This window comes from Streptomyces sp. NPDC048288, assembly GCF_043201555.1.
Classification (GTDB): Bacteria; Actinomycetota; Actinomycetes; order Streptomycetales; family Streptomycetaceae; genus Streptomyces.
On sequence record NZ_JBICZD010000016.1, the window covers coordinates 167,852 to 256,980 of the forward strand.

At 72.2% G+C, this 89,129-nt stretch carries 75 protein-coding genes and 2 tRNA genes (1 of these 77 cut by a window edge); 30 read left to right on the plus strand and 47 right to left on the minus strand.

Features of this window, described 5'->3' with window-relative positions; translation table 11 throughout:
- Both ACGFZS_RS42645 and ACGFZS_RS42650 read left to right on the plus strand, forming a co-directional pair.
- Nucleotides 1–465 carry the final stretch of a ribonucleoside-diphosphate reductase subunit alpha gene (locus tag ACGFZS_RS42645; protein WP_393799663.1) on the plus strand. Its footprint begins 1,905 nt before the window's first position, so the window shows 465 of its 2,370 coding nt (coding positions 1,906–2,370); the start codon falls outside the window, past its left edge; the stop codon is at nucleotides 463–465.
- Complete coding sequence (locus ACGFZS_RS42650) at nucleotides 465–1,475, plus strand: ribonucleotide-diphosphate reductase subunit beta (RefSeq protein ID WP_393799664.1); 1,011 nt, start codon at nucleotides 465–467, stop codon at nucleotides 1,473–1,475. Before ACGFZS_RS42645 ends, ACGFZS_RS42650 begins: the two co-directional genes overlap by 1 nt.
- Before the next feature lie 32 nt (nucleotides 1,476–1,507).
- On the opposite strand, the gene ACGFZS_RS42655 is transcribed toward ACGFZS_RS42650, so the two are convergent.
- Nucleotides 1,508–1,684 (minus strand): hypothetical protein, encoded by a 177-nt coding sequence (locus tag ACGFZS_RS42655; RefSeq protein WP_393666496.1) that lies wholly within the window; start codon nucleotides 1,682–1,684, stop codon nucleotides 1,508–1,510.
- Nucleotides 1,685–1,777: 93 nt separating this feature from the next.
- Between ACGFZS_RS42655 and ACGFZS_RS42660 the strand changes: the two genes are divergently transcribed.
- On the plus strand, nucleotides 1,778–2,746 hold the full coding sequence (locus ACGFZS_RS42660; protein ID WP_393799665.1) for a helix-turn-helix domain-containing protein: 969 nt from the start codon (nucleotides 1,778–1,780) through the stop codon (nucleotides 2,744–2,746).
- Nucleotides 2,747–2,827: 81 nt separating this feature from the next.
- On the opposite strand, the gene ACGFZS_RS42665 is transcribed toward ACGFZS_RS42660, so the two are convergent.
- The 10 genes from ACGFZS_RS42665 to ACGFZS_RS42710 all read right to left on the minus strand — a co-directional run bounded on the left by ACGFZS_RS42665 (nucleotide 2,828) and on the right by ACGFZS_RS42710 (nucleotide 13,287).
- Nucleotides 2,828–4,216: a cytochrome P450 gene (locus ACGFZS_RS42665; RefSeq protein WP_359220196.1), complete on the minus strand. Its 1,389-nt coding sequence runs from the start codon at nucleotides 4,214–4,216 to the stop codon at nucleotides 2,828–2,830.
- Nucleotides 4,213–5,298 (minus strand): epi-isozizaene synthase, encoded by a 1,086-nt coding sequence (cyc1, locus tag ACGFZS_RS42670; RefSeq protein WP_393799666.1) that lies wholly within the window; start codon nucleotides 5,296–5,298, stop codon nucleotides 4,213–4,215. Before cyc1 ends, ACGFZS_RS42665 begins: the two co-directional genes overlap by 4 nt.
- Before the next feature lie 291 nt (nucleotides 5,299–5,589).
- The gene (gene def, locus ACGFZS_RS42675) at nucleotides 5,590–6,240 is read right to left on the minus strand and encodes a peptide deformylase (protein WP_393799667.1); all 651 of its coding nucleotides are present in this window, start codon (nucleotides 6,238–6,240) and stop codon (nucleotides 5,590–5,592) included.
- A 73-nt stretch (nucleotides 6,241–6,313) separates the two neighbouring features.
- Nucleotides 6,314–7,294 (minus strand): tetratricopeptide repeat protein, encoded by a 981-nt coding sequence (locus ACGFZS_RS42680; protein WP_393799713.1) that lies wholly within the window; start codon nucleotides 7,292–7,294, stop codon nucleotides 6,314–6,316.
- A gap of 114 nt (nucleotides 7,295–7,408) precedes the next feature.
- The gene (locus ACGFZS_RS42685) at nucleotides 7,409–8,641 is read right to left on the minus strand and encodes an HD-GYP domain-containing protein (RefSeq protein ID WP_393799668.1); all 1,233 of its coding nucleotides are present in this window, start codon (nucleotides 8,639–8,641) and stop codon (nucleotides 7,409–7,411) included.
- Nucleotides 8,642–9,118: 477 nt separating this feature from the next.
- Nucleotides 9,119–10,435, minus strand: a complete 1,317-nt coding sequence (locus tag ACGFZS_RS42690; RefSeq protein ID WP_393799669.1) for an HD-GYP domain-containing protein — start codon at nucleotides 10,433–10,435, stop codon at nucleotides 9,119–9,121.
- A 121-nt stretch (nucleotides 10,436–10,556) separates the two neighbouring features.
- The gene (rsrA, locus tag ACGFZS_RS42695) at nucleotides 10,557–10,871 is read right to left on the minus strand and encodes a mycothiol system anti-sigma-R factor (RefSeq protein ID WP_359220186.1); all 315 of its coding nucleotides are present in this window, start codon (nucleotides 10,869–10,871) and stop codon (nucleotides 10,557–10,559) included.
- Nucleotides 10,868–11,548 carry an RNA polymerase sigma factor SigR gene (gene sigR / locus ACGFZS_RS42700; RefSeq protein ID WP_355715890.1) on the minus strand — a complete coding sequence of 227 codons (681 nt, stop codon included), beginning with the start codon at nucleotides 11,546–11,548 and terminating at the stop codon, nucleotides 10,868–10,870. Before sigR ends, rsrA begins: the two co-directional genes overlap by 4 nt.
- Before the next feature lie 256 nt (nucleotides 11,549–11,804).
- A complete protein-coding gene (locus tag ACGFZS_RS42705; RefSeq protein WP_393799670.1) occupies nucleotides 11,805–12,437 on the minus strand; it encodes an alpha/beta family hydrolase in 633 nt (210 codons plus the stop codon).
- Nucleotides 12,438–12,471: 34 nt separating this feature from the next.
- Nucleotides 12,472–13,287: an SOS response-associated peptidase gene (locus ACGFZS_RS42710; RefSeq protein ID WP_393799671.1), complete on the minus strand. Its 816-nt coding sequence runs from the start codon at nucleotides 13,285–13,287 to the stop codon at nucleotides 12,472–12,474.
- Between the two features lie 242 nt (nucleotides 13,288–13,529).
- On the opposite strand from ACGFZS_RS42710, the gene ACGFZS_RS42715 reads away from it, so the two are divergent.
- From ACGFZS_RS42715 to ACGFZS_RS42755, 9 genes are all read left to right on the plus strand, one after another.
- Nucleotides 13,530–14,057, plus strand: coding sequence for a hypothetical protein (locus ACGFZS_RS42715; RefSeq protein WP_393799672.1), 528 nt, complete (start codon nucleotides 13,530–13,532; stop codon nucleotides 14,055–14,057).
- 116 nt (nucleotides 14,058–14,173) lie between these two features.
- Nucleotides 14,174–15,673 (plus strand): ABC1 kinase family protein, encoded by a 1,500-nt coding sequence (locus tag ACGFZS_RS42720; RefSeq protein WP_393799673.1) that lies wholly within the window; start codon nucleotides 14,174–14,176, stop codon nucleotides 15,671–15,673.
- A 174-nt stretch (nucleotides 15,674–15,847) separates the two neighbouring features.
- Nucleotides 15,848–16,552 carry a thioesterase II family protein gene (locus tag ACGFZS_RS42725; protein WP_393799674.1) on the plus strand — a complete coding sequence of 235 codons (705 nt, stop codon included), beginning with the start codon at nucleotides 15,848–15,850 and terminating at the stop codon, nucleotides 16,550–16,552.
- Nucleotides 16,546–17,352: a class I SAM-dependent methyltransferase gene (locus ACGFZS_RS42730; protein ID WP_393799675.1), complete on the plus strand. Its 807-nt coding sequence runs from the start codon at nucleotides 16,546–16,548 to the stop codon at nucleotides 17,350–17,352. Before ACGFZS_RS42725 ends, ACGFZS_RS42730 begins: the two co-directional genes overlap by 7 nt.
- A complete protein-coding gene (locus ACGFZS_RS42735; protein WP_393799676.1) occupies nucleotides 17,349–23,249 on the plus strand; it encodes an amino acid adenylation domain-containing protein in 5,901 nt (1,966 codons plus the stop codon). Before ACGFZS_RS42730 ends, ACGFZS_RS42735 begins: the two co-directional genes overlap by 4 nt.
- A gap of 136 nt (nucleotides 23,250–23,385) precedes the next feature.
- Complete coding sequence (locus ACGFZS_RS42740; protein WP_355715871.1) at nucleotides 23,386–24,099, plus strand: M50 family metallopeptidase; 714 nt, start codon at nucleotides 23,386–23,388, stop codon at nucleotides 24,097–24,099.
- A gap of 221 nt (nucleotides 24,100–24,320) precedes the next feature.
- Nucleotides 24,321–25,673, plus strand: a complete 1,353-nt coding sequence (gene aroA / locus ACGFZS_RS42745) for a 3-phosphoshikimate 1-carboxyvinyltransferase (protein ID WP_393799677.1) — start codon at nucleotides 24,321–24,323, stop codon at nucleotides 25,671–25,673.
- Nucleotides 25,674–25,685: 12 nt separating this feature from the next.
- The gene (gene rsgA / locus ACGFZS_RS42750) at nucleotides 25,686–26,696 is read left to right on the plus strand and encodes a ribosome small subunit-dependent GTPase A (protein WP_393799678.1); all 1,011 of its coding nucleotides are present in this window, start codon (nucleotides 25,686–25,688) and stop codon (nucleotides 26,694–26,696) included.
- 76 nt (nucleotides 26,697–26,772) lie between these two features.
- Nucleotides 26,773–27,096 carry a multidrug efflux SMR transporter gene (locus ACGFZS_RS42755; RefSeq protein ID WP_355715863.1) on the plus strand — a complete coding sequence of 108 codons (324 nt, stop codon included), beginning with the start codon at nucleotides 26,773–26,775 and terminating at the stop codon, nucleotides 27,094–27,096.
- 63 nt (nucleotides 27,097–27,159) lie between these two features.
- On the opposite strand, the gene ACGFZS_RS42760 is transcribed toward ACGFZS_RS42755, so the two are convergent.
- The gene (locus ACGFZS_RS42760; protein WP_393799679.1) at nucleotides 27,160–27,756 is read right to left on the minus strand and encodes a TetR/AcrR family transcriptional regulator; all 597 of its coding nucleotides are present in this window, start codon (nucleotides 27,754–27,756) and stop codon (nucleotides 27,160–27,162) included.
- A gap of 207 nt (nucleotides 27,757–27,963) precedes the next feature.
- On the opposite strand from ACGFZS_RS42760, the gene hisN reads away from it, so the two are divergent.
- From hisN to ACGFZS_RS42790, 6 genes are all read left to right on the plus strand, one after another.
- Entirely contained in the window at nucleotides 27,964–28,764 is an 801-nt protein-coding gene (gene hisN / locus ACGFZS_RS42765) for a histidinol-phosphatase (protein WP_359220156.1), read from the plus strand.
- A gap of 180 nt (nucleotides 28,765–28,944) precedes the next feature.
- Nucleotides 28,945–29,337 (plus strand): CBS domain-containing protein, encoded by a 393-nt coding sequence (locus tag ACGFZS_RS42770; RefSeq protein ID WP_355715858.1) that lies wholly within the window; start codon nucleotides 28,945–28,947, stop codon nucleotides 29,335–29,337.
- A gap of 231 nt (nucleotides 29,338–29,568) precedes the next feature.
- Complete coding sequence (locus ACGFZS_RS42775; protein ID WP_393799680.1) at nucleotides 29,569–29,988, plus strand: Fur family transcriptional regulator; 420 nt, start codon at nucleotides 29,569–29,571, stop codon at nucleotides 29,986–29,988.
- A gap of 129 nt (nucleotides 29,989–30,117) precedes the next feature.
- Nucleotides 30,118–30,885, plus strand: coding sequence for an ABC transporter ATP-binding protein (locus ACGFZS_RS42780; RefSeq protein WP_393799681.1), 768 nt, complete (start codon nucleotides 30,118–30,120; stop codon nucleotides 30,883–30,885).
- On the plus strand, nucleotides 30,882–31,745 hold the full coding sequence (locus ACGFZS_RS42785; protein ID WP_393799682.1) for an ABC transporter permease: 864 nt from the start codon (nucleotides 30,882–30,884) through the stop codon (nucleotides 31,743–31,745). Before ACGFZS_RS42780 ends, ACGFZS_RS42785 begins: the two co-directional genes overlap by 4 nt.
- Nucleotides 31,742–32,872, plus strand: coding sequence for an ABC transporter substrate-binding protein (locus tag ACGFZS_RS42790; RefSeq protein ID WP_393799683.1), 1,131 nt, complete (start codon nucleotides 31,742–31,744; stop codon nucleotides 32,870–32,872). The genes ACGFZS_RS42785 and ACGFZS_RS42790 overlap by 4 nt, the downstream gene beginning before the upstream one ends.
- 65 nt (nucleotides 32,873–32,937) lie before the next feature.
- On the opposite strand, the gene ACGFZS_RS42795 is transcribed toward ACGFZS_RS42790, so the two are convergent.
- The 4 genes from ACGFZS_RS42795 to ACGFZS_RS42810 form a co-directional block, all read right to left on the minus strand.
- Nucleotides 32,938–33,011 (minus strand) — tRNA-Met (locus ACGFZS_RS42795).
- A gap of 85 nt (nucleotides 33,012–33,096) precedes the next feature.
- A complete protein-coding gene (locus tag ACGFZS_RS42800; RefSeq protein WP_393799684.1) occupies nucleotides 33,097–34,959 on the minus strand; it encodes a sel1 repeat family protein in 1,863 nt (620 codons plus the stop codon).
- Nucleotides 34,960–35,175: 216 nt separating this feature from the next.
- Nucleotides 35,176–35,249: transfer RNA gene (locus tag ACGFZS_RS42805), tRNA-Met, on the minus strand.
- A gap of 54 nt (nucleotides 35,250–35,303) precedes the next feature.
- A complete protein-coding gene (locus ACGFZS_RS42810; RefSeq protein WP_393799714.1) occupies nucleotides 35,304–38,285 on the minus strand; it encodes a UPF0182 family protein in 2,982 nt (993 codons plus the stop codon).
- Between the two features lie 189 nt (nucleotides 38,286–38,474).
- On the opposite strand from ACGFZS_RS42810, the gene ACGFZS_RS42815 reads away from it, so the two are divergent.
- Nucleotides 38,475–39,017, plus strand: coding sequence for a PPA1309 family protein (locus ACGFZS_RS42815; RefSeq protein WP_355715843.1), 543 nt, complete (start codon nucleotides 38,475–38,477; stop codon nucleotides 39,015–39,017).
- 71 nt (nucleotides 39,018–39,088) lie between these two features.
- Here ACGFZS_RS42815 and ACGFZS_RS42820 read toward each other — a convergent pair whose 3' ends face one another.
- The 4 genes from ACGFZS_RS42820 to ACGFZS_RS42835 all read right to left on the minus strand — a co-directional run bounded on the left by ACGFZS_RS42820 (nucleotide 39,089) and on the right by ACGFZS_RS42835 (nucleotide 42,250).
- Nucleotides 39,089–40,186 (minus strand): PDZ domain-containing protein, encoded by a 1,098-nt coding sequence (locus ACGFZS_RS42820; protein WP_355715840.1) that lies wholly within the window; start codon nucleotides 40,184–40,186, stop codon nucleotides 39,089–39,091.
- 60 nt (nucleotides 40,187–40,246) lie between these two features.
- A complete protein-coding gene (locus ACGFZS_RS42825) occupies nucleotides 40,247–40,411 on the minus strand; it encodes a hypothetical protein (protein ID WP_393799685.1) in 165 nt (54 codons plus the stop codon).
- Between the two features lie 116 nt (nucleotides 40,412–40,527).
- Nucleotides 40,528–40,989 carry a molybdenum cofactor biosynthesis protein MoaE gene (locus tag ACGFZS_RS42830; RefSeq protein ID WP_355715835.1) on the minus strand — a complete coding sequence of 154 codons (462 nt, stop codon included), beginning with the start codon at nucleotides 40,987–40,989 and terminating at the stop codon, nucleotides 40,528–40,530.
- A gap of 148 nt (nucleotides 40,990–41,137) precedes the next feature.
- Complete coding sequence (locus ACGFZS_RS42835) at nucleotides 41,138–42,250, minus strand: SDR family oxidoreductase (RefSeq protein WP_355715833.1); 1,113 nt, start codon at nucleotides 42,248–42,250, stop codon at nucleotides 41,138–41,140.
- A 192-nt stretch (nucleotides 42,251–42,442) separates the two neighbouring features.
- Here ACGFZS_RS42835 and ACGFZS_RS42840 point away from each other — a divergent pair, with 192 nt between their 5' ends.
- The gene (locus ACGFZS_RS42840; protein WP_393799686.1) at nucleotides 42,443–43,870 is read left to right on the plus strand and encodes a zinc-dependent metalloprotease; all 1,428 of its coding nucleotides are present in this window, start codon (nucleotides 42,443–42,445) and stop codon (nucleotides 43,868–43,870) included.
- The gene (locus tag ACGFZS_RS42845; RefSeq protein WP_393799687.1) at nucleotides 43,867–44,388 is read left to right on the plus strand and encodes an NUDIX hydrolase; all 522 of its coding nucleotides are present in this window, start codon (nucleotides 43,867–43,869) and stop codon (nucleotides 44,386–44,388) included. The genes ACGFZS_RS42840 and ACGFZS_RS42845 overlap by 4 nt, the downstream gene beginning before the upstream one ends.
- Nucleotides 44,389–44,443: 55 nt before the next feature.
- Here ACGFZS_RS42845 and ACGFZS_RS42850 read toward each other — a convergent pair whose 3' ends face one another.
- From ACGFZS_RS42850 to ACGFZS_RS42865, 4 genes are all read right to left on the minus strand, one after another.
- Complete coding sequence (locus tag ACGFZS_RS42850) at nucleotides 44,444–45,199, minus strand: AIM24 family protein (protein WP_393799688.1); 756 nt, start codon at nucleotides 45,197–45,199, stop codon at nucleotides 44,444–44,446.
- Nucleotides 45,200–45,216: 17 nt separating this feature from the next.
- Complete coding sequence (locus tag ACGFZS_RS42855; protein WP_393666543.1) at nucleotides 45,217–45,897, minus strand: AIM24 family protein; 681 nt, start codon at nucleotides 45,895–45,897, stop codon at nucleotides 45,217–45,219.
- An 11-nt stretch (nucleotides 45,898–45,908) separates the two neighbouring features.
- Nucleotides 45,909–47,534, minus strand: coding sequence for a TerD family protein (locus ACGFZS_RS42860; RefSeq protein ID WP_393799689.1), 1,626 nt, complete (start codon nucleotides 47,532–47,534; stop codon nucleotides 45,909–45,911).
- Nucleotides 47,535–47,671: 137 nt separating this feature from the next.
- On the minus strand, nucleotides 47,672–48,268 hold the full coding sequence (locus tag ACGFZS_RS42865) for a M48 family metallopeptidase (protein ID WP_393799690.1): 597 nt from the start codon (nucleotides 48,266–48,268) through the stop codon (nucleotides 47,672–47,674).
- A gap of 226 nt (nucleotides 48,269–48,494) precedes the next feature.
- Between ACGFZS_RS42865 and ACGFZS_RS42870 the strand changes: the two genes are divergently transcribed.
- A complete protein-coding gene (locus ACGFZS_RS42870; protein ID WP_393799691.1) occupies nucleotides 48,495–49,700 on the plus strand; it encodes a TOMM precursor leader peptide-binding protein in 1,206 nt (401 codons plus the stop codon).
- Nucleotides 49,693–51,081, plus strand: a complete 1,389-nt coding sequence (locus tag ACGFZS_RS42875) for an ABC1 kinase family protein (RefSeq protein WP_393799692.1) — start codon at nucleotides 49,693–49,695, stop codon at nucleotides 51,079–51,081. Before ACGFZS_RS42870 ends, ACGFZS_RS42875 begins: the two co-directional genes overlap by 8 nt.
- 9 nt (nucleotides 51,082–51,090) lie before the next feature.
- On the opposite strand, the gene ACGFZS_RS42880 is transcribed toward ACGFZS_RS42875, so the two are convergent.
- From ACGFZS_RS42880 to ACGFZS_RS42900, 5 genes are all read right to left on the minus strand, one after another.
- Complete coding sequence (locus ACGFZS_RS42880; RefSeq protein WP_359220117.1) at nucleotides 51,091–51,303, minus strand: hypothetical protein; 213 nt, start codon at nucleotides 51,301–51,303, stop codon at nucleotides 51,091–51,093.
- 134 nt (nucleotides 51,304–51,437) lie between these two features.
- Nucleotides 51,438–51,764 (minus strand): hypothetical protein, encoded by a 327-nt coding sequence (locus ACGFZS_RS42885; RefSeq protein WP_355715807.1) that lies wholly within the window; start codon nucleotides 51,762–51,764, stop codon nucleotides 51,438–51,440.
- Nucleotides 51,761–52,129, minus strand: coding sequence for a WhiB family transcriptional regulator (locus ACGFZS_RS42890; RefSeq protein WP_355715805.1), 369 nt, complete (start codon nucleotides 52,127–52,129; stop codon nucleotides 51,761–51,763). Before ACGFZS_RS42890 ends, ACGFZS_RS42885 begins: the two co-directional genes overlap by 4 nt.
- Nucleotides 52,130–52,301: 172 nt before the next feature.
- Complete coding sequence (locus tag ACGFZS_RS42895; protein WP_365686624.1) at nucleotides 52,302–52,619, minus strand: hypothetical protein; 318 nt, start codon at nucleotides 52,617–52,619, stop codon at nucleotides 52,302–52,304.
- 163 nt (nucleotides 52,620–52,782) lie between these two features.
- Entirely contained in the window at nucleotides 52,783–54,981 is a 2,199-nt protein-coding gene (locus ACGFZS_RS42900) for an ATP-dependent DNA helicase UvrD2 (protein ID WP_393542555.1), read from the minus strand.
- Between the two features lie 189 nt (nucleotides 54,982–55,170).
- Here ACGFZS_RS42900 and ACGFZS_RS42905 point away from each other — a divergent pair, with 189 nt between their 5' ends.
- Nucleotides 55,171–55,413 (plus strand): mycoredoxin, encoded by a 243-nt coding sequence (locus ACGFZS_RS42905; RefSeq protein ID WP_355715799.1) that lies wholly within the window; start codon nucleotides 55,171–55,173, stop codon nucleotides 55,411–55,413.
- A 69-nt stretch (nucleotides 55,414–55,482) separates the two neighbouring features.
- On the opposite strand, the gene ACGFZS_RS42910 is transcribed toward ACGFZS_RS42905, so the two are convergent.
- From ACGFZS_RS42910 to ACGFZS_RS42935, 6 genes are all read right to left on the minus strand, one after another.
- Complete coding sequence (locus tag ACGFZS_RS42910; RefSeq protein WP_393799693.1) at nucleotides 55,483–56,085, minus strand: class I SAM-dependent methyltransferase; 603 nt, start codon at nucleotides 56,083–56,085, stop codon at nucleotides 55,483–55,485.
- 11 nt (nucleotides 56,086–56,096) lie between these two features.
- On the minus strand, nucleotides 56,097–57,041 hold the full coding sequence (nudC, locus tag ACGFZS_RS42915) for an NAD(+) diphosphatase (protein WP_355715795.1): 945 nt from the start codon (nucleotides 57,039–57,041) through the stop codon (nucleotides 56,097–56,099).
- 165 nt (nucleotides 57,042–57,206) lie between these two features.
- Nucleotides 57,207–58,610 (minus strand): dipeptidase, encoded by a 1,404-nt coding sequence (locus ACGFZS_RS42920; RefSeq protein ID WP_393799694.1) that lies wholly within the window; start codon nucleotides 58,608–58,610, stop codon nucleotides 57,207–57,209.
- A 10-nt stretch (nucleotides 58,611–58,620) separates the two neighbouring features.
- Nucleotides 58,621–62,187 (minus strand): UvrD-helicase domain-containing protein, encoded by a 3,567-nt coding sequence (locus ACGFZS_RS42925; RefSeq protein WP_393799695.1) that lies wholly within the window; start codon nucleotides 62,185–62,187, stop codon nucleotides 58,621–58,623.
- Between the two features lie 68 nt (nucleotides 62,188–62,255).
- On the minus strand, nucleotides 62,256–65,549 hold the full coding sequence (locus ACGFZS_RS42930; protein WP_393799696.1) for an ATP-dependent helicase: 3,294 nt from the start codon (nucleotides 65,547–65,549) through the stop codon (nucleotides 62,256–62,258).
- Nucleotides 65,550–65,824: 275 nt separating this feature from the next.
- On the minus strand, nucleotides 65,825–66,211 hold the full coding sequence (locus tag ACGFZS_RS42935; RefSeq protein WP_355715786.1) for an MGMT family protein: 387 nt from the start codon (nucleotides 66,209–66,211) through the stop codon (nucleotides 65,825–65,827).
- A 200-nt stretch (nucleotides 66,212–66,411) separates the two neighbouring features.
- Between ACGFZS_RS42935 and ACGFZS_RS42940 the strand changes: the two genes are divergently transcribed.
- From ACGFZS_RS42940 to ACGFZS_RS42950, 3 genes are all read left to right on the plus strand, one after another.
- Nucleotides 66,412–69,141: a lysylphosphatidylglycerol synthase domain-containing protein gene (locus tag ACGFZS_RS42940; protein ID WP_393799697.1), complete on the plus strand. Its 2,730-nt coding sequence runs from the start codon at nucleotides 66,412–66,414 to the stop codon at nucleotides 69,139–69,141.
- Between the two features lie 62 nt (nucleotides 69,142–69,203).
- Entirely contained in the window at nucleotides 69,204–70,745 is a 1,542-nt protein-coding gene (locus ACGFZS_RS42945; RefSeq protein WP_393799698.1) for an alpha/beta hydrolase, read from the plus strand.
- Nucleotides 70,746–70,900: 155 nt separating this feature from the next.
- Nucleotides 70,901–72,457 carry an alpha/beta hydrolase gene (locus tag ACGFZS_RS42950; protein ID WP_393799699.1) on the plus strand — a complete coding sequence of 519 codons (1,557 nt, stop codon included), beginning with the start codon at nucleotides 70,901–70,903 and terminating at the stop codon, nucleotides 72,455–72,457.
- 62 nt (nucleotides 72,458–72,519) lie between these two features.
- Here ACGFZS_RS42950 and moeZ read toward each other — a convergent pair whose 3' ends face one another.
- From moeZ to ACGFZS_RS43010, 12 genes are all read right to left on the minus strand, one after another.
- A complete protein-coding gene (gene moeZ, locus ACGFZS_RS42955; RefSeq protein WP_181805304.1) occupies nucleotides 72,520–73,698 on the minus strand; it encodes an adenylyltransferase/sulfurtransferase MoeZ in 1,179 nt (392 codons plus the stop codon).
- Nucleotides 73,699–73,761: 63 nt separating this feature from the next.
- Complete coding sequence (locus ACGFZS_RS42960) at nucleotides 73,762–74,511, minus strand: spherulation-specific family 4 protein (protein ID WP_393799700.1); 750 nt, start codon at nucleotides 74,509–74,511, stop codon at nucleotides 73,762–73,764.
- The gene (locus ACGFZS_RS42965) at nucleotides 74,499–75,458 is read right to left on the minus strand and encodes an NAD-dependent epimerase/dehydratase family protein (RefSeq protein ID WP_355715770.1); all 960 of its coding nucleotides are present in this window, start codon (nucleotides 75,456–75,458) and stop codon (nucleotides 74,499–74,501) included. The genes ACGFZS_RS42960 and ACGFZS_RS42965 overlap by 13 nt, the downstream gene beginning before the upstream one ends.
- A gap of 181 nt (nucleotides 75,459–75,639) precedes the next feature.
- Nucleotides 75,640–76,974 (minus strand): hypothetical protein, encoded by a 1,335-nt coding sequence (locus ACGFZS_RS42970; RefSeq protein ID WP_393799701.1) that lies wholly within the window; start codon nucleotides 76,972–76,974, stop codon nucleotides 75,640–75,642.
- Complete coding sequence (locus ACGFZS_RS42975; RefSeq protein WP_393799702.1) at nucleotides 76,971–78,707, minus strand: glycosyltransferase; 1,737 nt, start codon at nucleotides 78,705–78,707, stop codon at nucleotides 76,971–76,973. Before ACGFZS_RS42975 ends, ACGFZS_RS42970 begins: the two co-directional genes overlap by 4 nt.
- 374 nt (nucleotides 78,708–79,081) lie before the next feature.
- Nucleotides 79,082–80,674, minus strand: coding sequence for a dipeptide ABC transporter ATP-binding protein (locus tag ACGFZS_RS42980; protein ID WP_393799703.1), 1,593 nt, complete (start codon nucleotides 80,672–80,674; stop codon nucleotides 79,082–79,084).
- The gene (locus tag ACGFZS_RS42985; RefSeq protein ID WP_393799704.1) at nucleotides 80,671–81,669 is read right to left on the minus strand and encodes an ABC transporter permease; all 999 of its coding nucleotides are present in this window, start codon (nucleotides 81,667–81,669) and stop codon (nucleotides 80,671–80,673) included. The genes ACGFZS_RS42980 and ACGFZS_RS42985 overlap by 4 nt, the downstream gene beginning before the upstream one ends.
- Entirely contained in the window at nucleotides 81,666–82,757 is a 1,092-nt protein-coding gene (locus tag ACGFZS_RS42990; RefSeq protein ID WP_393799705.1) for an ABC transporter permease, read from the minus strand. The genes ACGFZS_RS42985 and ACGFZS_RS42990 overlap by 4 nt, the downstream gene beginning before the upstream one ends.
- Before the next feature lie 4 nt (nucleotides 82,758–82,761).
- Nucleotides 82,762–84,480, minus strand: coding sequence for an ABC transporter substrate-binding protein (locus ACGFZS_RS42995; protein WP_393799706.1), 1,719 nt, complete (start codon nucleotides 84,478–84,480; stop codon nucleotides 82,762–82,764).
- Between the two features lie 166 nt (nucleotides 84,481–84,646).
- Complete coding sequence (locus ACGFZS_RS43000; protein ID WP_351321593.1) at nucleotides 84,647–84,739, minus strand: Ms4533A family Cys-rich leader peptide; 93 nt, start codon at nucleotides 84,737–84,739, stop codon at nucleotides 84,647–84,649.
- 56 nt (nucleotides 84,740–84,795) lie between these two features.
- A complete protein-coding gene (locus ACGFZS_RS43005; RefSeq protein WP_393799707.1) occupies nucleotides 84,796–86,346 on the minus strand; it encodes a DUF3152 domain-containing protein in 1,551 nt (516 codons plus the stop codon).
- Between the two features lie 6 nt (nucleotides 86,347–86,352).
- Nucleotides 86,353–87,345 (minus strand): alpha/beta fold hydrolase, encoded by a 993-nt coding sequence (locus tag ACGFZS_RS43010; protein ID WP_393669104.1) that lies wholly within the window; start codon nucleotides 87,343–87,345, stop codon nucleotides 86,353–86,355.
- Between the two features lie 199 nt (nucleotides 87,346–87,544).
- Here ACGFZS_RS43010 and ACGFZS_RS43015 point away from each other — a divergent pair, with 199 nt between their 5' ends.
- The 3 genes from ACGFZS_RS43015 (at nucleotide 87,545) to ACGFZS_RS43025 (ending at nucleotide 88,994) form a co-directional block, all read left to right on the plus strand.
- Complete coding sequence (locus ACGFZS_RS43015; protein WP_393799708.1) at nucleotides 87,545–87,769, plus strand: hypothetical protein; 225 nt, start codon at nucleotides 87,545–87,547, stop codon at nucleotides 87,767–87,769.
- 179 nt (nucleotides 87,770–87,948) lie between these two features.
- Entirely contained in the window at nucleotides 87,949–88,593 is a 645-nt protein-coding gene (locus tag ACGFZS_RS43020; RefSeq protein WP_359220058.1) for a TetR/AcrR family transcriptional regulator, read from the plus strand.
- Nucleotides 88,594–88,766: 173 nt separating this feature from the next.
- On the plus strand, nucleotides 88,767–88,994 hold the full coding sequence (locus ACGFZS_RS43025) for a DUF3107 domain-containing protein (RefSeq protein WP_046730492.1): 228 nt from the start codon (nucleotides 88,767–88,769) through the stop codon (nucleotides 88,992–88,994).
- Nucleotides 88,995–89,129 lie beyond the last annotated feature (135 nt).

The following is an 89,129-nucleotide window of genomic DNA, read 5'->3' on the forward strand; positions in this document are numbered from 1 at the left end:
GAGACGCTCTCCGGCGAGTTCCTCCAGGTCAACTCGTACCTGGTGGAGGAGCTGAAGAGCCTCGGCGTCTGGGACGCCCGGACCCGTGAGGCGCTGCGCGAGGCGAACGGCTCGGTGCAGGACTTCGTGTGGATCCCGCAGGACGTGCGCGACCTCTACCGCACCGCCTGGGAGATCCCGCAGCGCGGCCTGATCGACATGGCCGCCGCCCGCACCCCGTACCTGGACCAGGCCCAGTCCCTGAACCTGTTCCTGGAGACGCCGACCATCGGCAAGCTCTCCTCGATGTACGCGTACGCCTGGAAGTCGGGCCTGAAGACGACGTACTACCTGCGTTCGCGCCCGGCGACCCGGATCGCCCGAGCGGCCCAGGCCCAGGCCACCATCCCCGTGCAGCAGACGGCCGACCCCGACGCCGTCGCCTGCTCCCTTGAGAACCCCGAGTCCTGCGAGGCCTGCCAGTAATGCCCAGTAACCAGAACCTTCTCGACCCCGGCTTCGAGCTGACTCTGCGCCCCATGCGCTACCCGGACTTCTACGAGCGCTACCGGGACGCCATCAAGAACACCTGGACCGTGGAGGAGGTCGACCTCCACTCGGACGTCGCCGACCTCGCCAAGCTCACGCCCGCCGAGCAGCACCTGATCGGCCGGCTGGTCGCCTTCTTCGCGACCGGCGACTCGATCGTGGCGAACAACCTGGTGCTGACCCTGTACAAGCACATCAACTCCCCGGAGGCGCGCCTGTACCTGTCGCGCCAGCTCTTCGAGGAGGCCGTGCACGTCCAGTTCTATCTGACGCTCCTGGACACCTACCTCCCCGACCCGGAGGACCGCGCGGCCGCGTTCGCCGCCGTGGAGAACATCCCCTCCATCCGCGAGAAGGCCGAGTTCTGCTTCAAGTGGATGGACTCGGTGGAGAACCTGGACCGCCTGGAGTCCCAGGCCGACCGCCGCCGCTTCCTGCTCAACCTGATCTGCTTCGCCGCGTGCATCGAGGGCCTGTTCTTCTACGGCGCCTTCGCGTACGTCTACTGGCTGCGCAGCCGGGGTCTGCTGCACGGTCTCGCCACGGGCACCAACTGGGTGTTCCGCGACGAGACGATGCACATGAGCTTCGCGTTCGACGTCGTCGACACGGTCCGCAAGGAGGAGCCGGAGCTGTTCGACGACGGGCTCCGGCAGCAGGTCACCGACATGCTGCGGGAGGCCGTCGAGGCGGAGCTGCAGTTCGCCCGCGATCTGTGCGGGGACGGTCTGCCGGGCATGAACACCGACTCGATGCGCCAGTACCTGGAGTGCGTCGCCGACCAGCGGCTCGGCCGGCTCGGCTTCGCCCCGGTGTACGGCTCGGAGAACCCGTTCTCCTTCATGGAGCTGCAGGGCGTCCAGGAGCTGACGAACTTCTTCGAGCGGCGCCCGTCCGCGTACCAGGTGGCGGTGGAGGGCACCGTCGACCTGGACGAGGACTTCTGACCCGCCGTTCGTACTCAGCTTTCCTGGAGAGGCTATGCGATCAGGGACTTTCCCCGGTGGGCGGCGTCCCTGGTCCGCCGCGCCGCCCTGATCTGCCGGTCCATGCGCCGGTCGCGCAGGACGCCGAGCACGGACGGGAGGGCCATGAGGACCAGGATGCCGAGGACCAGGACCATTCCGATGAGACCTTCGATCTGGTTTCCGTTCATGGACACCACTGTGGCGCCGAATGCTCCTTACCGTGAGTGGCAGCACTGCCATGCACCCTCGAATTACTGCCAGCGGCGAGGCACACTGGCAGCATGCTGAAGAACGTGGCGACCGTACTGCTCGACGGTGTGCACCCCTTCGAGCTCGGAGTGGTCTGCGAGGTCTTCGGCCTCGACCGCTCCGACGAGGGGCTGCCGGTGTACGACTTCGCGGTGGTCTCGGCGGAGGGGCCGTCGCTCGGCACCCATGTGCCGGGCCTCACCGTCTCCACGCCGTACGGCCTGGACCGCCTCGACGAGGCCGATCTGATCGCCGTCCCGGCCTCCGACTCCAACGTCGCCCGGGACTATCCGCCCGAGCTGCTCGACGCGCTGCGCCGGGCGGTGGACCGGGGCGCCCGGGTGCTGAGCGTGTGCTCCGGCGTGTTCGTACTGGGCGCCGCCGGGCTGCTGGACGGGCGCCGGTGCGCCGTGCACTGGCGCCACGCGGACCTGCTGGCCCGCCGCTTCCCGCGCACCCGGGTCGAGCCGGACGTGCTGTACGTCGACGAGGACCCGGTGATCACCTCCGCGGGCACCTCCGCCGGTATCGACGCCTGTCTGCACCTGGTCCGCAAGGAACAGGGCCCCGAGGTGGCCAAGAAGATCGCCCGGCGGATGGTGGTGCCCCCGCACCGGGACGGCGGCCAGGCCCAGTACATCGAACGCCCGCTGCCGGACGGCCCCTGCGACACGGTCGGCGAGGTGCTGGCCTGGATGACCGAGCATCTCGACCAGGAGGTCACCGTCGAACAGCTCGCCACCCGCGCCCTGATGGCCCCGCGCACCTTCGCCCGCCGCTTCCAGCAGGAGACCGGCACCACGCCGTACCGCTGGATCCTGCGGCAACGGGTGCTGCTGGCCCAGGAGTTGCTGGAGGGGACGGACGAGACCATGGACGCCATCGCGTCCCGCACCGGCTTCGGCACGGCGGCCGCGCTGCGGCATCAGTTCACGAAGGAGCTGGGCACCACGCCGAACACCTACCGGCGCGCGTTCCGGGGACCGGAGGCGGCCGCCTGAACGCCTACCGGCGCGCGTCCGGGGGCCGGGTGGGCCGCCTGAGCGCGCGCCGGTATCAGGAGGTGCCTGCCGATCGGGCCGTCACCAGGGCACGGGCGTCAGCAGCAGGCGCTGGGGGCGCAGGGTGATGCCCACCCGCGTCGCGTCGTCCGACCCGGGGACCTGTTCGAAGCGGTACCTGGCGCACAACGCCGCGGTGATCAGGCTCAGTTGGGTCATGGAGAAGTGGTCGCTGGGGCACTTGCGGTTGCCGACGCTGAAGGGGCTCATCGCGTACTTGGGTACGTCCTTGGCCCGCTCCGGCAGCCAGCGGTCCGGGTCGAAGTCGAGGTGCCCGGGGTACGAGCGGGCGTCCCGCTGGACGGCGTAGGGGCTGTAGACGATGTCCGCCCCCGCCGGAATGCGATAGCCGCCGAGCTCGGTGTCGGTCTTGGCGCGCCGCGTCAATATCCATACGGCGGGCCGCAAACGCATCGCCTCGACGACGACATTGTTGGTGTGCGTGAGCCGGCGAACGTGTTCAAAACCAACCGGCTGACCGCCCGTCACGGATTGGACCTCGGTCCGTACCTTCTCCGCGTGTTCCGGGTGTTCGGCGAGCACCTGGAGCAGCCACATGATCGTGGACGCGACAGTTTCGCTGCCGGGGGTGAGTATCGCGACCACCTGGTCGTGGATCTCCTGTTCCCCGATGGGCTCGCCATTCTCGTCCTTCGCCGCGAGCAATGCCGTCAGCAAATCGTCCGGCTTTTGACCAGATGCCCGGCGCTCGGCGACGATCTCGTCGACCAGGAGATGCAAATCGGCCAGCGCCCGGTTGAATTCACGGTTGGCGGGCAACGGCAGCCGGTACAGCGGGCCGAGTGGTACGACCATCCTGCGGTACATACCGCGGAAGACACTCGCGAGGTCGACGCTCAGCCGCTCCGCGCGCTCGTCCATGTACTCGCCGCGCAGCAGGCAGCGGGCGGCGATCCGGACGGCGACCCGGAAGGACTCCGAGGTGCAGTCGACGGTGGCGCCGGGCTGCCAGCGCTCGGTCAGCGCGTGCGCCTCCTCCTCCATGATCGGCCCGTAGCCGGGGATCGCGGAGAGGTTGAACGCGGGCTGGATCGTGCGGCGCTGGCGCCGGTGGCGGGGCCCGTTGGCGGTGGCCACGCCCTCCTTGCCGAGCAGCCCCTCCAGGGACTCCCAGAGCGGCCCCGCGATGAGGAAGTCGGGGCTCAGGGCGAGGGCGCCGGTGAGCGCCGGCGCGGTGACGGCGTACACCTCCTTGGGGCCGAGGCGCAGGCGCACCATGTCGCCGTGCTCGCGCAGCCGGGACATGAAGGCCAGCGGGTCGCGGACCAGCTTCCAGCCGTGGCCGAGTATCGGCACGCCGCCCCCGGCGAGGGGCGGTTCACGCAGTTCGCTCGGTGCACTCGGTACGGAAGCCTCGGTGGCCGCGGGCTTCACGGACTCGACGGTCATTTCTCACCTGCCGCTTCGTTGTTGACGTACGGGGGCGTGGACCGGTCGTCCCAGCTGTCGACCATGTACCGGCCGGATTCATGGTGGAACCAGTAGACGGAACTGAACCAGTTCCGCATATTGGCGACACAGGCCAGGACCGCGGCACCGGTTTCCTTTCCGCGTACGGTGCCGTCGTCGAGTTGCTCGGCGAGCCGAAGGGCGTCCCGCTCGGCGACCAGGAATTCACGAATGCATTCCTCGACGCGTCGCCTGACTTCTTCGACCGCCTGTTCCAGGCTCATTCCCTCGTGGGTGACGAGACTGATCCCGAGATTGTGGACCTCGGCGCCCGCTATTTCCTTGGGCAGCGAGCAGAGGTCGTTGTACCAGGCGGCGAATTCCTGGCTGAGCAGCGCCGGACGGCGGTATGCCGGGTGTTTCCTTACCGCGTCCGGGAGTTCGGTCCCGGCACTCGGCTCCAGCAGGTCCGTCCATATCCAGTGTGCGAAGGTGAGGCGCCGCAGGGCGAGGTACTCCTCGACCCCGGGAACATATCCCTTGGTGCGGTTGCGGAACTCGCGGTCGTACGCCTCGATCACCGCGTGGAAGTGCCGGGCGAAGCGCTGGTTCCAGGTCTGCGGCAGGAACGAGTACAGCCGCGCGACGCTGTCCGCGAACCCGGCGACCACGGTGTCCGGGTGGCGCAGATGGTGCAGGGGGGCGTCGAGGGCCGCGTGCAGCCGGAACCGCAGCCGCCGCCAGTCCCCGGTCCGGCCGTGCACGACGTCGCGGTCGTGCCGGTCGTCCCAGACGAAGAACCAGGCGCTGTAGTCGCAAATCGCCTGGATCACCTCGTCGGAGGCGCCCAGGTAGTACCCGGCCATGAGGTCGGTGTAGCAAAGACCGTCGGCATATTCCTGCACCTTGTCCGCCGACATCAGCCGCTTTTCCAGGAGCCAGAGGCGGGTCATCTCCTGGAGCCGCGGCCAATACGGATGCAGTTGCCGGGGAAACTCGGCCTCGATCAACGGCAGGGCGAGTTGTGGTGGAACCGCGAGCGCCGTCGGCGTCGATGTGGTGCTGCGTGGGAAAGCATGCACGAACAAACCCCTCTCAGCCGCCAGGAGCGCACGCCCCTCCCGCTGTGCCGGGCGTGCGCCGTTGCGTATCCCCGCACTTCCATTCAGCACCACAACTGACCGGTCTGGGAACGGATTTGCTTCATTCACTACCCCACAGTGCCGAGAATCTCCCCTTGTGTGACTGGTTAGGGATCGCTAGGGGCGCACAAAGGATCGAATGTGCGACGCACAGACGAGCGAGTCTGACCGAACATGACGAACGCCTGGTCGGAACAGTCCCGACCAGGCGTCACATCTGCCCTGTGTGTCTCAGTCGTTGGCGACCACGGGGTAGCGTGGCTCGTTCTCGGCCATCTGCCGCAGCGCGTCCTTGCGCTCGCGCTTGGAGAGCCGGTCGATGTACAGGTAGCCGTACAGGTGATCCGTCTCGTGCTGCAAACACCGAGCGAAGTAGCCGGTGCCGCGCACCTTGATCGGGTTGCCCTTCTCGTCCTGCCCGGTGACCTCGGCGTAGTCGGGGCGCGCGAGCGGGGCGTACGCGGTCGGCACCGACAGGCATCCCTCGTTGCTGTCGTCCAGCCGCCGCTTCTCGGCCGGCAGGTCGACGAGCTTCGGGTTGCACACCACGCCCACGTGCCGGGCGCCCTCGTCGTCCTGGCAGTCGTAGACGAAGACCTTCAGGTCGACACCGATCTGGTTGGCGGCCAGGCCCACGCCCTCGGCGGCCCGCTGGCTGGCGAACATGTCGGCGACCAGCTGCTCCAGCTCCGCCCCGAACTCGGTGACGTCCTTGCACTCCTTGTGCAGCACCGGGTTCCCGACGACGGTGATGGGCCGCGAGGTCCCCCGCTCACGCCAGGCGTTCTCGCGCTCCTCGGTCCCCTCGGTGTCGACGACGAACCCCTCGTCGTCCACGGGGAGCACGCCCGCGTGCTGCTGATCGGTGTCCTGCTGCGCCATGACGGACGTAAGCCTTCCTACAAGCCTGGAACATTCTGGGAGTACAGCCTAAAGGGGGCTGGTCACCGGCCGCTCAGCAAACCTCTTCCAAATCCCGCCAGTCCCTGGAATCAGGGCTGTCGGCAACCCACCCGTCCAGCAGCCCCCGCACCAGCGAAGCCGGCGCGGCCACCCCGCACTCCCGCTCCGGTACCCACAGCTGCCCGTCCGTCCGATGCCCGAGCGGCCCCGGATGCCCCGGCTCACTGTGGTCATGGGGATCGAGGTGCACCCCGTCGCCCTCGTCGGACGGCATCCGCGACTCGGAACACATCCGGCACAGCAGCCGCACGGAGGAGGACCAGTCCTCCGCCGCGAACCCGGCGTCCCCCGCCAGCTGCTCCAGCGCGTCCCGGTCGGCCTCCGTCGCCGCCTCCAGCAGCACCACCCAGGTCGGCACCGGCGACGGCGCCCACAGCTCGATCTCGTCGAAGACGGGGTACGCGTGCCCGGTCGCCGTGGTCCGCTCGCCGTGCGGCACCCCGTCGTGCAGGACGACCTCGCCCCAGCGCCGTCCGGAGGAGGGAAGCGGAATGGACTGCACCTCGATCCGGGCGGGGTCCAGCCGCCGCCCCCACACCACCTCGGCCTCCCCCTCCGGGGAGAGCCGTACGGCGGCGCTGCCGAGGTCCATCCCGGTCGGCTCCGCAGACGCGGTGGGCCCGCCGGGCACCCGCAGCCCGTACGCCTGCCAGGCCCGCCGGGCCAGCGGCCAGTCCTGCAGCGCGGTCGCCGCGATGCCCACGTTCCACCAGTCGGGCGCCCCGGTCTCGCGGTCAAGGAGGGCGACCGCCCGCAGCCCCGCGGCCCGGGCCTGCTCCCAGTCGTGCCGGAACTTGTGCAGCAGGGCGAGGTTGAACCAGGACTCGGACAGCCAGGGTTCCAGATCGGCGGCGCGTGTCAGCAGCTCGCCCGCGTCCTCGTACCGGCCGTCGCCGATCAGCGTGAAGGCGCGATCGGTGGCCTGCCGCCAGGAGGCGGAGGGCCGGTGCCGTCCCTTGCCGAAGATCCTCACGATTCCCGCCTGCCAGTTCCAGTTCCGCACAGTGGGCTGGCTTGTGCCCCCGGACATCACCCTCTCCCTCGCATCCAACCACGTACGACGGGAGGGCCGCTCATTACCCATGGGTTACCCAGCCGCGCGCAGGGTCAGACAGTCTCTGGAGAGCACGCGGGCCAGGGCCTCCACGACCTCGGGAGCGTAGTCCCCCGCGGTGGCCAGGCGTAACTCCTCCAGCGCGGTCAGCGGCCCGCCGGGCCCGGAATCCCGAGCCTTCTCCTCGTACGCGTTGACGACCCGCACGATCCGCGCGGCGACCGGCTGTTCCCGGTACGGGTCGGCCTGCCGCTCCACGACCACGGCGACCGCACCGGCCACCCCGGTCTGCCGTACGACCGCCCCGCCGAGCAGCGCTATCCGCCGCTGTTCCGCCGCCGGCAGTACCGCCGTGGCTCCGGCCGGCACCGGGTCGACCAGGCTCAGCTGGCCGATGTCGTGCATCAGCGCCGCGTACTCCAGCACGGTGAGCTCCGCTCCGGACAGCCCCAGGTCCCGCCCGACGGCCTGGCTGAGCGTGGCGACCCGGCGGGCGTGCCCGGCCGGGGTGTACCCCGCTATCTCGGTGGCGCGGGCGAGGGAGGCGATGGTCTGCCGGTAGGTGGCCCGGACGGCCGCGTACCGGCGCAGGGACAGCTGGGTGAGGAGGAGGGGCAGGCAGAAGACGGGCAGCGCCCACAGCCCCACGACGGCGACGGCCAGCGCCATCACCGCGCCGGTGGCGCACACGGCGGACCCGATGCCGAGCAGCCCGCGCAGCTCGTCCCGCAGCCGCGGCCCGAACGGCCATCCGGTCCGGGAGTGCGCCTGGGCCGCCGCCAGCACGGCGTCGCACAGCGCGGTGAGCACCAGCAGCGCGACCAGCAGCAGCGCGTACGCCGGTCCGCCCCACTGCTCCAACACACCCCTGCTGTAGAGGGGTTGGAAGCAGATCGCGGCAAAGCCGACGGTCAGGACCCGGCGGGCCAGGTGGTCGAGGGTGGGCCGGCGGCCGGCGGCGATGTGCGGCACGTTGCCGAGCAGCGAGGCGGCGCCGACCACGGCGACGACCTGGAAGGCCCCGTCCCGCGTGGCGACCCCGGCGTCGGCGCCGAGCAGGGCGTACGCGAGCCCTCCCGCGGCCCCGAGCGGGGCGGCCTCCCGGACGTCCGCGCCGGTCCAGCGGGCGAACTCACCGACCACCACAAGGACCCCGAAGGCGAAAGCGATCCCCCGGTTGTCGAGGCCTTCCCAGAGCGTGCCCGCGAGACAGCCGAGGACCAGCAGAAGGGCGGCAACACGAATGACCGAGAGGGCACAGGGCACCACCCCCCGCCCACACACGACCGACGCCTCCACGCCGGGCCGGTGAGCCGGAAGTCCAGCGTCCGTAAGCCCGACGCCCCTCACCGGGCCCCCCTCCCAACCCTCAACCACCCGCTGCCCACCCGACCGAAGCCCGGGAGCCAGGTGGTCGGCCCGACGACCCTCACCGGGAGCCCGGTGGTCGGCTCGGCGGCGCTCACCGGGACCTCCTCCCGACGCTCAGCCACTCGCTGCCCGCCCGACCGGAGAACGGAAGGCCGGTGGTCGCCCCGACGACCCTCACCAGGACCCCTCCCGACGCTCAATCGCTCGCTGCCCGCTCGGCCGGAGACCGGGAGGCCGGTGGTCGCCCCGACGACCCTCACCCGGAGCCCGGTGGCTGACCCGACGGCGCTCACCAGGACCCCCTTCCAACACTCAACCACCCGCTGCCCACCCGACCGGAGACCTGAAGCCCGGTGGTCGGCTCGGCGGGGCTCACCGGGTCGCCCGGCCGGCGCTGTGGCGGTTGCTGCTCGGAAGGGCCGGGGCCGGGGGGTTGGGCGGGGAGTCGGCGGTGACCTCGGGGCGCCAGCCGTGTCTGGCGAGGGCGCGTACCAGTGCTTCGACGACGCCGGCGTCGAACTGGCGGCCGGCGCAGCGTCGTAGCTCCGTCAGGGCGGTGTCCACCGGACGGGCGCGGCTGTAGGAGCGGGTGGAGGTCATCGCGTCGAAGGCGTCGGCGACGGCGACCACGCGGGCGGACTCCGGGATCTGGGCGCCGGCCAGGCCGTAGGGGTAGCCGCTGCCGTCGATGCGCTCGTGGTGGTGGAGGATCGCGGCGCGGGCCTCGCCGAGGAAGGAGATCCCGCGCACCATCTCGTGTCCGTACTCGGGGTGCAGTTCGATGATCCGCCGTTCCTCCGGGGTGAGCGGTCCGTCCTTGCGGAGCAGCCGGGTGGGGACGCCCAGTTTCCCGACGTCGTGCAGGATCCCGGCGAAGCGGAGCACCTCGACCCGCTCGTCGTCCATGCCGAGTTCGCGGGCGATCAGCACGGAGGCCTGGCCGACCCGCTCGCTGTGGCCCCGGGTGTAGCCGTCCTTGATGTCGACGGCCTGGACGAGCGCGCGGATGGTGGCCTGGTGGGCGGCCCGTTCCCGGTGGTACTGCGCGAACACCCACCAGGACACGCACATCGGCAGCAGGACCAGGAGGGCCGCGACCGGGCCGTAGGGGCTGCGCCAGAGCACGGCCATCATCAGCCCGGCGAGCCCGTGCACCCCGATCGGCGCGAGGGAGCGGGCGAGCAGGCCGCGCCAGGCCCGCCGTACCGGAACTCGGTCGGCGACCGCCAGGATCCCGCCGTCGAGCAGGGCCAGCACTCCGCAGAACGCCAGGACGGCCGCGGCGCAGGGCAGCAGCGCGTACGGGAAGTCGCAGCCCACGACGGCGTCCCGCCCGCCGAGCGCCCAGTGCACACTGCCCGCGCCCCACACGGCGAGGGCCAGTTCGGCGGCCCGCCACACCCGGCGCAGCGCCCGGGGCCGCTGGTCGACGTGCGAGAGCAGCGCGCCCGGCAGCGGGACGAGCGCGGCGGCGGGCGGCGGCAGCAGGAAGGCACCGGCGAGCAGCACGGGGTAGAAGGTGCCGCCGAGCCGGCGCCGTACGACGTGCTCGCAGCCCGCGTACAGCGCGGCGAGCAGGGCGACGGCCCACCAGGGCGTACGGAGGCCGGGCAGCGGCAGCAGACAGCACAGGGCGCCGAGGACGACACAGGACACGTAGGCGCGTACCCGTGCCGGAACCGCCTCCATCGCGCCCTCCCCCGACCATGCCTGTCCAGGCTCCGGAGCCTAGGGCGGGAGCCGGCGGGTCCGGGGGCTTATGACCCGGGGATTAGCCCGTTCGGGTGATGGGGCGCGCGAAGCGGAGCGCTCAGCTCTCCTGCGGGGTGACCGGCGCGGCCGCGGTCACGTCGTGCTCGGGGACGGTCTGGCCGGACCGGATCAGGTCCAGCCGGCCCAGCACCTTGGCCCGCAGGTCGCTCGGTACGTCGTCATGGCCGCAGCACCGCTTGACCAGCTTCTTCACGGCCTGCTCCAGCCCGTACTTCTCCAGGCAGGGGGAGCACTCGTCGAAGTGCTGCTTGAACTTGACGCGATCGACGTCCGGCATCTCACTGTCGAGGAACTCGTACAGATGATCGAGTACCTCACTGCAGTCCGTCTCGTGCGGCTCTCCGCAGCTCATGAGCCCGAGCCTTTCGCTTCGTTCGACTCTCCGGCGCCGGCCGGGACGAGCCCGCGCTCACGCGCGTAGTCCTCCAGCATGCCGCGGAGTTGGCGGCGGCCCCGGTGCAGCCGGGACATCACCGTACCGATGGGTGTCCCCATGATGTCCGCGATCTCCTTGTACGCAAAGCCCTCTACGTCGGCGAGGTAGACGGCGATGCGGAATTCCTCGGGGATCGCCTGCAGCGCTTCCTTCACGTCCGAGTCGGGCAGGTGGTCGAGCGCCTGCGACTCCGCGGAGCGCAGACCCGTCGACATGTGCGACTCGGCGCGGGCGAGCTGCCAGTCCTCGATCTCCTCGGCCGCGGAGCGCTGGGGCTCGCGCTGCTTCTTGCGGTACGAGTTGATGAAGGTGTTGGTGAGAATGCGGTAGAGCCACGCCTTGAGGTTGGTTCCCTCGCGGAACTGGTGGAAGGACGCGTACGCCTTGGCGTAGGTCTCCTGCACCAGGTCCTCGGCGTCGGCCGGGTTGCGCGTCATGCGCAGCGCGGCCGAGTACATCTGGTCGAGGAATTCGAGCGCGTCCCGCTCGAAGCGCGCGGTGCGCTCCGCAGACGACTCCGCGCCCACGCCCTGGCCCTCGGGCTCCGCCTGGCCGTTGTCGGTCCCTGCGTCGGTACCGGTGACCGGACCCACCTCCTCAAGATCCCGGGCAGGACCGAAACCGATCCCACTCGAATCGGAGGATAGAACACGACCCGTGCCTGCCGCCGCTCGAATAGGAGCGGTCTTCGCCGCATGCAGCACCGACCAGTCCAGGTCAGCACGGCTGTCGCGGCTCGGGCAGATGGTCGAACCCATGCGGCGGACTTCCTCTCGTACGGCGTCGGCGCTGGTGTTCCAGCACTTCTGTCCGCCTCAACAGTGGTCGGCCACCCGACATTCCCGTGCGTTACCCGAGTGACACGGTCCACTCGACGACCGCCCGCGTGATGATCGCCACTGCCTCCTCCTGCCCCAGGTCCGCCCTTTTGGGCACCGCGAAGCCGTGGTCGCCGTACGCCACCTCGACCAGCTTGTAGTCCCCCGCCGGGAACTCGGCCGGCTTCCCGAACGGGTCGTTGCCACCCTGCACGACGAGCGTGGGCACCCCGGCCCCCAGCAGCTCCTCGGCCCGCGATTTCTCCGGCCTGCCCGGCGGGTGCAGCGGGAAGCTCAGGGCGAGCACGGCGGCCGCGCCCAGTTCGGTGGCGGTACGGCAGGCGACGCGGGCGCCCGCGCTGCGGCCGCCGGAGACCACCGGCAGCCCGGGCGCGGCGAGCGCGGGCCACACGCCCCGCCAGCCCGTGTCGAGGGTCTTCGGGGCGGGCGCGAGCTTCTTGCCGGCGACCCGCCAGGGCTGCTCCACCAGGGCGACCGACACGCCGTGCTCCGGCAGCACCGCGGCGATCGCTTGCAGGTCCCGCGCCTCGATCCCGCCGCCCGCCCCATGGCTCACGGCGAGCACCAGCCGCGCCCGCTCCGCCTCGAACCAGGTGACGCGGGCGTCCCCCGCCTCCGTACCGACGATCTTCGATGTGGTCACGCCAGAAGGCTAGCCAGGCCGGGAGCTCAGAAGCTCAGAAGAGCGTGCCCTCCTCGGGCCCCTCCAGCTCCTTCAGCAGCTCCGGGCCGTTGTTGCGGACGTTGCTGACGGCCGTGGCGACCGGGTAGGCGCGCATGAGGCCCTCCGGCGGCGGGGCGAGCAGCGGGCGCAGGTCCTCGGCGTCGGTGCGCGCCGGGTCCAGCCAGGCGTCCCAGCGGTCGGGCGTCAGCATCAGCGGCATCCGGGGGTGGATGTCCGCCAGCGTGCGCGGCCCCTCGGCCGGTGCCACCGCCAGCGGCGAGGTCTCCGCCTCCGTGGTGATCACGGAGCAGGTCGCCCACCAGGCCAGCGGGTGGTCGTCGGGCAGCGTGCGGTCCCGCCAGAACTCGTACAGCCCCGCCATGGCGAAGACGGACCCGTCGGCGGGCAGCACGAAGTACGGCTGCTTGCGCGGCCGCTTCTTCCTGCCCTCGACCTCCAGGTCCCGCTCGTCCTTCGCGGTGACCCACTCGTAGTAGCCGTCGGCGGGGACGATGCAGCGGCGGGTCGCGAAGGCGCGGCGGTACGACGGCTTCTCGTGCACGGTCTCGGCCCGCGCGTTGATCATCCGGGCGGCGCCCTCGGGCGACTTGGCCCAGGAGGGCACAAGGCCCCACTTGAGCCTGCGCAGTTGGCGGACGGGCCGCTTGTCGTCCGAGTCCTTCAGGGGCCGGTCCAGGACCACGTAGACCTCTTTGGTGGGGGCCACGTTGTAGTCCGGCTCCAGGGCCTCCTCGGGCTCCCACTTCTCGACCTCGAAGATTCCGGCCAGGTCCCCGGGCCCACGACTCGACGCGTACCGTCCGCACATCTTCACAACCCTACATTTCACTCCCAGGGCTGAAGCCCGGACGGCGGAAACCGCGTCCGGCGGCCCGGGGCCGGGCACACACGTCTGGCATATCCGCTGGTCCGCCACCCGTGGGTGTGAGGCAGATGAGGCAAACATCCGCAAGTAGTGCAAAATTCTATTACTTCTCTCCTTCCAGGTGACTTGCTAGATTTTTAAGCGCTTCGGATGCATTTTCCCGAGATTCACCAGGAAGGACCTCTGTGGGAACCATCGACACCATCAAGGACTTCTACGGCGATGTCGCCGACGACTGGAAGAAGGCCTGGGACGACCTGCTCGACCGGGACGACGACGACGATCTGCCCTTCGGACTGCCCGCGCACGCCTTAGCGGCCATGCCCGGGGACACGCTGCGCACGCTCACGGCCATGTCCCTGCTCCAGGACGACGACAAGAAGAAGAGCAACAAGAACAAGAACCGCAACCTCGCGGCCCTGGCCCTGCTGTCCGGCGGAGCGGGCGGGCTCGGCGGGATCGGCGGAGCGGGCGGCGTTGGCGGGCTCGGTGCCGCCGGCGCCCAGGCGGCCGGTGAGGTCACCCAGCAACTCGGAGCGATCCCCCAGCAGTTGGGCGCGCTCCCCCGGCAGCTGGCGGCGCTGCCGCAGCAGATCCAGCAACTGACCGATGTGGTCGGCCTGCTGATGGAGGCGCTGAAGACGGTGGAGCCACTGCTCGACGCGGCCGGAGCGATCGGCGCGGTCACCAAGAGCGTGCCCAGGAAGTCGTAGCGCCGGAGGCCGCAGCGCCGCTCCGGCTCCCGGACCCCGCACGCCCCGCCCGTCCGCGTACCGCGACGGACCCGCACTCCGTCGCGGTGCGCGCGCCACCGGAAGGAACCCCGTCCATGGCCCCGCGCACCGGCAGCCGGATGCGGACGGTAGCCGCCGTACTGAAACAGGTCCTCGGCGAGACCAGAGCGGCCCCGCCGTCCGACGCCCCGGACGAGCGGGAGCGGCGCCGGGCCCGGGCCGTGCGCGGTGCCCTGGAGAGCCTGGGGCCCTTCTACGTGAAGATCGGCCAGATGCTCTCCACCCGGCCCGACATGGTCTCCCCGATCATGATCGAGGAGCTGCAGAACCTGCACGACGAGGTGGACGTCCAGCCGTTCTCCGAGCTCGAACCCGTACTGGAGCGGAACCTCGGGCCGGACTGGAAGCGGTACTTCGACGACATCGACGTCGAACGCCCGCTCGGCGCCGCCTCCCTCGCCCAGGTGCACCGGGTCACCCTGGCCGACGGCCGGCCGGGGGTGATCAAGGTGCAGCGGCCCGGCATCCGGGAGACCGTGCTGGCGGACATGGCGCTGCTGCGCCAAGCCGCGCGGCTGACCGCCCGGGTGGCCCCGAGGTTCAGCGCGGTGGTGGATGTCGAGTCCATGCTCGGCGGGGTCTTCGACGCCATGGAGCCCGAGCTCGACTTCACCAAGGAGGCGGCGAACATGGACCGGGCGCGCGAGGCGCTGCGCGGCTTCTCGCGGCTGTCCGTGCCGAACGTGCTGGCCGCCACCGAGGGCGTCCTGGTCCAGTCGATGGCCCCCGGCGTCTCCGTGCGCAAGGCGGACCCGGCCGCCCTGCGCGACCGCGACCGGCTCGCCGTCGGCCGCGAGCTGATCGCGTTCATGTACCGCAGCTACTTCATCGAGCGCATCTACCACGCCGATCCGCACGCCGGGAACGTCTTCGTGACCGAGGACGGGGAGGCCACGCTGATCGACTGGGGCATGATCGGCCGGATCGACCAGCGCACCAGCATGCGGCTGCTGCTGGTGCTGATGGCCGTCGCCCAGAACGACGGGCACGGCCTGGCCAAGGCCTGGGTGGAGATGGGCCGCACCACACCGTGGTCGGACATCCCCGGCTTCTCCCAGGACATGGCGGCGCTCGTACCGAAGATCGCGACGGCGTCCCTCGCGGAGCTGAACTTCGGCATCACGCTGACCAGCGTCCTGGAGAAGTCCACCCGCCGGTCCATCGCCTCCTGCCCGGCGGTCTCGCTCCTCGGCAAGTCCTTCGCCAACCTGGAGGGCTCGGTGCGCTGTCTGGCACCCGAGCTGGCGCTGGTGGACGTCTTCCAGCGCGAGGTCCCCCGGATCGTCCTGCACATGGTGCGCGAGACCGCGTCCCCGCAGCAGTCGGCCCGGCGGCTCCTGGAGGCCACCCTCACCCAGGCCGGCGCCTCCGAACAACTCCGCGCGCTCAACGACGACATCGCCGACCGCAGCCTGCGGGTGCAGTTCAGCGAGGTCGTGCCGACCCGTTCCCAGGGCGGCAGAACCGGCCCGAACGTGGCGCTCGCCCTCGGTGCCCTCGCGCTCTATCTGGACCACCGGCGGCGCCGGGCGTGACCTCCCGCCGCCGTCGCCCCCGTCCACTCCACTCCACTTCATTTCACTTCATTTCACTTCACCTCCATTCCATCCGTTTCGTGTGACGTGACCCGTCACCCGTGAACCGAAGGTCTCTGTCTGCCCGTGTGTGTCACAACAGCACCCTCGTGGTTCCCGCACGCCCTGCCCGGCGTGTCCCGTCCGCGTGTCCGGCTCTTCTGCATCCCCCACGGCGGCGCCGGCGGCTCGGTGTTCCGGCCCTGGCAGCGGCTGCTCGGCCCCGGCACCGAGGTCGTCCCCGTCCAGCTGCCCGGCCGTGAGGTGCGGATGACGGAGCCCGCCGAGACGTCGGTCGTACGGCTCGCGCAGCGCCTCGCGGGCCCCCTCGCCCGCCGGGCCGAAGGGCTCCCGTACGTCCTGTTCGGCCACAGCATGGGCGCGCTGCTCGCCTATGAACTCGGCCTGGCCCTCCAGGACTCCGCCCGTCCGCCCGCCGCGCTGGTCGTCTCCGGCAGCGTGCCGCCCCACATCCCGCGCTCCACCCCCGCCCTGCACCCGCTGCCCGACCCGGAGTTCGCGGCCGGACTCCGGGAACTAGGCGGCATCCCGCCGGAGTTGCTGGCCGACGAGGAGTGGTGCGCGCTCTTCCTGCCGCAGTTGCGGGCCGACTTCGAGGCCGCCGAGACCTACCGGACCCGTGCCGTCCTGCGCCCCGGCATCCCGCTGATCGCCCTGGGCGGGGCCGCCGACCCCGCCGCCACCCCCGCCGAGGTCGAGCGCTGGCGCGACCTGGGCACCGACGTCACCGTCCGGGTCTTCCCCGGCGACCACTTCTTCGTCTTCGCCTCGGCCGCGCAGGTCCTGGCCTTCCTGACCACCGAGGGGCCGGCGTGGTAGGCGCGGACGGGCAGGGCCGGTACGGCGTCGACGCGCCCGGCTGGCTGCTCGGGCTCGGCGGCTCGGTCGTGCTGCCGCTGGTGGCGGTCGCCGCGGGGGCGCCCCGGTGGCTGCTGCGCATCCCGGCGGTGACCGCCGCCCCGGCCGGGCTGTTCCTGCACGCCAGCGTGCGCGGCAAGTTCCTGGTCTGGGAGGAGCTGCTCGACGGGCTCCGGCTGCGCGGCGACGAACAGGTCCTGGACCTGGGCTGCGGGCGCGGCGCGGTGCTGACCGCGGTGGCCCGGCGGGTGCCCGGCGGGCGGGTGACCGGGGTCGACCTGTGGCGCTCCGTCGACCAGTCCGGCAACCAGGCCGCGACCACCCTGGACAACGCCGGCCGGGAACGGGTCGCCGACCGGATCGACCTGGTCACCGCGGACATGCGGCGACTCCCCTTCGAGGACGGCCGGTTCGACCTCGTGGTGTCCAGCATGGCGCTGCACAACATCACCGACGCGCGGGGCCGTTCGGAGGCGGTGCGCGAGTCGTACCGGGTGCTGCGGCCGGGCGGGCGGCTGCTCCTCGTCGACATCTTCCACACCGGCCAGTACCGCGACCTGCTGCTCACCGCCGGCGCGCGGGACGTGACCCTGGCCGACGTCGGCCACCGCATGTGGTGGAGCGGGCCGTGGGTGCCGACGCGGTGGGTGCGGGCGGAGAAACCCGGGGTTCCGGGAGAGCCCGACCCGACGGAAGCACCCCCCTCGGTACCCCCTTCTTCGACACCCCCGTCTTCGACCGAAACCGGAGGAACAGCGTGACCACCTCTCTCCAGACCACCCCGCGCACCCTCGTCGACCTGCTCCGCACCCGCGCGGCGCGGCAGCCCGACCGGCAGGCGTACGTCTTCCTCGACAGCCACGGCGCAGAGGAATCCGCCCTCACCTACGCCGAGTTGGACCGCGATGCCCGCCGGGTGGCGGCGGCCTTACGGACCCACTGCGCCCCCGGTGACCGGGTGCTGATCCTGCAGCCACCGGGCACCGCGTACCTGACCGCGTTCTTCGGCTGCCTGTACGCGGGAACGGTGGCCGTACCGTCGTATCCGCCGCACGCCCGCAACGCGGCGCGGCTGCGCGCGATCGTCACGGACGCGGCACCCGCCGCCGTGCTCGCCGGCGACCGGGCCGCGGCCACCGCCCGGCAGCACCTGGCCGAGCTCCGGGGCATCCCCTGGCTGACCGACGAAGGCCTGACCGGCAAAGGCCTGACCGACGACGGGCTGGCCGACGGCGACCCGGCCGCCGGCCCCGAAGCGTGGACGGACCCGGGCGCCGACCGGGACGGCCTGGCCTTCCTGCAGTACACCTCGGGCAGCACCGCCGTGCCCAAGGGCGTGATGGTCACCCACGGCAATCTGCTGCACAACTCCGCGCAGATCCAGCGGCGGCTGCGCACCACGGAGGACTCCCGCCTGGTCAGCTGGCTGCCGCCGTTCCACGACATGGGGCTGATCGGCGGCATCCTCCAGCCGCTGTTCGGCGGCTTCCCCGGGGTGCTGATGGCGCCGGGCACCTTCGTCCTGGACCCCGTGCAGTGGCTGCGCGCGGTCTCCGGGTACGGCGCCACCCTGACCGCCGTACCGCCGTTCGCCCTGGACCTGTGCGTCGAGCGGGTCGACCCCGCCGCCCACCAGCCGCTCGACCTGGCCTGCCTGGAGAGCGTGGTCGTCGGCGCGGAGCCGGTGCCGGCCACGACGCTGGACCGGTTCGCCGGTCACTTCGCGCCCTGGGGGATGCGGCGGGAGGCGCTGCGGCCCAGCTTCGGGCTGGCGGAGGCCACGCTGATGGTGTCCTGCGGGAACCGGCTCACCGAAGGGGCCGCGGTCACGCTGGACGCCGCCGCGCTGGAGGCGCACCGGGTGCTTCCCGGCGGGGCCGGTCAGCGCCGGACGGTCGTCGGGTGCGGCGGTGCCGTCGACGGGCAGCGGCTGCTCGTCGTCGACCCGGCGGACGGCAGCCCGCTCCGGCCCGGCGAGGTCGGGGAGATCTGGGTCGGCGGGCCGAACGTGGCCAGGGGGTACTGGAACCGGCCCGAGGAGAGCGCGGCCGTCTTCGGGGCCGTCACGGCGGGCGGCGAGGGTCCCTTCCTGCGCACCGGCGACCTCGGATTCCTGCGCGACGGCGAGCTGTTCGTGACCGGGCGGAGCAAGGACCTGATCATCGTGCGCGGCCGCAACCTCTATCCGCAGGACATCGAGCGCTGCGCGGAGGGCGCCCACCCGGCACTGCGGGCCCATGGCTCGGCCGCCCTCGGGACCGACGCGGGCGACGGGGTGGAGCGGCTGGTCGTCGTCGCCGAGGTGCGGCGCGGTGCGGACGTGCCGCCGGTGGCCGAGGTGGCGGCCGCCGTCGGCCGGGCGGTCACCGCGGAGTTCGACGTCCGGCTGCACCGGCTCGTCCTGGTCCGCGCCTCGACCGTGCCGAAGACCTCCAGCGGCAAGATCCAGCGCCGGGCGACCCGGGCGGCGCTCGGCGCGGGGGCGCTGAGCGTGGTGGCCGAGTGGACCGAGGGATCCTCCGAGCCGGAATCCGTCCTGGCGGGCCCCGCCCTGGAGGAGTACCTGGCCGGGCTCGTCGCCTCCCTCGCCCCCGGCGGGTCCGGGCGGCGCCCCGGCCGGGACGAATCGCTGCCGGGCCTCGGCCTGGACTCGCTGGCCATGCTCCGGCTCGCCGGACTGATCGAGCGCGACCTCGGGGTGTCCCTGCCCGAGGACGCGCTCTACGACGCCCCGACCGTCGCCGCGCTCGCCGCCGCCGTGGGCGCACTCCCGAGGTCGGCGTCCGCCGAGGCGCCCCCGGCGCCGGACGACCCGCACGCCCCCTTCCCGCAGACCGACACCCAGCAGGCCTACTGCCTGGGCCGCACCGGCACCTTCGAGCTGGGCAACGTCTCCACGCACGTGTACGTCGAGTTCGACGCCCCCGATCTCGACCTGCCGCGCTTCGAGCAGGCCTGGCGGCGGGTGATCGACCGGCACCCCATGCTGCGGGCGGTCATGCTGCCCGACAGCAACGAGCAGCGGATCCTGCCCGAGGTGCCGCCGTACGAGATCCGGGTGACCGATCTGCGCGGACACGAGAAGGACGCGGCCGAGGCCGAGCTGGCCGCGGTCCGGGAGCGGCTCTCGCACGAAGTGCGGCCCGCCGGGCAGTGGCCGCTGTTCGAGGTGACCGCGACCCGCCTGGACGACGGGCTGCGGATCCATCTCAGCGTGGACTCGCTGATCGCCGACTTCTCCTCCGGACGGCTGCTCTTCGACGACCTGTCCCGCTTCTACTGCGAGCCCGGCCTCCGGCTTCCGGCGCCCGCGAGGTCCTTCCGCGACCATGTGCACGCCGAGATCGCGCGCCGGGACCTGCCCGAGTACCGGCGCGCGTACGACTACTGGTGGCGTCGGCTGCCGGAGCTGCCCCCGGCGCCGCAGCTGCCGTCCCGGGCCGTGCCGGTCGGCGTGCCGCGGTTCACCCGCCGGGACACCGTGCTGTCCGCCGCGACCTGGCGCGGCCTCAAGGAGCGGGCGGCGCGGGCCGGGCTGACCCCGAGCGCCCTGCTGCTCGCGGTCTACGCGGAGGTGCTGGCCGTCTGGAGCAACAGCCGCCACTTCACGCTGAACGTGCCGCGCCTGACCCGGCCGGTGCGCGACCCGTCGTACGACGAGGTGCTCGGCCAGTTCGCCTCCTTCACGCTCCTGGAGGTCGACCACCGCGACGCCGGGACCTTTCTGGAGCGGGCCCGGGCGGTGCAGCACCGGCTCCGGGACGATCTGCGGCACGCGGCCGTCAGCGGGGTGGAGGTGCTGCGCGAGCTGATGCGGCTGCAGGGCGGCTACGACCGGGCGCTGATGCCGGTGGTGATGACCAGCAACCTCGCCTTCGCCGCCGCCGAGCGGACCCCGCTGGAGCGGCTGCTCACGCCGGTGTTCACCATCTCCCAGACCCCGCAGGTCACCCTGGACTGCCAGGCCCACGAGCAGGACGGGGCGCTGCTGCTGAACTGGGACTCGGTGGACGCGCTCTTCCCGGACGGTCTTGTCGACGCCATGTTCGACGCCCAGACGGCCCTGCTGCACCGGCTCGCCACCGACGAGGACACCTGGTCGCACCCCGCGCCGGTCCACCTGCCGGAGCACTCCGCCGCCGGCCCCGAGCGTCCCGTCCCCGCCCTCCAGGTGCAGCAGCTGTTCGAACGGCAGGCCGCGCTCCGCCCCGACGCCCCTGCGGTGATCGCCCCGGACCGGACCCTGTCGTACGCCCGGCTCGCCGAGGAGTCCCGGCAGGTGGCCCGCTGGCTGCGCGCCCACGGCGCGCGGCCCGGCCGGCTCGTCGCCATCATCATGGAGAAGGGCTGGGAGCAGGTCGTCGCGGCCTACGGCGTGCTGTTCTCCGGCGCCGCCTATCTGCCGATCGACCTCGAGCTGCCCGCCCGGCGCGTGCGGCACCTGCTCGACCGGGGCGAGGTGGGCCTCGTCCTCACCCAGTCCCACCTGGAAGTCCTGTTGGAGGTGCCGCTGGACGGGCGCTCACGGCTGTGCGTCGACCGCCCGGTGCCGGCCGTCGCCGACGACACCCCGCTGCCCGCGCCCGGCAGCCCGGACGACCTCGTCTACACGATGTTCACCTCCGGCTCCACGGGCGAGCCGAAGGGCGTGATGGTCCCGCACCGGGCGCTGGTCAACTGCCTGGTCCAGACGATCGAGACGTACGGGGTCGACGCGGGCGACCGCTGCCTCGCCGTCACGGCGCTCCACCACGACCTGTCGGCCTTCGACCTCTTCGGGCTGCTCGGCGCGGGCGGCAGCGTGGTCGTCCCGGCCGCCGCCGACCGCCGTGACCCGGCGCACTGGGCGGAGCTGGTCGCCCGCCACCGGGTCACGCTGTGGAACTCGGTGCCGGCGATGATGGAGATGCTCCTGGAGAGCGGGGCCCGGCCCGCCTCCCTCCGGCTGGTGATCCTCGGCGGCGACTGGATCCCGCTGCCCGTGCCGGGCCGGCTGCGGGAGCTGGTGCCGGGCGTCTCGGTGGTCTCCATCGGCGGTCCGACCGAGACGACGGTGTGGAGCATCTGGTATCCGGTCACCGGCCTCGACCCGGAGTGGCGGAGCATCCCGTACGGCACCCCGATCGCCAACGTCCGCTACCACGTCCTCGACGACGGGCTGCGGGACTGCCCGGACTGGGTGACCGGCGAGATGTACGTCTCCGGGGTCTGCCTGGCCGACGGCTACTGGCGCGATCCCGAGCGCACCGACGCGGTGTTCGTGGCGCACCCGGGGACCGGGGAGCGGATGTACCGCACCGGGGACCTGGGGCGGTGGCGTCCGGACGGCACCCTGGAGTTCATGGGCCGGGCCGACTTCCAGGTGCAGATCCGCGGCCAGCGCGTCGAGCCCGGCGAGATCGAGTCGGCGCTGCTCGCCCATCCCGAGGTCGCCTCGGCCGTCGTCACGGCCACCTCCCGGGAGGACCGCCCCGGCCATGACGGCCTGGTCGCCTATGTCGTCCCCGGCGATCGCACCGACCCGGCCGCCTTCGAGGCCGGGCGCCGCGCCGGCATCGAGGTGCTCGACCCGCTGGCCCGGGCCGAGTTCAAACTGGCCCGGCACGGGCTGCGCCGGGAGCCCGGCCGGCCCCGGGTGCCGCTGCCCCGGGTCCCCGCCGGACCGTCCCGCAGGCGCAGCGACCGGGTCTTCCTCGACGAACCCGTCGCCCTCGCCGAACTGGCCGCCTGCCTGGGCCTGCTGGGGCAGGACGAGGTGGACGGGCTGGCCAAGTGCCGCTATCCGTCCGCCGGGGGCCTGTATCCCGTCCAGACGTATCTGCACGTGAAGGCCGGGGCGGTGGCCGGTCTGGCACCCGGCGCGTACTACGCCGACCCGGTGCGCGACGCCCTGGTGCTGCTCGGCGAGGACGTGACGATCGGCGCCGGGGCGCACGCCGGGCACAACCGCGCCGTCGTCGACGCGGCCGGGTTCACCCTGTTCCTGGTGGCCGACCTGGCCGCGATCGAGCCGCTGTACGGTTCCCTCGCCCGCGACCTGTGCCTGCTGGAGGCCGGGTACATGGGGCAGCTCCTGATGGACTGGGCGGCCGGCACCGACGTGGGCCTGTGCCCCATCGGCGAACTCGACTTCGACCCGCTCAAGCCGCTGTTCGCGCTCGGCGACCGCCACCTGCTGGCGCACGCCTTGGTGGGCGGCCGGGTGGACCGTACGGCCGCTCCCGGGTCCGCCCAGCCGGCGCCCCTCACCGACCGGCTCCGCGACTGGCTCCGCGAGCGGCTCCCCGCCCACCTGGTCCCCGAGCACGTCCTGACCCTGGACAGCTGGCCGCTCAGCGCCAACGGCAAGGTCGACCGGCGCCGGCTGCCGGCCCCCCGGCAGGGCGACCCGGCCACCGGCTACGTCGCCCCGCGCACCGCCACCGAGCACCAGCTGGCCACCCTGTGGTGCGAGGTCCTGGACGTGCCCCGGGTGGGCGTCCAGGACAACTTCTTCGACCTCGGCGGACACTCCCTGGCCGCGACCCGGCTGATCGCCCGGATCCGCGACCGCTTCCAGATCTCGATCAGCCTGCGCGAGATCTTCACCTCCCGCACGGTCGCCGACCTGGCGACGGCGGTGGACCGGCGCAGGGCGGAGGCACCGGGCACAGTCTGACTCCCCCCGGACATGGTGTCCGGGTGTCCGGGTGTCCGGGGACGTTCTCCCTCTCCAGGCCGTTGACATGCCGTCCACACATACATACGTGTCACACTGCCGACTTCGGTACGAGGAGAGGGAACGACCGGACACCATGGACACCAGCACAGCGAGCTCTCTCTGGGACGAGCTGACCGGCACCCAGCCCGACCCGGACCTGTGGGTGGTGATCGCGACGCTCGCCGCCGCGGCCGCCGTGGTCGTCCCGCACAGCCTCTGGCGGATATCCCGCAACGCCATCACGATCGCCCACGAGGGCGGCCACGGCCTGGTCGCCCTCCTCACCGGCCGCCAGCTCACCGGCATCCGTCTGCACTCCGACACCAGCGGCCTGACCGTCAGCCGCGGCAAGCCGCACGGCATCGGCATGATCCTCACCGCCGCGGCCGGCTACACGGCCCCGCCCCTCCTCGGCCTCGGCGGCGCGGCCCTCCTCGGCGGCGGCCGCATCACCCTCCTCCTCTGGGCCGCCACCGCGCTCCTCCTCGTCATGCTGGTCATGATCCGCAACGCCTACGGCGTCCTCACGGTCTTCCTCACCGGCGGCGCCTTCCTCCTGGTGTCCTGGCTGGCGGGCCCCCAGGTCCAGGCCGCCTTCGCGTACGCGGTGGTGTGGTTCCTGCTGCTCGGAGGCGTACGTCCGGCGTTCGAGCTCCAGGCGAAGCGGTCAAGAGGCGGCGCCGGCGACTCCGACGCCGACCAGCTCTCCCGCCTCACCCATCTACCGGCGGCCGTCTGGCTGTTCCTGTTCCACGTGGTGTCCCTGTGCTCGCTGATCGGCGGGGGGCGCTGGCTGCTCGACATGTGACCAGCACATCGCAGCCGACGGCACGACAGGCGCCCCCAAAGGGGCGCGGGGCCGTATCGATATGCGGCTCCGCCGCGCGGGCGCGACCAGCACCTCACACCCCGCGGCACAACAACCGCCCTGAAGGGGCGCGGGGAACTGCGCGACCAGCCACGACGGCGCCGCGTTCGCCCACCGGCCGCGACCACCCCCCACAGACGGCCTGCCACTAAAGTGACCCCATGGCCGCAAACCCCACCGCACCAACCGCCCTCTGGCCCGCACCCCACGCGCGCGGAGCCGTCGACGCGACGGTTCACGTGCCGGGGTCCAAGTCGGTCACCAACCGCGCCCTCGTCCTCGCCGCCCTCGCCTCCGAACCCGGCTGGCTGCGCCGCCCCCTCCGCTCCCGCGACACCCTGCTGATGGCCGGTGCCCTGCGCGCGATGGGCGTCGGCATCGAGGAGACGGTGTCTTCCAGCTCCTCCGTCGCGGGCGGCCCCGACGGCTCCGGCGAGGCCTGGCGGGTGATCCCGGCAGGGCTCCGCGGCCCCGCCACCGTCGACGTCGGCAACGCCGGCACGGTGATGCGGTTCCTGCCCCCCGTTGCCACCCTCGCCTCCGGCGACATCCGCTTCGACGGCGACCCCCGCTCCTACGAACGCCCCCTGCACGGCGTGATCGACGCCCTGCGCACCCTCGGCGCCCGGATCGACGACGACGGCCGGGGCGCGCTCCCCCTGACCGTGCACGGCGGCGGCGCCCTGGACGGCGGCCCGGTCTCGATCGACGCCTCGTCCTCCTCCCAGTTCGTGTCGGCCCTGCTCCTCTCCGGCCCCCGCTTCAACCAGGGCGTGGAGGTCCGCCACATCGGCGCGAGCCTCCCGTCCCTCCCCCACATCCGGATGACCGTCGACATGCTGCGCGCGGTCGGCGCCCAGGTGGACACCCCGGAGTCGGGCGGCGAGCCCAACGTCTGGCGGGTCACCCCGGGCGCCCTGCTCGGCCGTGACCTGACCGTCGAGCCGGACCTCTCCAACGCCCAGCCGTTCCTCGCCGCCGCCCTCGTCACCGGCGGCAAGGTGCTGATCCCGGACTGGCCGTCCCGGACCACCCAGCCGGGCGACCGGCTGCGGGAGATCTTCACCGAGATGGGCGGCTCCTGCGAACTGACCGAGTCCGGCCTGGAGTTCACCGGCTCCGGCCGGATCCACGGCATCGACGTCGACCTGGGCGACGTCGGCGAGCTGACCCCCGGCATCGCCGCGGTCGCCGCCCTCGCCGACTCCCCCTCCACCCTCCGGGGCGTGTCCCATCTCCGCCTCCACGAGACGGACCGGCTGGCCGCGCTCACCAAGGAGATCAACGAGCTCGGCGGCGACGTCACCGAGACCACCGACGGCCTGCACATCCGCCCGCGCCCGCTGCACGGCGGGACCTTCCACACCTACGAGGACCACCGCATGGCCACCGCGGGCGCGATCATCGGCCTGGCCGTGCCGGACGTACGGATCGAGAACGTGGCGACGACGGCCAAGACCCTGCCGGACTTCCCCGACCTGTGGACCGGGATGCTCGGGAGCGACGGGGCATAGGGGCGTACGACCATGCGCCGCTACGGCAAGCACACCGACGAGGACGACATCCGCAGCCGCCCCAACCGCAAGGGCACCCGGCCTCGTACGAACATCCGCCCCGCCCACGAGGACGCGGCCGAGGGCATGGTCCTCACCGTCGACCGGGGCCGGCTGACCTGCCTCGTCGAGGACCGTACGATCCTGGCGATGAAGGCCCGTGAACTGGGCCGCAAGGCGGCGGTGGTCGGCGACCGGGTCGCCCTCGTCGGCGACCTGTCCGGCAAGAAGGACACCCTCGCCCGCATCGTCCGCATCGAGGACCGCGGCTCGGTGTTGCGCCGCACCGCCGACGACGACGACCCGTTCGAGCGGGTGGTCGTCGCCAACGCCGACCAGCTGGCGATCGTCACCGCGCTGGCCGACCCCGAGCCCCGCCCCCGGCTCATCGACCGCTGCCTGGTCGCGGCCTACGACGGCGGCCTCACCCCCCTCCTGGTCATGACCAAGTCGGACCTGGCCCCGCCGGACGAACTCCTGGAGCTCTACGGCGACCTGGAGATCCCCTACGTGGTCACGAGCCGTGAGGAGCTGGAGACGGGGGACGCGGCCGCACGCGTCCGGGACCACCTCGACGGCAAGATCACGGCGTTCGTCGGCCACTCCGGCGTGGGCAAGACGACGCTGGTCAACGCCCTGGTCCCCAAGGACCGCCGCCGTTCGACCGGCCATGTCAACGCGGTCACCGGCCGGGGCCGCCACACCACGACCTCCGCCCTGGCCCTGCCGCTCTCCGACGACGGGGGCTGGGTCGTCGACACCCCGGGCGTCCGTTCCTTCGGCCTCGCCCACATCGACCCGTCCCGCGTGATCCACGCCTTCCCCGACCTGGAACCCGGCACCGTCGACTGCCCGCGCGCGTGCAGCCACGACGAGCCGGACTGCGCACTGGACGCATGGGTCGCCGAGGGCCACGCGGACCCCGCCCGCCTCTACTCCCTGCGCCGTCTGCTGGCCACTCGGGAACGCAAGGAAGGCGACTGACCACGGCAGTGTTTGTCATGCCCCGACTTCGGTAAGTGCATAATCGCACCGAGCTGGACATACGGGAGGACAGCACATGGCGTGGCTGCTGGTGATCGTCGCCGGGATCCTGGAAACAGGCTTCGCCGTATGCCTCAAGCTCTCCCACGGCTTCACCCGCCTGTGGCCCACCATCGCCTTCGCCTCCTTCGCCCTCGGCAGCTTCGGCCTCCTCACCCTGTCCCTGAAGAAGCTCGACGTGGGCCCGGCCTACGCGGTCTGGACCGGCATCGGCGCGGCCGGCACCGCCATCTACGGCATGATCTTCCTGGGCGACCTCGTCTCCACCCTCAAGATCGTCTCCATCAGCCTGGTGATCGTAGGCGTAATCGGCCTCCAACTCTCAGGCTCCTCCCACTGAAGCGCCCCGCCAGGAGAAGCCCCACCCACCCGCAGCCGACACACAACCCACCACCACCCCCTCTCACACCGGCTGCCGCGACAGCACCCCCCGCACCAGCTCCCCCACCCCGCCCTCCCCCGGCGGCGCGGCCACACACGACAACGCGATCCGCACCACCAGCTCACAGGACCGGGCGAGCTCACCCCCGTCCCGCCCGGAAGCGGCCAGCACCGCCACCGCCCGGTCCCGCACGATCTGCACGAAGTCCCCGGGCGAGGGCAACGGCCCGTCCGCCCTCCGCTGCGCCGGCACCGCCGAGGACGACGGCACCGCGGACAGCGTCGGCGTGGGCAACCGCTCGCTCCAGCACCCCGTGAGCATCGCCCGTACCAGCGCGTTGTCCCGGGCGGCCAGCGCCATCCACTCGGCCGTCGCCGTCAGGCGTTCCCGTACCTCGGCATGGCTGCCCAGCGCCCGCTCGACCCCCGCGAGATACCCGTCGGCCTCTCTGCGCACCAGCGCCCGCGCGAGGCCTTCCTTGCTGCCGAACTCGTTGTACAGCGTCTGCCGGGACACCCCGGCCGCCGCCGCCACGTCGACCATCCGCACCGCGGCCCACGGCCGGCGCGCGAGCGCCGTGTACGCGGCTTCCAGTAGGGATTCCCGAGCTGCAGGCATCATCGCCTCCTGGGGCGAGCGACTCTGCGCCCAGATTTGACGCGCACGAATCCACTGTCAAGGGTTCGCGAAGGCACCGGGGGGCGCCCTTCGGCCAACACACGCGGGCGCACCGAGATCACCGCCCGGTCACCACCCGGCATCCCCCTGGCATCCCCGGCGTCCCTGTGTAGCCCCGCGCCCACCCCGGCAGATACCGTTCGGTACATGCCGGACTACCTTGATGACCTGCGTCTCGCCCATGTGCTCGCGGACGCGGCGGACGCCACCACCATGGACCGCTTCAAGGCTCTCGATCTCAAGGTCGAGACCAAGCCGGACATGACCCCGGTGAGCGAGGCGGACAAGGCCGCCGAGGAGCTGATCCGCGGCCAGCTGCAGCGGGCCCGGCCGCGGGACGCGGTGCTCGGCGAGGAGTACGGCATCGAGGGCACCGGCCCGCGCCGCTGGGTGATCGACCCGATCGACGGCACCAAGAACTACGTGCGCGGGGTGCCGGTCTGGGCGACCCTGATCTCGCTGATGGAGGTGGCCGAGGGCGGCTACCAGCCGGTCGTCGGCGTGGTCTCCGCGCCCGCGCTGGGCCGCCGCTGGTGGGCGGCGAAGGGGCACGGCGCCTTCACCGGCCGCAGCCTGTCCTCGGCGTCCCGCCTCCATGTCTCGAACGTCTCGAAACTGTCCGACGCCTCCTTCGCGTACTCCTCGCTGAGCGGCTGGGAGGAGCGGGGGCAGCTGAACGGCTTCCTGGACCTGACCCGCGAGGTGTGGCGCACGCGCGCGTACGGCGACTTCTGGCCGTACATGATGGTCGCCGAGGGGTCGGTGGACATCTGTGCCGAGCCGGAGCTGTCGCTGTGGGACATGGCCGCCACCGCGATCGTCGTGACGGAGGCCGGCGGCTCCTTCACCGGCCTGGACGGCCGTCCGGGCCCGCACAGCGGCAACGCGGCCGCGTCCAACGGTCTGCTCCACGACGAGCTGCTGTCGTACCTCAGCCGGCGTTACTGAAACAGCCTTCTGAGGCACAACCGGACAGTACGACCCGGCACATATGAGCGCGTGCGCCCTCAATTGGCGACACGCACCCCCTTGTTGACCCTCGCTTTACCTGCCACCCTGAGAGAACTCCCACTTGTGCATTTGTGAATCGCTGAACTAACTCCGCGATTCCCTAGGAGGTGGCATTTCATGCTCGTCCGTGACGCCATGAGCACGGTGGTCCTCACCGTCGGCCCCGCCCACACCCTCCGCCAGGCAGCCGCCCTGATGTCCGCGCGCCGCGTGGGCGCGGCGATCGTCCACGACCCGGACGCCGGCGGCATCGGCATCCTCACCGAACGCGACATCCTCAACTCCGTCGGACTGGGCCAGAACCCGGACACGGAGCGCATCCACGCCCACACCACCAACGACGTCGTGTTCTGCACCCCCACCTGGACCCTGGAGGAGGCGGCCCGGGCCATGGCCCACGGCGGCTTCCGCCATCTGATCGTCCTCGACGGCGGCGAGCCGGCCGGCATCGTCTCGGTCCGGGACGTCATCCGCTGCTGGGTCGGGACCCGCGCGCCGGAACCCGTCTAGGCCGGTCCGGGCACGCCGAACGGGCCGGACCCCGACCTCCCGGGGATCCGGCCCGCCCGCCCACGACAAGCGGTCCAGTGCTGGAGCCTCAGCCGCGCAGGGCCTGGACCGCGGCCTCCAGCCGCCTGCCGAAGTCGTAGCCGATCCTACATTGGATAGAGTCCAGATCAAGCTTGACTCCAAAGTCACACCTGTTCGTAAAGTGGTCCTCCTGCTGTTAGGCTGGATCGCATGAGTGACCTTCTGGAACGGCTGCGTGGACGCGGATGGCGGATGACCGCGCAGCGACGCGTCGTGGCCGAGGTCCTCGACGGCGAACACGTCCACCTGACGGCCGACGAGGTCCACACCCGGGCCGTCGCCAAGCTGCCCGAGATCTCCCGGGCGACCGTCTACAACACCCTGGGCGAGCTGGTCACGCTCGGCGAGGTCCTCGAGGTCTCGACGGACAAGCGCGCCAAGCGGTACGACCCGAACGCGCACCAGCCCCACCACCACCTGGTCTGCGCCCGCTGCGGCTCGATCCGCGACGTCCACCCGACCGGCAACCCGCTGGCCGACCTCCCCGCCTCGGAGCGCTTCGGCTTCACGGTGTCGGACGTCGAGGTGACCTACCGCGGCCTCTGCCCGGACTGCGCGACGGGCGCCTGACACACGTTCCCGAAGGCCCCGGCACCCACCACGGATGCCGGGGCCTTCGCGTCGTACCCGCACACGGGGTTCCCGAATCTGACAGACCGTCATATGGTCTTCGGGTCCGCACTCTTGCGAGGAGATCCCGTGGGAGAGCCGTATCCGAAGCTCCGCGCCCATGCCCTGACCCGCACCTTCGGCCGAACCCCCCACGCGGTCGACGCCCTCGGCCCCCTCGATCTGACCGTCGCGCCCGGCGAGTTCGTCTGTCTCGTCGGCCCTTCCGGCTGCGGCAAGTCCACCCTCCTGCGCATCACGGCGGGCCTGCTCCGCCCCAGCGGCGGACGCCTGGAGATCCGTACCGACAGCGCCCGCCCGGCCGCGATGATCTTCCAGGACTACGGCATCTACGACTGGAAGACGGTCCTGGCCAACGTCCGCTTCGGCCTCGACGTGCAGCGCGTCCCGCGCCGCGAGGCGGACGCCCGGGCCCGGGACTGGCTGGCCCGGCTGGGCCTGTCCGACTTCGCCGACGCCTACCCGGCGGCCCTGTCCGGCGGCATGCGGCAGCGGGTGGCGATCGCCCGCGCCCTCGCCGTCGAGCCCGAACTCCTCCTCATGGACGAGCCGTTCGCGGCCCTGGACGCCCAACTGCGGGTGATCCTCCAGGACGAACTCCTGGACCTCACCCAGGCGCTGCGCACCACCACCCTCTTCATCACGCACAGCCTGGAGGAGGCACTGGTCCTCGGCGACCGCGTCCTGGTGATGTCCGCCCGCCCCGGCCGGATCATCGCCGAGCACCGCCCGCCGTTCCCGCGCCCGCGCACCGGCACCATCCGCGACACCCCCGAGTTCACGGCGCTGAAGAGCGAACTGTGGGAGCTGCTGCGGAAGGAGGCGGTCCCGGCATGACGACCCTCACCCCGGACCGGGAGAGCCGGGTCCTGGTCCGCGCCCCCGGCCCGGCCGAACTCCACCCGGCCCGCACCCACCGGCGCCGCCGCGCCCTGGAACTGGCCCTCGCCACGGCCGTCCCGGTCGTCCTGGTCCTGCTCTGGCAACTGGCCGCGAACCAGGCGTGGATCGACGACCGCGTCTACCCGGCCCCGTCCACGATCCTCTCCGACGGCTGGCACCGGGCGGCCGCGGGCGACCTGTGGCCGGACGTCCGGGCGACCACCCGCCGGGTGCTCGCGGGCTACGCCGCGGGCACCGCGGCCGGCTATGCGCTGGGGCTGCTGATGGGGTCGTTCCCGCTGGTCAGGGCGGCCCTGGAACCGCTCCTCGACGCCCTGTACGTGGTGCCGAAGCTGGCCCTGCTGCCGATCTTCCTGAACATGTTCGGGCTGGGCGAGGGCCCGCAGGTGGCCCTGGTGGCGGTGACCGTCTTCTTCTTCGTCTGGATCTCCACCATGTCGGCGGTGATCGCCGTCCCGTCCGGCCACCTGGACGCTGGCCGGGTCTTCGGCGCCTCGCCGTGGCAGATGTTCCGGCACGTCCTGCTGCCCGCCTCGCTGCCGGCGGTCCTGGTCGGCGCGCGCATCGCCGCGGGGGTGGCGGTCCTGGTGATCGTCGCCTCCGAGCAGATAGCGGCCACGGACGGCCTCGGGCATCTGATCTTCGACTCGCGGGCGCTGTTCCAGAACGACGTCATGTTCGTGGGGATCGTCTGCGTCGCCGTACTGGGCGTGGTCTTCTCCGAGCTGATCCGGCTCGCCGGACGCCTGCTCACCCCGTGGGCGCCCCGGGACCGGGGACGGGGGCAGTCATGAGAAACCTTCGGTGCCTGGTGGCGACGGCCGCGCTGGCCCTGCTCGCCACGGCCTGCTCGGCGCAGCACCAGGGGGACCGGGAGACGGCCTCGGCGCCCCGCACGGTCCGTCCGGTGGCGGGCTGCGGCAAGGCCTCCTGGACCGACCCTGCCGACCTCTCCCCGACCCGCTCCCCCGCCCGCTGCTCACCCGGGAAGCCGGCGCCCGTCCCGCTCGCGAAGCCGCGCAGGATCACTATCGCGACCGGCACCCTGAGCGCGGAGTACGTGGCCCCTCTGGAAGTCGCCCTCGACAAAGGTGAGTTCAAGGCGGAGGGCCTGGATGTCACGCTCAAGGTCCTGCCGACCCCGGACGCGCTGCCCCTGCTGGCCAAGGGGGACATCGACGCGATGTGGGCGGCACCCGAGGCGGCCGTGATGAACGGCGTCCGGGGCGGCTTCGACATCAAGTGGGTCGCGGGCAACTTCTCGCCCGACCCCGAGTCGCGGAGCGGCCTGTGGGTGCGGCTGAAGAACGGCGAGAGCGCGTCCGGCGTGCGGATGGCGGGGCGCACGCTGGGCACGATGATCGGCAAGGGGTCGGTGATCGCGTACCCCATGCAGAAGGCGCTGGCGAGCCACGGCGGCGGCCTGGACCGGATCCGCTATCAGCAGCTGGGCTCGGCCGACGTCCTCACGGCCCTGCAGAACGGCGGCGTCGACTCGGCCTGGCTGCTCGACCCGGTGTGGCGCCAGGTCACCGGCAAGGCGGGCTACGCGTTCCTGGGCGGCCAGCCGCAGGGCGAACCGCTGGGCGGCATGCTGTACGGCCCCGCGCTGCTGAACGACGACGTGGACGCGGGCGTGGCCCTGCTCAGGGCGTACATCCGGACCGTCGACACGTACTTCGCGGCCGACTACAAGAAGGACGTGAGCTTCGTCACCTACCTCGCGAAGCTCCTGAAGTCCGACGCCGCGATCCTGCGCTCGACCCCGCCGCTGCGCATGGACTGGGAGATCCGGGCGGGTACGACGACCCGTCTGCAGTCGGCGTACCGGGCCCAGGGCGTCACCTCGGGCGCGCCCCTGCCGGAGTCCCGGACGGTGGACCGCGCGCTGTACGAGGAAGCGGTGGGGCACACGCCGTAGAAGCACCGCACGCAGAAACACCGAGGGCCGGAGTCCGTTTCCGGATTCCGGCCCTCGGCCTTGAGTAGCGGGGACAGGATTTGAACCTGCGACCTCTGGGTTATGAGCCCAGCGAGCTACCGAGCTGCTCCACCCCGCGTCGGTGAACTGAACATTACGTGAGGGACGCGGGCAGAGGCAAATCAATACCGGCATCCGCGCCTGACCTGCGGAAATGCCTCGGCCTACGCCGACAGCTCCTCCCGCAGGGCGTCCCGCAGCCGCTCCGCCCGCCCGGTCACCTCGGCCGGTCCCAGGGCCACCGCGCGGTCGGCCCACTGCTGTCCCACGGCCAGCTCGCCCCGACGCGCGTAGACGAGGGCGAGGCGCAACGCCGCCCGTCCGTGCCCCGCGTCGGCGGCCCGCTCCCACCAGACGGCCGCCTCCGGCTCGCTGCCCTCCCGGGCCAGCAGCAGCCCCAGGTTGAACGCGCCGTTGCGCGACCCGGCCTCGGCGGCCGCCCGGTACCAGCGCGCCGCCTCCACCACGTCCCCGCGGGCCGCGGCGAGCATCCCGACCCGCACCTGGGCGCGCCGGTGGCCCTGCGAGGCGGCCCGCTCGTACCACTCCTCGCACTCGGTCTTCACGTTCAGGGAGGACTCCCCGAGCTCGTGCTCGGAGACCGCGGGACGGCGCGCGTCGAGCACGGCGGCGAGCCGGTAGGCGGCCTCGGCGCTGCCCCCGCCCGCCGCGCACCGCAGATGGCGCTCGGCGGCGGCCTCGTCGCCCTCGCGCAGCCGGGCGATGCCGACCTGCAGCGCCGCCTCGGTGTGCCCGGCGGCGGCCGCCCGCTCGTAGCAGCGCAGCGCGACCCGGTCCTCGCCGCGCCCCGCGTAGAGGATCCCGAGGTTGAACGCGGCGTCCACGCTGCCGGCCTCGGCGGCCTTGGAGAACCACGGCTCGGCACCGCTGGTGTCGCCGACCTGGAGCAGCAGGATGGCCAGCGCGTTCGCCGCCTCCCGGTGCCCGGCGTAGGCGGCCCGCCGGTACCACTGCTCGGCCTGCGCGGTCCGTCCCTGCTCGGCGCAGAGCAGCCCGAGGTTGTACGCCCCGTTGTCGTCCCCGGCGTCCAGCGCCGCCCGGTACCAGCGCTCGGCGGTCTGGGTCTCGCCGCGCTCGGCGTGCAGCGCGCCGAGCGCGTTCGCCGCGTTGCCGTCGCCGTCCTGCGCGGCCCGCAGCCACCACACGGCCGCGCTCTCGGTGTCCCCGGCGTCGCGCAGCAGGAAGCCCAGCGCGCAGGCCGCGCGGGCCTCGCCGTCCTTGGCGGAGGTCAGGTACCAGCGCCCGGCCTCCTTGAGCGCGCCGCGCTTCTCCAGGATCGCGCCGAGGTGCAGCGCGGCCCGGCGGTGGCCGCGGGCGGCGGCCTGCCGGTACCACTGCTCCGCCTCTTCGGTCTCCGTCCCCGCTTCTGTACCGGCGTCCGCACCGGCGTCCGCACCTGCGGCGACACCGTTGTCGCCCCCGGCCTCTCCCTCGGCCCCCGTCGCCCTGCGGTCGAGGGCACGGGCCAGCCGGTACGCGGCCTCCCGGTGCCCCCGCTCGGCGGCGGCCCGCATCCACCGGCCGGCGCCCGGGTCCCCGCGGTGCTCCAGCAGGTCGGCCAGCGCGTAGGCGCCGAGCGCGTGTCCCTGCTCGGCGGACTGGCGCAGCCAGTACTCGGCGGCGGGCTCGTCCCCGCGCTCACGGTGGTAGCGGCCCAGCGCGTGGGCGGCGGCCGCGGATCCGGCGACGGCGGCGATCCGCCACCATCCGGCGGCCTCGTCGGGGTAACCGCGCTGGTGCAGCAGGACACCGAGGTTGTTGGCGGCGGCCCGGTCACCGGCACCGGTGGCGGCCCGCAGCTGGGGTTCGGCGCCGTCGAGGTCGCCACGGCGCAGCAGCAGGGCGCCGAGCACACTCATCGACTCGACGTCACCGGCCTCGGCCTGGAGCCGGTGACGTGCCTCCTCAGCGGCCTCGGCGGCCTCGTCGCGGGTCGGCTCCTCGCCCGAAGGCTGCACAAATCGCCCTGTCTCGAACAGAGTTGCCTTGTCCCCCATAACGTTCATCGTCGCACCACCTGCAACCTGGGTACACCACGTATACCGCAGACCGTGAGGTCACTTCAGCGTTTTGTCGACATGCCCACAGAACGACAAGTCAAACACATCTCCCTCAACTCCCCACAGCGGCACGGCGCCCCCGCGCACCGGTACATGCGTTCGCCGCCCGTCCGGACAGCACGAAGGCCCGGATCCCAAAAGGATCCGGGCCTTCGACTTCAGTAGCGGGGACAGGATTTGAACCTGCGACCTCTGGGTTATGAGCCCAGCGAGCTACCGAGCTGCTCCACCCCGCGCCGTTGTGTTGCAACCGTATCACGGCGCGGGGCTGGTTCGATCATCGGCCCGGGCTACCCGCTCGGACTGGCGCTCGCGCCCGGACTGGGACTGCTGCTCGCAGCGGGACTGGCACTGCTGCCGGGACTGCTGCTCGGACTCGGGCTGCTGCTCGCCTTCGTACCGCCGCCGCTCGCCTTGTCGGCCTTGGACTGTGCGTCCTCGGCCCGCTTCAGCGCGTCCTGCAACTCGTCCTGCGCCTTCCCGTACGCCGTCCAGTCGCCCTTCTTCAGGGCCTCCTGGCCCGCGTCGAAGGCCTTCTGGGCGTCGTTCAGCGCCTCCTGGACCGTGGGGTTGGAGGATGTCGGCGGCGTGGTCGTCCCGGTGTCCGAGGATCCGGTGTCCGAACCCTCGGTCCCGAAGACCTTGTTGAGCGCCTTGTCGAGGGTGTCCTCGAAGGCGGTCTTGCCCTCGTAGGTGACCAGCACCTTGCGCAGAAGCGGGTACTTGACCCCGGCGCCGCGGACGTAGACGGGCTCCGCGTAGAGCAGGCCCCCGTCCAGTGGCACGGTCAGCAGATTGCCGTACTCGACCTCCGAGTCGCCGCCCTTGAGGAGTTTGATGGCGGAGGCGATGTCCTGTTCGGAGTTGAGCTTGCTCTGGACCTGTTTGGGTCCGTCGACGGTCGTACTGGTCGGCAGTTTCAGGATTCTGATCTTGCCGTAGTCCTTCGAATCGGCCTCGGAGTCCACCGACATGAACGCGCTGAGGTTGTCTCTGCCGTTGGGCGTGAACGTCGTCGACAGCGAGAACGTCTGCGCGCTCTGGTCGGGCATCTTCATGCTCAGGTAGTACGGCGGCACCGCGTCGCCCGACTTGTTGGTCGGGTCGTCGGGCACCTGCCACACCTCGCTGCCCGTCAGGAACGTCTGGGCGTCCGTCACGTGGTAGCGGGTGAGCAGCTCGCGCTGCACCTTGAACAGATCCTGCGGGTACCGGAGATGAGCCATCAGAGACTGCGAGATGGCGCTGCGGGGCTCCACCGTGCCGGGGAAGGCCTTCATCCAGGTCTTCAGCACCGGGTCCTCGGTGTCCCACTGGTAGAGCTTGACGGCGCCGGTGTACGCGTCGACGGTCGCCTTCACCGAGTTGCGGATGTAGTTGACCTGGTTCTGCTGGGCGACCACCGCGCGGGAGTTGTTGGTCGCGGTCAGCGAGTCGGCGGTGGTGTCACCGAGGGTCGTACGGGAGGCGTACGGATAGCCGTTCGTCGTCGTGTACGCGTCGACGATCCACTGGATACGGCCGTCCACGACCGCCGGGTACGCGTCGCCGTCGATGGTCAGCCACGGGGCGACCGCCTCGACCCGCTCCTTGGGCGTGCGGTTGTACAGGATCCGCGAGCCCTCGCCGATCGCGCCCGAGTACAGGATCTGCGGCTCGTTGAACGCCACCGCGTACGCGGCCCGGTTGATCGGGCTGGAGAGGCTGACCCCGCTCTTGCCCTCGTAGCTGGTGGTCTTCTCACCGCTGTCGTCGGAGTAGTCGATCTCCTTCTGGGGACCGCCGACGATCGAGTAGGTGTTGGTCTTCTCGCCGTAGTAGATCCGCTGCTGGTACGTGCCCAGGTCGCCCTGGGACGGCAGGTCGGACTCGGTGAAGACCGGCTGGCCCTGGCTGTCGGCCTCGGTGCCCTTGGCGGCGACCACGCCGTAGCCGTGGGTGTAGCGGAAGTGGTCGTTGATCCAGTTGTTCTTCGGGATGCCGGCGAGGTTCAGCTCGCGCAGCCCGATGACGGTGTCCTGGACCTTGCCGTTCTTGGTGTAGCGGTCCACGTCCAGATTGTTCGGGAACGCGTAGTAGTTCCGCATCTGCTGGAGTTGCTGGAACGTGGGCGAGACGATGTTCGGGTCCATGATCCGGATGCTCGCCGTGGCGTCGACGTCGTCCCGAAGCTTGCTCTTGTCCGTGGTGGTGCTCTTGCCCGTGTACTCGGTGACCTTGGTGTCGTCGATGCCGTAGGCCTCGCGGGTCGCCTTGAGGTTCTTCTGGACGTACGGGGCTTCCTTGGCCTGCTCGTTCGGCTGGACCTGGAACTTCTGGACGATCGCCGGGTAGAGACCGCCGATGAGGATGGCCGACAGGACCATCAGGCCGAAGCCGATGACGGGCAGCTGCCAGGTGCGCCGCCACAGGGTGGCGAAGAACAGCAGCGCGCAGATGACGGCGATGCAGAACAGGATCGTCTTGGCCGGCAGATACGCGTTCGCGTCGACGTATCTGAGACCCGTCCAGTTGCCGGTGGCCTTGAAGTCGCTGGACTTGACGGCCAGTCCGTACCGGTCGAGCCAGTAGGCGACCGCCTTGAGGGCGACGAAGAAACCGAGCAGCACCGAGAGGTGGCCGGTCGCGGCACCGGTGGCGCGCGCCCCCGGGCTGGTGACGCGCAGCCCGCCGTACAGGTAGTGGGTGAGCGCGGCGGCGATCAGGGAGAGGATCGCGGTGGCGAAGCCGAAGCCCAGCAGGAAGCGGTACCAGGGCAGGTCGAAGGCGTAGAAGGAGACGTCGAGACCGAACTGCGGGTCCTTCTGGTGGAAGGGCACGCCGTTGACCCACATCAGCCAGGTGCGCCACTGGCCGGCCGCGGACGCGCCGGCGATCAGCCCGACCAGCGCGGTGACCGCGAGCAGCAGCCACCTCTTGTACGGCGCGATGCCCATCCGGTACCGGTCGAGGCTCTGCTGCTCCATGGACATGGCGCTCAGCGGCGGCCGCAGCCGGTGCGCGAGCCAGATGTTGAAGCCCACCCCGGCCGCCATCAGCAGCCCGAAGACGGAGAACAGCCCGATCTTGGTCCACAGCGTGGTGGTGAACACCGAGGAGTAGTGCACCGACCGGTACCAGAGCCAGTCCGTCCAGAAGCCCGCGAACATGGTGAACGCCATGCCGAGCACGGCAAGGACGCCCAGGGTCATGAGCAGGGTCCGGACGCGCCGGGACGGACGTCCCGTCGCCCTGATCCGTGGCCCCGTCGGGCCTCCGCCGCGGTCCGGCATCTGGAAAGCCAAGGTGCGCACCTCGAAGTCGCTGTTGATTGATCCGCTGTTGATCCGCTTTTGTTCCGTCAGGCCCCGGTGTCGGTGGGCCTTCCGTGGCCCCCTGTGATCGCGGTGCCACACCTATGCAACTTACTCACGGCTTACTCGGTTCCCGATTCCGGCCATGAACGAGGCAGGATTGTGACCATGTCCAACACTCCCATGGCAGCGAACCCGCTCACCCGGGCCGTGCTCGAGATCGACGAGTACACCTCCGGCCTCGGCTGGGACCAGCCCGCTCGCCTCTTCGCCCTCGTCGACACCGCACGGCTGCGTACCCAGGAACCGGCCCTCGCCGCCCAGCTCGGTCTGGAGGAGGAGTCCGCGACCACCGGCCTCACCCCGATCGAGCAGGACGAAGTGCCAACGGACAAGGCGCTGGACGAGTTCCTGGGCACCATCGCCTGGCCGGACGCGGTGGTGGGCTGCGCGCTCACGGTGGAACGCCTGATGCTGCCGCCGTCCGCCGAGTCCCAGGTCCCCGAGGGACTGAGCGAGGCCAAGCTGGCCAGGTGGGTGGCCCAGCACCCCGAGCGCCAGGAGGTCCGGATGACGGTCGGCGTGCTGCGCGACGGCAGCCGCGACTCGGCCGTGCGCCTGCGCGAGAAGGACTCGCCGACGGAGGTCCTCACCGGACCCGACCTGGTCCCGGGTCTGGCGGACGCGCTGAAGGCGACCTTCGAGGACTGAGCCCCTCGGTCACGGCACCGGGGGCGCCCTTCGTCAGGAAGGGCGCCCCCGGCCGTGTCCGGGTCCGTGTGTCAGCCCTTGGTGCCGCACTTCGGCAGGTCGGCGGTGTCCCCGCCGCGGATGTCCTTGAGGGCGTCCAGGGCGTCGCCGATGGTCTTGACCTTGACCAGGGTGAGCCCGCTCGGGGTGTCCTTGGCGGCCTCGGCGCAGTTGTCGGCCGGGGTCAGGAAGTACTGGGCGCCCTTGCTGCGCGCGCCGATGGTCTTCAGCGAGATGCCGCCGATCGGGCCGACCGTGCCGTCGTCGTCGATGGTGCCGGTGCCGGCGACGAACTTGCCGCCGGTGAGGCTGCCCGGGGTGAGCTTGTCGTAGATGCCGAGCGAGAACATGAGTCCCGCGCTGGGCCCCCCGACGTCGGCGAGCTTGATGTCGATGGAGAACGGGAACGTGTGATCGGTCCCGGCGGAGATCCCGACGATGGCCCGCTTCTCGCCGCTGTCGTCGGACGTGGCGGTCTTGATGGTGACGTCCGTGGTCTTGGTGGCCGTCTTGTTCGCCTTCACGGCGGCGGCCTGCTCCTTGGCCGGCACCACGGTGAAGACGACGTCCTGGCCGGGCTTGTGCTTGGTCACCAGCGTGGCGACGTCCTCCGGCTGCTTGACCGCCGTGCCGTCGACGGCCTTGATCACGTCACCGGCGTGCAGCCTGCCCTCGGCGGGCGAGTCCTTGAGCACCGTGGAGACGATCACCCAGGACTTCACCGGGACGCCGAGTTCCTTCAGGGCGGCGACCTTGGCGCTCTCCTGGGACTCGCTGAACTCCTCGGCGTTCTCCTGGGTGGACTGCTGCTCCGTCTTGCCGTTCGGGTACAGCGTGTCGTGCGGCACGACCTTGGTGTCGTGCGAGAGCCACCCGTAGACCGCCTCCACGAGGTTCATCTTGTAGTCGGCGCTGGTGACCCTCACCGTGGTCATGTTCAGATGCCCGGACGTGGCATAGGTCTTGTGCCCGGAGATCTGCAGCACCGGCTCGCCGTCGTGGTCCCCGAGCGTGTTCACGGTCGGGCCGGGGGACATCTCCGAGTACGGCACGTTGATGAGGACTCCGGCGCACAGGAGCGCGATCAGCATCAGAGTCGAGGCGAGCATCGTCGCGGTGCGGCGTGGCATGCGAAGACAGTACGGGACGTGTCTGTCAGCGCACCGTCAGGGCCACCCGTCGCACGCGTCTCAGCTGCCGGTGTGGGACTTCTCCATGGCCTCGCGGAACCGCGCGTACCCGTCGAGTTCCGGCCCGTCGCCGCGCGCTCTTCTGGTCCGATTGGCCCAGCTGCCCCACAGACCGGCACCGACCGCCGCCAAAAGCGGAATCAGCAACCAGACGAGCGCCGCCATGCCGACCTCCCAACCCCTTGAGCGTCCGCGACTGACTGATCAGCAGATTAAACATCCGCAGTGACAACGCTCACGCGGGGGGTACGGTTACGCAACCGGAAACCGGACGGGCTCCTTCAGCAGGCGCCGACCCATTCCTCGGTGCCGTCGGAGAACGTCTGGTGCTTCCAGATGGGCACCTCGTGCTTGAGGTCGTCGATCAGCTTCCGACAGGCTTCAAAGGCATCCCCCCGATGCGGGCACGACACGCCGACGACCACGGCGAGATCACCCACCCGCAGGTCCCCCACCCGGTGCACGGCGGCCAGCGCCCGCACCGGGTACTCCGCGACGACCTTCTCGGCGATCCGCCGCATCTCGCTCTCGGCACTGGGATGGCACGAATACCCGAGCGCGTCCACGTCGGCGCCGCCGTCGTGGTTCCGCACGGTCCCCACGAACAGCGCGATCCCGCCGGCCGCGTCGTCCCCGACAGCCGCGAAGACCTCGTCCACGGAAAGCGCGGTCTCCCGGATCCCGATCAGCTTGACGGGGTCTTCGGCACCCTGCTCACCGGGATGATCGTTCATAGCAGCCATACCCCCATCGTGCCGCAAGCCGGGGACCACACGGAATACGCCTAACACCAGGCACGGGCGCGTACGGCTTTGGAGACTCCTACAGCTCTGCCCGAGCCCCGGTCTTCCCGACCGGGCCGATGCCTTCCTCCCCAGGGGCGAGGAGGACTCAGATCCGCCGCCGCGCCTTGCGGGCCCGCCGCACCACGGCCGCCGCGCCCAGCAGCGCGACCGTCGCTCCCGCCGCGCCCGCGGCCGTCGCGTCCTTCCGGCCGAGCCGCCGTCCGACGACGGTGTGCCGGCCGGACACCTCCTCCAGCAACTCGGCGAGCACCTCCTCGTTCGTCCACCCGGGCCGCCACCCGGCGTCGTGCAGCCGGCTCCCGCTCACCACCCACGGATACATCGTGTACGCGAGGTCCCCGGCCGGCGACGGCGTGAGCCCGATCCGGTGCAGCCGGGCCGCCGCGCCGAGCGCGACCGCCGACGGCAGCTCCATCCGCCGGATCCCGCTGAGCTCCTCGACCTCCTCCTGCTCCAGCCATCCGTCGCACCCGACGGCGAGTTCCCCGTCGACCTTCTCCAGGACGGCGTACTCGAGCGCACCGCACAGGTCCTCGACATGGCAGAACTGCCAGGCGGGCCGCGATCCGGCGACGACGAGCAGCCGGGGCGACTCAAAATAGCGGGTCAGCGCGGTGTCGGTGCCGCCCACGAGCACCGCGGGGCGCACGACGGTGACATTGAGCCCGGGGTGCGCGCGGGGCGCCCGGCGCGCGAGCCGCTCGATCTCCAGCAGGTCGCCCACGCCCGTGGCCTCCGCGGTCGCCCGCAGCTCGGCGTCCTCGGAGAGCGGCAGCTCGTTGTCCGGCAGCGCGCCGTAGACCATCGCGGAGGTGCAAAGCACCACGCGGTGCACACCGGCGGCGGCCGCGGCCGTCAGCACGGTCTGCGTGCCGCGCACGTTGTACGCCGTGCGCGCCGCCGGATCGGTCTCCAGGTCGAGGTCGAGCGCGAGATGCACCACCACGTCGGCCCCGCGGAGCTTGTCGGCGATGGCCGGATCCCGTACGTCGAGGATGTGCCACTGGGCGTCCGCGCACTCCCCACGCCGCTCGTCGATGGCGATGACCTGCTTGATCTCCTCGGACGCGGCCAGCCGCTCGGTGAGCAGCGCGCCGACCCCGGTCGCGGCGCCGGTCACGGCGACGACGGGCCCGCGCAGAGCGGGAGGGGTTGAGTGGTTTCGCGCTGCGCGAACCTGCGGATCTGGGGAACTCACCGGGCGTCTCCAGCGGTTGTCTTCAGTACGAGCGTGAGTGACGCGTACGTACCAGGTGGCATCCATCCTGCCGCAGGCCGACTGTCGGCGAAGCACCGAGGCCCGATCGGGCTCGGGTGTCTACGCTGGGTGGTGTTGTCGGGCAGCCGCGCCGCCGGAGAGAACCGGTGGCCTTACCAGCCGAGGATTCCCGTGAGTGACACCCCATTCGGTTTCGGCCTTCCGCCGGAGGAGCCGGAAGACGGCGACGAGGGCAAGAAGAAGGACCAGCAGAGCGGTGGTGGGCAGGGACCGGCCAACCCGTTCGGTTTCGGCACACCCGGAGCCGGCGGCTTCGGCGGCCCCGGCGCCGACAATCCGTTCGCTGCCATGTTCGGTTCACTGAACCCCACCGACCTGGGCGCGGCCTTCCAGCAGCTGGGCCAGATGCTCTCGTACGAGGGCGGCCCGGTGAACTGGGACATGGCCAAGCAGATCGCCCGCCAGACGGTCTCCCAGGGCACGTCGGACGGCGTCAAGGACGCGAGCGTGGGCCCCGCCGAGCACACGGCGGTCCAGGAGGCCGTCCGCCTGGCCGACCTGTGGCTGGACGACGCGACGTCGCTGCCGTCCGGTTCCGGCTCGGCCGTGGCCTGGTCGCGCGCGGAGTGGGTCGAGGCGACGCTGCCCGCCTGGCAGGAGCTGGTCGACCCGGTGGCCGAGCGGGTCGGCGCCGCGATGGGCGACGTCCTGCCGGAGGAGATGCAGGCCATGGCGGGCCCGCTGATCGGCATGATGCGCTCCATGGGCGGCGCCATGTTCGGCACCCAGATCGGGCAGGCCGTCGGCGTGCTCGCGGGCGAGGTCGTCGGCTCGACCGACATCGGCCTGCCGCTGACCCCGGCCGGCAAGGCCGCGCTGCTGCCGGTGAACATCGAGGCGTTCGGCAAGGATCTCGGCGTGCCGAAGGAGGAGGTGCGGCTGTACCTCGCGCTGCGCGAGGCGGCCCACCAGCGCCTGTTCGCGCATGTGCCGTGGCTGCGCTCGCACCTGTTCGGCGCGGTCGACGGGTACGCGCGCGGGATCAAGGTCGACACGGCCAAGCTGGAGGACGTGGTCGGCCAGTTCGACCCGCAGAACCCCGAGCAGCTGCAGGACGCCCTTCAGCAGGGCATGTTCCAGCCGGAGGACACCCCCGAGCAGAAGGCGGCCCTGGCCCGTCTGGAGACCGCTCTGGCGCTCGTGGAGGGCTGGGTGGACGCGGTGGTCCACGCGGCCGCGAAACCGCGTCTGTCGTCCGCCGACGCGCTGCGCGAGACCCTGCGCCGCCGCCGTGCCACGGGCGGTCCCGCGGAGCAGACCTTCGCCACGCTGATCGGCCTGGAGCTGCGCCCCCGCCGGCTGCGCGACGCCTCCCGCCTGTGGGCCTCGCTCACGGACGCGCGCGGTGTCGACGGCCGGGACGCCCTGTGGGCCCACCCGGACATGCTGCCGACGGCCTCCGACCTGGACGACCCGGACGGCTTCGTGCACCGCGAGCAGCTGGACTTCTCCGAGCTGGACAAGATGCTCGGCGAGGCGGCCCAGAAGCCCGACCTGCGCAAGAAGGACGACCGGGCCGAGGGCGACGACACCGAGTGAGCCTGTACGACGACGCGGTCCTCGTCCTCAAGGGGTACGAGGGCCAGGAAGAGCTGTGCCAGGCCTACCTGGACCATCTCGCGGCCCACCCCGACGGCATGTGGAAGGCCTGTCACGCGGGCCATGTGACGGCGAGCGCCCTGGTGGTGGACCCGGGGCACGGCCGGGTGCTGCTGACCCTGCACAGGAAGCTGCGGATGTGGCTGCAGATGGGCGGCCACTGCGAGCCGGGCGATGCCGACGTGGCCGCCGCGGCCCTGCGGGAGGCGACCGAGGAGTCCGGCGTCCCCGGGCTGACCCTGCTGCCGGGCGGCCCGGTCCGCCTGGACCGGCATGCGATCCCGGCGCCCTGCCACTGGCACTTCGACGTCCAGTACGCGGCCCTGGCCCCGCCCGGCGCCGCCCACGCGATCAGCGACGAGTCCCTCGACCTGCGCTGGTTCGCCTACGACGAGGTCCCGGCGGTCGCCGACGACTCGGTCGTACGGCTGCTGGAGGCGACCCGCGCCCGGCTCTGAGACCGACCGACGGGTAAGGGGCGACCGCCCTGGCGGTCGCCCCTTACCCGGGCGTTCAGCTCCAGACGTTGCCCTGGTTCATCCCGCGCGCGCCCTGCTGGCCCATGCCGAACTGGGCGGCGAGGCCCTGACCGATCTGGGCGCTCTGCGGAGGCAGCAGTTCACTCGGCTGGACCAACGCGAAGCCACTTCCCATGAAGCTCAGCTCCCAGCCCTCACCGGTGTTGCCCCGGCGCCGCCACACACCCGAGGAATGCGTCTGGGCCTGCATCTGGACACGCAGCCCGGTGGACCAGGCGACGATCGCGTCGGCGTCGCAGTTGACGTACTTGTCGGGCGTGACCTGCATCAGCAGCGGCGCCCCGGAGGTCATCAGGGCGACCTTGCCGTGGCCGGTGATGTTGAGCTGGTACTTCCCGGACCCGGAGATGCCGTAGAGGCTGTCGACGGCGACGACCTCGTGGTGCAGCGAGGAGTCCATGGCGAGGACGTAGGAGCTGTCCACGGTCAGGCCGTCCTGCTCGACGTCCAGGACGTGGATGTGCTGGGCCAGGTTGGCGAAGTACACCGTGCCCTGCCCGTGGCAGCGCATCAGGTCCAGGCCCTCACCGGTGTACGCACGCGCGCGTGCCTGGTTGTGGCCCTGGTACTCGGCGTCGAACTCGACGAGCCCCTGGTAGGCGACCATCGTGCCCTTGCGGGCGAGGATGTCGTCGTGGCCCTCCAGGACGACCCGCAGCATCTGCTTGTTCTGGAGGCTGTAGCGGTCCCGGGCCTGGGAGTCGTTGAAGGCGAAAAGCGGGCTCTGCATGGTTCTCTGACTCCCCCTCAGCCCCGGAACCGGAGCCGGTCGGTGCTGTCCTCGCTGGGCTGGACGACGACGATGCCCTGGCCGGAGAAGGCCATCTGGTAGGCCTCGCCGCTGCCCCGGCCGATCAGCGACTGCGCCTTGAAGCTGCGCTTGCCCTTCACCTTGAGGTTCGGCGACCAGGCCACCAGCGCGTCCGGGTCGACGTACGTCTCGTCCTCGCCGCCGCCGCAGTCGACGACGATCGGCTTGCCCCGGGAGGTCAGCGCGACCCAGCCCTGCCCGGAGATCCTGGTGTTCCACAGGCCCTGCCCGGCGAACTTCGCCAGCCCCTTGACCCGCTCCACGCCCCAGGTGAGGTGGGCGTCGAAGGCGAGCAGGTTGGTGGCGTTGACGGAGATGCCGTCGCCGTTGAGGTTGATGACGACGACGTTCGCGCCGTAGTCGGCGAGGTAGAGCAGGCCGTCGCCGGAGCACTTCATCAGGGGCGCCCCCTCGCCGGTCACCCAGTCCCGGGCGATCTGGCGGACGGCCGGCGGGTTGGGCTCGTACTGGACGAAGCCCTCGTAGGCGACCATCGACCCCACGCGCGCGAGGAGGTCGTTCCCGGTCTGCATGGCGACCTTCAGCATGTGGTCGCCATGGTTGTCCATACGGGCGGTGACGGGTGCGGGAGCGTAGCCCGCGAGCGGCTGGTTCATGACGGGCTCCCTCAGACCTCGTACGGCTGGACGACGATGAAGTTCCCGGGCGCACCGCGGAACTGCAGGTTGACGCTCTCGCCGGTGTCGCCCGGGTAGGCGTTGCGGCGCATCCGGACCTGGCTGGAGACGATCACCTGGGAGGCGGCCGACCAGGCGACGATCGCGTTGCAATCCGCGAAGGTCGTCGGGGTCACGGGCAGCACCACGGGCGTGCCGTGCGTCTTGACGACGATCGTGCCGGTGCCCTGGAACTGCATCGTGAACAGCGCGCCGCCGGGGATGCCGTGGCCCTCGACCCGGCGGACCTCGTACTGGAGGCTCTCGTCGAAGGCGAGGACGCTCTCGGCGGAGACGCAGATCGCGTCGCCCTGGAGCTCGATCGGGTGCAGGTGCGCGGAGTTCTCGGCGAGGAAGACCTGGCCGTGGCCGGTGCAGCGCATCAGCTGCATCTCCTGGCCGGTGGCGTTGCCCACGAGCCGGCCGGCGAATCCGGCGCCCTTGTAGCTGAAGTCGACCTTGCCCTGGTAGAGCACCATGCTGCCCTGCCGGGCCAGTACCGGCTGCCCGCCCATCCCGAGGTCGACGCGGACGAGCTTGCTGTTCTGCGGGGTCCAGCGCTGCCCGGTGGGCGTCTCCTTGAACTTCTGGAGCGCGGCACCGACACCGGCACCGCCCTGCGGAGCGCCCTGCGGGACCGCGTAGGCCTGCTGACCGGGGACCTGCCCGAACGGCGGCTGCTGGCCGTAGCCCGGGGGCGGGGCCGGGGCCTGCGGGGGCGCCGGGGGCTGGCCGTAGCCGGGCGGCATGGGCGCGCTCGGGGCGGGCGGCTGGCCGTAGGGCGCGGGCGCCGGGGACGGGGGCGGCACGGTGCCGGGGACGGGCGGGGTCATCGGGGCGATGACGGTGGGCGCGCCGTGCATGTTCGGGGCCGGTACAGGCCCGGGGGCCGGGGGCGGGGTGAAGCCCTGCGGCGCGGGCGCGGGGGCCGGGGCGGGAGCCGGCGCGGGTGCGGGGGCCGGTGCGGCCGGGGCGGCGAACGCGGGCGGCGCGAATCCGGGCGCGGACCCGGCCTGCGACGGCTGCGGCTCGGGCGCGGCGGGCGCCTCCTCCATCACCTCGCCGCCGAAGTTCTTCAGCAGCGCCTCAAGACCGCCGTCGAAACCCTGGCCGACGGCGGCGAAGCGCCACACGTCCTTCAGGTAGAAGTCACCCAGCATCACGGCGCGTTCGGTGGAGAACTCCGAGCCGTTGAACGAGTACCGGGCCACCTCCTCGCCGCCCGCGACGATCCGGATGTATCCGGGAGCGACCTGCGACATCTGGCCGGCGCCGTCGAGGGTCGCCGTGAACGCCAGCTTCTGGATCTGCGGCGGGATCCTGTCCAGCGTGATCCGGAAGGACTCCGTGTCGCCCGCCTGCGCGCCCAGCAGCTGGATGGACTCCTCGGGGGACTTCGGCTGGTTGAAGAAGACGAAGTAGCGGTCGTCCGAGAGCCGTTCGTCGGCGTCGAGGCCGAAGCAGCTGATGTCGAACGTCAGACCGGGCCCGGAGATCTGCACCCCTACGTACAGGTCCGTGCCGGCCGTGAGGTCACTGATCCTGGCCTTGTGGCCGCGTTGGAATTCCCTGGCCATGCGTTACGACCGTCCCCCATCCCGAATGTGAGTGCGTCGCGCCAGGCTAACGGCTAACTCGGACATCGGAAGAAGTCGGTACAGACCCGGTACACAACCGCGCTCAGCGACCCCGCGGGGAGCACTCCCGGGGCGTGTCACTCATCGCGCGCGCCGGGCACCGGCGGCAACCGGTCCGCGGCGACCACCCCTTCGAGATAGCCCCGGGCCCGCTCGGTCCGCGGATACGCCTCCAGGAGCCGCCAGAACCGGGGCCCGTGCCCCGGCACCAGCAGATGCGCCAGTTCATGACAGAGGACGTAGTCGACGACGTACTCGGGCATGCCCTGGAGCCGGTGCGAGAGCCGGATGCTGCCCTCGGCCGGGGTGCACGAACCCCAGCGGGTGTTCTGGTTGGTGACCCAGCGCACCGAGGCGGGGCGGGCCCGGCCGTCGAAGTACTGGTCCGACAGCCGCTGGGCGCGCTCGGACAGTTCGGCGTCGCCCAGCACTCGCCTGCTCTCCTGGGCGGCGAGTTTGTTGAGCATGACGGTCACCCAGCGTTTCTCCTCCGCCTCGGACATCCGGGCGGGGATCAGCACGACGGTGCGATCGCCCTCGCGGTACGCGGAAACGGTCCGGCGGCGCCGGGCGCTCCTGCGTACCTCGATCGCGCTCACCCCCGGGCCGCTGGGCGGCTGGCTCGTCGTGCTGCGCTGTGGCTTTCCGGCGCGGTGCAGTGGGTCGGCGGGCACGCCCCGACGTTACCCGCTGCACATGCGGGAAGTCCCGGGTCCGGGACGGTTCGATGCCGATCCCCCACCATGCGTTTGATTTGTACGACGAATACCCACCGCCTGTGGACAACTTTCGGCACCCGCCGGGCGGCCCGGGCATGCTGGCACTCGTCGGCGGGGCGTGACCGGCTCCACCGGCAGACGGGGACGTTCCACGACCTTTCGACAGTTACGGGGGCCTGTCATGCATCCGTTGGTGAAGCCCGCGCTCCGGCGCGGCTGGCGTGATCTCAACACCGTGCAGTTCGGGATGACCCCGGCGCACGCGATGACCCTCGGGCCGATGGACACGGCGACCGGCAGCTTCCTGGACCTGCTCGACGGCGCCCGGGGCCTGGCCCTGCTGCGCGCGGAGGGGCGGCGCATGGACCTGCCGGACGGGCAGGTCGACGCACTGGTGGAGCGGCTGTCGCGGGCCGGTCTCGTCGACGACCCGCACGGCGGCGGGCCGGCGGCGCAGGAGCTGCGCGCGAAGAAGGAGGTCCTGGAGCGACTGGGTCCCGATCTGGCCTCGCTCTCGCTGACCACTCCGGAGCCGGGCGGCGCCCTCGGCCGGCTGGCGGCCCGGCGTGCCCTGCGGGTGCAGGTGCGGGGTGCCGGCCGGGTCGGGGTCACGCTGGCCGCGCTGCTGTCGGGTGCGGGAGTCGGGGAGGTCGACGTGCGTGACGTGGGCCGGGTCCAGCCGTGGGACGTGGCGCCGGGCGGACTCCCCGCGGAGGCGATCGGCGAGCGCCGGGACGAGGCCGCGCGCCGGGTCGTCCGCCGGGCGGCCCCGGACCGCCCGCCGCGCCGCCCGGACCCGGCCGCCGAGGAACCCGGTCTCTCCCTGGTGGTCGTCGCCCCGCGCGACGACGTCCTGGTGCACGCCCCGGACGCGCGCGCCGCCGAGCCGCTCATGGATTCGGGGACTCCTCATCTCTACACGGGTGTGGTGGAGGGCACGGGTGTCGTCGGCCCGCTCGTCCTGCCCGGCGGGACGGGCTGCGCCCGCTGTCTGCACGAGCACCGCACGGACCGGGACCCGGCCTGGCCGCGCCTGGTCGCCCAGTGGCGTTCCGGGCAGGCCCGCCGGGTGGGCGCCTGCGATCTCACGCTGGCGACGGCCGTGGCCGGACTGGCCGCCGCACATGCCCTCGCCTTCCTCGACGGGGAGTCGCCGGCCGGTACAGGAGTGCGCTGGGAGGCGTCCGTGCCCACGCTGCACTGGCACGCCCGACCGGTGTGGCCGCATCCCGCATGCCCGTGCGGCGCGGCGGAGAAAGCTAAGGGGGAACACTCCTCAACCAACGGGGACCGGCACGAGACAATGGTGGTGCAACGGCCGTCGGCGGATCGACGAGAGCACACGGACGCGGCGCGGCCGACTGGGACTTGGAGGGCGCATGTCTGATCTTCCCCGGAAGGCGGTCACCCGGACCGCCAAGCTCGCCGCGCTCCCGCTCGGCTTCGCCGGCCGGGCGACCTGGGGTCTGGGCAAGCGCATCGTGGGCGAGTCCGCGGAGATCGTCGGCCGCGAGCTGCAACAGCGCACGGCGGAACAACTCTTCAAGGTCCTCGGTGAGTTGAAGGGAGGGGCGATGAAGTTCGGGCAGGCCATGTCCGTCTTCGAGTCCGCCCTCCCGGAGGAGATCGCCGGCCCCTACCGGGCGGCTCTCACCAAACTCCAGGACGCCGCGCCGCCGATGCCGACCCGCACCGTGCACGCGGTGCTCGCCGAGCGGCTCGGGGAGGACTGGCGGGAGCTGTTCGTGGAGTTCGAGGAGAAGCCCGCGGCGGCGGCCTCGATCGGCCAGGTGCACCGTGCGGTGTGGCACGACGGCCGTGAGGTCGCGGTCAAGGTGCAGTACCCGGGAGCGGGCGAGGCCCTCCTGTCCGACCTGGGACAATTGAGCCGCTTCGCCCGCTTGTTGGGTCCGCTGATCCCAGGGATGGACATCAAACCGCTGATCGCGGAGTTGCGCGACCGGGTCTCCGAGGAACTGGACTACGCCCTGGAGGCGCAGGCCCAGGCGGCGCACGCGGAGGAGTTCGAGGACGACCCCGACGTGGTGGTCCCGGCGGTGGTGCACCAGTGCGAGCAGATCCTGGTCACGGAGTGGATGGACGGGATACCGCTGTCCGAGATCATCTCGGGGGGCACCCAGGAGCAGCGCGACCGGGCCGGTCAGCTGCTGGCCCGGTTCCTGTTCTCGGGCCCCGCCCGCACCGGCCTGCTGCACGCCGACCCCCACCCGGGCAACTTCCGTCTGCTGCCGGCCGAGCCGGAGGACGAGGAGGAGTGGCGGCTGGGCGTGCTGGACTTCGGCACGGTCGACCGCCTCGCCGGCGGGCTGCCCGCCACGATCGGCGACTCCCTGCGGATGACGCTGGACGGCGACGCCGAGGCCGTCTACGAGCTGCTGTGCACGGAGGGGTTCGTCAAGGAGTCCATAGAGCTGGACCCGGACGCCGTCCTCGACTATCTGCTGCCGATCATCGAACCGGCCCAGGTAGACGAGTTCACGTTCACCCGGAACTGGATGCGCAGCCAGGCGGCCCGTATCGCCGACCCCCGCAACCCCGCCCACCAGCTGGGCAAACAGCTCAACCTGCCGCCGGCCTACCTGCTGATACACCGGGTGACCCTGAGCACCATCGGCGTGCTGTGCCAGCTGGGCGCGACGGTACGGCTGCGGGAGGAACTGGAGGCATGGCTGCCCGGCTTCGTGCCCGGGGAGTTCACGGAGGCCGAGGAAGCCGACGCGGCGGGGGCGGCCCTGGAAGCGCAGTAGGGGCGGGGGTCACCACCAGGGCGAGTCGAGCCGGCCCTCGATCGCGCGGAGGTTCTCCCTGGAGCAGGTGTCGCAGAAGAACTGACGGACGCCGTTCTCCACGGAGCAGGTCCAGGTGGTGGGCTGGGGGCCGTCGGCCGGGGTGCCGCAGCGGGCGCACACGAGCGGGTGGGGCTCCGTGGCGGAGCCGCCGTGATCACTGCCTCCGGGAAGACTCGTCACCAGGCGACGATAACTCCGCGGCGCGGATCCGAGCGCACAACGCACCGCGGGGGCCGGTCCGTTCGGCCGGACCGGCCCCCGCGGGGAGCTTTCGCCTCCCGAGATCGGGAGGCCACCGCTTCAGGTGTGCTGGGTCACTGCATGACGGCCATGGCGAGCGCACGGCGGGCACGCATCGAGGCGCGCTCGGCCCTGCGCTGCATCCGGCGAGCGGTCACCAGGCGAACCGCCCGGCGTTCCCGTTCGGCCTCGTGCAGTCGCTCGTGCATATGCGCACGAGCCAAGGCTTCTGGGATGAGTTGCATCTCTCGGGTCCTGTTCTGACGCGAGCCGGTGGTGATACCGGCGGAGGTGAAGTCTGGAGTCGCGGAGCCCGCGGGCTCGCTGGTGGACGGCTTCATCGGGGCCTGCTTCTTGGGGTCGTGCGTGAGGGGGCGGTCGATCGTTCCGAGGATGTTCATGCCGTGACCGGGTTCTTGCGCGGGCGGCCACGGGGCCGCTTGCGGGCGACGACGACACCCTGGACGAACAGCTCGCCACCCCAGACGCCCCAGGGCTCACGCCGCTCCTTGGCGCCGGCGAGGCAGGCCTCGATCAGCGGGCAGGTGCGGCAGAGGGACTTGGCGTACTCGACGTCCGCCGGCGTCTCGGCGAAGAAGACCTCCGGGTCGTAGGACCGGCAGGGGACGGGTACGCCGAGGTTCTCGATGGCGTCGTCGAGCGCGGTGAGCGCGGTGAGCGGGATCAAGGTGGAGTCCTCCGTGAGGCCGGGCGGGGGGATCGTTTCGGAAGGCGGTACGGACGGGGCGTGCGCTTCGAGTTGCACGGTTGTTCTTCCTCGTCTGGTCGTGCCGGTCGGGTTGGACCGGTTGGCGGCTGGTACCGGGTTCTGCTCTTGCCCCGAGGCCCCTTCGCTCCGCTCTCCCCGTTCGGGGAAAACAGAAGGGCCGCGGATCCCGGATGGGGTTCCGCGGCCCTGAAGGCGCCGGCCTGATCGATCAGGCTGGATCACTCCAGGGTTCTGGCCCACGGAAGGCCCACATCAGGTGGTGCTGCGTCGTCTGCTTCCGGCTTCCGGCACCGGCTGCCGTAAAGGCATAGGCATTGGCCTGTGCCGCTACTGCTTCCAGTGCCTCGGTCGGTCGCTCATCCCGCTCACGGACAGGAAGACCCGCGAGAGAAACGGAGGACGCCGGACGGACGGCAGAAATGCCGGACAGACCGGTGCCCAGGTTCGAGACGCCGAGCATGCACACGGAGACGGCCGAGAGATCGGTCATTTTGGCCGCGCTGATGTTGGTCTTGATGCTGATCACTGGACTCGCCTCCTCTCGGCGTCTAAGGGACTGGGGTTGAGCCAGTCCTTCGGATATGCAAGTACATCACGGAACCGGGCCTTCGAGAAGGCCGCCGCTTCCGTGCCTAGAACCTATGGGGATTGCTGGGGCATGCGCAAACTATTTTTTCGACGAGTTCCCATCAGTCGCCCGCCGGGTCTCCCCCGGGCTCCTGGCCTGCGCAGATGGCCAGAACATCGGCACCGTAACGGTTGAGCTTGCGCATGCCGACGCCGGGGATGCGGGCCAGTTCGCGATCGTCGTCCGGAGCGCTCTCGGCGATGGCCATCAACGTCCGGTCGGTGAAGACGCAGAAGGCGGGCTGACCACTGAGCCGGGCCTGGTCGGCACGCCATTCGCGCAGCCGCTCGTAGAGCCCCTCGTCCATGTCGGACGGACAGCCGTCGCAGCGCATCAGCTTCATCTCACCGGCGTCGGTGAGGGTGCGCCCGCACACCCGGCAGCGGGCCGGGGTGCGCTGGGTGCGCCGGGGCGCGACGTGACCGGGGCCGCCGGAGAAACCTCGTTCGACGCCCCCGGTGCCGGCGCCGCCACCGCGGCCGACGGTGCCGGTGGAGCCGGGACGCAGGCCGTCCAGGAACCGGCTGGGCCTGCGGTTGGGCCGGCCGCCGGGGGTGCGGGAGAGGGACCACGAGACATACAGCCGTTCCCTCGCGCGCGTCACGCCGACGTAGAGGAGACGGCGTTCCTCCTCGATCTGTTCGTCGGTCTTCGCATAGGTGATCGGCATCATGCCCTCGGCGACCCCGACCAGGAAGACGGCGTCCCACTCCAGGCCCTTCGCCGAGTGCAGCGACGCGAGGGTGACGCCCTGGACGGTCGGGGCGTGCTGGGCGTTGGCCCGTTCGTCGAGTTCCGCGACGAAGTCGGCGAGGGTGGCGGCCGGCCGGGCGGCGGCGACGTCCTGGGCGAGGTTGACCAGGGCGGCGAGCGACTCCCAGCGCTCCCTGACCGCGCCGGAACCGGCCGGGGGCGTGGTGGTCCAGCCCTCCCCGGAGAGGACCGCGCGCACCTGCGAGGGCAGGTCCACGGTGTCGTCGAGCAGTGCGTCGTTGCCGCCGAAGCGGGCCGCGGCGCGCAGGGCGACACCGGCCTTGCGCACCTCGGGCCGGTCGAAGAACCGCTCGGCGCCCCGCAGTTGGTAGGGCACTCCGGCGTCGGCCAGCGCCTGCTCGTAGGTCTCGGACTGGGCGTTGGTCCGGAAGAGCACGGCGATCTCGGCGGCCGGGACCCCGGAGTCGACGAGTTCCCGGATGCGGCGGGCGGCGCCCTCGGCCTCGGCGGGCTCGTCGGTGTACTCGGTGTGGACGGGCTCGGGTCCGGCGGGGCGCTGGGAGACCAGCTCCAGGCGGTGGTCGGCGGCGCGGCCGCGGGCCTGGGCCAGCAGCCCGTTGGCGAGGTGGACGACCTGGGGTGTGGAGCGGTAGTCGCGGACCAGTTTGACGACGGTGGCCCCGGGGTGGCGGGTGCGGAAGTCGAGCAGATGGTCGGGGGTTGCTCCTGTGAACGAGTAGATGGTCTGGCTGGCGTCGCCGACGACGCACAGGCTGTCGCGATCGCCGAGCCAGAGTTCCAGCAGCCGCTGCTGGAGCGGGCTGACGTCCTGGTACTCGTCGACGACGAAGTGCTGGTACTGGGCGCGGACCTGGTCGGCGATGTCGTGCCGGTCCTGCAGGACGGCGACGGTCAGCAGCAGGACGTCCTCGAAGTCGATCACCGCGCGGTCGCGCTTGAGGTCCTCGTAGACCGAGTAGATCTGGGCGATCTCGGCCGGGTCCCGGGGGGACTCGCGGCCGGCCTTCGCGACGGCCGGCGCATAGTCGGCGGGGACGGTCTGGGTGACCTTGGACCACTCGATCTCGGCGGTGACGTCCCGCAGCTCGCCGCGGTCGAGGCGGATGCGGCAGGCGGCGGCCGCGTCGGCGACGAGCTGGATCTTGCGGTCGACCAGTCGGGGCAGGGAGCCACCGATCGCTTTCGGCCAGAAGAACTGGAGCTGGCGGAGCGCGGCCGAGTGGAAGGTGCGGGCCTGGACGCCCTGGGCGCCGAGCTGGCGCAGCCGGCCGCGCATCTCCCCGGCGGCGCGGTTGGTGAAGGTGACGGCGAGCACGCTGGACGGCTGGAGGATGCCGGCCCGCACCCCGTAGGCGATCCGGTGGGTGATCGCGCGGGTCTTGCCGGTACCGGCTCCGGCCAGCACACACACCGGTCCGTGCAGGGCGGTGGCCACCTCGCGCTGCTCGGGGTCGAGCCCTTCGAGCACCGCGTCGGCCGACTCCGGTGCCTGCGGGAAGAGGGAGGAGTGCGTTGCTGCTGTCACACCGCCATGCTGCCAGGTCGCCGGAGACGGCTGCGCCGGTTGTCCACAGGCAGCCCCTCGCAGTCGTACTAATGCGGCAGGCGTCACTCGGGGCCGGTGCTGCGGGAACGGCGGCGGGAATGGCGGACGGGTCGCGTACGTTCCTCTCCTGGATGAGCTTCCCCGACCTGCCGAAGGAGCGCGAGCGAGATGCAGGGCACTGTGACGATGTACAGCACCACGTGGTGCGGCTACTGCCGCCGGCTGAAGAGCCAGCTGGACCGCGAGGGCATCGCGTACACCGAGATCAACATCGAGCAGGACCCCGAGTCGGCCGCGTTCGTGGAGAAGGCGAATGGCGGAAACCAGACGGTCCCGACGGTGCTCTTCGCCGACGGCTCGACGCTGACGAACCCTTCGCTGGCCCAGGTGAAGCAGAAGGTCAACGCGTAGGTTTTCCTGCGCGAAGGCGGTCCCCGACTTGATCAGGGACCGCCTTCGCGCGTATCAGTGCGTCGTTCGTCAGCGTGGTTTGTCCCACACCACCGTGTAGCGCCACAGCGGCCGGCGCCGGTAGTGGCGTCCGGGGAGGCGATGGGCGGTGGACCGCTTGACCTCGCCCCAGTTCATGATCGGGTCCTCGACGGGCATGTCGGCCGGATTCTCCGGGCCGCCGTGCCGGGCCCTGGCCAGCAGGTTCGCGGGGACCCCGCAGCCGCTGACCACCCAGTCCAGGGTGGTGTGGTTGTCGGCCAGTCCGACGAGGACCAGCCGGCCGCCGGGCGCGAGCAGTTCCACCAGCCGGTCGATCGCGTCGTCGAACGGGGAGTGGTGGATGACGGCGACCGCGCTGACGAAGTCGTAGCCGCCCTCGTCGAGGGCGGCGTCGCGGAGGTAGTCGCCCTCCACGAAGGTGGCGTTCCCGATGTCCCGCTTGCGCGCCTGCCGGATCATCTCCGCCGACCGGTCCACGCCGGTCACCGTCTCCGCCCTGGCCGCGAGCCTTGCGGCCAGCAGGCCGTCGCCGCAGCCGACGTCCAGGGCGGCGCGGCAGCCGTCGGGTACGGCGTCCAGCACCACGGGGTGGTAGTGGACGTTGTGGTTCCAGTAGGTCTCGGCGGTCACCGCGGGCCGTCTCAGACGAAGCTCCTCGTCGGCAGCGGCTTGCCATACCACATCTCGATCAGACGGGCCGCGATGGAGATGCCGTACGGCGGCAGGACGTCACCGGAGTCGAAGGCGGCGCCGAGTTCGTCGCGGGAGAACCAGCGGGCCTCGTGGATCTCGTCGCCGTCGACGTCGATGTCGGTCGTGGTCGCGCGGGCCATGAAGCCGAGCATGAGGCTGGACGGGAACGGCCAGGGCTGGCTGGCGACGTACTCGACCGGGCCGACGGTGACGCCGACCTCCTCGGAGACCTCGCGGCGTACCGCCTGCTCGATGGACTCGCCGGGCTCCACGAAGCCGGCGAGCGTGGAGAAGCGGCCCTCCGGCCAGTGGACCTGGCGGCCGAGCAGGATGCGGTCGTCCTCGTCGGTGACGGCCATGATCACGGCGGGGTCGGTGCGCGGGTAGTGCTCGGCGCCGCAGGCGGGGCAGCGGCGGATGTGGCCGGCGGCGGCGATGACCGTGCGCTCGCCGCAGCGGGAGCAGAACCGGTGGGTGCGCTGCCAGTTCTCCAGGCCGACCGCGTGCACCATCAGGCCGACGTCACGGGGTGACAGCAGCAGTCCGGCCTCGCGCAGGCCCGCGGGCCGCGCGGACTGGTCGATGCGGCCGGGCAGGGCGTCCTTCTGCAGCGCGAAGTAGCTGACGCCGTCCTCGTCGGTGCCGAGGAAGTAGCGGTGCGCCTCGGTGAGGGGGGCCTCGAAGGAGGGGGTCATGACGAGTTCGGTGCGCCCGTCGGGCGTCTCGTCGATCAGGACCTGGCCGCCGGAGACCACGAAGCAGCGGGTGTCGGGGTGGCTCCACGCCGCCGCGAGCCAGGCCTCGTCGAGCCGGTGGTGGGCGGCGCGGTCGATGCCGCTCGGGGCGGTGAGCGAGATCGGTCGGTCGGCGGTGTGGTCGGTCCAGGTGGTCACGGGTGCTTCCAACTCCCCCAGTGCAACGGTTGTTTCAGCGGGCGGTTCAGCGGGACGAAGGGCGGGAGGAGACCGGGTCGGGCGGGGACGGTGCGGACGGGGACGGACGGGGCGGTTCTTCCAGTGTGCCCCGCGCGCGGTACCGCTCCGGACGGCGCCGACGGCTCAGGGGGCATGGCGCCAGTTCTCCGCGAGGTCACCCCACAGGTAGGCGCTGGTCTCGACGCCCTTGAGGAGAAGGCCCAGCTCGACCTTCTCGTTCGGGGCGTGCCAGCCGTCGGAGGGGACGGAGATGCCGAGGAAGAGGACGGGGGCGGCAAGGACGTCCTGCAGATCCGCGGCGGGACCCGAGCCACCCGAACGGGTGAATCGAATGGGGCTCTCGAAGGCGCGGCCCATGGCGCGGGCCAGTGACTGGAGGCCGGGGTGGTCGAGCGGGGTCAGGCACGGGCGGGTGGCGGGCAGGAAGGTGATCTCGGCGCGGATCCCGGCGGGGATCCGGTCGGCGGCCCAGGCGCGGACGATCTTCTCGATGTGGTCGGGCTCCTGCCCGGCGACCAGCCGGAACGACAGCTTCAGCAGGGCCGAGGACGGGATGATCGTCTTGCTGCCGGGGCCCTGGTAGCCGCCGCCGATGCCGTTGACCTCGGCGGTGGGGCGGGCCCAGATGCGCTCCAGGGTGGTGTGCCCGGCCTCGCCCTCGGTGGCGTACGAGTGCGCCTCGCGCAGCCAGCTCGCCTCGTCGAAGGGCAGCTCGGCCCAGAGCTGCCGCTCCCGCTCGCCGAGCTCGACGATGCCGTCGTAGAAGCCGGGGATCGCCACGCGCGCGTGCTCGTCGTGCAGGGCGGCGACCAGGCGGGCGGCGACGGTGGCCGGGTTGGGGACGGCGCCGCCGAAGGCACCGGAGTGGATGTCCTGGTCGGGGCCGTGCAGGACGATCTGGCACTCGGCGAGCCCGCGCATGCCGGTGCAGACCGTGGGGGTGTCCTCGGACCACATGCCGGTGTCCGAGACGATCACGGCGTCGGCGGCGAGCCGCTCGGCGTGCTGCTCGACCAGCGCCCGGAAGTGCGGGGAGCCGGACTCCTCCTCGCCCTCGATCAGCAGCTTCAGGTGGACCGCGGGGGCGGTGCGGCCGGTGGCGGCGAGGTGGGCGCGGACGCCGAGTGTGTGGAAGAACACCTGGCCCTTGTCGTCGGCCGCCCCGCGCGCGTAGAGCCGGTCCTCCCGGACGACCGGCTCGAAGGGGTCGCTGTCCCAGCCGTCCTCACGGGCGGCGGGCTGCACGTCGTGGTGGCCGTAGACGAGGACCGTGGGTGCCCCGGGGTCGCCCGCGGGCCATTCGGCGAAGACGGCCGGGGCGCCCGCTGTCTCCCAGACCTCGGCGGTCGGGAAGCCGGACTCCGTGAGCTTGGCGGCGAGCCAGTCGGCGCTGCGGCGTACATCGGGGGCGTGGTCGGGCTGGGCCGACACCGACGGGATGCGCAGCCATTCGGCGAGGTCGGCGAGGAAGGCGGCGCGATGCTGCTCGATGTACGTACGGACAGCGCTGTCCGGGGTCTGGCTCATGGTCACGAGCCTATCGGCCCGGACCGACATCCTCGGCGGGCTGTTCGTCACACTCAGCTTGTCCGACGATCAGCCTTTCCAGTCCGGCCCGGTCCGGCAGCCCCTCCGGTCGTTCGATCTCGCCGGTACGCACATGCACGAACGCGGCCGTGACCGACTCGGGCGGCACGCCCTGCTGCTCGGCCCAGCCGATCCGGTAGATCGCCAGCTGGAGCGGGTCGGCGGGCCGGGTGCGGCTGGTCTTCCAGTCGACGATCTCGTACGTCGCCCCGTCGCCCTCTCCGGTCCGGTAGACCGCGTCGATACGGCCCCGGACGACCCGGCCGGCGAGGGAGAGCTGGAAGGGGGCCTCGACGCGGTAGGGCGTGCGGTGGGCGTACTCGGTGCGTTCGAAGGCCTCCTTCAGGGCTTCGAGATCCCGTTCGTCGGCGATCTCCGCGTCGCTGCCGGGCAGCTCGTCGGGGTCGAGCATGGGCAGCGTGAGCTCTTCGAAGCGCGCCTCCACCCAGGCGTGGAAACGGGTGCCCCGGCGCGCGGCCGGTTGCGGAGCGTGCGGCATGGGGCGCGCGAGTTCCTGCGCGAGCCCGTCCGGGTCCTCGGCCAGCCGCATCAGCTGGGTCGCGGAGAGGGCGGCCGGCAGCGGGACGTCCGTGACGCTCTGGCGGGTGCGCAGCAGCTCACCGGCGAGCGCGTCGAGGTCACGGTCCCAGGAGGCGATGGCGCGGGCCTCCTCGGGAGTGAAGCGGGCGACGGAGGCGGGGAGGGCCTCGGGGGCCGGGAGGGCGCGCTCGTGCTCCGGCGTGCGCGGGGGCGTGCGCTCGGCGGGCACCGCCTGGTGCGGGACCGTGGGGCGGTCGGTGCTCCAGGAGTCCCAGTCGGCGGAGTCCTCGTCCGGGAGGCCGTCCTCGTAGGGGGCGGCTTCGCCATGGGGGGCGGCTTCGCCATGGGGGACGTCATCGCCGTAGGGGAGGTCATCGCCGTAGGGGACGTCCTCGTCCTCGGGTGGCGGGGGCCAGTCCGGGTCCTCGTGGGCGGTGGGGTCGTGGTCGGCGGGGACTCCTCCGTCGGTTTCCGCCGTGAGCGCGTCCAGGTGGGCGAGGACGGTCTCGGCGGCCGCGCGGCGGCGGGCCAGGGCGGCGTCGTCCAGGGGCAGCGGCCACACCTGGTCGGCGCTCGCCGCGTGCAGGGCCGGGTTCTCCTCGTCCTCCTCGGGTTCGTCGGCCCAGGCCTCGATCTCGCCGTGTCCGGCGGCGCTGTGCTCGTACAGGGCCCGGAGGAAGTCGGAGGGGCCGCGCGGCTTCTTCTGGCTGGGGCCCCACCAGTGGCCGGAGCCGAGGAGCAGGGAGCGGGGGCGGGTGAAGGTGACATAGCCGAGGCGGAGTTCCTCGGTGTGCTGGTGGTCCTTCATGGCCTCGTGGAAGGCCTTCATGCCGCGCGAGTCCCAGGCCTCGACGTCGGGCAGGGTGTCCCCGTCGCCGCGCAGGGCGTGCGGGAGCACCTTGGCCTGGGCGGTCCACTTCTCCCGGCCCTGGCTGCTCGGGAAGGTGCCCTTGACCAGTCCGGGGACGGCGACGACGTCCCACTCCAGGCCCTTGGACTTGTGCGCGGTGAGCACCTTGACGGTGTTCTCGCCGCCGGGCAGAGCGTTGTCCAGGCCCTTCTCGTACTGGGCGGCGGTGCGCAGGAAGCCGAGGAAGGCGAGCAGGGTCGCCTCCTGGTCGCCGGCCGCGAAGGAGGCGGCGACGTCCAGGAAGTTGGACAGCGTCTCGCGGCGGCGGGCGGCCAGCGCGTGCGGGGACGCCGACAGCTCCACCTCCAGGCCGGTGACCGCGAGGACCCGGTACAGGACGTCCATCAGCGGGTCGGACAGGGAGCGGCGCAGCTCGCGCAGTTCGGTGGCCAGGCGGGCGAAGCGCACGCGCGCGTCCGGCGAGAAGGGCAGCCCGTCGTCCGCCTGCTCGATGTCGAGCGGCAGCTCCAGGAAGGTGTCGAGGGCGTCCGCGAGCGATATCACCTCGGCGGGGTCGACCCCCTCGACGGCCTCGGCGAGCCTGCGGTCCGGGTCATCGGCGTCGCCCACGCGCGCGTGCGCCACCAGCAGCCGGGCACGGCGGCCGAGGAGGGCGAGGTCGCGGGGGCCGATGCGCCAGCGCGGGCCGGTCAGCAGCCGGACCAGGGAGGCGTTGGCCCCAGGGTCCTGGAGAACCTCGCAGACGGCGACGAGGTCGGCCACCTCGGGCAGGTGCAGCAGCCCGGAGAGACCGACGACCTCCACGGGGACGTCCCGGGCGACGAGGGCGCCCTGGATCTCCGCGAAGTCGGTGGCCGTCCGGCACAGGACCGCGATCTCGCCGGGTGCCGTGCCGGTGCGGACGAGGTGGGCGACCGAGTCGGCGATCCAGGCCATCTCCTCGGCGTGGGTGCGCAGCAGGGCGCAGCGGACCGTGCCGTCGCGTTCCGCTCCCGGGGCGGGGCGGAGGGCCTCCACGCCCGCGTGCAGGGCGCGCAGCGGCTCGGCGAGGCCGTTGGCGAGGTCGAGGAGGCGGCCGCCGCTGCGGCGGTTCTCGCTGAGCGCCCGGCGGGTGGCGGGGCGGCCGTCGGCGTGGGCGAAGTGCTCGGGGAAGTCGTCGAGGTTGGCGACGGAGGCGCCGCGCCAGCCGTAGATGGCCTGGCAGGGGTCGCCGACCGCGGTCACGGGGTGGCCGGTGCCGCCGCCGAACAGGCCCGCCAGGAGCACGCGTTGGGCGACCGAGGTGTCCTGGTACTCGTCGAGGAGGACGACCCGGAACTCCTCGCGCAGCAGCCGGCCCACCTCGGGGAGGCCGGCCAGTGCGGCGGACAGCGCGATCTGGTCGCCGAAGTCGAGCAGGTCCCGCTCGCGCTTGGCGGACCGGTAGCGGTGGACCAGTTCGGCCAGTTCACGGCGGGCGGCGGCCGTCTCGGGCACCTTGCGCAGGTCGGCGTTGCCGAGCCGGACGCCGGCGAGGGTGTTCAGGAGTCCGGCGTCCCAGGTGCGGAGGTCCTCGGGGCGCACCAGGTGCTCGGCGAGTTCGGAGTCGAGGGTGAGCAGGTCGCTGACCAGGTCGGCGAAGGAGCGGGTGAGGGCCGGGTAGGGGCCGGGGGCCTCGCGCAGCACGCGTGCGGCCAGCTGGAAGCGGGTGGCGTCGGCGAGCAGCCGGGAGGTCGGCTCCAGGCCGATGCGCAGGCCGTGGTCGGTCAGCAGCCGGCCCGCGAAGGCGTGGTACGTGGAGATGGCGGGCTCGCCGGGCGGGTTGTCCGGGTCGATCGCGTCGGGGTCGGTGACGCCCGCCTTGACGAGTGCCTTGCGGACGCGTTCGGCGAGTTCGCCGGCCGCCTTGTTGGTGAAGGTCAGGCCGAGGACCTGTTCCGGGGCGACCTGTCCGGTGCCGACCAGCCAGACCACGCGGGCCGCCATCACCGTCGTCTTGCCCGACCCGGCTCCGGCCACGATCACCTGCGGGGCGGGCGGCGCGGTGATGCAGGCCGTCTGCTCCGGGGTGAACGGGATACCGAGGAGCTCCTTGAGCTGCTCGGGGTCGGTGATGAGGGCGGGCATGAGGAAAAAGGCTAGCGGCGGGCACTGACAATCGAGGAACCAGCGCTCACTCCACCACGTGCCGTCCCTCACTCCACCACGTGCCGCCCCTCCGGCCGCGCGCTGCACGAGGCCCGGAAGGCGCAGTGCGTGCAGTGCTGGCCGGTGGTCGGGGTGAACCGTTCGTCGAGGACCTTGCCGGCGGCGGTGGCCAGCAGCTCGCCGACCCACTCCCCCTCCAGCGGCTCCTGCGCCTGCACCTTGGGCAGGGTCTCGCCGCCGTCGCGCTGGGGGGCGCCCTGTCTGAGGTGGACCAGCTCGGCGCCGCCGGGTTCGGGCCGTACACCGCCGAAGGCCTCGTCCACGGCGCCCTCGCGGACCGCGAGCTGGTAGACGGCGAGCTGCGGGTGCCGGGCCACCTCCGCGGCGCTGGGCGCCTGCTTGCCGGTCTTGAAGTCGACGACGTACGCGCGGCCCTCGCCGTCCGCCTCCACCCGGTCCATCTGCCCGCGGATGCGGACCTCGTAGTCGCCCGTCCCGAGGGTGACGTCGAAGTCCTGCTCGCTGGCGACCGGGGTGCGTGCGGTGCGGTCCAGGACGTGCCACTTCAGGAAGCGTTCGAGCGCCACGCGCGCGTTGTCCTTCTCCTGGACCGACTTCCAGGGGGCGTCGAAGGCGAGCGCGTTCCACACCGACTCCAGGCGCTCCATGAGGACGGCCAGGTCGGCGGGGGTGCGTCCGGAGGCCACCTCGTCGGCGAGGACGTGCACGACGTTGCCGAAGCCCTGGGCGGTGGTGGCGGGCGCGTCGGCCTTCACCTCGCGGCCCAGGAACCACTGGAGGGAACAGGTGTTGGCGAGCTGGTCGAGGGCGCTGCCGGACAGCACGACGGGCTGGTCCCGGTCGCGCAGCGGCACCTTGCTCTCGGTCGGCTCGAACATGCCCCACCAGCGGTAGGGGTGGGCGGACGGCACCAGGGGGCGGCCGTCCTCGTCGGCGAGCGCGGCCAGCCGGGCCAGGCGGCGGGCGGCGGCCTCCCGGAGGGCGTCGGAGGCGCGCGGGTCGACCGTGGTCGCGCGCAGCTCGGCGACCAGGGCGGCCACGGAGAGCGGGCGGCGGGGCCGTCCGGTGACGTCCTGGGGTTCGACGCCCAGCTCGGTGAGGAACCGGGAGGGCTGGTCGCCGTCGTCCGCGGGGGCCTTCACGGCGGTGACGACGAGGCGTTCCCGCGCGCGCGTGGCGGCGACGTAGAACAGTCGGCGCTCCTCGGCGAGCAGTGCGCCGGGGGTGAGCGGTTCGGCGAGTCCGTCGCGGCCGATGCGGTCGGCCTCCAGGAGCGAGCCGCGGCGGCGCAGGTCCGGCCAGAGGCCCTCCTGGACGCCGGCGACGACGACCAGGCGCCATTCCAGGCCCTTGGAGCGGTGCGCGGTCATCAGCCGTACGGCGTCGGGGCGTACCGCGCGCCCGGCGAGGGTGTCGGCGGCGATGTCCTCGGCCTCGATCTCGGCCAGGAAGTTCAGCGCGCCCCGGCCGCCGCTGCGCTCCTCCGCGCGGGCGGCGGTGGCGAACAGGGCGCACACGGCGTCCAGGTCACGGTCGGCGTTGCGGCCGGCCGCGCCGCCGCGCCGGGCGGAGCGTTCCAGACGGGAGGGCCAGGGTGTGCCGTTCCACAGGACCCACAGCGCCTCCTCGGCCGTACCGCCGCCCGCCAGGCGCTCCCGGGCCCTGGCGAGCAGGGCGCCGAGCCGCTGCGCACCGCGCGCGTACCCGGGGTCGTGGACGGCGAGGCGCTCGGGTTCGGCGAGCGCCCGCGCGAGCAGTTCGTCCGAGGGCGGCGGGAGCGCGTTGCCGGCCGCCCGCTCCTCGTCGCGCAGGGCGCGGCCGAGGCGGCGCAGGTCGGCCGCGTCCATGCCGGCGAGCGGGGAGGTGAGCAGGGTGAGCGCGGTCTCGGTGTCGAGCCAGCAGGCGCCCTCGTCCGCGTCCTGCGCCGCTTCGGCCTCCGCCACCGCGCGGAGGGCCGTCAGCAGGGGCGCCACCGCCGGCTCGTGGCGCAGCGGTACGTCGTCGCCGTCGATGTCCAGGGGCACGCCGGCCGCGGTGAGGGTGCGGCGGACCGTGGGGATGGTGGCGGATCCCGCGCGGACCAGGACGGCCATGTCGCTCCAGCGGACGCCGTCCTCCAGGTGGGCACGGCGCAGGATGTCGGCGATGTTGTCCAGCTCGGTGCCGGACGTCGGGTACGTGTACACCTCGACCCGGCCGCCGTCCCGCGCGGCGGCCGGCTCGCGGTGGGCGCGCACCTGGGCGGCGGGCAGCCGGGTCAGCGGCATCCGCCGGGTCAGCAGGCGGGTCGCGGCCAGCAGGCCGGCACCGGCCCGGCGGGAGGTGCGGAGCACCTCGACGGGGGCGGGGCGGCCGTCCACGCGCGCGAAGGCCGACGGGAAGTCCAGGATGCCGTTCACGTCGGCGCCCCGGAACGTGTAGATCGACTGGTCCGGGTCGCCGAACGCGACCAGGGTGCGGCCGCCGCCGGCCAGAGCCTGCAGCAGGCGGACCTGCGCCGGGTCGGTGTCCTGGTACTCGTCGACGTACACGGCGTCGTACCGCCCCGCGAGGTCCAGGGCGACCTCGGGGCGGTGGGCGAGCAGCACCGCGCGGTGGACGAGTTCGGCGTAGTCGAGGACGCCCTGGAGGTCGAGGACGTCGAGGTACTCGGCGAGGAAGGCGGCCGCGGCCCGCCAGTCGGGGCGGCCGATCCGGCGGGCGAAGGCGTCCAGGGCGGCCGGGTCGAGGCCCAGTTCGCGGCTGCGGGCGAGGACCGCGCGGACCTCGTCGGCGAAGCCCCGGGTGGTCAGGCAGGCGCGCAGCTCGTCCGGCCAGCGGACATGGTTCAGTCCGAGCCGTTCCAGGCCGGGCTGGCCGGCCAGCAGCTCGCGGACGGCGACGTCCTGCTCGGGGCCGGACAGCAGCCGCAGCGGGTCCACGAACAGGCCGCTGTCCTGGTGCGCGCGGATCAGGGCGTAGCAGTACGAGTGGAAGGTGGTCGCCCGGGGCGCGCGGGCGGCGCCCACCCGCAGGGCCATACGGTCGCGCAGCTCGACGGCGGCCTTACGGCTGAAGGTCAGCACCAGGATCCGCTCGGGGTCGTCGCCCCGGGCGATCCGCGCGGCCACCGACTCGACCAGGGTGGTGGTCTTTCCGGTGCCGGGGCCCGCGAGGACGAGCAGCGGGCCGGACCCGTGGTCAACCACGGCGCGCTGTGCCGCGTCCAGAGGAGGGGGAGCCATGTCGGCCGGCGGGGTACGGACCAGTCGGTAAGCGCCACGGCTCCCCTGCCGCACCGGGAGGTGCGACAGGCGCTTGGTGGAGGAAGAGGAGCTCACGTGGTTCGCCGGTCCTGGTGGGTGTGCTGGTCGGTGCGCGGTCGCGCGTGCGGAGTGGTGGCCGCGGGGTGAGCGGGACACACGCAGCCGACGCTACGCCGACGAACCGGACGGAAGCAGGGCTTCCGATTCTTCCCGGCCGCCTCGGGCAGCACCTACGCCCCCCGCGGCTCCCGCGCCCCTCATCTCACGAACGTACGTCATGCCACGGACGTCCCCGCTGTCCCTCGTACGGGCCACCGGTTCCCCCCGAGGGCCTCGGATGGCGGAAGCTGTCAGGTGTGAGCCTCCGTGTCCGCGCCGCCGTCCCACCGCGCCCGCCTCATGTCGAGCCGCGGCAGATGGCCCTGCGCGGCCCTGCTCGCCTCCTTCAGCGGCGTGCCCTCCGCGCGGTAGTGATCCAGCGCACTCAGCTCGTGCCCCGGGAGCAGGACTCCGTCGGCGCGCACCACACGCCACCACGGGACGGCACCGCCGTAGAGCGACATCACACGCCCGACCTGGCGCGGCCCGCCCTCCTCCAGCCACTCCGCGACGTCGCCGTACGTCATCACGCGCCCGGGCGGGATCCGCTCGGCGACCTCCAGGACCCGCTCGGCGTACTCGGGAAGTTCGTCCGCGTACCCCTCTCGGGTGTCCTCGGGAAGGCTCTGCTCGCTCATTCGCCCCATCCTGCCGCACCCCACCGACAACCCGTGCGGTGCGCGGGCGGCCTCCGTCTCGCCCTCTCGCGGCGCTTGGGGCAGACTGTGCGCCCCCGCATCTGCACCCTGATGCCCTCCGGTGTCGGTGGGGCATGCCACCATCGTGCGGGCGGTGACTGGTGATACGAGATCAAGAAGAGACGACCGAGCAGCAGGGCGTGCACCCCGACAGAGCGGCGGGCACCTCTGACGCCGGCGCACGCCCGGACGCCGAGGGCCGGGACGACAGCGCGCACCCCGACACCGCCGCCGAACCCGATGTCTCCGAGGACGTCACCGAGGACGTCCCCGAGGCGGAACACGTGCCGGACGAGCTGCACACCGACGAGGTGGAGGGCGACGAACCGCTGCTCCCCGCGCGCGTGCACCGCCCCTCCGACCTCATGCGTCTGCTGGTCGGCGTGCTCGCCGTCGGCGTGCTGCTCGGGATCGCCGCGTTCGCGCACGGCACCACCTCAGGCCTCGAACAGGACATCAACAAGGGCACCGGACAGGCCCCCGACCTGCTGATCAGGTTCGCGGGGCTGGCCTCCAGCATCGCGATCCTGCTGGTGCCGGTCGCGTTCGCGATCGAGCGGCTGATCAAGCGGGACGGGCTGCGCATCGCCGACGGCGTGCTCGCCGCCGTCCTCGCGCACGGAGTGACCCTCGCCACCGACCTGTGGGTGGCGAGAGCCGCCCCGGGCTCCATCCAGGAGGCGCTCACCCAGCCCTCCCCCGGTGACATCCACGCCCTCACCGACCCCGTGCACGGCTATCTCGCGCCCGTCATCGCCTATATGACGGCCGTCGGCATGTCCCGGCGGCCGAGATGGCGCTCGGTCCTGTGGATCGTGCTGCTGCTCGACGCGTTCTCCATGCTGGTCACCGGGTACACCACACCGTTCTCGATCATCCTCACGGTGCTGATCGGCTGGACCGTCGCCTACGGCACGCTGTACGCGGTCGGCTCGCCCAACGTCCGCCCCACCGGGCGGACCCTGCTGGCGGGCCTCAGGCACGTCGGCTTCCACCCGGTCGGCGCGGCCCGCGAGGAGGCCCTGGACAGCGAGAACGGCGACCGGGGCCGGCGCTACTTCGTCACCCTGGAGGACGGCCCGCCGCTGGACGTCACGGTCGTCGACCGGGAGCAGCAGGCCCAGGGATTCTTCTACCGCGCGTGGCGCAATCTGACCCTGCGCGGCTTCGCCACCCGCTCCAGCCTGCAGTCCCTGCGCCAGGCCCTGGAGCAGGAGGCGCTGCTGGCGTACGCGGCGATCGCGGCCGGCGCCAACGCCCCGAAGCTGATCGCCACCTCCGAGCTGGGTCCCGACGCGGTGATGCTCGTCTACGAGCACACCGGCGGCCGCACCCTGGACTCGCTGGCCGACGAGGAGATCACCGACGAACTGCTGCGCAACACCTGGCACCAGGTGGCGGCGCTGCAGTCGCGCCGGATCGCGCACCGCAGGCTCGCCGGAGACGCCATCCTCGTGGACCGTTCCGGCACGGTGATCCTCACCGACCTGCGCGGCGGTGAGATCGCCGCCGGCGAACTGCTGCTGCGCATGGACGTCGCCCAGCTGGTCACCACGCTCGGTCTGCGGGTGGGTGCCGAGCGGGCGGTGGCCTCGGCGGTCGGTGTCCTCGGCCCCGACGCCGTCGCCGACTGTCTGCCGATGCTCCAGCCGATCGCGCTCACCCGCTCCACGCGCGCGACGCTGCGCAGACTCGCCAGGGAGCGCGCCCAGCGCGAGCGCGACGCGGTCCTGGAGGCGTCCAGGCAGGCCAAGCAGGCCCGCCTGGCGGAGTCGGTCGAGAAGCCCGACAAGAAGACGGTGCGCGCCGAGCAGCGGGCCGAGAAGCGGGCACTGGACGAGGCCCTGGACGAGGCGCGCGAGGAGGACCTGCTCACCCAGATCCGGCACCAGGTGCTGCGGATCAGACCGCAGGCCCCCGTCGAGCCGGCGCGGCTGGAGCGGGTCCGGCCGCGCACGCTGATCAGTTTCATGGCCGGTGCGGTGGGCGCGTACTACCTGCTCACCCAGCTCACCCACATCGAGTTCGACACCCTGTTCGCGCAGGCCCAGTGGGGCTGGGTGCTCGCCGCCGTGGCGTTCTCGGCGCTCAGCTACGTCGCCGCCGCGATGGCGCTGCTCGGGTTCGTGCCCGAGCGGGTGCCGTTCGTGCGGACCGTGGCGGCGCAGGTGGCCGGCTCCTTCGTGAAGATCGTGGCACCGGCCGCCGTCGGCGGTGTGGCCCTGAACACGCGCTTCCTGCAGCGCGCCGGCGTGCGCCCCGGACTGGCGGTCGCGAGCGTCGGCGCCTCGCAGCTGTTCGGACTCGGCTGCCACATCCTGATGCTGCTGTCCTTCGGCTATCTCACCGGTACCGAGAAGACCCCCTCCCTGTCCCCGTCCCGCACGGTCATCGCGGGCCTGCTGACCGTCGCCGTCCTGGTCCTCGTGGTGACCTCGGTGCCGTTCCTGCGGAAGTTCCTCGTCACGCGCGTGCGGTCGCTCTTCGCGGGTGTCGTGCCGCGCATGCTGGACGTGCTGCAGCGGCCGCAGAAGCTCGTCACCGGCATCGGCGGCATGCTGCTGCTGACCGCCTGCTTCGTGATGTGCCTGGATGCCTCCATCCGCGCGTTCGGCGACGAGTCGACCTCGCTGAGCATCGCCAGTGTCGCCGTCGTCTTCCTCGCCGGAAACGCGCTCGGCTCCGCGGCCCCCACCCCGGGCGGTGTCGGCGCGGTCGAGGCGACCCTGACCGTCGGCCTGATCGCCGTCGGCCTCCCCAAGGAGGTCGCGGCCCCCGCGGTCCTGCTCTACCGGCTGCTGACCCTGTGGCTGCCGGTCCTGCCGGGCTGGCTGGCCTTCAACCACCTCACACGCAAGGGTGCGCTCTAGGGTCGTACCTCGTACGGCTCGCGCCCCGCGCGCGGGGCCGTGGGCGACCGCAGGATGGGATCATGCCGAACCCCTTCCGGATCCGTGTCGCCGCCCTGACCACCGCCCTGGTGCTGTCCTCCGTGCTGACCGGGTGCAGCGACGGTTCCAAGGACGGGGATCTGACGGCGCAGAAGCTGGACTGGAAGGACTGCCCGGCCCCCGACGAGGCCGAGGGCGGCGGCGACACCCCGTCCCCGCTGCCCGGCGGCGGCAACTGGCAGTGCGCCACCATGAGGGCGCCCCTGGACTGGTCGAAACCGAAGGGCGCCACGATCGGTCTCGCGCTGATCCGCGCCAGGGCCAGTGGCGCCGCGGACCAGCGGATCGGCTCCCTGATCTTCAACTTCGGCGGACCCGGCGGCAGCGGTGTCACCACCCTCCCCGCCTTCGGCGAGGACTACGCGGCCCTGCGCACCCGCTACGACCTGGTCAGCTTCGACCCGCGCGGAGTCGGCCGCAGCGACCCCGTGGAGTGCGAGAACGACGCCCAGCTCGACAACTTCTTCCAGCAGGACGGAACGCCCGACACCAGCGCCGAGCGCACCCAGCTCATCAACCGCACCAAGCAGTTCAACGCCGCCTGCGAGAAGAACTCGAAGACGATCCTGCCGCACGTGCGCACCACCGACGCCGCCCGCGACATGGACCTGATGCGCCAGGTGCTCGGTGACAGACAGCTGCACTACTTCGGCATCTCCTACGGCACCGAACTCGGCGGCGTCTACGCCCACCTCTTCCCGAAGAACGTGGGCCGGGCCGTTCTCGACGCCGTCGTCGACCCCACCCAGAACCCGGAGGAGAGCTCGCTCGGGCAGGCCAAGGGCTTCCAGCTCGCGCTCGACAACTTCGCCCAGGACTGCACCTCGAAGACGACCGAGTGCCCGATCGGCGACACCCCGCAGGACGTGAAGGACCGTATCGCAGGGCTCCTCGCGGACCTCGACAAGAAGCCGATCCCCGGCATCCTGCCCCGCATGCTGACCCAGACCGCCGCCACCAACGGCATCGCCCAGTCCCTGTACTCCAAGGACTTCTGGGAGTACCTCACCGAGGGTCTGGAGGAGGCGTACGACGGCGACGGGAAGATCCTGATGCTGCTGTCCGACTCGATGAACGGCCGCAGCCAGAACGGCGAGTACAGCAACATCACGGCGGCGAACATCGCCATCAACTGCGCCGACGAGAAGCCGCGGTACACCGCCGACTACGTCCAGCAGCGCCTGCCCACGTTCCGCGCCGCGTCCCCGCTGTTCGGCGACTATCTCGCCTGGGGCATGGTCAGCTGCACCGACTGGGCGGTGCCGGGCGCGGCCGACCATCCCGACGTCAGTGCGCCCGGCGCGGCGCCGATCCTGGTCGTGGGAAACACCGGGGATCCGGCCACCCCGTACGAGGGGGCGAGGAAGATGGTGGAGGCGCTCGGGAAGGGCGTCGGGGTGGAGCTGACGTACAAGGGGCAGGGGCACGGGGCGTACGACAGCAAGAACAAGTGCGTGCAGGGGGCCGTGAACGGCTACTTGCTGGAGGGGACGGTACCGAAGGCCGGAACGGTCTGCAGCTGACCCCCGGTTGACCACCTCTCGATCCCGAGGCGCCGCAAAACCGCAGGTCAAAAGGTTATCCACAGGCTGCGACGGGCGTCGGCCGCGCCGCCTACTATGACCAGACCGCTTTCCGCGGCGAATGCGCGGAGAGCCTGTGTGGGGGGTGTGCGCGCATGTTGCGATGTGTACGGTGGGCGGCCGCTGTCGCCGCGGGGCTGCTCATGGCCGGGTGCAGCAGCGGGTCGTCGGGTGGGGGCACGGAGGAGGGGAAGGCCTCGTCCGGGCAGCCGTCGGCCGCCACGTCCAGCGCCACGGGCTCGGCCGCACTGCCCTCCTCCCTCACCTCCCAGAAGCTCGACTGGAGCCGCTGCAAGGCCACTTCCGACTCGGCCGCGCCCGGTGACGAGTGGCGGTGCGCGACGCTCAAGGTTCCGTTGGACTGGGCGAAGCCGGACGGGGAGACCATCGGGCTGGCGCTGATCCGGGCGCAGGCGAGCGGCGGTTCGGGCAAGCGGATCGGCTCGCTGCTGTTCAACTTCGGCGGTCCCGGCGGCTCCGGCGTCTCGATGATGCCGTACTACGCGACCACCGTCTCCGCGCTGCGTGAGCGGTACGACCTGGTGAGCTGGGATCCGCGCGGAGTGGGCGCCAGCGAGGGGATCCGCTGCCGCAGCGACAAGGCCATCCAGGCCGCCGAGCCGATCGACGCGACACCGGACACGCCGGCGGAGGAGACGGCGTACTTCCGGGACGCCGCCGACTTCGGCAAGGGCTGCGAGAAGGCCGCCGGGCAGCTGATCGCGCATGTCTCGACGACCGACACGGCCCGCGACATGGACCTGATGCGCCAGGTGCTCGGGGACTCGAAGATGCACTACTTCGGCATCTCCTACGGCACCGAACTGGGCGGTGTGTACGCCCACTTGTTCCCGAAGAACGTGGGGCGGCTGATCCTGGACGCGGTGGTCGACCCGACCGCGGACTCGGTCGGTCACGCGAAGAACCAGGCCCAGGGCTTCCAGCGGGCGCTGGACGACTATCTGAAGTCCACCGGGCAGGACCCGGAGCAGGGTTCGCAGAAGATCGTGGACCTGCTGGCCCGGCTCGACGCGAAGCCGCTGGCGACGTCCTCCGGTCGGAAGTTGACCCAGACGCTCGCGGTCACCGGCATCGTCCTGCCGCTGTACAGCCAGGACAGCTGGCCGACGCTGACCAGCGCGCTCAAGGCGGCCGAGGAGGGCGACGGCTCGGAGCTGCTGTCGCTCGCCGACCAGTACAACGAGCGGGACTCCTCGGGGCACTACGGCACGACCACGCACTCCCAGCGGGTCATATCGTGCCTGGACGACAAGCAGCGGCCGACGCTCGCCCAGACGAAGAAGCTGCTGCCGGAGTTCGAGAAGATCTCGCCCGTCTTCGGGGACTTCCTGGGCTGGGACACGGCCGGCTGGTGCCACGACTGGCCGGTGGCCGGGGAGTACGACACTCCGGAGGTGAGCGCCCCGGGGGCGGCCCCGATCCTGCTGGTCGGCAACACCGGCGACCCGGCGACCCCGTACGAGGGCGCCCGGCGGATGGCGGACGAGCTGGGCAAGGGCGTCGGGGTCGAGCTGACCTGGAAGGGCGAGGGCCACGGGGCGTACGGCAGCGGCAGCGACTGCGTGGACTCGACGGTCGACGCCTATCTGCTCAGCGGCACGGTCCCGAAGGACGGCAAGGTCTGCTCATGACGAGGGCGGGGGCTCCGGGCACCTGTCGTGCCCGGAGCCCCCGCCCTCGGCGGAGCCTGAACTCAGTAGACCGGCTTCGACGGCTCGATCTGGTTGACCCAGCCGATGACGCCGCCGCCGACGTGGACCGCGTCCGCGAAGCCCGCGGACTTCAGGACCGCGAGGACCTCCGCGCTGCGGACACCCGTCTTGCAGTGCAGAACGATCTTCTTGTCCTGCGGCAGGCCCTCCAGGGCGGTGCCGAGGAGGAACTCGTTCTTCGGGATCAGCTTGGCGCCCGGGATGGAGACGATCTCGTACTCGTTCGGCTCGCGGACGTCGATGATCTCGATGTTCTCGCCGTCGTCGATCCACTCCTTGAGCTGCTTGGGAGTGATCGTCGAGCCGGCGGCCGCCTGCTGGGCCTCCTCGGAGACGACGCCGCAGAAGGCCTCGTAGTCGATGAGCTCGGTGACGGTCGGGTTCTCGCCGCAGACCGCGCAGTTCGGGTCCTTGCGGACCTTGACCTGGCGGTACTGCATCTCCAGGGCGTCGTAGATCATCAGGCGGCCGACCAGGGGCTCACCGGTGCCGGTGAGGACCTTGATGGCCTCGGTGACCTGGATGGAGCCGATGGACGCGCACAGCACGCCCAGCACGCCGCCCTCGGCGCAGGAGGGGACCATGCCCGGCGGCGGGGGCTCCGGGTAGAGGCAGCGGTAGCAGGGGCCGTACTCGGACCAGAAGACCGAGGCCTGGCCGTCGAAGCGGTAGATCGAGCCCCAGACGTACGGCTTGTTCAGCAGCACGCACGCGTCATTGACCAGGTAGCGGGTGGCGAAGTTGTCCGTGCCGTCGACGATCAGGTCGTACTGGCTGAAGATGTCCATCACGTTCTCGGCCTCGAGCCGCTCTTCGTGCAGGACCACGTTCACGTACGGGTTGATGCCGAGGACGGAGTCACGGGCGGACTCCGCCTTGGAGCGGCCGATGTCGGCCTGGCTGTGGATGATCTGGCGCTGCAGGTTCGACTCGTCGACCTCGTCGAACTCCACGATGCCGAGGGTGCCGACACCCGCGGCGGCCAGGTACATCAGCGCCGGCGAGCCCAGGCCGCCGGCGCCGACACAGAGCACCTTGGCGTTCTTCAGCCGCTTCTGCCCGTCCATCCCGACGTCCGGGATGATCAGGTGGCGGGAGTACCTGCGGACCTCGTCTACGGTGAGCTCAGAAGCTGGCTCGACCAGGGGTGGCAGCGACACGGAGACTCCGTTGATCGGTCAATCACTACGTTTGTTCTCCCTGTAACACTGCCACGGGCTTCTTCATTCCGAGACACCTGTTCCGATCCGCGAGACGATTTCGTCCCAGTAACCGGGCATGGTCTCCCAGGGGTCGGCTCGGCCGCCGCGGTCCGTGCGGTCGGTGAAGTAGATGGTCGACGCGCCCTGCCAGCGGGCGATGCGCAGCGCCTCGTCGAGGTGGCCGAGGGGCACGCCGTGGACGAAGTGGCAGAAGCGGTCCGGTGGGTAGTCGGCGGTCCACTCGGCGACCTGGGACCAGCGGTAGTCGCCCCAGGGGCCCGCGAAGGTCACCAACTGGTCGGCGTTCTCGGCGTAGCCCGGGTGCGGGTGGGTGCCGTGGCCGAGGACGATGTGGGGATCGTCACCGAGGGTGCGGAGCGCGGCGACCGCCCGGCGGATCCCGGGGAGCGCGGTGCGCTCGGTGGGGCAGCGGTCCAGCAGGAAGCCGTCGACGCGGTACCAGTCGTGGAAGCGCCGGGCGTCGGTGAGCAGGTCGGCCCGGGGGCGGGCGTCGTAGCCGGTGTCCAGGTGGCCGAGGACGCGGATGCCCGCGTTGCGGAGCCGGCCGACCGCCTCCAGGCAGTGCGGGTCGGGGCGGCTGCCGGGGCCGTTCGCCACGTCGAGGACGACCCAGTGCAAGGGCGTGCCGGGGCGGGTGAGTTCGGCCCACTGGGCGGGGGCGAGCAGCGGGTGGGCGTAGCCGGGGATGCCGAAGGCGGTGCGGAAGCCGGTGGTCGCGGGGCCCGTCCGGGTGCTGGTCAGATGCGGCACGCCGCCTCCATCCAGATGTCCGCGAGGGACTCCTCCAGGTTGATGCGGGGCCGCCAGCCGAGCCGGTCGCGGGCGCAGCGCACGTCGGCCTGCTGCCAGCTGCCGCAGCCGTCCGGGTACGGGTACGCGACCGGGGCCGCGTGGTCGGGGTCCAGGCGGGGATGGCCGATGGGGCTGCGCAGCGGTCCCGGGGGGCCGTCGAGTTCGTGCAGGGCGCCGCCGTATCCGGCGACCCGGGCGAGGACGGCGGCGGCGTCGCGGAGCCGGACGGCGCGGCCGGAGCCGATGTTGATGACGCCCTGGGCGGCGGAGAGCGAGGCCGCGTGGACGGCACGGGCGACGTCGCGGACGTCGACGAAGTCGCGCTGGGCGCCCAGGCCGCCGAGTTTGAGTTCGCCGTCACCGGACTGCATGGCGCGGCGCATGGCCTCGGCGAGCCGGCCGAGCGGGGACCCGGCCGGGGTGCCGGGCCCGGCGGGCGAGAAGACGCGCAGGACGACGGCGTCCAGGCCGGAGCCGAGGACCAGTTCGGTGGCGGCGAGCTTGCTGACGCCGTACGGGCCGCCGGGGCGCGGTACGGCGTCCTCGGCCGTGGAGGAGCCGGGCTGGCTCGGGCCGTACTCGGCGCTGCAGCCGACCTGCACCAGGCGGGCGCCGCAGCCGCTGCGGCGCAGGGCCTCGCAGATGGTTGCGACGGCGACGGTGTTGTGCCGGGTGAGTTCGCGGGCGCCGCCGCGGGTGGCGCCGGCGCAGTTCACGATGACGCCCGGGTGGACCGCGTCGAGGAAGCGGGTGAGCGCGCCGGGGCTGCCGGTGGCGAGGTCGAAGCGGACGTCGGCGTCGTCGCCGCGGCCGAGCGCGGTGAGCTGGACGGCCGGGTCGGCGAGCAGCCGGTCGGCGACGAAGCGGCCGAGGTATCCGTTGGCTCCGATCAGCAGAACCCTCATCGTGCGGCTCCCGGGGTGTGCGCTCCGGCGACTCCGGCGGTTCCGGACGCTCCGGGTCCGGGTCGGGAGGTGGTCATCTGGTGGTCTCCTTCTGAGGATGGTGCGGTTGCCTTCGGCGGGATGCCGGGGGTCGGCCGCCGGGACGGCTCGGCGAGGCCTGCGGGGGAAGCGGCGGCTGGGCTCACTCGGCGTCTCCCGTGGGCGCGTGGGCCGAGGCCCGGGTGAGGGTGCGGGCGGCCTGGAGCAGCAGTGCCAGGGCGGCGGCGCCGCAGACGAGCGCCGGGACGCCGCCCGCGCCCCACGCGTCGGTCAGGGCGTCGACGGGGGCCGCGAGGAAGGCGCAGCCGGGCAGTCGGCCGGCCAGGACCAGGGCCACGGCCGCCGCTTGTGCCAGGGCAGCGGCGGCGAGGGCCGGGCCGGGTCCCTGCGGGACGTTGTGCACGGTGAGGAGGCGGGCCAGCAGGAGGAGGGCGCCGAGGGTGAGGGCCTCCGGGTAGCCGGCGGGCTCTCCCAGGGCGGCGCCGCACAGCGCGAGCAGGGCGGTGAGGGCGCCCAGGAAGAGCGCGAACGCGCCGAGCAGCAACGGCTGTACGGCCCCGGTGAACTCCTCCAGGCCCCGGCTGCCCGCGAGCCTGCGGCGGGCGCCGGTGGTGAGCAGGTGGGCGCTCCAGGCCGCCGGGGCGCAGGCCAGGGTGAGGGCGAGGACGGGGGCGCTGGTCACCGGCCAGGGGCCGTGTGCGGCGCCGGTCGGCAGGCCGTCGGGCCCGCCGGCCATGACGGCGCGCAGCAGGCCGTTGCCGAAGAGGGCGTAGGCGAGGAGCCAGCAGGTCCACGCCCGCGGGCCGGTGGCGGTGTGCCGGGCGAGGGTGCGGTCCGGCACGGCCAGGGGGCCGCGGCGCAGCGCCAGGCGGACGGCCAGGGCGACGGCGAGGGCCCCGGCGGCTGCCACCAGGAGGCGTGGCCGGCCCTCGGTGAGCCGTACGCCGGTCACGACGGCCGCGCACACGGCGCCGGGGAGGAGCGTGCGCAGCACCCAGTCGGCGCGTACGCCGGGCGCGGGCGCCGGTTCGGGGCGCGGGCGGGGTTCGCCGTCGCGGGGCACGCGTGCGTAGAGCTCCTCGGCGAGCGAGAAGACGTCACGGTGCCGGAAGCGGGCGGCGGTCCGGTCGGTGACCCCGTGCGCTTCGAGGCCGGCGGCGATCTCCAGCGGGTCGACGGCCCGTTCGCACAGGTCGCGGTGGCGGTGCAGCAGCGCTTTCACGGGGTCGGCGGCGCCTCGGCGGGGGGTGGGCGTACGGCTGCCGACGGGGTGCGGAGCGGTGGCCCGGCTCCGTGCGGAGCCCCCGCCGGCCACCGGCGGCTCGCTCCCCGAGAAGGTGTCCGCCGCACCGCCCTCCTCGGTGCCCGGCAGCCACTCCTCCGACCGCGCGTCCCAGGCGTCCGCCGCGCCGGGCCGTCCGGGCCGGTCCAGCTCGCCCAGGCCGCCGTTGGCCGTGCCGCCTTCGTCGCCGTTCACAGCGCCCCCTCGGGGGCCGCGAGGGGCGTGGCCCGGACCGGGGCGGGGCGGCCCTGGGCGCCCAGGGCCCAGCCGGGCCCGCCCCGGCTCACCACGCGGGCGGTGGGACCGGTCCAGCGGCCGGGGACATGGGCCTCGGCCGGGACGCCGAACGGCAGGGGCTCGCCGGTCGCGTCGAGGACGACCCGGCGCACCGGGCAGTGCGAGACGATCTCCAGGTAAATGCCGTGAAATGCCGCGATGTTCTGCTCGACGGTGAACAGTTCGAGCGCCCTGGCCCGCGCGGCGGCCCCGAGGCGCTCACGGCGCTCGGGGTCGCGCAGCAGCGCCACGCACGCCTCGGCGAGCGCCCGCGGATTGCGCGGGGGTACGACGAGCCCGGTGCCGCCGATGGCCTCCACCACGGCGCCGACGTCCGTGGAGACGGTCGCGCGGCCGCAGAACATCGCCTCCACCAGTCCGACCGGGAACCCCTCGACGACGCTGGAGAGGACGACGACCGTGCCGGACGCGTAGGCGTCGGCGAGGGTCGGCGCCTCCGGGCCGCCGATCTCCTCGAAGGCGACCGGGTTGTCGCCGACGGCGTGCACGCCCTCGGCCTCGTCCGGGAAGAGCTGTGCGGCGAGCGCCCTGCAGTGGCCCAGGTAGGCCTCGCCCTCCGCGCCGGCCGGGGCACCCACCACCCGCAGCCGCGCCTTGGGTTCCTCCCTGCGGACCTCCGCGAAGGCGTGCAGCAGCGACACCAGGTCCTTGGACGGCTCGATCCGGCCGACCCACACGAGGGTGTCCGGGTCGGCGCGGTCCGGGGCCTCGCCCACCTCGGTGAAGCGGGAGGCCTCCATGCCGGGGTGGACGGTACGGATGCGGGCGCGGTCGGCCCCGCAGCGCTCCTGCCAGCGTCGGGCGTGCGCGTTGCCCGGGGTGATGATCGCTGCGCGGCCGTAGACCTCGGTGGCGAGCCGGCCGTGGAAGGCGGCGAGCAGGGCGCGTACGGCCGGGGTGGCCGCGTCCGGGCCGGAGGCGAGGTAGTGCGAGCGCAGCTGCACGCCGTACTCGGTGACCAGCAGCGGTACGTCGGAGAAGTGCGCGGCGAGCAGGCCGGGCAGGGCCGCCGGGCCGCCCGCGGTGGCGTGGCAGAGGTCGGTGGCGCCGAGGCCGTCGTCGCCGTACCAGTCGAGGGAGAGGGGGCGCAGGGCGCGTTCGAGGTGGGCGGCGACGGCGAGCAGATCGGGCACGCGCGCCTCGCGCGCCGTACCGAGTGCGCCGGGTGCGCGACAGGCGCGCTCCAGCGTGCGCACGGCGGTGTCCGAGCGGAGTGCGCCGACCAGTCCGCCCTCGTCGCGGGCGAGTTCGGCGAGCCCGTAGAGCGCGCTGCCGAAACGGTCCGCCAGATGGCCGGGGACCGCGCCGGGGCCGTCCGTACCGCCGGGGCTGTCCGTACCGCCTGGACCCTCCGCGCCGCCCGCGCCGTCCGTGCCCGGTCCGGCGCACAGCACCCCGGCCAGCTCCGCGTAGCTCTCGACGAAGCGCCGGCGTGCGCGCCGCCCGTACGCGACCCCGTCCTCCTCTGCGGTCCACAGGGGAGCCGTACGCACCCGGCTGACGTGCGGTGGCAGCTCCAGCCAGCCCTCGTCCTCCTGGCGCCTGCTGCGGCTGAGCGCGTAGACGTCGAACTGGTGCTGCCCGAGCCCGCGCACGAGCCGGTCGCACCAGAGCCTGGCGTCACCGCTCACATACGGATAACCACCCTCCGTAAGCAGTCCGATGCGCACGTGTGCACCCCCGATCGATCTCCCGTATGGGGAGCCGCCGTTGCTCCGGCGGCTCGCAGCGGGACGAACGTATGCGGACAAGGCGGTGGGGGGGGGGGGGGGGGGGGGGGGGGGCCCGCCCCCGGGGGGGGGGGGGGGGGGGGGGCGGCCGGGGGGGGGGGGGGGGGGGGGGGGGGGGGGCCCCCCGGGGGGGCCCCCGGGGGGGGGGGGGGGGGGGGCCCCCCCCCCCCCCCACCAAAAGGGGTGAACGGTCGTAACTTTCGCGTGCGGGTGGCGTTCGGTCGCGCTAGGCGATCGGACGGCGGCGGAACGTCACGCCCGGAACTGCAGGAACGTCACGCCGTCACCGGCTCCCGCCGGGCCGCGCGCCGCCGGGCCGCCGCCTCGGGGTCGAGCGCGGGTACGGCGGCCAGGAGTTGCCGGGTGTACGGGTCCTGGGCGTGGTCGTAGACCTCGTCGGCGGGCCCGCTCTCCACGATCCGCCCGCGGCGCATGACCGCGACCCGGTCGCTGACCTGCCGTACGACGGCGAGGTCGTGGGCGACGAAGACGAGCGCGAGGCCGAGTTCCCGCTGGAGTTCGCCGAGCAGGGCGACGACCTGGGCCTGGGTGGTGACGTCCAGCGCGGAGACCGGCTCGTCGCAGACGATGACGCGCGGGTCGGCCGCGAGCGCCCGCGCGATGCCCACGCGCTGGCGCTGACCGCCGCTGAACTCGTGCGGATAGCGGTCGTAGTGCGCCCCTTCGAGCCCCACGCGCTCCAGCAGTTCGGTCACGCGCTCCCGGATGCGCCCCTCGTCGTGTTCGCCGCGCGCCCGCAGCGGGTCGGCGATCGACTCGCCCACGCTGCGCCGGGGGTTGAGGGAGGACACCGGATCCTGGAAGACCATCTGGACGGCCGGGTTCACGCCCACGCGCGCGTGCCCGTCGTACCGGACCTCCCCCGCCGTCGGCTCCAGCAGCCCGACCAGCATCCGGCCGAGCGTGGTCTTGCCGCTGCCGCTCTCGCCGACGACGCCGAGGGTCTCGCCCCGGCGGACGGTCAGCGACACGTCGTCCACGGCCGTGACCGCCCGCTTGCCGCGGCCGAACTCGCGCCGCAGACCGGTCGCCTCCAGGACGACCTCGTCGGAGGCCGCCGAGGGCGCGCGGACGGCGTCCACGCGCGGGACGGCGGAGAGCAGTTCGCGGGTGTACGGCTGTGCGGGCGCCCCGAGCACGGCGGTGACCGGCCCCTGCTCGACCACCCGCCCGTGCCGCATGACGAGCACCTGGTCGACGCTCTCGGCGGCGACGCCCACGTCGTGCGTGACGAGCAGCAGGCCCATGCCGGTCTCCTCGCGCAGGGTGTGCAGCAGGTCGAGGATCTGGGCCTGGACGGTCACGTCGAGGGCGGTGGTGGGCTCGTCGGCGATCAGCAGGTCGGGTTCGCAGGAGAGCGCCATGGCGATCAGCGCGCGCTGCCGCATGCCGCCGCTGAACTCGTGCGGGCGGGACCGGGACCGGCGCGCCGCGTCCGGGATGCCGACCCGGTCCAGGACCTCCACGGCACGCGCGCGTGCCGCTCGCCGTGACACGCGCGTGTGCACACGGTGGACCTCGGCGATCTGGTCGCCGATCGCGTAGTACGGGTCGAGGGAGGACAGCGGGTCCTGGAAGACCATCGCCGCCTTCGCGCCGCGCAGCCGCCGCAGTTCGTCGTCGGAGGCCTGCTGGACGTCGACGCCGGCGACCTCGACGGAACCGCCGACCCGCGCGCCCGTGCCGTGGTGCAGGCCCAGCAGGGCCGAGGCGACCGTGGACTTGCCGGAGCCGGACTCGCCGACCAGGGCGAGGGCGGCGCCCCGCTCCAGCTGGAAGGAGAGCCCGTCCACGGCCCGCAGGTCGCCGAACTCGACGGTCAGATCAGTGACTCGGACGAGACTCACGTCAGTACCACCCGTCGGTCGGCCACCGCGTACAGCACGTCCGCGAGGGCGTTGGCGAGGACCACGAAGAAGCCGATGACCAGGACCATGCCGACCACGACGGGCAGGTCGACCACGGTCACGGCGTGGACGAGTTCCTGGCCGATGCCGGGGAGGCCGAAGAGGGTCTCGATGAGGACCGCGCCGCCCACGGCGCTGCCGAAGTCGTTGGCGTTCAGGGCGATGATCGGCGCCAGCGCCCCGCGCAGCGCGTGCCGGCCGACGATCGACCGTTCGCCGACGCCGTAGGCCCGGAAGGTGCGGATGTGGTCCTCGGCGAGCGTCTCCAGCATCGACGCCCGGGTCAGCCGGGCGAAGTAGGCCGCCTCGGCGATCGCGAGGGTGAGCCAGGGCAGCAGCAGGTTCCATGCCCACTGCTCGGGGTCGTCCGAGAAGGAGACGTACTCCGGGAACGGCAGCAGCTCCAGCTGCCCGCAGACCACGATCATCAGGACGAGGCCGATGACGAAGACCGGCGTGGCGATGCCGGCCAGGGTGAGGCCGGTCAGCGCGCGTTCGGTGAACCGGCCGCGCCGCCAGGCGGAGAGGATGCCGGTGCCGACGCCCAGCAGCAGCCAGAGCACCATGGCGCCGATCACCAGCGACAGGCTGACCGGCAGCTTGTTCAGGATGATCTGGGTGACCTGCTGGTCGCTCTGGTACGAGAGCCCGAGGCAGGGCGCCGGGCAGTGCGCGACGGAGGTGCCGGTCGAGTAGTCCTGGCCGGCGACGATGCCCACCAGGAAGTGCCAGTACCGCAGGTACAGCGGGTCGTCGAGGCGGAGTTGCTGGGTGACCTGGTGCACCTGTTCCGGCGAGCAGCGCGGGCCGCAGGTGATCTGGGCGACGTTGCCGGGGGTGACGTAGAAGACGACGTACACGATCACCGAGATGGCGAGCAGGGTGATCAGGGCGCCGACCGCGCGGCGCACGGCGAATCCGGCGAAGCCGCTCATGACCGCGCCTCCTTCGCGACGGTGGTCCCCGCCGTCTCCGGCGCGGTGTCCGCCTTCGCTGTCTCTGTCGCGGCGTCCGCCTTCGTCGTCTCTGTCACCGCGTCCGCCTTCGCCTCCTGCTTGCGGCCCGTGCCGACGCGCAGCCGGGAGGCCGAGCGCGGGTCGAGGGCGGTGCGGACGCCGTCGCCGAGCACGGTGAGGGCGAGCACGGTCACGAACAGGGCGCCGGCGGGCAGCAGCAGGTACTGCGGGGCGGCCTGGTACCAGATGTTGGCGGAGGTGAGCATCTGTCCCCAGGACGGGGTCGGGGGCTTCACTCCGACGCCGAGGAAGGACAGCGAGGCCTCGATGGAGATGTTGGCCGGCACCATGAGCGCGGCGTAGGTGATGACGGGCGCGGCGAGGCCGGGCAGCAATTCCCGGCGGGCGATCCGCCAGGTGCTCCAGCCGCTGAGCCGGGCGGCGGCCACGTAGTCGAGATTCTTGAGGGAGAGCGTCGCGGCGCGCGCGATCTTCCCGATGGTGCCCCAGGCGACGAAGCCGATGATGAGGGAGACCAGGACCGGCCTCGGGAAGCTGCTGGGCACGACGGCCAGCAGCGCCAGCGCCATGATGATCAGCGGCATGGCCACGATGATGTCGGTGATCCTGCTCAACAGTTGATCAACCCATCGATTGCCGAGCGCGGCCGTGACACCCACGACGACACCGAGGACGACCTGCACGGTGGTCGCCGCCAGCGCGACGCCCAGGGAGACCCGGGCGCCGTAGACCAGCCGCGCGAACAGGTCCCGGCCGGTCTGCGGTTCGACGCCGAGCCAGTGGTCGCCGCTGATGCCGCCCAGGGAGCCGATGGGCACGCCGCCGCGCGCCGAGTCCACCAGACCGGGGTGGTACGTGGTCGGGTCCTGGCCCTCCAGCGCGGTGAGCAGCGGCGCCGCGAGCGCGACCAGGACGAGCAGCGCGACGACGGCCGCCGCGACGAGGGCGGCGCGCTGCGTGCGCAGCCGCTGCCAGAAACGACGAGCCCCCGAAGCCCCCGAGGCGGCTGCCTCGGGGGCCTGGGAGGCGACAAGTGCCTCGCTCACGGCGCTACTTCACCGCGACCTGGGAGATGTCCAGGACGCCGGTCCAGTCGCTGATCACGACGTTCCTGATGTCCTTGCCGACCAGTCGCTTGTAGACGGGGTGGAACAGCGGCACGGTCAGCGCCTGCGCGCCGATCTTCTGGTCCAGCGCGCCCCACCGCTTGGCGGCCGCGTCAAGATCGGTCAACTTGTTGATCGCGTCAATCTCGGCATTGACCGATGCATCGTTGAGCTGGGCCGAGTTGAAGTTCGCGCCGTCCTTGACGATCTGCCGGCCGTCGAAGATCGGGGCGAGGAAGGGACCGCCGGAGGGCCAGTCGGCACCCCACGCGGAGAGGAAGAAGCCCGGCTCGGTCTTCACGCTGCGGACCGTGTCCGAGTAGTTGTTGTCCTCCAGGCCCTGGAGCTTGACCGTGATGCCGGCCTTCTTCAGCGCGTCCTGGATCGCGGTCGCGATCTCGGGGCTGGTCTTGAAGTTCTGGGCGTTGTCGTGGGTCAGCGTGACCGTGAGCCCGTTCGGGTAGCCCGCCTCCTTCAGCAGCTCCTTGGCCTTGGCCGCGTTGCCGGTGGCCCCGGCCGGGAAGAGGTCGTACGGCGTGTAGCCGAAGGACTTCTGGTTCGGCAGGAAGGTGGTGGCGGCCTCGGCGAGCGCGCTGCCGCCCGCCGCGTTGACCACGGACGACCGGTCGACGGCGTACGAGATCGCCTGCCGCACCTTCGGGTTGTCGAACGGCTTGACCTTCGGGTTGAACGCTATGTAGTTCGTGTAGCCGAAGTGGCCCGTGCCGACGCGCGAGGCGAGTTCCTTGTCGCCGGTGACCTTGGCGAGCTCGGCCGGACCGAGGTTGGTGTCCGTCGTCACGGCCGCCGCGTCCGTGCCCTGGGACGCCGACAGCCGCTGGTTGATCACGGCGGAGTCGAGCCCGGACTTCACGTCGATCCTGTCCGGGTAGGCCTTGCGCTGGTCGTCGACGGCGGCGGACCAGTACGTGTTCCGCTCCAGCACCAGGTGCTCACCGTCGTTCTCGTTCTTCACGACCTTGTACGGGCCGGACGAGATCGGGTGCTCCTCGTACTTCGTGCCGGTGTCCTTGGCCTTCGGGACGGGCGTGAACTGCGTCTGGGTGGCCAGGTACGGGAACTCGCCCTCGGGCTTGTTCAGGTGGAAGACGATCGTGCGGTCGTCCGGCGTCTCGATCGCCGAGAGCCCCTTCTTGTCCTTGTACGGCCCCTGGTAGTCGGCCGCCCCGACCAGCCAGTCCCGCAGGTAGGGCGCGCCGCCGGAGAGCTCGGGGGCGAAGGAGCGCTCGATGCCGTACTTGATGTCGGCGGACGTGATCGCGGTCCCGTCCTCGTACTTCAGGCCCTTCTTCAGCGTGTACGTCCACACGGTCGCGTTCTTGCTGGGGCGGCCGGTGTCGGTGGCCAGGTCGGGGACGACCTTGGTGCCGGCGGCGCCGTCCGCGCGGTTGCGGGTGGTGAGCGTACGGAAGACCAGGGAGGGCACATTGCCGCCGCCGGAGGTGTACAGGCGGGCCGGGTCGAAGTCCGACTGGGGGTCGGAGTTCAGGACGCTGAGCGTGCCGCCCTTGTGCGGCGCGGAGTCGCCACCGGAGCCGTTGGCATCGTTGTCCTTCGGCCCGCAGGCGGCGGCGCCCGCCGCCACGACCAGGGCGAGCGAAACGTACGCCGCGCGGGCGCTGTTCACGGACGGTTGACGCATCGGAATGACGACCTCTCGGAAGGCTCGTCTCGACAAGCGAGACAGATTGACGAGGAGTGAGACGAAAGTGAACAGACGTCTGCCCGGGCGTCAGGTCGCCGAAAGAGCCGTGACCCAGGTCACGGCGGTACAGAGGGATCGCGACGCGAACGCCGAAAGGCGGGCGTCAGCGACAGTGAATGTCGGCCACGCAGAGCGCGGTCACGCCGATGAGCGCCAGCTCGATGGCGGCGCGCGCGGAGGCGTGAAGGGACGACATGCCCAGAAATATGTACGAACTTTCTGCGCATGTCAATGTGATGTATGAGCCACCTGTCAACCCTTGGGATAGGGCCAGGAGTTGGGCAGACAGTGGATTCCGTCGTGGTCGAGGAACTTCGTCTGCTGCTGCATGACCGGCGCGAGCTCGCCGTCCTTGTCGCAGGTCACATGGCCGTAGCCGAGCCGGTGGCCGACCTCGTGGTTGATCAGCATCTGCCGGTAGGCGTGGATCTTGTCCCCGTACGTCTTGCTGCCCTGCGCCCACCGGTACGCGTTGATCATGACGCGTTCGGTGGACGCCGAGTCACAGGACACGTTGTCCTCGGTCGTGTCGAGACCGGACTTGGCGCACCACTTGGCGGTGGTCCCGGGGCTGGCGAGCGTGATCACGAAGTCGGGCTTGCCGGAGGAGACGCGCTCGAAGGTGCGGGCGCCGTCGTGGGCCCAGCTGCGGTCGTCGTTCAGCGTCTTCTGCACGGCCTGGGCGAACAGTTCCCCGTCCAGCCCGAGACCCTGCTCCACGTCGACGCGGTAGGTGTATTTCCGCCCCTTGCCGGGTGCCTTGGCGGACCCGGGCACGGTGTCGAACTTCCCGGACCCGGCCAGCTTGGCGCTGAGCGGGTACTTCGTGTCCATCGCCTGCTCGTACGACAGCGTCGCGACCCTCGGCGAGGCGGACGCGGAGGCGGACGGCGTCGTACGGCTGTTGCCACGCGAGGCGGGGCCGTCGGTGGCCCGGGTGTCGCCGGCGGCCGACTGCGACCGCGTGGCACCACCGTCGCGGCCGTCGGCCACCTGCCCGGCGACGATCACCGCGAGCACCGTGGTGACGGCGGCGGCCGCGACGCCGGTGAAGGCCCGCCCCTTGCCGCCCTTGGGCTGCGCCGGTACGCCGACGGCCGGGGTGCCGCCGTCGCCGCCATCGTCATCGCCGCTGTCCGACGGGAGCGCGGAGGTCCGCGGGTCCGGGACCGGCGGATACGTTTCCGTGCGCTGGGCGCCGATGCCGGGGCGGCGCGCGAAGACGTCGACGTCCTCGTCGAAGGCGTCGACGTAGTCCTGCCGGGGCGCGCCGGGCGCACCCTGCCGCTGCCGCGGTATCGACACCCCGGCCGGCCCGGCACCGGCGGCCGGTCCGCCCACCTCACCCCAGCCACCACCCGCCTCACGCTGCTGCGGATGACCGCCACGCACCCGGGGAACACCCTGCGCGGGGGTCCCGTCCGCGAACCGCGGAACACCGTGGGCGGGCGTACCGTCCGCGAAACGAGGGACGCCGCGGGCGGGCGTACCGTCGGCAAAGCGCGGCACCCCCCGCGCGGGCGTGCCGTCGGGCAGGCGCGGCACCCCCTGGGCGGGCGTGCCGTCGGCCGTCCGAGGGATCCCGTGGGCCGGCGTGCCGTCCGCGAACCGGGGCGTCCCGCGCACCGGTGTTCCGTCGGGCAGGCGCGGCACGCCCCGCGCGGGCGTGCCGTCGGCCGGGCGGGGCACTGTCGTCCCCGGAGTGCCGGGTTCCCCGTTCGGCGGGGGCTTCCTGCGGCCCTGGCGCGCTATGTCCGCGTCGTCACCTTTGGGTGCCGGGCCGCGGCGGCTGTGGCGTCCCACGCGCTCTCAGCCCCCCGCACCCGACGCGGCCCGTTCGCCGCCCAAGTCGTCGGCGTCGGCGAGGAGTTCGCAGAACGCCCCGGCCACCGCCCCCGGGTACTCCATCATCGCCACGTGCCCGGCGTCCGGCATGGACAGCAGCCGGGAGCGGCGGAAGCTGCGCGCGGCCTTCTGGGCCATGCGGTAGCCGACGAGCTGGTCGCGGCCGCCGTAGATCAGCAGGGTGGGGGCGAGGACCCGCTCGGCCTGGCGCCAGAGCCCGTGCTGGCCGCCCAGCGTGTACGCGTTCACGATGCCGCGCGCGGACCGCGCCATCGCGTCCCAGAAGTACGGCAGCCGCAGCCGCCGCTCCAGCTCCTCCACCGCGTGCTCGAACGCCTCGGGCGTGACCCGGCCGGGATCGCCGTAGCAGAGGCCCAGGACGCCCCGTACGCGCTGCTCCGCGGTCCACTTGCCGGTCGTGCGGGTGAGCAGTCCGGCGACGCCGGGCAGGCCCAGCAGCACCGTCGGCACGGCCGTGCGCTGCACGCGCAGCTCGGGCAGGGCCGGCGAGACGAGCGTGAGGGTGCGGACGAGGTCGGGGCGGACGGCGGCGACGCGGGTGGCGACCGCGCCGCCCAGCGAGTTGCCGAAGAGGTGGACCGGACCGCGGCCGGTCGTGTCGAGATAGCGGATGACCGCGCGCGCGTGCCCGGTGACCGAGTAGTCGCCGTCGTCCGGCGGCGGCGAGTCGCCGAAGCCGGGCAGGTCGACCGCCTCGCCGTCCACGACGCCTTCGAGCCGCTCCATCAGCTCCGACCAGTTCTGCGAGGAGCCGCCGAGCCCGTGGATGAACAGCGCGGGCGGCAGTCCCTCGCGCGCGGGCGGGCGCGAACGGATCGTGAGAGTGACGCCGGGCAGCCCCACCGACCGCAGCCGCTCGCCCTCCGCGACCCTGACGGCCGCCGCCTTCGGGAGCACGCTGGTGGGCGGCACGGATGGCAGCTCGGTCGAAGACATGGGCCAATGTTACGAGACGATCACACAGTGGTTCGTGTGTTCGCCATCACAGATTCGCCCGGGCGAGCCGTCCGCGGGCCCGGGCACCCGGCCGCGGATGGCATAGCGTCCGCATCCGCTGTCTCCTACGCTCGTAATCAGGGCACCCGTTTGTGGCCCCCTGCTTCCGGCAGGGACGTTCGAAGGAAGGGAGCCCACGATGGCCTATGACCCCACCGACCCCGACGTGCTCGACGATCTGGAGGCGGAGGACGCCCCGGAGATCGACGTCGAGGCCCCGGAGGGCGACACAGCCGAGCAGCACACGGACATCGCACCGTCCCACGACGACCCGCTCACCGGAGTGGACGCGGACCGCGCGAACGAGGCCGATCTGATCGAACAGGCACGCGTCGTCTCCCTGGACGAGGACGACTATCGCTGACCGGTAGCGGCCGCCGACGGGCCCACCTGGGCTGTCCGTATTTCCCGGTGCTTTCCCTGTGCGGCTTTCGCGGCCGTCCGGTACGTGAAATTCTGCGCTCGCACCGCGCACAACACGGTTACCGAAAAGTACGATGGCCGCGCGGAGCGATCCGCATGTGGACGACTTTGGGAGGCGGCGTGACAGCCATCGAGCAGACAGAGGCGGCGCGCCCGCGGGGCACCCGCCTGCCGCGCCGTGCCCGACGGAACCAGCTGCTGGGCGCCGCCCAGGAAGTTTTTGTCGCGCAGGGATACCACGCGGCCGCGATGGACGACATCGCCGAGCGCGCCGGGGTCAGCAAGCCGGTGCTCTACCAGCACTTCCCGGGCAAGCTCGACCTCTACCTGGCCCTGCTGGACCAGCACTGCGAGGCCCTGATCCAGGCGGTGCGCGGCGCGCTCGCGTCGACGACGGACAACAAGCAGCGCGTGTGGGCGACCATGGACGCGTATTTCGCGTACGTCGAGGACGACGGCGGCGCCTTCCGTCTCGTCTTCGAGTCCGACCTGACGAACGAGCCCGCCGTGCGCGAGCGGGTCGACAAGGTCACCACCGAGTGCGCGGAGGCGATCTGCGAAGTGATCGCCGAGGACACCGGCCTGCCGCGCGCGGAGTCGATGCTGCTGGCATCCGGCCTCGGCGGCCTCGCCCAGGTGGTGGCGCGCTCCTGGCTGCACAGCGACCGCACCGTGCCGCGCGACCAGGCGGTACAGCTGCTGACCTCGCTGGCCTGGCGGGGCATCGCCGGTTTCCCGCTGCACGGGATCGACGGCCACCACTGACGTCCGTCCCCTGGCGTCCGCCGCCGTGCGCCGCACTCCGCGCGGCGCATTCCCGTCCGCTGTTCGCTCTTGGCGTGCAGGCGCGCAGCGTGTACGTCCCCTCACCGGGCTAATGTGTGCAGCGTACGGCGCGGAAGGCCGCGCACTTCACTGACCGTCGGAGGGACATAGCCGTGGAGGTCAAGATCGGCGTGCAGCACGCGCCCCGCGAGATCGTGCTGGAGAGCGGTCTGAACGCCGAGGAGGTCGAGCGCCTCGTCGCCGACGCGCTGGCCGGCAAGTCGCAGGTGCTGTCCCTGGAGGACGAGCGCGGCCGTAAGGTCCTGGTCCCGACGGACCGCCTGGCGTACATCGAGCTCGGTGAGCCGACCGTGCGCAAGGTCGGCTTCAGCGCGGTCTGACCACAGCAGCGCGGAGGGGGGGGGGGGGGGGGGGGGGGGGCCGGCGCCGCGGCGCGGGGGGGGGGCGCGGCCGGCCGGGTTACCCCCCGAGGGGGGCCGCGGTGTGGGGCCCCCCCCACAAGGGGCGCACGGCGC

What these genes read in the sequence shown, in the direction of transcription:
- ACGFZS_RS42935 (WP_355715786.1), bottom strand. Translation starts at nt 66,211, where the DNA reads ATGAGCGAGCAGAGCCTTCCCGAGGACACCCGAGAGGGGTACGCGGAC.
- rsrA (WP_359220186.1), bottom strand. Translation starts at nt 10,871, where the DNA reads ATGAGCTGCGGAGAGCCGCACGAGACGGACTGCAGTGAGGTACTCGAT.
- ACGFZS_RS42925 (WP_393799695.1), bottom strand. Translation starts at nt 62,187, where the DNA reads ATGCCCGCCCTCATCACCGACCCCGAGCAGCTCAAGGAGCTCCTCGGT.
- ACGFZS_RS43000 (WP_351321593.1), bottom strand. Translation starts at nt 84,739, where the DNA reads ATGTCGTCCCTTCACGCCTCCGCGCGCGCCGCCATCGAGCTGGCGCTC.
- ACGFZS_RS42810 (WP_393799714.1), bottom strand. Translation starts at nt 38,285, where the DNA reads ATGCCGGACCGCGGCGGAGGCCCGACGGGGCCACGGATCAGGGCGACG.
- ACGFZS_RS42720 (WP_393799673.1), top strand. Translation starts at nt 14,174, where the DNA reads ATGGCCCCGCGCACCGGCAGCCGGATGCGGACGGTAGCCGCCGTACTG.
- def (WP_393799667.1), bottom strand. Translation starts at nt 6,240, where the DNA reads ATGGCGCAGCAGGACACCGATCAGCAGCACGCGGGCGTGCTCCCCGTG.
- ACGFZS_RS42905 (WP_355715799.1), top strand. Translation starts at nt 55,171, where the DNA reads ATGCAGGGCACTGTGACGATGTACAGCACCACGTGGTGCGGCTACTGC.
- ACGFZS_RS43010 (WP_393669104.1), bottom strand. Translation starts at nt 87,345, where the DNA reads ATGTCTTCGACCGAGCTGCCATCCGTGCCGCCCACCAGCGTGCTCCCG.
- ACGFZS_RS42800 (WP_393799684.1), bottom strand. Translation starts at nt 34,959, where the DNA reads ATGAACGTTATGGGGGACAAGGCAACTCTGTTCGAGACAGGGCGATTT.
- ACGFZS_RS42860 (WP_393799689.1), bottom strand. Translation starts at nt 47,534, where the DNA reads ATGGCCAGGGAATTCCAACGCGGCCACAAGGCCAGGATCAGTGACCTC.
- ACGFZS_RS42660 (WP_393799665.1), top strand. Translation starts at nt 1,778, where the DNA reads ATGCTGAAGAACGTGGCGACCGTACTGCTCGACGGTGTGCACCCCTTC.
- ACGFZS_RS42850 (WP_393799688.1), bottom strand. Translation starts at nt 45,199, where the DNA reads ATGCAGAGCCCGCTTTTCGCCTTCAACGACTCCCAGGCCCGGGACCGC.
- ACGFZS_RS42830 (WP_355715835.1), bottom strand. Translation starts at nt 40,989, where the DNA reads ATGGCTGCTATGAACGATCATCCCGGTGAGCAGGGTGCCGAAGACCCC.
- ACGFZS_RS42775 (WP_393799680.1), top strand. Translation starts at nt 29,569, where the DNA reads ATGAGTGACCTTCTGGAACGGCTGCGTGGACGCGGATGGCGGATGACC.
- hisN (WP_359220156.1), top strand. Translation starts at nt 27,964, where the DNA reads ATGCCGGACTACCTTGATGACCTGCGTCTCGCCCATGTGCTCGCGGAC.
- ACGFZS_RS42815 (WP_355715843.1), top strand. Translation starts at nt 38,475, where the DNA reads ATGTCCAACACTCCCATGGCAGCGAACCCGCTCACCCGGGCCGTGCTC.
- ACGFZS_RS42875 (WP_393799692.1), top strand. Translation starts at nt 49,693, where the DNA reads ATGTCTGATCTTCCCCGGAAGGCGGTCACCCGGACCGCCAAGCTCGCC.
- ACGFZS_RS43015 (WP_393799708.1), top strand. Translation starts at nt 87,545, where the DNA reads ATGGCCTATGACCCCACCGACCCCGACGTGCTCGACGATCTGGAGGCG.
- ACGFZS_RS42950 (WP_393799699.1), top strand. Translation starts at nt 70,901, where the DNA reads ATGTTGCGATGTGTACGGTGGGCGGCCGCTGTCGCCGCGGGGCTGCTC.
- ACGFZS_RS42710 (WP_393799671.1), bottom strand. Translation starts at nt 13,287, where the DNA reads ATGTGCGGACGGTACGCGTCGAGTCGTGGGCCCGGGGACCTGGCCGGA.
- ACGFZS_RS42755 (WP_355715863.1), top strand. Translation starts at nt 26,773, where the DNA reads ATGGCGTGGCTGCTGGTGATCGTCGCCGGGATCCTGGAAACAGGCTTC.
- ACGFZS_RS42690 (WP_393799669.1), bottom strand. Translation starts at nt 10,435, where the DNA reads ATGGAGGCGGTTCCGGCACGGGTACGCGCCTACGTGTCCTGTGTCGTC.
- ACGFZS_RS42740 (WP_355715871.1), top strand. Translation starts at nt 23,386, where the DNA reads ATGGACACCAGCACAGCGAGCTCTCTCTGGGACGAGCTGACCGGCACC.
- aroA (WP_393799677.1), top strand. Translation starts at nt 24,321, where the DNA reads ATGGCCGCAAACCCCACCGCACCAACCGCCCTCTGGCCCGCACCCCAC.
- ACGFZS_RS42655 (WP_393666496.1), bottom strand. Translation starts at nt 1,684, where the DNA reads ATGAACGGAAACCAGATCGAAGGTCTCATCGGAATGGTCCTGGTCCTC.
- ACGFZS_RS42825 (WP_393799685.1), bottom strand. Translation starts at nt 40,411, where the DNA reads ATGGCGGCGCTCGTCTGGTTGCTGATTCCGCTTTTGGCGGCGGTCGGT.
- ACGFZS_RS42770 (WP_355715858.1), top strand. Translation starts at nt 28,945, where the DNA reads ATGCTCGTCCGTGACGCCATGAGCACGGTGGTCCTCACCGTCGGCCCC.
- ACGFZS_RS42965 (WP_355715770.1), bottom strand. Translation starts at nt 75,458, where the DNA reads ATGAGGGTTCTGCTGATCGGAGCCAACGGATACCTCGGCCGCTTCGTC.
- ACGFZS_RS42945 (WP_393799698.1), top strand. Translation starts at nt 69,204, where the DNA reads ATGCCGAACCCCTTCCGGATCCGTGTCGCCGCCCTGACCACCGCCCTG.
- ACGFZS_RS42920 (WP_393799694.1), bottom strand. Translation starts at nt 58,610, where the DNA reads ATGAGCCAGACCCCGGACAGCGCTGTCCGTACGTACATCGAGCAGCAT.
- ACGFZS_RS42790 (WP_393799683.1), top strand. Translation starts at nt 31,742, where the DNA reads ATGAGAAACCTTCGGTGCCTGGTGGCGACGGCCGCGCTGGCCCTGCTC.
- ACGFZS_RS42985 (WP_393799704.1), bottom strand. Translation starts at nt 81,669, where the DNA reads ATGAGCGGCTTCGCCGGATTCGCCGTGCGCCGCGCGGTCGGCGCCCTG.
- ACGFZS_RS42820 (WP_355715840.1), bottom strand. Translation starts at nt 40,186, where the DNA reads ATGCCACGCCGCACCGCGACGATGCTCGCCTCGACTCTGATGCTGATC.
- ACGFZS_RS42885 (WP_355715807.1), bottom strand. Translation starts at nt 51,764, where the DNA reads ATGAACATCCTCGGAACGATCGACCGCCCCCTCACGCACGACCCCAAG.
- ACGFZS_RS42870 (WP_393799691.1), top strand. Translation starts at nt 48,495, where the DNA reads ATGCATCCGTTGGTGAAGCCCGCGCTCCGGCGCGGCTGGCGTGATCTC.
- ACGFZS_RS42995 (WP_393799706.1), bottom strand. Translation starts at nt 84,480, where the DNA reads ATGCGTCAACCGTCCGTGAACAGCGCCCGCGCGGCGTACGTTTCGCTC.
- ACGFZS_RS42650 (WP_393799664.1), top strand. Translation starts at nt 465, where the DNA reads ATGCCCAGTAACCAGAACCTTCTCGACCCCGGCTTCGAGCTGACTCTG.
- ACGFZS_RS42665 (WP_359220196.1), bottom strand. Translation starts at nt 4,216, where the DNA reads ATGACCGTCGAGTCCGTGAAGCCCGCGGCCACCGAGGCTTCCGTACCG.
- ACGFZS_RS42785 (WP_393799682.1), top strand. Translation starts at nt 30,882, where the DNA reads ATGACGACCCTCACCCCGGACCGGGAGAGCCGGGTCCTGGTCCGCGCC.
- ACGFZS_RS42760 (WP_393799679.1), bottom strand. Translation starts at nt 27,756, where the DNA reads ATGCCTGCAGCTCGGGAATCCCTACTGGAAGCCGCGTACACGGCGCTC.
- ACGFZS_RS42855 (WP_393666543.1), bottom strand. Translation starts at nt 45,897, where the DNA reads ATGAACCAGCCGCTCGCGGGCTACGCTCCCGCACCCGTCACCGCCCGT.
- rsgA (WP_393799678.1), top strand. Translation starts at nt 25,686, where the DNA reads ATGCGCCGCTACGGCAAGCACACCGACGAGGACGACATCCGCAGCCGC.